We start from the raw sequence: 115,343 nt of genomic DNA on the forward strand, positions 1-115,343 counted from the left end.
TCCTTACAAGGAAAAGCTATAACTAAGTTCCAGTATTGTTCACCAGTTGGTGTTGATAAGATATTTTCCAATTCAGGGAAAGTGACCTGTAAGACCTTGTGCAGGCGGTTTTTAGCTCGAACAATATCCTCGGTCAGATTCTGATAGAAACGACTTAGATCCCGCAAGTTTTGGTAGACTTCTTCTTGGACATACGTCGATTTACGATTCAGTACAAACTGAGATTGAGCCAGTTTTTCGGCGTCAATTTGATCTGTTTTCCGCACACGCAAGCTATCCAGTTGCTTCTTAGCTTCTAAGGGATTAAGTCGTGTATAAGCGTAGCCATGTTCATCCAGAAAAGCTTGGAGACGGCGAGAGTAGACACCTGTTGCTTCAAAGATGATTTCTGGCTTATGGACGGTTCTCAAATCGCCAAGTAGCCGAGCAAAGCCTAAGGCGTCATTGGACATGGTATAGCCATGAACTTTTTCACCATTGACTAGAATGGCCACTTCTGAACTTGCCTTACTCACATCAATCCCAAATACTACTCGCATGATATTACCTCTTTGTCTTGAATGATTCCTTGTTTTAGTGATGTCATTTTCAATACTCGACGTCTGGCGTCCCACATACTTTGATAACATTCTTTCTAAAACAGGTGCCTTGCCAGTTTTTGATGCGACGTCTAGCGTCAAAAAGCCCTACGACTTAACAAGACACCTCTACTTTATCATAAAGAAAAAGTAGTGAGTACTTTCTCCCGTCGGAGATTTCCTCACTACTAATCTTAGTATGTTTTTGATAGAATAGATGTACTTGGTTTCTATTGTTGTTTGTGACAGAGAAAAATTGATTGACTGATTTGTTTTGAAATGTAAGGAGTTATGATGGCTAGAAAAGAAATGGTCACACTGACCAATATGTGTTTGATTGAGGATAAAGATGGGAATGTAGTAGTGCAAATTCGGGATCCTGAACGCTATCGCTGGTCAGGAGTTGCTTTTCCTGGCGGGCATGTTGAAGAAGGTGAGAATTTTTATGACTCGGTTGTTCGGGAAGTTGAGGAAGAAACTGGTCTGGTCATCACAAATGCTCATCTGGTTGGTATCAAGCATTGGCCTGACAAGGAAGGACATCGCTATCTGGTCTTTCTCTATAAGGCGACGGAGTTTACTGGAACCCTCCAATCAACTGAAGAGGGCGAGGTGCGTTGGGTCAAGAAAACAGACTTACCGCAGATGGATTTAGCCTATGATTTGCTAGAAATCCTAAAGGTTATGGATGACCCAGATTTATCTGAGTTCTTTTATACTCGAAAAAATGATGATGGAGCGTGGGATAAGAATTTTAGGTAGGGTTGCTTGATTTTTTGAGTTGACGAAGACTTGAATATAGTATATACTATACTTGTTAATATATAAAAGGCAAAGGGGCCTGTTGTTCGCAATGAAGCGGAAGTTTTGGAACAACGGGCTAACTTTGCCTTTTTATTTCTAATAGTATTTTAGGAAATTGAATTTCCCCTTTGACAAATAGCTTGAGAGGATGATTGTATGGGACTTGAATCAAAAAAAATTATGTTTGTAGGCCCAGTAGGTGTTGGGAAAACGACACTAACACAACGTTTGAAGGGGCTTGATATCACCTATTTTAAAACACAAGCTATCCAATTTTATGATTCTATCATTGATACACCTGGTGAATTTTTACAACATAGACGATACTACAATGCTTTATCTGTAACAGCTGCAGAGGCAGAAGTGATAGGCTTACTAGCTTCGGCAACCGCTACTATGCAAACATTTCCTCAGGGGTTTTCATCTTTATTTAATAAACCAGTGATTGGCATTATCACCAAGGTTGATTTAGTAACAGACCCTAGCGGCCTTGAGAAAGCTAGAGCACAATTACGTGCAGCAGGTGCCAAGGAAATCTTTGAGGTATCTTTAGAGGATAATACAGGTATTGAAGCGATTCAAAACTATTTGACAAAGGAAAGTTGAGGTGATGGGATGAAGGTAGAACATGGAGGAAACATGAATCAGCTTGCCTCTGATTTTGGTTTTCGCCCAGAGGATTGCTTAGATTTTTCTGCCAATATCAATCCATTAGGTCTTTCAGAAAAAGTAAAATCAAAGATAATAGAAACTTTAGATAGCTTAGTTCACTACCCTGATGTGACCTACTCACAGTCCAAGGCAGCCTTGGCTGAATACCATTCTTGTCCGACCCAGCAAATCCTTCTATCAAACGGTGCAGTAGAAATCTTTTATGAATTGGCTAGGTATGTGAAACCAAAGAAGATACTGCTCTTAAGTCCGACATTTATGGAGTATGAAAAAGCATTTAAGCAGGTTGGCTCAGAGATTATATGTCATGTATTAGAAGGTCCTCATTACAGTTGGACGTTTGAATCCATCTTACCTAACTTGGAAAAGCTGTCATCTGGAGATTTGGTATTGATTTGTAATCCAAACAACCCAACAGGGACCTTGGTACCAACGCCTACATTATTACTGGTAGCAGAATTTCTTCGACAAAAAGGAGCCTATTTGGTTCTTGATGAAGCCTTTATGGACTTTGTTTTAGACAAGGATGCCTATTCCATGGTAGCTCATCTGAAGGATTATCAAAATGTCATTGTTGCTCGATCTTTGACAAAATTTTATGCTATTCCTGGCCTGAGGTTGGGGTATGCCTTATCAAGTAATACAGAATTGATTGCTGCTATAGATGAAATGCGACCACCTTGGACCATCAATGCATTGGCAGATGCTTTGGTGCCAGTTATTCTCAAGGATAGTGAGTATCACCATGCTACAGAAGAGTGGCTCAAGAGTGAGCAGGAATTCCTTTATAAAGAATTGACTGCTTTGCCCGATTTGAAAGCCTTGCCACCGACTGTCAATTACATTTTCTTTGGATACGAGGGAAATGAAAGTCTGAGAGAGCTTTTAATACAAGAAAAAATATTTATTCGTTCCTGCCATAATTACCATCATCTGAACGACCGCCACTATCGAGTAGCCATTCGATCAAGAGAGGAAAATTGTCGTTTGATTGAGGCTTTTAGATCTGTGTTAAGAAAGTGTGATGGCCATGTCTAGGAACAAATGGTTTTCCTGTCCAGGTTCATGTGGGGAATTGTTTCAGGGTGTTAAGGATGGTCAAGAATTTTTGCTGACCTACGGTATCAATCGCAAGTCCTATGCAAGGCTTATCAGAGAGGAGGAAGAAACGGAATTTGCAATAGGAGAAAAGGTTGTCAAGGTCTTGGATTATCTTGATCCGATAGAGGATGGATGGAAGCTAGAAAAGAAGTCCAGTCTTCCAATCGGTAAAGGAATGTCCAGTAGCACGGCAGATATGCTGGCAAGCCTACAAGCCTTAGCCTATGTTCAAAATAGGCATTTGACTGCTGAAGAAGTGACCAAGTTCTGTTGTCAGATTGAGCCAACAGATTCGATTGCCTTTGCTGACTGGACGGTCATCAATCCCTTGAGCGGTCAGATACTGTTTCAGACGGATTGGAAACCAGAACTTTATGTCTATATTCTAGAACCTAGAAAGACCGAGTGGACAGTTGAGTTAGCTAGAATGACAGAATGTCCTACTTATCCAGTCCAAGCATCAGAAGGGTTATTGGAAATGTTTCAGCAGGCATGTCAGTCAAAAAATGAACTTCTTTTGGGTCAGATTGCGACAGCAAGTACCTTATTAAACAACACTCGGCTACCAAAGCCTTATTTGGCGGACATAATAACCCTAGTGAATCAAATAGGGTTACTTGGAGTTAATGTCGCTCACAGCGGAACGGTAGTGGGAATATTGATGACTAAAAGTCAATTACCATTGATATCAGTTATCGAAGCAAATTTTTCTAAGGGAGAAATTGGTAAGTATTATGACCAACGCTATCTTTCAAGGATTTGTTTCGAAGGTGTTAAAAGGGTGAAAGGAGGTTGAGGTGGTAGACTTACATGAGATATTGAGGGAGATCAAGCCTCTAGATAAACATGCAATTGAGAAGGGGAAGAAGATTTGTGATCAATTAGGCAAGCCCTTAGGTGCTCTGGGTAAAATGGAAACAATATATGCCCGTTTGTATGCTATGTTTCAAGGAGCTATAGACATATCTAAACAGATTGTAATGGTTTATGTGGCTGATAATGGTGTCGTTGCCGAAGGTATTTCTGCCAATCCACAGGAAACGACCTTTATCGTTGCTCGCAATATGTTAGAGGGAAAAACAGGTTTATGCGCCATTTCAAGGCATGTAGGCTCAGATGTCAGGGTAGTTGATATAGGGTGCATGAAAGATGTTCATACCAACCAAGCTTGTAAGGTCAGGAGAGGGACGGGGAATATTCTCAGGGAACCAGCCTTGACTAGAGAGCAAGCTGTTGAAGCCATAATGGTTGGCTACAGGGAAACCCTATCCTGTATTCAGAAAGGCTATAAACTTTTTGGTACAGGAGAGATGGGAATTGGCAATACGACAACCTCGGCAGCAGTAATCAGTGCTATTTTAAATCTTGAAGCCAGTCAAGTGACTGGTTACGGGGCTGGCTTGACAGAAGGGATGAAATCCCATAAAACACAAGTGATTGCTTCAGCGGTTGCTCGCCATGCTCCCTACAAGGATGTTCTGGACATTGCTGCAAAAGTTGGTGGATTAGATATGCTGGGTATGGTAGGGACTTACTTGGCCTGTGCTCATCATCAACTTCCCTGTGTAGTGGATGGTCTAATCTCCATTACAGGCTTGCTGATTGCCAGTAAATTAAATAGTCATGTTTTAGATTACTGCTTTGCTTCCCACCTTTCTACAGAGCCTGCCTATCGGTTGGTTTGTGAGCACTTGGGACTAGATCCCATGCTCTTGATGGATATGAGATTGGGTGAGGGATCGGGTTGTCCTCTAGCCTTCTTCTTAATGAGCAATGCAGTTTATACTATTGAAGAAATGCCTACATTTTCTGAGGGAAAATTGAGTAGGGATGATTACATCGACATTCGTCAATCAAAATAGAAAGTGAGAATACAAATGCAGTTATATACAAAAACAGGTGACAAAGGCTTGACCAAACTGGTTGGTGGTCAGAGTGTCGCAAAAGATGCGGAGCGTGTTAATGCCTATGGAACCATTGATGAGTTAAATTCTTGGATTGGTTATATAGTTACTAAAATGGACCCCGCAGATGCCTTAAAGGATGAATTGTTGCAACTCCAGCATTACCTTTTTGACTGTGGTTCGGATTTATCTACGCCTCACGGTGTTTATCCTTATAAGGTTGACAAAACCATGGTTGATTGGATTGAGGAAAGGATTGATACTTACGCAGATGTTCCACCAGCGCTCGAAGTTTTTATCTTACCAGGAGGACATGAAATTGCCGCTATGATCCACATAGCACGCACTATTGCTAGACGTGCGGAGCGCCATATTGTAGGCACCATGTGGACAACGGAAATTAATAAGGATGTCTTGGTATTTGTAAACCGTCTTTCAGACTATTTCTTTGCCTTGGCGCGTGTGATCAATTTTACCCACCAGCAGCCAGATATTGCTTATGAAAGAGGTGCAAAAGTCTTTCATAATATAACAAAAGCTGATGTGGAGCGTTGGGCTAAGGCTAGGGAAGAAGGAAGATAAGAGCATTTTTGAAACCGTTTTAATTTACATATTGACAGAATGCTCTATAAAGTGTAGAATGATTTTATAAGAAAATCATTTGACACAACGGCGTGTTAAATCAATTAAAGTGAGCAACGGGGCTACAAAAAATAGTGATATTTTTTGTGGCCTTTTTATGTTTTAAAAAGGTGGCAATACATGAAACAATTTATGTTAGCAGGTGTTTCTAGTGGGGTTGGAAAAACAACAGTCACTCTAGGTATTTTAAAAGCCTTGACTGAGAAAGGCTTACGTGTGCAACCTTACAAGGTCGGTCCAGACTATATTGATACCGCTTATCATAGTCGAATAACGAAGAGAGTTTCTCGGAACTTAGACAGCTTTATGATTCCTGATAAGGCTGCCTTGGACTGGTCTTTTAGAAAGTGGCATCAAGATGCTGACATTGCCCTTGTTGAAGGTGTAATGGGTCTATTTGATGGTCTTGGTACGGATAAAGACTGTGCATCATCGGCTGCGATTGCTAAGAAATTAGATATCCCTGTTGTCTTGATTATCGATGGGAAAGCAACTTCAACATCGGCAGCGGCTATGGTTCATGGTTTCTCAACTTTTGATCAGGATTTGACAATTGCTGGAGTGATTGTCAATCGAGTTGCTTCACAAACTCATTATGAATTGATAAAAGGCGCTATTGAACGCTATACAGATGTGGAAGTATTGGGCTACTTTCCAAAAAATGTTCAGGTAGAATTGCCCTCGCGCCATTTGGGGCTAGTTCCAGATGTTGAAATGGAAAACTTGGAGAAACATTTTTCTATCTTAGGTCAATTGGCTCAAGACCATATTGACTTAGATCGCTTGCTTGAGAAGGTAGATATAGCAGGTGAAGAACCGTCAAATCCATTCAGCATTCCGAAACAATTCCCTCTAAAAATTGGCTATGCTCTTGATGATGCCTTTCATTTTTACTATGAGGATAATTTGGATTTGTTAAGGGAATATGGGGTCGAATTGATTCCCTTTAGTCCTCTCAATGATCAGGAATTGCCCTTAGTCGATGCCTACTATTTCGGCGGAGGTTTTCCGGAAGTCTATGCAAAAGAATTGATGGAAAATGTTTCCTTCCGCCAATCTGTTCTGAAGGCCCACCAAGAAAATAAACCTATTTATGCAGAATGTGGTGGCCTGATGTATCTTGGCAAGGAACTACAGACTGGAGAGGGGTCTTATGACATGGTAGGGATATTTGATGGTGTCAGTGTTATGACAGACCGGCTAAAAAGCTTTGGTTATTGTCAAGCTAAGACTCAGGTTAGGAGCTTGTTTGGTCCAAAGGGTACGGTTGTTAGGGGTCATGAGTTTCACCATTCTGTATTTCAGACTAATGAACCGACCGTTTTGCAACTAGAAAAAGTTCGAGATGGCCAAGTTGTTTCTAGCTGGACAGGTGGCTATCAAACTGGTAATACCTTTGCTAGCTATCTGCATGTTCATTTTTATCAAAATCAGGCTTTGTTGGAAAATTGGCTTCAAAGTATTTGTGAGGGATAGCTTATGTATTTACTAGCTATATTCATTGCGGTTCTGTTGGATTGGTTGCTGGGGGATCCCTATAGTTGGCCTCATCCAGTCAAGCTAATTGGGAATTTTATTAGCCTATTTTTGAAAGGTCAGCCTAATAGTCCAAAAGGAAAATATGTCTATGGGCTCTTCTTATGGCTAGCTACGGTTGGTCTGACATCAGGTATAAGTTATCTCTTGCTCAGAACATCTGCTCTTTTTTCACCAGTGCTTTACTGGGGAATTTGGATCTATCTAGCCTATACGACTTTATCGACAAGGTGTTTAGCCATGGAAGCCTTAAAGGTCTTGAAAACGTTAAAGACGGGGACTATCGAAGATGCTCGTTATCAGGTCAGTATGATTGTTGGGCGAGATACGAGCCAATTAACAGCGGAGGAAATCAGCAAGGCCACCATTGAAACAGTGGCTGAAAATACCAGTGACGGCGTTATCGGACCATTGCTCTGCTTGTTTATTGGTGGTCCAGTTTTGGCCATGGCTTATAAGGCAGTTAATACCTTGGATTCTATGGTTGGATATAAGACGGAAAAATATTGGCAAATTGGTTTTGTGTCAGCCAAGCTGGATGATCTAGCAAACCTGATACCTGCGAGGATCACGTGGATTTGCTTGATGATTGCTAGTCATATTCTAGAATTGGATAGTAAAAATGCATGTCTAATCGGTTTTAGGGATCGTTACCAACACGCCAGCCCTAATAGTGCCTTTTCAGAAGCTGTAGTGGCAGGTGCCTTGGGTATTCAACTTGGTGGCGCCCATATTTACCATGGTGAGTGGGTTGACAAGCCGACCATTGGTGATGCGGTTCGTCCTGTTGAGTTTACTGATATTCAAACGACCATTCAAATGCTCTATATGAGTACAACCGTTTCATTGTTGCTATTTAGTGCCGTATATTTGTTACTTATGATTATTTAGGAGACTTACATGACCTATATTCAAAATCCATCCTCTATTGAGGAAACAAGTTTTAAGATTATCCAATCCATAATTGATGAGGAGCATCCAGATTATCAATTTCAAACGGAGATGGAGGAGTCTATCATCAAGCGAGCAATTCACACTTCAGGCGATTTTGATTATCTCTATACTTTAAAATTTACTCATGATGTCAATCAAAAGATTGTAGAAGTATTGAAAAACAAGGGGACCTTGGTGCTGGATTCCAGTATTTCACTTAATGGGATAAACAAACGCGTTTTAGATCAAATGGGGGTGAATTATACCTGCTTGATCAACGATGAAGATGTTGCTCTACTGGCTAAAGAAAAAGGTATCACACGGGCCATGGCTGCTGTTGAAGTGGCAGCCAAAATTCCAGGTCAAAAAGTTTTTGCCTTTGGCGGTGCTCCAACAGCCCTATCCTACTTATTAGAATTGGTTGAGGCAGGGAAGATGGAAGTTGATGCAGTTATTGGTGTCCCAGTTGGCTTTATCAATGTTGAGGAATCTAAGTCAGATTTGCTTGCGTCACCTCTTCCTGCCATTGCGACCCTTGGTCGAAAGGGTGGTAGTACCATTGTGGTGGCTATAATAAATGCCATCATCTACCAGTTAAAAGAAGTCTTGACTGGTGATTATGTTCGTTATTCAACACCAATAAATAAGTAGGAGAACTTTATGGCCTATATAACAGATGCACATCAGATTGAAGCAGCAAGTTACCAAAAAATTCAGGAAATCATCACTAAAGAACATTCGGATTTTGTATTTAAAAACCCCTATCAGGAGGCTGTTTTAAAGCGAGTTGTTTTTACCAGTGCTGATTTTGATTACCTGTATAATATACAGTTTTCCAATCATGCCATTGAGGAAATAGTGAAGGTCTTGAAAAATAAGGGAACTATCTTCACTGATACGACTATGGTTTTGGGAGGGTTCAATAAGAAATTATTGGATAGGCTTGGTGTCGCTTATCGTTGCTTGGTGAATGAACCAGAGATTTTTAAAGAAGCCAAGGAAAAGGGAATTACGCGGTCAATGGCTGCAGTAGAGCACGCGGCAAAAGTTGAAGGGCCGAAACTCTTTGTTTTTGGGAATGCTCCAACTTCTATATTTAAGGTCTTGGAAATGGTCGAGGCAGGTCAAATGGAGTCTGTTCCAGTCATCGGTGTTCCAGTTGGATTTGTTGGAGCTGCAGAGTCTAAATTGCAACTCCATGAAAGTTCCTTGCCGGCTATAGCTGCACTTGGTAGAAAGGGTGGCAGTACCATTGCAGCAGCAATCGTAAATGCTATTCTTTATCAGCTAAAATCTGAGGATAGAGAAGGGCAACTCTTCTCACTTTCAGGAAATAGTTTTTGTCAAGGTAAGTAATATGGACGAATATGTATATGTTGATGGAAAAAAATTAAAAAGGGGATTTACGACTGGGACCTGTGCAACAGCAGCGACAGTTGCAGCTTTGAACATGATTTTACAACAGGAAATCGAGGAGAAAGTTACTGTAAAAACAGCTTCAGGTGTCCAAGTTACTATGGATGTTCACAAGCCTTCCTTTGATGAACAATCGGCTACCGCTGCCATTCAAAAAGATGGGGGAGATGATGCTGATGCGACCCATGGATTATTGATTTTTTCAACAGTTACCTTATTACCTCATCAGACGGAAATTGAAATTGATGGAGGTGAGGGAGTCGGTCGGGTGACAGAAGTTGGTCTGGCCAATGCAGTCGGTATGGCAGCGATAAACCCAACTCCGCGAAGGATGATTGAGGAGCATGTTCGTGACTTGATTGGTCCAGATTGCGGGGCTAAGGTCTTGATATTTGTTCCAGGAGGTGAAGAAGTTGCTAAGGCAACCTATAATTCACGACTAGGCATTCTGGGAGGGATTTCTATTTTAGGTACCACAGGGATTGTCAACCCCATGTCTGAAGATAGTTGGAAGGCAGCCATTACAGTCGAGCTGTCCATGCTCTATAACAAGGGCTATCGTTCGGTTGTCCTATCGCCTGGAAAATACGGTGAAGCCTTTGGAATGGATGGTTTAGGCCTACCTAAAGAGCAAATTGTCAATATGAGCAATTTTGTGGGGCACGTTCTGAAAGAAGTTCAGAGAATTGGCTTTACAAAGGTACTGATGGTTGGGCATATGGGCAAGTTAGTCAAGGTTGCATCGGGAACCATGTCTACGCATAGTAAGGATTCTGATGGACGTATTGATACCTTAATAGCTAATTTGGCCCTCATGGGAGCTCCTTTGGAAATGTTGCAGAAGGTCAATGCTTGTTTGACAACAGATGCGGCAGCGACCATTATTAAAGAATATGGTTATGAAGGCATTTACCAAATTTTAGCAGATAAGATTAAGGCTAAGACAGAGCGGTTGCTCAAGTACCGTCAACCTGCGGTGACCATTGATGTTGTCTTATTTGGAACAGAGGATGGCTACCTAGCTTCAACCAAAAGCTTAGCGGAAATTCAGGAGGAATGGTCATGATAGATGTGATTGGCATTGGTCCAGGAAATCCGGTCTATTGCCTGGTTGGTCAATTGGACCGTTGTGAGCAGGCAGACTATATCTTGGGGAGTGAGCGCCATTTAGAAGTTCTTCCTGCTAGTCTTAGGGAGAAAGGGGTTATAGCCCCAAAAAAACTAATGGAATTAGAGGCTTTATTGGAAACATATCCCGTAGAAGCTTCTATTGTTTACTTGGTTTCAGGAGATCCCTTGATTTACGGTTTGGGCAAGTGGATGTCTGAAAAATTTCCTGGTCGTGTTAGGATATTGTCAGGGATTAGCTCCATGCAATACTTAGCTAGCAAGGTATGTTTGCCTATGAATGATGCTTATTTGACTAGTAGCCATGCTAAACTCCCAAACTTCGATTTGATCATGAGTTTGCCCAAGGTCTTCATGGTGACAGATGCCCATGTTGGTCCCTATCAAATTGCTCAGGAGGTCCTCAAAAGGGGACTTAAACGGAAGATCATTATCGGTGAACATCTGAGTTACGAAGATGAGGAAATCAGTATTCTAGCAGCGAAAGATGTTGTTGACCGTGATTATAAAATGAATGTGGTGGTAATTGTAGATGAAGGATACTGAATTTATTCGAACCAAGGTCCCTATGACCAAATCAGAGATTCGTGCCATTAGCATTGATAAACTAGATTTAACACATGCTAAACGGATGCTGGATGTGGGATCTGGGACTGGTAGCGTTACGATTCAAGCAGCTTGTAGCTATCCTCAATTAGAAGTGGTAGCTGTGGAGCAAAATCCTGATGCCTTGGCCCTAACAAGACAAAATATTGAAAAGTTTCAGTGCCAAAACATCACTCTGCATGAAGGGAAGGCACCGATTGAACTACAGGGTCCATTTGATGCCATTTTTGTCGGAGGGACTGGTGGAAACATGCAGGAAATTTTTGACTGGTGTCAGAAACTTCTCCTTCCAGGAGGCAGGTTGGTCTTGAATTTTATACTTTTGGAAAATGCCTTAGAGGCAGCCCAGATTGCTGAAACAATGGATTGGGAAGACCTAGAGCTCACCTCAGTACAGGTTGGCAACTGGACTGGTTTAGGAAAAGGTCATTATTTTAAACCACAGAATCCAACAATTGTGGTTTCTTGTCAAAAAGCTATAAAGGAGTAAGTAGAATGTCGAAGGTACATTTTGTTGGTGCTGGACCTGGTGATGTGGAACTGATTACCTTGAAGGGTTATAAGCAGTTATCACAGGCAGATGTTGTGATTTATGCAGGTTCCTTGGTCAATCCAGCCCTCTTGGATTACTGCAAGGAAGGTGCAGAAATTTACGACAGTGCTGGGATGCATTTGTTGGAAATTATTGATGTCATGGAAGCAGGTGTCAAGGCAGGTAAGGAGGTTGTTCGATTACAGACTGGCGACTTCTCTATTTACGGCTCTATCCGTGAACAGATTGAGGAGATGAAGAAGCGAGGGATTGCATTTGATTGTACCCCAGGTGTCAGTTCCTTCTTAGGAGCTGCTTCAAGTATTGGAACAGAATACACAGTACCTGAAGTTTCTCAAAGTGTTATCATTACCCGTATGGCAGGTCGGACACCTGTTCCGGAACGTGAATCTTTACGAAGCTATGCCCAGCATCGTACTTCAATGGCTATTTTCCTGTCTATTCAAGGCATTGAAAAAGTAGTGGAAGAATTGGTTCAAGGTGGCTATCCTACCACTACACCTGTTGCGGTCATCTATAAGGCGACTTGGCCAGAGGAGAAAAAGGTTTTTGGCACACTCGAAACGATTGCAGAGAAGGTCAAAGAAGCGGATATCAGTAAGACGGCTCTGATTCTGGTTGGTGATTTTCTAGGACAGGAGTTTTATTATTCAAAACTTTACCATGAAGAATTTGAACACGAGTATCGCCATGGGAAAAGTAGCCATGCCCAGTAAGGTTGCCCTTGTTGCCCTAACAGAAACTGGCAAAGAAACGGCTCTAAGGTTGAAAAGCAAGTGGGCACGTCCCTGTCATATCTATAGCCTAGCTAAATTGGCAGATAATCAGGTGACAGGTTTTGATAAGCGTCCTACTCAGGCAATAGCAGAGCTCTTTCAACAAGTGGACGTTCTGGTCTGTATCATGGCGACCGGAATTGTTGTCCGTGCCATTGCCCCTGTTGTTCAGGACAAAGCAGCAGACCCAGCCGTCATTGTCCTAGATGAAAATGCGACAAATGTCATTAGTCTACTAAGTGGTCATCTGGGTGGAGCCAATGAAGTGACAAAGGAAATTGCAAGCCTTTTGGAAGCTAATCCAGTCATTACAACGGCAACGGATGTTCAAAATGTTGTTGCCCTGGATACCCTTGCCAAATCCGTCAATGGTTGGCGATCTGACCTACGCCCCTTGGTTAAGGAATTTAATGGCTTGTTAGCAAATCGGGAAAGGGTCTATTTTTACCAAGAAAAACCTTGGATAGAAGATGTGCGGGGCTTAAGCCTTCTTGAAGCCAATCAAGTGGAAGAAGTCCTAGCTGGAGATGCCCCTCTTATTCTCTTGCAGACAAAGGAAATGACCAGCAAACGTGAACACCTTGCTGTCATTTATCCTAAGCCCTATGTACTTGGAGTTGGGGCAAGAAAAAATGTATCCTCTGAGATTTTTTATCGGAACTTTCAAGAATTTTGTCAGGAACAAGGTATTGAACAGACCGAAATTGCGAGGATTGTCAGTATTGACATCAAGAAGGATGAAGAGGCCATTTTGGATTTAGCAGAACAACTATCTTGCCCCTTTGATGTGTATAGCAAGGAGGACTTAGAGAAGGTTGCTGACAAGTATCCTTGTTCGGATTTCGTGAAAAAAACAGTTGGGGTAGGAAGTGTGGCGCTTGCTAGTGCAGATCTTGCCAGCAATGGCCAGGTTCTAACAAATCGATTTGCAAAAGATGGGTGTACCTTTGCTTTAGGTAAAGTCCCTGTAAATTAATAGATATAAAGGAGAATGCTATGCTCTATGTGATTGGCTTAGGTCCAGGTAAAGAGGAACTAATGTCTAGAGAAGCCCTCAAGGCTATCGAGGATTGCGAAATTATTGTTGGTTATTCAACCTACATGCGTTTGATTTTGCATTTGGTAGAAGGTAAGGAATTAGTGGCGACAGGTATGCGGAAAGAAATTGAACGCTGCCAAAAAGCTATTGATTTGGCTCTGGAAACGGGTAAGAATGTCGGTGTTGTATCCAGTGGTGATGCAGGTGTCTATGGTATGGCTGGACTAATTCTAGAGCTGATTGGTGATGATTCTGACTTGGAAGTCAAGGTGATTCCAGGTATTACAGCTAGCTTGGGTGCTGCAGCAATTATGGGTGCTCCCTTGATGAACGACTTTTGTCATATCAGTCTTAGTGACTTGATGACCCCCATGCCTGTTATTGAAAAACGTCTTCATGCCGCTGCTCAGGGAGATTTCGTCATCTGTCTCTACAATCCACGTAGTAAGGGGCGGCCAGACCACTTGTCCAAGGCTCTTTCAATCATTGCAGAGTACAAATCACCAGATACCATTGTTGGTATCGGTAAGGACATTGGTCGTAAGAAAGAGGAGTATATCTTAACGACGATTAAAGATTTAGATGAGTCCTTGGTTGATATGACAACCATTGTCATCGTTGGAAACAAAGAAACCTATATTAAAAATGGCCGTATGGTTACACCTAGAGGATACACTCTATGATGAAATTACTTTTGGGAGGGACTTCGGACAGCACAGAAATTTTGGCTCTTCTAAATGATCTAGGTATCGAGGTAACAACATCGGTGGTGACAGACTATGGGAAACATCTGGCATCCAAATTTGGTCAACCTGTCATTCAAGGTCGATTGACTGCAGAGGATATGGTCCGCTTTGTCCAAGAACACCAAGTAGATGAAATCATTGATGCCACTCATCCCTTTGCTGATTTGGTTTCCAAGGAGGCGGTGAGAGCAGCAGAGCTTGCTGGCATTTCTTACCTGCGATATGAGCGGAAGGAAACAGACGACTTGACGGGAGCCCTAGTGGTACATTCCACAGAAGAAGCTATATCCCTGATAAAAGAAAAAGGTTACCCTACTGTTTATCTAGGAACTGGAAGTAAAACCTTGCCACTCTTTGTTAAGGGTTTACCTGATGTGCGAATTGTGGCCCGTGTTCTTCCAACTTCTGAGGTTTTGCTGGCTTGCGAGCGATTGGGCATGGTTGCGGATCAAATTGATGCTATTAAGGCACCCTTTTCCAAGGAATGCAACAAGGAACTGATTTTACGGTCCAAGGCTCAAGCCTTTGTTTCCAAAGAAAGTGGCAGTATTGGTGGTATTCGTGAGAAAATCACAGGTTGTCAAGAATTGGGTGTTGATTGCATTATCATCGCAAGGCCTAAGGTGGACTATCCTAAGAAGGTGTCTTCCGTAGAAGAACTAAAAGATTATTTACAAATAGAAGCATTTCAAAACGAATGCCCAATAGTTTAACAGTGAAAGGAGTTAGAATGACAGGATTTGTAAGTTTGCTAGGTGCGGGACCTGGTGATGTTGAACTGATAACGGTCAAGGGGGCTAGAAGATTGCGTGAAGCAGATGTTCTGGTTTATGACCGCTTGGTCAATCAGGATTTGTTTTCCTATCTATCAGATAAGTGTCAGCTGATTGATGTTGGAAAGAAACCAGGAATGCCTTGCATTCGGCAAGAGGAAATTGAGCGAATTCTTATTGAAAACGCTAGGGAAAATAAGCGGGTTGTCCGACTGAAAAGTGGAGATCCTTATATCTTTGGGCGAGGCGGGGAAGAAGCTCAAGCCTTGGTAGAGGCTGGAATTCCTTTTGAAATTGTTCCAGGAGTGACCTCAGCCATTGCAGGTGCCACTTATGCTGGAATCCCAATGACTTTTAGGGATAAGGCAACCAGCTTCCATGTCTTTACAGGTCATTTGCAGGATGAAATGGAAAGTCTAAACTGGGCAGCTATTAGTCAGCTTAAGGGAACCCTGGTCTTCTTAATGGGGATGAAACATCTATCCGTCATCACACGAGAACTTGTTAACAATGGTTTTTCTAAGGATACACCTGTAGCGATAGTAGAATGGGCAACCCATCCAAGCCAGCGTTCGATAGACGGAACCTTGGCCACCATTGAAGAACTGGCCCTGAAAGAAGATATGAAGGCACCTTCTATCATTGTTGTTGGGGATGTAGTTTCATTTAGAAAGGAATTGAATTTCTATGAACATCTTCCTTTGCATGGTAAACGAATCTTTTTACAGGATTCAACAACAGGGAAATTGCCAGTCTACTTAAAAGATGATGGAGCGACCTTGGTTAAATTCCCAAGTCGTACACAGGTTAATAAGCTTTCCTTTGATTTGCCAGATTGGTCTAAAGTTGATGGAATGGTATTTACTGATACGCAGAGTTGGGGATTATTCCTAGCTCGATTGAGAGAAGCAGGGATTGATTTGCGAAGTCTGTCTCATGTTCAGTTTGCGGCCATTGGTCATCATACTGCTAAGACATTGGAAGAAGCAGGGATTTTATTGGTAGCAAAAGGAACACAAAGTAAGGATCCTTCTATTAAGGACTTACTGGAAAAGACTGATGCTTCTTGGTATTTGGTGGCTCCAGAACACAAGCTGGCAGATTTGAGAAGCTTATATGACTACCCTGTTCTTGTCACCCATAGTCTTGCATTTGATAAGGAATTAAGACCTCAAGATTGGACCAATCTTGACTGTGTTTGCTTGCCAAATTCAGTTGCTGCGGCTAATTTTGTGACTCTTGTGGAAGAAACAGGATTAGACCTTCAAGAACTGCCAATTATCGTTATGGGAGAAACAACACGAGATAAACTGGTGGAAGCTGGCTATTCAAATATTGTTGAAACGGACCAGCCGACTATTTTGGCGATTCGAGACAAGTGCCGTGACATTCTGATAAAGGAGAATCTATGACAAAAGCTATTTTATTGGTGAGTTTTGGTACAACTCATCCAGAAACTAGACAAAAAACGATTGGTGCCTGTGAACAGGCCATCAAGGAGGCCTTTCCGCAGTATGCGGTTTATCAGGCTTATACTTCCACAGTCGTTTTGAGACGTATCAAGGAAAATGAGGGACTAGAGATTCCAACTGTTAAACAAGCTCTGGAACAAATGAAAGACGAAGGAATTCGGGAAGTTTACATTCAGCCATTACACATTATTGCGGGGTCTGAATTTGAAAAAATCTTAAACCAATCAAAAGAATTCCAATCCTATTTTGACATCATAAAAGTTGGTCAGCCCTTGCTCCACAGTGAAGATGACTATCAGCAAGTCAAGCAAGTTCTGATGGACCAGTACGGCCATTTTGGTGAAAAAGCAGCTACTGTTTTAATGGGCCATGGAAGCCAACACAATGCCTTTGTGGCCTATGCGGCATTAGATCATATGTTGACTGGTAGTCAGGTGCACATTGGTTGTGTGGAAAGCTACCCTCCTGTTGAGCAGATTGAGGAGAAATTAAAATCTAAGGGAATCAAAGAAGTTCATTTGGCACCCTTCATGCTGGTAGCTGGTGAACATGCGACCAATGATATGGTGTCAGATGATGAAGATTCTTGGAATACCTATTTCAATCAACGGGGTTACGAAGTGATTCCACATTTGATTGGTCTAGGAGAGTATCCAGCCATTCAAGATATGTATATCCAACATCTACACAAAATCATTGACTAGGAGTAGCTTATGGCACGATTTTATGGAATTGGGATTGGTCCTGGTGATAGTGAGTTGGTAACAGTAAAAGCTAGTCGTATTCTTGGTGAGCTTGATATTCTCTATACTCCAGAAGCCAAAAAAGGAGCGAAAAGTTTAGCGCTTGAGATTGCTGGACCCTATCTAAGTGAAGAATTGATGATCAAGCAACGGCATTTTCCAATGGTAAGGGATAAGTCGCATAAAGAAGGGCAATGGCTGGATATCGCTGAAGAGATTGTTGCAGATGTCCAAGCAGGTAATAATGTTGGTTTCATCACTCTTGGGGATCCAATGGTATTCAGTACCTATAGCTATCTATTAGACATTATCGGGCATCGTATTGAAACCAAGACCATACCGGGGATAACGTCATATAACAGTATTGCAGCTGAAGTCGGTTTACCCCTGGTCATGGATGAGGAATCCTTTGCAGTTGTTCCAGCAACTGCGGGTGTACAGCACTTGGAGGCTGTATTAAGGACACATGAAACGGTTGTTATTATGAAGGTGGCTAATCATCTTGCTGAAGTACTTCCCTTGTTAAAGCAGTTTGATTTGCTTGATAAAACGGTTCTTGTTAGTCGTTCTAGTACCGATCAACAAGAGATTCGACATGGGGTAGCAGATCTCTCTCCTGAAGAAAAGCTATCTTATTTCTCAACTATGTTAGTCAAAAAACATTAAAAAAAATAAAGGAGAATAACATGAAAAAGTTATTGAATCTTTTAGCACTTGTTGCTTTGCTGACCCTAGTTACAGCTACACCAGTAGCAGCCATGCACATTATGGAAGGCTATTTACCACCAGCTCATGCCTTGCTCTGGTTTGGAATATTTGCACCATTTTTCCTGTATGGTTTGTTCCAATTGAAAAAGTCGGTCCAGAAAAATCCTGAAAGCAAGGTGGGATTGGCTCTATCAGGTGCCTTTGTCTTTATCCTTTCAGCCCTGAAAATTCCATCTGTAACAGGTTCAACATCTCATCCAACAGGTGTCGGCTTTGGTACAGCTATGTTTGGTCCGAGTGTCATGGTTGTTTTAGGAACGATTTGTTTGCTCTTCCAAGCTCTCTTCTTGGCCCATGGTGGTTTGACAACCTTGGGAGCAAATGGATTTTCAATGGCAGTCGTAGGCCCATTTGTTGGTTACTTTGTTTATAAATTAGCTCTTTCTATGAAAGTCAATAAGCGCGTGGCTATTTTCCTCTGTGCTTTTATAGCTGATCTAGCAACTTATTTAACTACTTCGCTACAATTATCATTGGCCTTTCCAGATGCACAAGCAGGTGTCTTTGGTGCTGCAATGAAATTTATGGGTGTTTTCATGGTTACACAAATTCCAATTGCCATCATTGAAGGTCTTTTGTCAGTAGTCCTGTATAACTTAGTTGTAGCCAATGCTAAAAAAGAAGAAGTGGGAGTGTTCTAAGATGAAAAAGCAAAATATTCTTTTATTGTTGACTTGTGTTCTGATTGCTGTTGGTGCCTTCTTCTTAGCGCCTAAAGACGCCGAGTTTGGGGGTTCGGATGGCGGTGCTGAAGTAGCCATTACAGAGGTTAATCCAGATTATGAACCATGGTTCGCTTCAATTTATGAACCAGCTAGTGGTGAGATTGAGAGCTTACTCTTCACCATACAAGGTAGCATTGGTGTGGGTATTATTACCTATGTATTGGGTTATCACAAGGGAAAGAAATATGTTAATCATTGATCAATACGCCTACCAGAATCGATTGGTAGGCCTATCTCCCAAAGTAAAATTAGGGATTTACCTATTGTTGCTAGGAATTTCTTTTACAGGAATTCCTAGCCTGCAATGGGCTATTATAGTGGCCTTATTCCCAGTGACTTGTTACCTAGCAAAGTTACATTGGAAAACATATGCAAAATGGCTATTGTTAACCTTGCCTTTTGTTTTTATCAGTTTAGTAACCATGGCCGTGAGTTTTCAAGAATCTCCATCAAAGGATCTTATTCTAGTCTTACCTTTGTGGAAGGGCTATGCAGTTATCACTCGTGCAAGTCTAGATCAAACCATTGCTGTGTTTGTGAGAAGTTATGCTTGTTTGATGTCTACCTACTTTTTTGTTCTCACTGTACCATTTAGACAGTTGATTGACTTGTTAAGAAGTTTTCGCATTCCAAATGAATTATTAGAAGTTATTGTCTTTATGTATCGCTTTATCTTCATGTTTTTGGAAGAATTTCTTGTCATGCGAGATACACTTGATTTGAAATTTGGTTTTGGAACAGTCAAGCAGAGCTATCAAACTATGGGTTTGTTGGCTAGTCAATTATTTACTAGATTGATGAGAGCAAATCGACAGATCAATGATATGTTAGAATTTCGCTTTGATCCTTAGGAGGTTATCATGCTAAGTGTGGAGAATATCAGTTACACCTATAATCTAGACTTTGGAAAGGTCCTCGAAGATGTAACTATGGACTTTGATAAGGGGCAAATCGTCGGTGTTTTAGGTGCCAATGGTTCTGGTAAATCAACTTTGATGAAAGTTATCATGGGCCTCTATCAGCCGCAGAATGGAAAGGTATTTTACCAAGGGAACTCTCTTATCTATAACAAGAAGGCCTTATATGCCTATCGCCAAGAGGTTGGAATTGTTTTTCAAGACCCTGAACAACAGTTGTTTTACTCAGTGGTGGAAGATGATGTGGCCCTGGCCCTTCGTAATCTCTCCTATCCAGAGCCAGAAATAAAGGAGCGTGTGGATAAGGCGTTAAAAGATATGCATATCGAACATTTGCGAAATCGCCCTGTTCACTATTTGAGTTTTGGTCAGAAGAAAAAGGTGGCGATTGCAGGTGTTTTAGCCTTACAACCTAAGTATTTACTTCTGGATGAACCGACTGCAGGTTTAGATCCGCGTGGTCGGAATCATATGATGTTTCTGATGAAAAAATTGGCCAAGCAAGGAACAAAAATTATCTTGACCAGTCATGATATGGATTTGATGTATGATTGCTGCGACTACGTTTACCTACTTGATAAGGGGAAATTAGTCTTGGAAGGCGAAGTAGGCAGTGTCTTTTTAGAAGAGGAAATCTTAGAGAAGGCACGCTTATCTTTACCTTGGCTAGTAAAATTACATCTAGCAATGGGGCTCCCATTGGCAGAAAATGAACAGGAATTTTTTGAAAGGTTAGGAAAAGACTATGGCAAAATCATTGATGATTCAAGGAACAGCTTCGGATGCCGGTAAGAGTATTATCGTAGCAGGTTTGTGTCGTATTTTTAAGCAGGATGGCCTGCGGGTTGTGCCCTTCAAATCACAGAATATGGCCCTTAATTCTTATATCACCAAAACAGGTCAAGAAATGGGACGGGCCCAGGTCTTTCAAGCGGAGGCTGCTCAGGTTGAACCAGATGTTCGGATGAACCCTGTTCTTCTCAAACCGACCTCAGACCGAAAATCTCAGGTTGTTTTCATGGGCCAGGTCCTAACGGATATGGATGCTGTCGAGTACCACGAATTTAAGCAGGAGCTACTTCCCAAGATCAAAGAAGTTTATGAGGAACTGAGTGCTGAAAATGATATAATATTGCTTGAGGGAGCAGGTAGCCCAGCTGAGATCAATTTGAACGACCGAGATATTGTTAATATGGGTATGGCTAGATTGGTTGATGCACCGGTTATCTTGGTAGCGGATATTGATAAGGGTGGTGTCTTTGCTTCGATTTATGGGACAATCATGCTCATGCCAGAGGAAGATCGCCAACGAATCAAGGGAGTAATTATCAATAAGTTCCGAGGTGACGTTGCCCTGCTTCAATCAGGAATAGACATGATTGAGGACTTGACTAAGGTTCCTGTTTTGGGTGTGGTCCCTTATGCCCAGCTCAACATTGATAGTGAAGATAGTGTTGCCCTAGTTCAAAAAAGCCGGAAATATAATCCTCAAAAAGACTTGGATATTGCCATTATCAATCTGAATAGGATGTCTAATTTTACAGATTTTAATAGTCTAGAAATGCAGCCTGACGTGTCTGTTCGCTATGTCAGACCAGGTGATGAGCTTGGTCACCCAGATCTCGTGATTTTACCAGGAAGTAAGAACACTATTGAGGATATGGTCTATTTGGTCGAGTCGGGCTTGGATAAAGAAATTCATCGTTGTTTCCAAGAAGGAAGTGCTATTTTTGGTATTTGTGGTGGCTACCAGTTACTTGGTCAACACTTGTCGGATCCCTTAGGGGTTGAGTCCAGCATTCAGGACATACCTGCGCTGGGGCTTTTAGACACAACCACTATCTTCCAAGCCAATAAGTGTACCACTCAGGTCCAAGCTCGGCAAGGTGACTACTGCTTAGAAGGTTATGAAATCCATATGGGGGAAACCTGTTTGGGTGATGGTGTTCAAGCATTTTCAACCATTGTTTTGCAAAATGGCGAGGCGACGGAGCGTCAGGATGGAGCTATTGGACATGGTGGTCAGGTTCAAGGGACCTATCTACATGGTATTTTCGACAATCTGGCATGGACCCGTGATTACCTAAATCAATTAAGAATTAGAAAAGGCTTGCCAACTCTTGACCAGCAAGTAGAAGCCATTCAGACCATAAAGGATAGAGAGTACGATAAGTTAGCAACTATTTTGAGAGAATCCTTGGACATGGCAGCTATCTATGACATCTTAGCTTGACCGTTAGGAAGGGAAAATGTATGCGAATTTATACAGGATATGGAGATAGTGGGAAAACCCGCCTTTATGGTGGTGACCGAGTTTCCAAGACCCATGAGCGCGTGGAAGCTTACGGGACTATGGATGAGCTGTGTTCACTGCTAGGAAGAATAGTTGCGGAGATGAGGGAATACCCAGAATTGGACGATCTTCGACTGGAGTGCGAGCAAATCCAGCAGCAGCTCTTTGATTGTGGCAGTGACCTAGCTACACCAAGGGAATTGCGGCCCTACAAGCAGGAAGAAGCTACTGTAAATTGGCTGGAAGAACGTATGGATGCCTATATGCACCAGCCACCGCAGTTGGAAAAGTTCATCATACCAGGTGGGCATTTGATTGCCAGTTCTCTCCACATGGCAAGAACACTTACTCGGCGATTGGAACGTCGAATGGTAGCCTTAATGGAGATAGAAGAAAAGGTAAATCCAGTCGGTATGGTCTATATCAACCGTTTATCAGACTACTTTTTTGTCCTAGCTCGCCTGGTTAATTTTAGACTAGGGGTAGCTGATACGGTCTATGAACGCAGCTCTAAGATTTTTCGAAGTCGGAAAAAGGAGGCATGACCATGTACCCAGTTATGATTAACATAAAGGGAAAAAAGGTAGTTGTGGTAGGTGGGGGCAAGGTTGCCTCCAGAAAAATCAAGGGCTTGCTAGATGAGGGTGCTTTGGTGACTGTTATCAGCCCAGACCTGCATTCAAGTATTGATGCTACACAAGTGACCTGGCTTGCCAGGCCCTATGAAGAAGGAGATTTAGAGGGTGCTAAATTAGCCTTCGCCTGTACCGACCAAGCCAGTGTCAATCTGCAAGTGATGGAGGATGCCGATCCTAGTCAGCTGGTCAACAATACTGGTGACAAGAACCATTCAGATTTTTACAATGTAGCAATGGCCAAGGGAAAAAATTTTTCTGTTATGATTTCAACAAATGGTACTTCAGCGGCCTATTCAAAAGCTATACGCCAGAAAATTGAAGCACTGTTAGAAGATTTAGAATGAAAAGGTTAGTATGTTATGGACCTATTATATGTTGGATTGACCCATCAAAATACACCGTTTAGTTTGTTGGAGAGGGCACACTTTTCCGACGAGGAAGTGGACCAGGCCTTACAAGCACTGAATCAAGAGAAAAGTATTTTTGAAACGGTCATTGTATCGACCTGTAATCGAACAGAGCTGTATCTAGTGGTGGACCAGCTCCATACAGGACGCTATTATGCCAAAAGATTTTTACTGAACTGGTTTCAGCTGGAAGCGAAAGAAGTAGATCCCTGTCTGATTTTCAAAGAAGCCGATCAGGTCTTGGAACACCTACTGAGAGTGTCCATTGGCCTGGAATCGAAGATTTTAGGAGAAACTCAAATTCTAGGTCAGTTGAAACGGGCCTTTGCCAGAACCCAGTCAGTAGGGACGACTGGAGTTATATTAAATCAAGTCTTCAAGCAAGTCATGACCTTTGCCAAACGAATGCATGAAGAATACCGCATCAATGCTCGACCGATTTCCATAGGCTTAACAGCGGTGCAAATGCTAGAGCAGACGGATTTTGACTATTCTGGAAAAACAGTAGCGGTTATCGGCCTGGGAGAAATCGGCCAACTGGTGACCAAATACTTGCTGAAAAAAACTTTTGAACAAATCCGCTTGGTCAATCGGACAGTTTCAAAGGCCCAGTATTTTCTACAGGACCAACGTGTGCAGGCTTTTAGCTGGGACCAGCTAGAAGCAGCGGTTGCGGATGCGGATGTTGTATTCTCGGCTGTAAAAGTAGGTGGCTACATTCTCTTTCCAACTATGCTAAAAGAAAGTGTTATCGCCTTTGACCTTTGTCTACCTAGGACCGTTCATCCCACTGAACAGATGACCCTCTATACCATCGAGAATCTCAGCAATCAACTGGAAGTCTATCATGAAGAAAGAAGAGAAATTGCCAATCAGATTGTTTTGGAAATAGAGGATGAGTTGGTCAAATACCAAGAGTGGCAAGCTCAGCTGGGGATTGTTCCTCTCATTCGTGAATTGAGGGAAAAAGCCTTGCAGATTCATGCAACATCCTTAGAAAGTATCAATCGAAAGATACCTAATTTAACCGAAAGGGAACAGAAACAAATTTCCAAACACATGAAGGGGATCGTCAATCAGTTGATTCGAGAGCCCATTTTACAACTCAAGGAGATGTCTGTCGGGGAAAGGTCTGACTATGATATTGCCTTGGTCTGTAAACTTTTTGGCTTAAAAGCAGACAGATTAGGAGAAGATTATGACAATAATTAGAGTGGGAACTCGGCAAAGTCAGTTAGCACTTACTCAGACCAATATGGTTGTAGATGCCCTTAAGACCTTACACCCCGATGTTGCGTTTGAACTGGTTCCTTATAAGACGACAGGTGACAAGCTAGTCCATGTCAGTCTTCAGAAAATCGGTGGAAAAGGTGTTTTTGTTAAAGATATTGAGAAGGCACTGGTGGAAAAAGAGATTGACATTGCAGTCCATAGCTTGAAAGATGTTCCTGGGCTACTAGCTGAGGGATGTGTGATTGGGGCCAGTCCTGAGCGTGAGGATGTGCGTGACTGTTTGATTTTCAAAGAAGCTGGTATGACCTTAGCTAGCTTGCCAGCTGGATCAGTAGTGGGGACTAGTAGTCTTCGCCGTCAAGTCCAGCTCGAGGCTGTTCGACCTGACCTGGTCTACAAGTCCTTGCGTGGAAATATCGATAGCCGTATTCAAAAGGTCCGAGACGGCCAGTACGATGCCATTGTCTTAGCAGTTGCGGGAATCAATCGGCTTGGCTGGACCAGCCAGGCTGACTTGGGTATTGAATATTTGGACGAATCCATTTGTCTTCCTGCCATTGCTCAGGCAGCTCTGGGAATCGAATGTCGGGCGGATGACCAGCAAGTATTGGATATCTTATCTGGCATAAACCATCCTGAAACAGCCATCTGTGCAGGCATTGAGCGGGAATTTTTACGAGGAATGGGTGCCGATTGCACCTTCCCAATTGCTGCCTTGGCCAAGCAGGTTGGAGCTGACTATCAGTTAGAAGTCATGCTGGCAGACCGTGAGAAAAACTGCCACCGCATCAAACTCTCTGGTCCAGACGGTTTCCAGTTGGCCAAAGAGGCCGTGGAGAAACTCAATCAGCTAGGGGTTGAGCCAGCAGGATGACAGCGATGATTGTAGTAACAAGAGATGGGGCTATAGATGTGGACCTGCAAGCAGCTTTGGAAAATGCTGGCTTCCAGCTAGTAATTGTTCCCCTGATAGCTTTTCAGGCCCATCCTCTGCCTCAACAAGTCCAGCAGGAGTTAGCAAAGGCTGATTGGCTGTTCTGCACCAGTGCAACAGCCTTTGAGTGCTTCCTGCCCCATCTTCCATCTTCTATACAGATTGCCAGTATTGGTGAGCAGACCAGTCGTTCCATAAGGGAAGCAGGACGGTCAGTGACTTTTGAGTCTGCTAGCCAATATGGAAAAGATTTTGTAGCGGAGTGGTTGGCACTTGGCTTAGAAAGGCAAAAGATTTTGTTTCCGCAAAGTCACTTGGCCAATCCTATCATAGCAGAAGGTTTGAGGCAGGAGGGGCATGCTGTGCTGGCTTGGGAGATGTATGATACGGTTGCCAATCAGGCAGGTCAGGATCAGCTGGCTACTTATCTGAATACGGATAGGGTTATCTGGACCTTTGCTAGTCCATCTGCCTGGCACAGTTTTACAGAGGTAGTCAAAAAGCTTCCTGTCAGCCATAAAATAGCAGTCATTGGAAAAACAACAGCCCAAGCGGTGATGGAATCTGGTTATGAGGTAGACCTCATGCCAGACAAGCCTTCTATCACAGCCATGCTAGAAACCATCATGGATAAGGAGAAACGATATGGTATTTTTTAGACACAGACGTCTGAGAAGGACAGAAGGGATTCGCGATATAGTCAGAGAAACCCAACTGCTGACCACAGACTTGATTTATCCTATTTTTGTGAAAGAAGGTCTTGATGACAAGCAGGAAGTAGCTTCCATGCCAGGAGTTTATCAACTCCCCTTGCATCAGTTAGTGGATGAAGTAGCAGAAGTAGAAAAATTAGGGCTAAAGAGTATCATACTTTTTGGCATTCCCAAGGAAAAAGATGAGATTGGCAGCCAAGCCTCCTGTGAAACAGGCATTGTTCAGGAAGCGATTCGCCTAATCAAAGAACACTTCCCTCAGCTTGTCGTGATCGCAGATACCTGCTTGTGTGAATTTACCAGTCATGGACATTGTGGTTTGTTAAAAGGTCAGGAGGTTGACAATGATACTTCCTTGACACGCTTGGCAGAAGTTGCTATTAGTCAAGCAAGAGCGGGGGCGGATATCATTGCTCCATCCAACGCCATGGACGGCTATGTTGAGGCTATTCGTCAGGGACTGGATCAGGCAGGTTTTGAAGATATTCCCATCATGTCCTATGCCATTAAGTTTGCCTCTAGCTTTTACGGACCGTTTCGCGATGCTGGTGAGAGTGCTCCAAAGTTCGGCAATCGGAAGACCTACCAAATGGATCCAGCCAATCGTTTAGAAGCCTTGAGAGAGGCGCTGAGCGATGAGAAAGAAGGTGCTGACTTCCTCATGGTCAAGCCAGGTCTAGCCTTCTTGGATATTCTACGGGAATTACGGCAGGAAACAAAACTTCCCTTAGTTGCCTATAATGTCAGCGGAGAATACGCCATGATTAAAGCTGCAGCTCAAAATGGCTGGATTGATGAGAAGGCGGTTGTTCTTGAAACCTTGACAGGATTTAAGCGGGCAGGTGCAGACTTGATTATCACCTACTTTGCCAAAGACGTAGCCCACTATTTGAATGAGGAAGGATAAGATGATGCAGACTCAACAATCTAAGTTCGAATTCGAACAAGCCCAAGCCGTTTTTCCAGGCGGAGTCAATAGTCCTGTCAGAGCCTTTAAGGCAGTTGAAGGAAATCCAGTATTTATCGACAGGGCCAAGGGTGCCTATCTTTATGATGTGGATGGAAATCGCTACATCGACTACGTTCTATCCTGGGGACCAATGATTCTAGGTCATGCAGAAGATAGAGTTATTGAAGCGGTCAAGTCAGCCGTGGAATGCGGCACCAGTTTTGGAGCACCAAGTCCCTTGGAAACTCGTTTGGGCCAGCACCTGCAGGAACGAATTCCCTATCTGGAACGGATGAGAATGGTCAGTTCGGGAACGGAAGCTACCATGAGTGCTATTCGCTTGGCACGTGGAGTAACCCGGAGGGATAAAATCGTTAAATTTGTTGGCTGTTACCATGGTCACAGTGATTCCTTCCTCGTTCAAGCAGGGTCTGGGGTTGCCACCTTTGGCTTGCCAAATTCCCCTGGCGTGACAGAAGCAACTGCTCAAGATACTATTACGCTACCTTATAATGATAAGGCTAGCTTTCAGGCCTGTTTTGAAGAAATGGGTTCAGACATCGCCTGTGTCATTATCGAAGCTGTGGCGGGAAATATGGGGCTGATTCAGGCGGACCATGACTTTATCCATGTTATTCGAGAGCTCACCAGTCAATACGGTGCCTTGTTTATCATCGACGAAGTGATGACAGGTTTTAGGGCTAGTTATACTGGAGCTACGGGCTTGTACGGAGTAGAGCCAGACTTATTGTGCTTTGGTAAGGTTGTTGGTGGAGGTTTCCCAATGGCATTGTTTGGAGGTAAGAAGAAGTACATGGACTATATCGCTCCCATGGGAGCAGTCTATCAGGCAGGTACCTTGTCAGGAAATCCCATCGCTATGACAGCTGGCTATGAAACCTTGGTGTCCTTGACACCAGAAATCTTCAAGGACATGGAAGAACGAACTAGTCAGCTTTGCCAAGGCTTGAAAGAGTTAGCTGTCAAGTATCAGATTCCCTTACAGGTTGTACAAGTTGGTACCATGTTTGGATTTTTCTTTAACGAGTATCCTGTTCGAAATTTTGAAGATTCCAAAGCCAGTGACCAGGAAGTCTTTGCTCGTGTCCATGCAGGCTTACTCAAACAGGGGATTTACCTAGCACCTTCCCAGTATGAATCAAATTTCATGTCCGCAGCTCATACCAAGGAAGATATTGATCAGACCTTGCAGGCCTTTGATACTGTTTTTGGAGAAATATATGGGTAAAATTGTCTTGGTAACTGGAGGAGCTCGAAGTGGCAAATCGCAGTTCACAGAAGAGCAAATCTGGGAGAAAAATCGTGTTTGTTATATAGCGACAGGAATGAGTTCAGGCACCGACAGTGAATGGCAGGAGCGAGTCCGACTTCACCAAGAACGCCGTCCAGCTGCTTGGACCACCCATGAACAGTTTGCGAATCTGGGATCCTGGTTGAAAGACCAAACCTACGATTATTACTTGCTGGACTGTGCCACCATGTTGACCACCAATCTCCTCTTTCAGCTGGTTGAAACCTATTTCCCTGAGAAAATAGCCATGGAGGATACCAACTTCCTAAGCAAGGAAGAACAGGCTTTTATCAGCCAACAAATCCATGCTCAATGGCAGGACATCCTACTTGCTCATAGGGCAACAGAGAGTCAGCTCTATATTGTTACCAACGAAATTGGACTGGGCATTGTTCCAGATACCAAGTTGGGACGGTATTTCCGCGATCTGCTTGGACAGGTAAATCAGTTTTTAGCGAAGGAGGCGAGTGAGGTTTATCTGGTGATTTGTGGCCTTGCTCAACGCTTAAAATGATAGATGCACTGATTATTTACACACAATTTTTTAGTCGGATTCCCATCAACAAGGAAGTGGACATTGCCCATATCCAGAAAGGAGTTCCCTACCTGACCCTATTTGGCCTCTTGCTAGGGAGTATTACAGGACTGTTTTATTTTCTAGCTCAGCTAGTTTTACCAGGGATAGTCGCGTGGTGCCTCAGTTTTCTCTTTGATGTCTTACTGACAGGTGGGTTTCACTTAGATGGCTTGGCAGATACTGCAGATGGACTTTTTTCCTCGCGAAAAAAGGAGAGAATGCTGGAAATCATGAAGGATAGTCGTATCGGTAGCAATGGTGTCCTGGCCTTGATTCTTTACTATGCTCTGATGCTGGTGGCCTATCCTTATCTTCCTGAGCCGACCTGGTTTATAGTGGCAGCATTGGCGATGATTGGGAAGGCTGGACTAGCTCTGCAACTTTATCACATGCGATATGCACGGGCTGAAGGTGGTACGGGCAATTTTTTCTCAGGTACGACAAGTGGTCAAATTTTCCTCTCTCAGCTCTTGCCACTAGCCAGCTTGGTTTATGTCTTTAGTTATAAAGGTTTGCTTGCCTACGGCCTTGTCTTGCTCGGTTCACAGGTCTATCGGCGGTTTGTCTACCAAAAAATTGACGGCCACACGGGTGATACTTTAGGAGCCTTTGTAGAAGTGGCTCAACTCCTATTTATTATTGGGTTAATCATATGAAAATCTACCTTATGCGTCACGGTGAAACCGATTTAAACAAGAAAAGATGTTTTTACGGAAACTTGGATGTTTCTATCAATCAAAGAGGCAGGGAGCAGGCTCAGATTTTACACACTCTGATGCAGGATATTCCTGTTGACAAGGTCTATGTCAGCTCTTTAAGACGTAGTCAGGAAACAGCCCAACTTGTCTTTCCAGCTAGTAATCCAATTCCATTAAAAAAACTAGATGAAAAAGGTTTCGGATTGTGGGAAGGCTTGACTGCTGACCAGATTCAAGAACAATTTCCACTGGAATGGGAGGCCTGGTTAGCTGAACCATTTACCTACAAACCGCCAGAAGCGGAAGCTTTTGGGGAATTTCAAGACCGTGTTTGGAATGAAGTTGACAGATTGGTCAATGAACACCCAGGGCACTCACTGGCTCTTGTTGCTCACTTAGGTGTTTTAAGGCTGATTTACCAACGTTTAGTAGATCCATCGGCACTATTTTGGGATATTGATTTCCCCCAAGGAACCGTGACTGTTGTTGAAAAAAAAGAAACATATTTTACTGCATATCTTTTAGGAAAAGAGGTTGTAGATGGTAAAAACAATTCATGATGCCGTACAAATTACGGATTACATTCACACTAGAAATCGAGTGGTGCTGGCTCCCATGACCTTGAGTGTTTGTCAACCGGGAGGCTATGTGTCACAAGATGATATTGATTTTTATGCTCGTCGTGCTGGCCAAGTAGGTATGGTTATTACAGGTAGTGCCTATGTCCATGCACAAGGTCAGGCGTTCAGGGATAGCTTTAGCGTCGCGGAAGATGATAAGATTGAAGGTTTGTCCCGCTTGGCTCACGCCATCAAGGAAAAAGGAGCTTTGGCAATCTTACAAATCTATCATGGTGGCCGCATGGTTCCTCCAGTCCTGATTGAAGGAAAACCCGTAGCCCCTAGTGCCATTATTGGTTCTCATGGCAATGTAGTGGAGCCACGTTCCCTGAAGCATTTGGAAGTAGATGAGATCTTACAAGCCTTCCTTGATGCAACTAGGAGGGCCATAAAAGCAGGTTTCGATGGGGTAGAGTTACATGGAGCTAACACCTATTTAATCCAGCAATTCCTTTCTCCCCATTCCAATCGACGGCAAGATAAGTGGGGAGGCAGTCTGAATAACCGTATGCGGTTTGCCAAGACCTTAGTTAAGCAGGTGAAAAAACTAGTCAAAGAAGAGGCAGATAGACCATTTTTGGTTGGTTATCGTTTCTCTCCAGAAGAGATTGAAGATCCAGGGATTGAATTATGGGATAGTTTACAGCTGATAGAGCAGCTAATTGCAATGGGGGTAGATTATCTTCATCTCTCCTTAAGTCATGTTTTCCGACCTTCCCTGCGGAATCCTGAAGCACCAGAGCCGATCATTCACTCAGTCATAAAAAAAATCAATGGACGGGTTCCTTTGATTGGAGTTGGTGGGGTTCAGACTAGTCAAGATGTGGAAGAAATTCTCGCAGAAGATATCCCACTCTTCTCTGTTGGTAAGGCCATGTTACTAGATCCCGACTGGCCAATCAAGGTTTCTCAAGGACGGGAGTATGACATCATTACCCGCTATCGAGATGAATTGCAAGAAGAGCTGAAACTTCCAACAGCATTTGTCAATTCCTTACGGGATTATTTGGAAGGCAACCAATGACTATTTAGAATTGGTCATCTTTTGTCTTAGAAAACTATCATAAAGGAGTAAAAGGTGAAAAAAACATTTGAAACACGCAAGCTATATTTCGGATTCCCAGTATTCTTTCTGGGATATAAAGATGATGTTCATGGATACAATATAACAACCTCAAGTTCTGCTTATTCTTTGGGCAGTATGATGGTTATTGGCATGAGGACAAAGGGAAATGCAGTAACTGAAATCAGTAAACATGGTCACTTTACTGTCAATATTCCTAGAGAAGAGTTGATTGAGGAAGTGGAACTTGCTGGTTTTAATAGCCGAAAAGATAAATTTTCCTTGACTGGTTTGACTTACACAGTTGGTGAAACAGTCGATGCTCCTTTAGTAAATGAGTGCCCAATTTCTATTGAGTGCGAAGTTGTTGAACTTGTGGAATGTGGTAAGTTGACCAACATTATTGGAAAAGTGACGCGCAGAGTAGTAGAAGAAGACTTGCTTGATGAGCATGGTGATTTTAAGGGCCATGAATTTTCGCCGATCAGCTATATCGGTGATGGTTCAGGTCGTCACTATCGCTACTATAGTGAAGATTCCTTAAGGATGGGGACTCTGATCAAAAAACGAAGAGAATCAGAAGCAAAGTCGGATTAGAACAAGAAAAAACCACCTTTGAAAAATCAAGGGTGGTTTGTAGTTTATGTTAAGAAAGCATTTATACATCTTTGTATAGTCTGTTAAGCATCATTGATTAACTGTGGCTTTCCCGATTATCGGCCCTGCTCCGTTGCAGTAAGGTAGTTTTTCTACCTTTAGAAAATGAAAGGTACTTCACGTAGAGCCAATAATGGAAAATACCGCAGTAGATGCGCTATCCAAACTGACATCACACCTTACATCGAGGCGTGAGATCTACTAAAATTTGAAACCAAAGACCTGACTTAAAGCAAAGCTTATCACAGTGGCGGGACCGCGTTGGATTTGCACCAAACTTCCATGTTTTCAAAAGTACTAAAATCAATTCCTAGCATCATAATTATAACTTATCTTCGCTAGTTTGACAACTAATTTGTATCAAAATGATGGAAATTGAGAAGCTCTCTCCATCCATAACTCGCTTTGCTATCAGGAGAGCATTTTGTCATTCATCAAGGCAGATTTTTATGGAAATATAAAAAAGAAGATGAATGCTGGGTAGCTTGAAAACTAATCATAGATAGAAGTACTGAACGAGGGGCACAGGTTCGTAGGTAGTCATTTAGGTAAGGGGGCAAGGAGCAAAAAAAGTTAATAAAAATATCAAGAAAAATCATTATTTCTGTTGATATGTTAATGGCTTTATGTTATAATTTTTTCGTGGTACAAAGGCGTACTAATCAATAAGCAATGTAGCTATATGAAACGACTATGACTTAATGGAGAGTTCTAGTCTGGTTTTCATATGGCTTATTTTTATGGAAAAGTTACATAGAAAGGAGAAGAAATGTACAAGATTTTCTATAAAACAGAATTGTGCATAGGTGAGGGTGCTCTAGAACAGCTAAGAAGTTATAAGAATGAGCACATCTTGGTTGTTGCAGATCCCTTCCTAAAACAAACTGGTCAACTGGATAGTGTATTAAGTTACCTAGATGACAGCAATCAGTGTCATGTTTTTGATGATATTGTACCAGATCCACCGATTGAAACCATAATTGCTGGTATTCAGTCCGTGGGTGGTCAACAAATCAGTATCATCCTTGCGATTGGTGGCGGTTCAGCTCTTGATGCAGCCAAGGCAATTTACTACTTTGGTAAAAAAATGGCTGTGTTTACAGATGTGACTTTAATTGCTATTCCAACAACCAGCGGTACTGGTTCGGAAGTGACGGAATTTGCCGTCATTACTGACAGGCAAAAAGAGATCAAGTATCCCTTGGTTTCAAGAGAAATACTACCCGATGTAGCCATTTTAGATTCCTGTTTAGTATCATCTCTACCAGAAAACATTACAGCAGATACGGGGATGGATGTCCTGACCCACGCTATTGAAGCCTATGTTTCGACCAAGGCAACAGATTTTTCAGATGCTCTAGCAGAAAAAGCCATTAAATTAGTTTTCGAATACCTACCTAAAGCCTACAAAAATGGAAACGATTCAGTGGCTCGTGAAAAAATGCATGTTGCGTCAACTCTGGCAGGCATGGCCTTCAATACCGCATCCTTGGGGATCAACCATGGCTTAGCCCATGCTACAGGAGCAAAATTCCATATCCCTCATGGACGAGTAAACAGTATTCTAATGCCATACGTCATCCAGTATAATGCCAATATCAGTGCTCGTGGACTAGGTGACGGTGATAGAGCAACAGCTATCCGATACCAAGAGATTGCTAAACTAATTGGTTGCAGTGCTACTAGTCCTGTTTTGGGTGTTCGACAGCTGATTGACGCTGTGAAAAAATTGCAACGAAAACTGGATTTGCCGATGACTTTACGGGAGTATGGTGTGTCTGTTAGTGATTTTAATCAGTACAAGGAAGAAATTGCAGCAGCAGCGGTAGTAGATAAGTGTACTGCTACAAATCCACGACAACCGAGCACGGAAGAAGCTTTGGCAGTTTTGGAAAATGCTTTCTAGAATTATGTTGATAATTACCCTACTTCGTGTTATAATATACTAACTAGGGTGTTATCCAAACTTCTATTGAGGGAAGGTGGACAAACTGGAAGAAAAACAGAGAATGATACAAGAGTATGTACCAGGGAAACAGATAACCCTGGCCCATCTCATTGCAAATCCTGATGAAGTCATTTATGAAAAACTTGGTTTGCTGGTCGATAAAAAAGGAGCTATTGGCATACTGACGATTACTCCTAGTGAAGCTTCCATCATTGCGGTAGATCTTGCGACCAAGGCGGCAGATGTTCAGATCGGCTTTGTTGACCGATTTAGTGGCTCTGTTGTCATGACAGGAGATGTTTCATCTGTTGAGGCTGCTCTAGTAGCTGTGTTACAAGGCTTGGAGGAAATTCTTCATTTTTCAAGTACAGTTGTAACGCGGACATAAGCTTTCAGAAGAGGTAGGTATGAAAGGTAGAATACTAATAGCAGACAAGGATCCAATGGTCAGACGTGAAGTTAGAGAACTATTGGAAAAGGCTGATTTCGAAGTTGTGGCAGAAGCTAGTGATGGCTTTGAAGCAATAGAATTAAGTCAAAAATACCGTTCGGATTTAGTTGTGATGTCTATCCAGCTACCTCTATTAGATGGTTTGACAGCCTGTAAAAAAATATTGGATGATAATCTGGCCTATAGTGTTCTCTTGTTAACTACCCAAAGTGATGAACAGTATATCGAGAAAGCCAAAAGATATGGTGTTAGTGGTTACTTAGTAAAACCTCTTGATGCTAAATCGTTGATTCCTATGGTGGAAGTATGTATTGCAAGAGGTAGACAATTTCAGCACTTGACCAGTGAAATGGCTAAATTGACGAAGAAAATCAATGACCGTATCATCATTGAAAAAGCAAAAGGCTTATTGATGTCCCGTGATCATCTATCAGAATCAGCAGCCTTTAAGCATATTCGAACCATCAGTATGCAAAAGCGAGTTCCCATGGTGGAAATTGCTAAATTGTTGGTTATGCATGATGAGTTTTAATAATAGATATACAATACAGTGAACCAAGTCCTGTGATAGTAAGCAGTATTACAGGATGCTAATCGAATAGAAGAGGCTGACAATGATGTAAGCCTAAAAGCAATGACGCTTGAAGAGTGGTAATAGACGAGTTCTATTAGCATTTCTTTAAGTGTCTTTTTTTGGAGGTAAGGTGATGTCCGATAAGATTTTAAGTGTTGGCATTGATATTGGTACTGCTACGACCCAACTGGTGTTATCTGAATTGACTGTGGAGAATATTGCCTCCGTTTTCACTATTCCACGTGTCTATATAACAGATAAGAAGGTTCTATATAGGAGTGAAATTATCTTTACTCCCATCTTTGAAAATCTTTTGATAGATGTTGAGTCTATAAAAGAATTTGTCCGCTTGGAATACCAAAAAGCAGGTATTTCTAAAGATATGATTCAGATGGGGGCTGTCATCATAACGGGTGAAACAGCTAGAAAGGATAATGCTAGTCAAGTCTTAGAGGCTTTGAGTGGCTATGCTGGTGATTTTGTTGTTGCTACTGCTGGTCCAGACTTAGAGAGTGTTATCTCTGGAAAGGGAGCTGGTAGCTATCAGTACTCTCAGGAACATCACACTTCTGTAGCAAATATTGATATTGGTGGTGGAACATCCAATATCTCTGTTTACCGAGAGGGTGATTTGATTGATACAGCGTGCTTTGATATTGGTGGCAGGCTTGTGAAAATTGAACCTAATAGTCACAAAATTACCTATATTGCTCCAAAACTTCAAGAAATTATTAGCCAAGAAAAATTACAATTGGCAGTAGGGGCTCAACTTAATGGTCCAGATTTAGAACGCTTGATAGATATTTTAGTATCTGTACTGGAGCAAAGTTTGGGTCTAGATACAAATAGTCCATACTATGAGTTACTTCAGACTAATCATGGTTTGAAACTAGATTATCCTGTCAAGTGTGTTTCGTTCTCAGGGGGAGTAGCTGATGCTATTTTCCAAGCAGATCCTTCTGTTAGTGATTTTCACTATGGTGATATAGGGATACTACTTGGAAAAGCGCTAGCACAATCGAAAATATTTTCAGACAAGAAGGTAATTGAGTCAGTTGAAACCATTCGGGCTACAGTAGTTGGTGCTGGTAGTCATACGACAGAGGTAAGTGGGAGCACGATTACCTACATTTCGAAAATTTTGCCAATCAAGAATATCCCAGTTTTAAAATTATCTAGTCAAGATGAGATGGGATCTAAGCAAATGCTGGCAGAAGCTATTAAGGAAAAAAGCCGTTGGTTCATGCTTGAAAATGAAGTGCAGGAATTAGCGCTGGCCTTAGATGGTATAAAGAGTCCAAGTTTTGTCAGGGTACAAGAATATGCTCAGGCTATTCTGGAAGGGATGAAAGATAGTATTGACCGAGGAATTCCTTTGTTGGTTGTTGTCAAGGAAGACATGGCAAAGGTACTTGGTCAAAGCTTGTTTGCATTGTTGCCTAAAGATTATCCCTTTGTTTGTATCGATTCAGTTGATGTGCAAAATGGAGATTACATTGATATTGGCAATCCGCTAATCGAAGGGTCGGTTTTACCAGTCGTTGTAAAAACCCTCGTATTCAGTTAAGTAGTCAATATCAAAAGGAGGATAAATTTAATGATATTAAAAACGAAGTTATTTGGTCGAGTCTATGAATTTCATTCTGTTAAAGAAGTCTTGGCCAAGGCTAATGAATTCAAATCAGGAGATCATTTGGCTGGTGTTGCTGCAGAGTCTGCAGAAGAACGTGTAGCAGCTAAGGTTGTTTTGGCTCAGCTCAAGCTTTCTGATTTGTTTAATAACCCAGTTGTCCCTTATGAAGAGGATGAAGTGACGCGCATTATCATTGACGACGTTAATCTTCGAACCTATGAAAAAATCAAAAACTGGACGGTTGAAGAACTGCGTGAGTGGATTCTTGATAATAAAACAACAAATATTGATATTCAATGGTTGTCACGTGGTTTAACTTCAGAAATGGTTGCAGCTGTTGCTAAGCTCATGACAAACTTAGACTTGATTGTAGCAGCGCAAAAGATTGTCATTACTAAGACTGCAAATACTACTATTGGTGTTCCAGGTACCTTCTCATCTCGCTTGCAGCCTAACCACACAACTGATGATCCTGATGGTATCATGGCTTCAACAATGGAAGGCTTTGCTTATGGCTGTGGAGATGCCTTGCTTGGTTTGAACCCGGTGGATGATTCGGTAGAAAGTACCAAACGGATTTTGCATAAATTCAATGATTTTATTGAAGAGTATAAAATCCCAACTCAGCATTGCGTGCTGGCCCATGTAACGACACAAATTGAGGCCATGAATCAGGGAGCTCCGACAGGATTGGTCTTCCAGTCTATTGCTGGATCTGAGAAAGGAAATACAGCCTTTGGTTTTGATGCTAAAATCATTCAAGAGGCTCGTGACACAGCCTTGAAAGTAGGTACAGCAGCAGGTCCAAACGTTATGTACTTTGAAACAGGTCAGGGATCAGAATTGTCCTCAGATGCCCATCATGGAGCTGACCAAGTAACTATGGAAGCACGTTGTTATGGTTTTGCAAAACGTTTCGATCCATTCCTTGTTAATACTGTAGTTGGTTTCATTGGTCCAGAGTACCTCTACGATTCCAAACAAGTTATTCGTGCAGGTTTGGAAGACCACTTCATGGGTAAATTGACAGGTATTTCAATGGGATGTGATATCTGTTACACCAACCACATGAAAGCTGATCAAAACGATGCTGAAAACCTACTTGTTCTCCTCGGTGCTGCAGGTGTCAACTATATCATGGCTATTCCACATGGTGATGACATCATGTTGAACTACCAAACAACTGGCTATCATGAAACCGCTACCATGCGTGACTTGTTAGGCAAGCGTCCAATCAAAGAATTTGAAATCTGGATGGAAAATATGGGCTTGATGAAAGATGGTCATCTGACTGAAATTGGTGGTGATGGCTCTGTCTTTATGAAGTCAAAAATATAGGAGGAAGTTACTGTGAATGAACTAGAATTAAAAGAAATGATTCGTTCCATTTTGAATGAAATAACTGAAACGCCAGTTGTACCAGAAAAAATGGACACGCCTTCCTCTTCACATCAACCGAAGCAAGAAGATAGCCAAATTGAAGATGGAATCATTCCTGATATTACCGAGGTGGATATTCAGAAACAATTCCTTATTCCAAACGCGATCAATGAAGAGGCTTATCGCAAGATTAAACAATTCACTCCAGCTCGTTTAGGTTTGTGGAGAGCAGGAAATCGCTATAAAACACAAACAATTCTGCGCTTTAGAGCAGACCATGCTGCAGCTCAAGACGCAGTATTCTCCTATGTCGCAGAAGATTTTGTCAAAGAGATGGGCTTTATTCCTGTCCATACCAAGGCTTCTTCTAAGGACGAATACCTAACGCGACCTGATTTGGGAAGAATTTTCCCAGAAGATCAGCAGGAAATTATCAAAAACAGCTGTAAGAAGAATGCCAAAGTTCAAATTGTTGTCGGTGATGGATTGAGCTCGTCAGCCATTGAAGCAAACATAAGAGATTTCCTTCCAGCTTTGAAGCAAGGTTTGAAAATGTTTGGTCTAGAATTCGACGAGGTACTCTTTATCAAACACTCACGGGTTGGTGCCATGGACCATATTGCAGAATTGACAGGTGCAGAAGTTGTTTGTATCTTGATTGGCGAACGTCCAGGATTGGTAACAGCAGAATCTATGAGTGCCTACTTGGCCTATAGACCAACGATGGGGATGCCCGAATCACGTCGGACTGTTGTATCCAATATTCACAAAGGTGGAACTCCTGCGGTAGAGGCAGGGGCATATGTTGCGGAAATCATTAAAAAGATTTTGGACAATAAAAAATCAGGTGTTGATTTGAAATAAAAAGGAGGTCCTATTGTGATAAACGAACGTTTGGGAGCATCTGTTCTTAGTGCTCTACTTATTTCCAATGTTGATGCCAGTCTGGCTGCTTCTTTGGAGTTAAAACCTCATCATCGAAGTTTGGGAATTATTACTTCAGATTGTGATGACGTAACCTATGTTGCACTGGATGAAGCAACCAAGTCTGCCGATGTTGAAGTGGTTTACGCTAGAAGTATGTACGCGGGTGCTGGAAATGCATCAACTAAATTGGCTGGTGAAGTCATTGGTATCTTAGCAGGTCCAACTCCGGAAGAAGTTCGGAGTGGCTTGGATGTTGCCATTTATGAAATTGAAAATGGCGCAAGCTTCTATAGTGCTAATGATGACAATACTATCCCATATTTTGCTCATTGTGTTTCCCGCGCAGGTTCTTATCTTTCCCAAGGTGCAAATGCCGACGAGGGAACTGCTATTGCCTACTTGATTGCACCGCCAGCCGAAGCCATGGTTGGTCTTGATGCAGCTTTGAAAGCTTCAGATGTGACCATTGGTTCCTTCTATGGTCCGCCAAGCGAAACAAACTTTGCTGGAGGTCTTCTAGTGGGTTCTCAATCGGCTTGTAGGGCTGCCTGTGATGCCTTTGCAAGAACAGTTATCTCTATTGCAAGCAATCCTAAGAATTATTAAAAGGGGGATTAGATGGCTAAAAGAGCACTAGGACTAATTGAAGTAAGAGGGTATCTAGGTGCTGTTGTAGCTGCCGATATAGCTGTAAAAGCAGCCAATGTCTCCATTATCAATATTGAGAAAATCAAATCTGGTTTGAATACCGTACATATTACAGGAGATGTTGGCGCTGTAAAAGCAGCAGTAGCTGCTGCAGTCGCAGAACTCGAAAATAAATCTTTTTATCGTGGTAGCCATGTCATTGCTAGCATGGATGAGCAGACTGAAAAATTGATCAGGGCTGAGAAGAAACTCAATAAAGAAGAGCCTCTTCCAGTCGAAGAGCGAGCTATTGCCGTAGAGCAAGCTGTGCCTCTCACACAATCGAAGGAAGAGGTTGCTGTTTCTGCAAATCTTGTAGCTAGCCCTGAGCCATCAGAAAGGACAGAGCTAGTTAATGAAGAAGCTACTGAAACAACGGAAGTAGCGGAAATGCCTACAAGCATAGAAGAGGAAGCGGTCGAAACACCTTTTGTTCCTAAGTTTTCACAAACAGAGCTGGAAAAATTAAAAGTTGTCAAACTCAGAAGCATTGCCTACCGTGAAAAAGATATTCAATTAAGCAAAAAAGAAATAAAATTTGCTAACAAGCGTCAGCTTGTCCAAGCCTTGATGGAACTCTCTAGAAAGGAGTAATACTGAATGTACTTAGAAGATAAGGATTTAGTATCAATACAGGAAGTTCGCAACCTTGTTCGCCAAGCAAAAAATGCTCAACGTGAACTAGCGCAGATGTCCCAAGAACAGATTGATACGATTGTCAAAGTCGTTGCAAAAGCTTGTTACGATGAGCGTGAACGACTAGCTAAGATGGCTGTTGAAGAAACTGGATTTGGTCGCTGGCAGGATAAAGTTATCAAAAATACAGTGGCTTCAAAGGTGCTTCTGGAGCATATCAAGAATATGAAGACTGTAGGTATCTTGCGCGAAGATACAGAGAAAAAGATTATCGAAGTTGGTGTACCAGTTGGTGTGATTGCTGGTCTGATTCCTTCGACAAACCCGACCTCTACTGTCATGTATAAAGCCCTCATCTCCTTGAAGGCTGGAAACAGTATTGTATTTTCTCCACACCCAAGCGCCTTGAAGTGTATTGTTGAAACAGTGGAAATTATTAAACGCGCTGCTAAAACAGCTGGCTGTCCAGATGGAGCCATCAGTGTTATCGAAAAAACTTCCATTGCGGCAACTAATGAGCTCATGCGCCACAAAGATACAAATCTTATTTTGGCAACGGGTGGTACAGCTATGGTAAAAGCAGCTTATTCATCTGGAACTCCTGCGATTGGTGTAGGACCTGGTAATGGACCAGCCTTTATCGAACGGAGTGCGGATATTCCAACAGCTGTTCGCCATATTATCGAGTCTAAAACCTTTGATAATGGTGTCATTTGTGCCTCTGAGCAATCAGTCATTGTTGAAGAGGACATGAAAGACATTGTCATCGCAGAATTTAAAAAGCAAGGTGCTTACTTCTTACCACCTGCTGATGCTAAAAAATTGGGAGAATTTATCATTCTTCCAAGCGGTGCAATGAATCCGAAAATGGTTGGTAAGACACCTCAAATCATCGCTGAGCGGGCAGGTATCTCTGTACCGGCTGACGCAAGAGTCTTGATTGCAGAAGAGTGTAGAGTTGGAAAAGATGCACCATATTCTATGGAAAAATTGGCTCCAATTCTTGGTTTCTATACTGTTAAAACATGGGAAGAGGCTTGTGATTTAAGTATTAAAATTCTGCATCATGAAGGGGTTGGACATACCCTATCCATCCACTCTAAGAATGATGAGATTATTCGTGAGTTCGCCCTGAAAAAACCAGTTTCCCGTCTATTAGTCAATACACCTGCAGCTCTTGGTGGTGTTGGTGGCACAACAGGTTTGTTCCCAGCCTTTACCTTAGGCTGTGGGGCAGTCGGAGGAAGTGCCACATCTGATAACGTTAGTCCACACAATCTTTATAACATCCGTCGTGTTGCTTACGGAACATCTGAATACACAGATTTCTTAAAAGCTGAAAATCTAATGGATAGTTATAGAGGGACAACAACTGATACAAATATAAGCTCAGGTCCAACTTCAAGTACCAACGAAGATGAGCTTGTTGAATTACTTGTAAAACAAGTATTAGCTAAATTAGGTCAATAAAAAATAATTTTTGGAGGTCATAACAATGGCAAGTGCAAACGCATTAGGAATGGTAGAAACACGCGGCTTGGTTGGCGCAATCGAAGCAGCAGATGCAATGGTCAAAGCAGCAAACGTTACCCTTGTAGGTAAAGAACAAGTTGGTGGTGGTTTGGTGACTGTCTTGGTTCGTGGAGATGTTGGTGCAGTTAAAGCAGCGACAGATGCAGGTGCAGCAGCAGCAGAAAATGTTGGTGAATTAGTATCTGTACACGTTATCCCACGTCCACATTCAGAAGTAGAAGTAATTTTACCTCAAGCTAAAAAAGAAGAAGAATAAAAAATCGGAGGAAATAACAATGGCAAACGCAAACGCATTAGGAATGGTAGAAACACGCGGCTTGGTTGGCGCAATCGAAGCAGCAGATGCAATGGTCAAAGCAGCAAACGTTACCCTTGTAGGTAAAGAACAAGTTGGTGGTGGTTTGGTGACTGTCTTGGTTCGCGGAGATGTTGGCGCAGTTAAAGCAGCGACAGATGCTGGTGCAGCAGCAGCAGAAAATGTAGGTGAATTAGTATCTGTACACGTCATTCCACGTCCTCATTCAGAAGTAGAAGTAATTTTACCGAAGTAGCGAATAAGTGTACTGGCTACCCATTTGAGTAGGTTCTCTGCGGGTAGCCAGTTGATTAAATAATCGTTAAAGGATGTGAGTGTATGTCGGTTTTTACAGAAGTAAAGATTAGAAAGCTGCTCAAGGAGCTTTCTATTGCTGACGGAGGAGTTTTCCAGTTAGGTGAACATGAAAAACTGACTCCATCAGCAAGAAGTTACTTGAATGACCATCATATTCGAGTGGTCCAAACGCGTTCCAATAATCAGCAACTTACGACATCTCCACAAGCGATACATCAAAAAGTAACTACTTTAGAAGATTCAGCAATCTATCCAATATTGTTTCGTCTAACGACACTTTATCCACATTTTCTTAAAAGTAAACGTGAACTCTATCTTTCATTCGAACAATCAAAATTTGAGAAAGTCAGCAAAGTATTGACAATGATTGAAGGTATGGTATCTGGTCAGATACTGGATGAACTTCACGATTATGATGAACTACTACCGTCGGTGACAGAACTGGATGAATATAGTCAGCAAAGGGAACTTGATTTTACAAAGCTTTCCTTAACCTGTGCTGTAACTAACTGGAAACTAGCTCTGTACGAAACTTACATAGCCTTAGCTACGCTTGAACAGGAGCTATCGCTGATAGGTTCTCGAGAAAATGATGTATATTTGGCTAAGCTAACTCATTTATTGCATTCTACTCAGATTTTCCTATGGATGACAATGGATGAGTGAAAGGTAAGGTGTGATTAGAATGGAAATAAAAGAGCTAATTGATAAGATTGCTACAAGAGTTCAGGATGAATTAGAAGGAAGTTTTGAAATTGAGGCGAGTGGACGCCATATCCACCTTTCTCAAGAAGATTTAGAAACCTTATTTGGAAAAGATTATTCTCTAACCAAAGCTAAAGATTTATCCCAACCTGGACAATTTGCTTGTAAAGAACGTTTGACAATTTTAGGTCCAAAAGGTTCCTTCCAAAATGTGGTGATACTCGGTCCTGTTCGTGGTGCGACACAAGTTGAAGTATCGTTGACAGATTGCTTGAAGCTAGGTGTCAATGCTCCTATTCGAGAGAGCGGACAGATTGAGGATACTCCAGGGATTGTCTTGATAAATGGAAGTAAGGTAGTATCTCTGGATAAGGGATTGATTGTTGCTAAACGTCATATTCATATGACCCCAGAAGATGCTGCTAAAGCCAATGTAGTGAATAAGGAAATTGTGCAAGTACAAGTAGGGGGAGAAAGAGGGCTGATTTTTGATGATGTCGTCATCCGAGTTCACCCTAAGTTTGCAACTTATATGCACATTGACTATGATGAAGCCAATGCTTGCGGATTTAAAAAAGGAATGCGTGGTCGCATTATCAAAAAAGGATAGAGATGGTTTAGAAAGGATGAAAAATGGATAACTTAGAATTTTTAGTTCAAGAGATTACCAATCGCCTTCTAGACCGTCTGAATAGTAGTTCCCATCAAATCAGTCTGTATCTTATCGGTGATAAATCAGTAGGCGGTTTCTTAGATGGAGAGTATCGTATTGTAGAAGGTATTGATGAGGCAGAGCATATCATTGCAAATGGCCTATCTTTAGATTCACTGTTAAGGATTTCTCAGCTTTGTCCCAATAATTCAGAGGAGATGGAAGTTGTTACTAGTTTGTTAGCAGGTAGAAAGGTCTTGGTTTCAAAGGAATCATTTGCTATAGACTGCTATAAACAGTCAGCTAAGAACTTGCTCTTCCAAGAACTACTTCAAAGAAAATTGAAACTGGAGCAATATGGTGTGCAGTTTTACTCACAGAAAGACTTGCCAGCCTTATTGAAACAAGAACATATTGAGGTTCAATCCACTCATCAAACTCCTGAAAAAAATGTTTCAAAGAAGGTCAAACTCATTACAGAATCTAGGCTGAGAGCTTTAGAATTGGAAGATGATGGAGTATTTCATGTTGAAAAGGGAACCATTATAACAGCCTTGGCGCGCGACTATCTAAATCGTCGTAGAATAACAATCATAGAATAAAAGGAGAGAGAGTATGTTTGTTGGAACAGTAAAAGGGAGTCTTTGGGCTACTAGAAAAGATGAGAACTTAAATGGATTGAAGTTTTTAGTGGTCGAGCGCCAACTAAATGATCAACAAACAGATCCATCATTGGTTGTTGTCGCAGATTGCATCGGTGCTGGGGAAGGTGATCAGGTAATGGTGACTACAGGCAGTGCAGCTAGAGTTAGCTTGAATAGAGAAAATGTTCCTGTTGATATGGTAGTTGTTGCTATTATTGATAAGGTTGAGTACACAGCTGATGCAGAATAAATTCACTAGAAAGTGAGAAGGGGAATTATGAGTATAAATGAAATCATCATATACATCATGGTCCTATTTATGTTGGCCGGTGCAGTTGATAAATGTATCGGAGGGAAATTAGGACTTAGTGAAAAATTTGAGGAAGGTATCATGGCCATGGGGGCTTTGGCACTTTCGATGGCCGGTATCATGGTTGTTGCACCATTATTAGCGGATATTCTCAAACCAATTATTGTCCCACTATATGGCATGGTTGGAGCAGACCCATCTATTTTTGCTACAACATTCATTGCTAACGATATGGGCGGAGCACCATTAGCTCTTAGTCTAGCTGATGATCCTGTAGTTGGAAACTTTGCTGCCTATGTATTAGGTTCTATGATGGGGCCAACTATCGTATTTACTATCCCAGTTGCCTTGGGAATCATCGAGAAAGATGATCGTCCATTACTGGCTAGAGGTATTTTATATGGCTTAGTGACAGTTCCGGTGGGTTGTTTAGTTGGAGGATTCTTGGTTCCAGGCTTATCTGCAGGAACATTAATGATTAACCTCATTCCAATAGTGATTGTTTCTGCATTGATTTTTGTCGGTCTATTGTTAGCACCGAATGGAATGATTAAAGGCTTTGAGATTTTTGGTCATATCATTGTAGTGATTGCAACTCTCGGTTTGGCCTTTGGTGCAGCACAGCTATTGACAGGCAATGAATGGTTAAATAGCCTCTATCCGAGTGGAGCTGAAACTCTTATGGAAGCCTTTGGTGTAGTTGGTTCCATTGCAGTGACCTTGGCAGGAGCCTTTGGTTTAGTAGCTATCTTTACAAAGGTTGCCAACAAACCACTCTCAGCAATTGGTAAATCTCTTGGTATGAATGAAGTCGGTGCAGCAGGTCTAGTCGCATCTTTGGCCAACAATATTGCCATGTTCCAAATGATGAAAGACATGGACAAACGAGGTAAGATTATTAACGTTGCCTTTGCTGTATCAGCATCATTTGTTATCGGCGATCACTTGGGCTTCACAGCAGGTCAAAATCCAGATATGATTCTTCCGATGATGGTCGGAAAATTGGTTGGTGGTGTAACAGCAGTCCTACTTGCTTTTGTGCTCACTAAAAAAGAAGCTGAGTAGAGGAGGACTTTATGAGTGACATCAATCGTAGCCAGATAGAAGAACTGGTGAGAAAAATTTTATTAGAAAGTTTTGTAGCAGGAGATGCCTTTAAAAAGTCTAGTTCGACAGGTATTGTTTCCTTCAACCTACCTCATATAGAGGTTAGGCCTGAGGATCGTTTAGACACAGGCAATAGCAAGGATGTGGTCTATACCCGTGACCTCCTAACTTTGGAAGAAAGTCCTCGTCTGGGACTTGGCTTAATGACAATGGAAAAAACAACCTTCCCATGGCATCTTGACTATGATGAAGTGGATTATGTCATTGAAGGACAATTGGATATTATCACTGGCAATGAGGTGATGACCGCTGGTCCTGGTGAAATTCTCTTTATTCCTAAGGGAAGTGATATTCAATTTTCTGTTAGAGATAAGGCAAGGTTTATCTATGTAACCTATCCTGCGGATTGGCAAAATCAGTAAAAATTTTTAAAACAAAATGTAAGCGTTATCGCATTAGGCGATGTAAATGAAAACAAAAAATAGAGGAAGATTATTATGGCAAACAAATGTAATGTTACCGAATTTATTGGTTCAAACCCTATTGGTGATACTATTGGATTGGTGATTGCAAATGTCGATCAACAAGTACTCAGTGCGATGAAGTTGGAAAAATCTTACCGTTCACTTGGTGTGGTAGGTGCTCGTACTGGTGCTGGTCCTCACATTATGGCTGCAGATGAAGCAGTAAAAGCAACCAACACAGAAATTGTTAAAATTGAATTACCACGTGATACCAAAGGTGGTGCTGGTCACGGTAGCTTGATTATCTTTGGTGGTGATGATGTTTCAGACGTGAAACGGGCGGTAGAAGTAACTCTTGGTGATATTGCTCGTACATTCGGTGATGTCTATGCCAATGAAGCAGGTCATATCGAATTGCAATATACTGCTCGTGCTAGCCATGCTTGTCAAGCAGCTTTTGGTGCAGAAGTTGGTCGTGCATTTGGTTTGATTGTTGGGGCTCCAGCTGCTATTGGTGTTGTCATGGCAGATACAGCTGTAAAAGCAGCAGATGTTGATGTAATCGGATATGCTTCTCCAGGAAATGGAACAAGTAATTCAAATGAAACCATTCTCTTCATCAGTGGTGATTCTGGTGCTGTTCGTCAAGCTGTGATCTCTGCCCGTGAAATCGGTAAAGAATTGTTAGGTACGCTTGGTGATACTCCAGTTAACTCTCAACCTTCATACATCTGATAGATAGGGAGAAAGAAATATGAAATCAAAACGTTTTGAGGCATTAAGTAACCGCCCAATCAACCAAGACGGATTTGTAACAGAGTGGGTTGAAGAAGGTCTTATTGCAATGGAAAGCCCCAACGATCCAAAACCAAGTATCAAAATTGTCAATGGTAAAGTGGTTGAATTGGATGGGAAGCCAAAAGAAGAATTTGACTTGATTGATCAGTTTATTGCAAACTATGGTATTGATCTGGCTCATGCAGAAGAAGTCGTGAAGATGGACTCGAAAGAGATTGCCAATATGATTTTGACTCCTTCTGTACCTCGTTCTGAAATTGTTAAATTGACCAAGGCTATGACTCCAGCTAAAATTGTTGAAGTTGTTAGTCATATGAACGTCGTAGAAATTATGATGGCTGTTCAGAAAATGCGTACCCGCAAACAGACAGCTACTCAATCACACGTTACTAACGTAAACGATAACCCTGTTCAAATTGCAGCGGATGCGGCAGAAGGTGCCCTTCGTGGATTTGCAGAGCAAGAAACAACTGTTGCGGTTGCTCGTTATGCCCCATTCAACGCCTTAGGGATTATGATTGGTTCTCAAGTTGGTCGTCCAGGTGTATTGACCCAATGTGCCTTGGAAGAAGCAACCGAGCTAGACCTTGGTATGAGAGGATTTACAGCCTACGCTGAAACCATTTCTGTTTATGGTACGGAAGATGTCTTTACAGACGGTGACGATACTCCGTGGTCTAAAGCCTTCTTGGCATCTGCCTATGCTTCTCGTGGTCTGAAGATGCGTTTCACATCAGGTACTGGTGCAGAAGTGCAGATGGGGCAAGCAGAAGGCAAATCCATGCTCTATCTTGAAGCTCGTTGCTTGTATATCACAAAAGCAGCTGGTGTACAAGGTACCCAAAACGGTTCTGTATCTTGTATCGGTATTCCTGCGGCCGTTCCAAGTGGTATCCGTGCAGTCATTGCTGAAAACTTGATTGCTACCATGCTTGACTTGGAATGTGCTTCTTCAAATGACCAAACCTTTACTCATTCAGACCTCCGTCGTTCTGTCCGCACCTTGATGCAATTGGCGCCAGGTACAGACTTCATCAACTCAGGTTACTCTTCTACACCAAACTACGACAACATGTTTGCTGGTTCTAACTGGGATGCAGAAGACTACGATGATTACAATATCTTGCAACGTGACTTGCGTGTTGATGGTGGTTTGCGTCCAGCTCGCGAAGAGGAAGTTGTTCAAGTTCGCCGTAAAGCAGCCAAAGTTATGCAAGCCCTCTTCAAAGGTCTTGGTTTACCAGCTATTACAGATGAGGAAGTTGAAGCAGCTACCTACGCCCATGGTTCAAAAGATATGCCAGAGCGTGACAAGGTTGAAGACATCAAGGCAGCTGTTAATCTCTTAGAACGCGGTGTACAAGGCGTAGACCTCATTAAAGCCCTTGCCAATAATGGTTTCCCAGATGTTGCCAATGAGCTTGTAAATCTCTTCAAACAACGTGTTGCTGGAGATTTCTTGCAAACATCTGCTATCTTTGACCGCAATTGGAATGTTATCTCTGCAATCAACTCACCAAATGACTACGTCGGTGTCGGCACAGGTCACCGTCTGGTTGGAGAGGAATGGGAAAAAGTGAAGAACATTCCAAATGCCATTGATCCACGTGATATCTAGGAGGTAATCATTATGACAACCATCAATGAGGACGTACTACGTTCCATTATTGCAGAAGTAATCAAGGAAGTTGGCCTGACAAATCCTACTCCTGCAACTCAAACTACTACAACTACCAAGAAAGAAGTCCTGCCAGAAAAGGCTGTTGTTCGCACCATTGGCGTTGCCAAACCAAGCCAATCTGTTGATGAAGTGGTTATTGCAGTTGGTCCTGCTTTTGGCACACAACAAACCAAGACCATGGTTGATATCCCTCATACAGAAGTGTTACGACAAGTGATTGCAGGTATTGAAGAAGAAGGGCTGAAAGCGCGTGTTGTGAAAGTTTATCGTTCATCAGATGTTGCCTTTGTAGCAGTAGAAGGCGACCACCTATCTGGTTCAGGCATTTCAATCGGTATTCAGTCTAAGGGAACAACAGTTATTCACCAAAGAGATTTACCACCATTGAGTAACTTAGAACTCTTCCCACAAGCACCACTGTTGACAGCTGATACTTACCGTTTAATTGGTAAAAATGCTGCTAAATATGCCAAAGGTGAAACACCAAACCCTGTTCCAACCTTGAATGACCAAATGGCTCGTCCTAAGTACCAAGCCTATTCAGCCTTGCTTCATATCAAAGAAACCAAGCTTGTTGAAAAAGGTCGTCCAGCTGATGAAATTGAATTGATTTAAGAAAATCTTCAAGGAGAAATCGAAATGAGTGAATCAGTAGAACTATTAGTAAGAAAAATCTTAGAAGAGATGAATGGACACGACAAACCTGTAACCAGTGGTCTACCAAAAGGTACAGAAGCTACTGCAGCAGACTATCCGATTGCACAAAAACACCCAGACTGGATTGTTGTTGGTGATAACAAGAAATTTGAAGATATTACCTTGGAAAATATTGTCAATGGTAGTATCACTTCAAAAGACTTGCGGATTAAGCCAGAAATCCTCTTAAAACAAGGAGAAATCGCGCGTAATGCTGGTCGTGAAGCTATCGAATACAATTTCTCACGCGCGGCAGAATTGACCAAGGTACCAGATGAACGCGTATTGGAAATCTATAATGCCCTTCGTCCTTACCGTTCTTCTAAGCAAGAACTATTGGACATCGCAAATGAACTTGAAAATGTCTATGGCGCGAAAATCTGTTCAGGATTTGTCCGTGAAGCAGCAGAACACTATGAACGTCGTAAGAAACTAAAAGGTGATAACTAATCTGAAAATCGAAAGGAGGAAGAAGGAATGAAGTATATTATCGGTATTGACATTGGAAATTCATCAACTGAGTCTGCCTTAGCTCAGCTATACGATAATGGAACCGTCCAGTTTCTGTCCTCTGCGATTGCAGATACAACTGGTATCAAGGGAACAAAAGAAAATGTTCATGGCATATATCAGTCCCTGAAATTACTCTTAGAACCAACCAATCTTAGTATCAAAGATATTTCTTTGATCCGTATCAATGAAGCAACTCCTGTAATTGGAGATGTTGCTATGGAAACCATTACGGAAACTGTCATTACAGAATCTACCATGATTGGCCACAACCCAAGGACACCAGGTGGACTTGGGTTGGGGGTTGGTTATACCGTTGACATCTTGGACTTGATCAATAAGCCAATGACAGATAGCTATATCGTTGTGGCTTCTAAGCAAGTGGATTTCGATGCGGTGGCCCAACTTATCAATGCCTATGTTTCAAGAGGATATAAGATTGTCGGTGCGGTCTTGCAGGCTGATGACGGTGTCTTAGTTAATAATCGCTTAGAGAAAAAGATACCGATTGTAGATGAAATTTCCTATATAGATAAGGTGCCTTTAGGGATGTTGGCGGCGGTTGAGGTTGCAGAAGTTGGTAAAGTCATTTCCCAACTCTCCAATCCTTATGGTATTGCGACGGTCTTTCAGTTGGATGCACAGGATACCAAGCAGGTCGTTCCGATTGCCCGTGCCCTGATTGGAAATCGTTCAGCCGTTGTCATCAAAACACCAAAAGGAGATGTTCAAGCAAGGACAATTCCTGCTGGAACTATCAAGATTATTGGTCAGCAACAGAATACCAGCGTTGATATTTCAAAAGGTGCAGAAGCCATTATGGACCATGTTTCCCGTATTCAACATATTGAAAATGTTCTGGGTGAAGCAGGCACAAATGTGGGTGGTATGCTTGAGAAAGTCCGGCTTACCATGGCAAATTTAACTGAGAAACAACTGGATCAGATTAAGATTCAGGATATTCTGGCAGTGGATACTTTTGCTCCTATCACTGTAAAAGGTGGTCTTGCCGGAGAATTTTCAATGGAGCAGGCCGTTGGAATTGCCTCCATGGTTAACTCTGACAGATTACAGATGTCCCTTATTGCTCAGGAAGTTGAAAAGGAATTGGGTGTACCTGTTGAAATCGGGGGAGCTGAGGCTCACTCAGCTATTCTTGGAGCTTTAACAACACCAGGTACTAGTCAACCAATGGCTATTCTAGACCTTGGGGCTGGTTCCACAGATGCCTCCATTATTAACCAAAAAGGGGATATCCAAGCTGTCCACCTAGCTGGTGCTGGTGATATGGTCACCATGCTTATTAACACAGAGTTGGGTCTTGAAGATAGGCATTTGGCAGAGGATATTAAAAAATACCCCCTTGCCAAGGTAGAAAGTATTTTCCATATTCGACATGAGGATGGCAGTGTCCAATTCTTTGACAAACCTCTGAGCGGAGATTTATTTGCCCGAGTAGTCATCGTCAAAGACACTGGAGAATTAGTACCGCTTGACACAGACTATTCTATCGAAAAAATCAAGATTGTTCGCCAGACAGCCAAAGAAAGAGTCTTTGTGACCAACGCCATTCGGGCCTTAAAGACGGTCAGTCCAACTCAAGACATCAGAGATATTCCATTTGTGGTTATAGTAGGCGGGTCCGCCTTAGACTTTGAAGTACCGCAGTTGATAACCGATGCCCTATCTCAGAGCAATATCGTGGCTGGTCGAGGAAATATCCGAGGAACTTCTGGACCAAGAAATGCAGTAGCAACAGGTTTGGTACTTTCATACTGTAAAGAAGAGTGGGGTGATGCTTATGTTCTATCAAGCAACTAAGCCAGTTATTCTTATTTACAAGTTGGGAAAGGTGCCTGAAGAAAAGTTGACTCAGTTAGTGCTTGGTATGGAGGAAGAAGGAATTCCATTTTTAAAAGAAACTATAGAACTTTCTTCGGAAAGTATCGTTTCTCTGGCCCATCAAGCTGCTCAGTCCTCACCACTCTCGGTTGGTTTAGCTATCAATGAAAGAGAAATTGTTCTCCATTATCGAAATTTACAAACGGAACAGTTTTTCTATCGTTTAAGTAACTATCCAAACCAGTCTAATCGTGTCTTAAGGATTTTAGGGACTAATGCAGCTAAACTTGTTAAAGGAACTCCATTGATACAGGATTCTGCCTTGGAAACATCCTTTTAGAAATAGGTAATCGGAGAGAAAAGATGACACAAAATCAAATCGATGAAATCCTGCTTCAAAGAATCATTCAAAAATGTCAAGAGCTCTTAGAAAAAAAAGATGATTTACACAGCATAAATCTCTATGACCTAGCTTTTGATATTGTAAATCGTGCCAGAGAAAAAGCACAGGAATTGAAAGTACCTGTTGTGATTACCCTGGTGGATGCAGGTGCTCATGTAATCCTATCCTATCGCATGGAAGATTCCCTTTTGGTTAGCTACGATATGGCCTATAAAAAAGCCTACACAGCTGTTGGCATGAAAATGCAGTCAAAAGACCTAGCTCTATTAACAAAACCCAACCATTGGCTCTTTCAACTAGAAACAATGTCAGAAGGTCAGATTGTTAGTTTAGCAGGTGGAATTCCTATTTATTCCAAGGGACGGATTATCGGAGCAATTGGTATCAGTGGCGGCAACGCCATAGAAGATCAAACAATTGCCGAGTATGCAATTGAAGAAATAAATCTAAAATAATATTAGAAGGAGATTCTCACGATGGAGAAATACATTGGTGAATTTTTAGGAACAATGGTTCTGATAGCCTTTGGTACAGGCTTCGGATCCTCAATTAGTTTAAAACACGCCCTATCCAAAAATATGTCCCCTAGTTTCCTAACTGTAATCTTTGCCTGGGGCTTTGCCGTAATGTGCGGTGTTTATGTTGCTGGTTTCTTTGAAACAGGTGGGCACCTAAATCCCGCAGTCACAATCGCTTTTGCCTTAGGCGGCTTGTTTGATTGGAGTATGGTGGCAGGTTACATCATTGCACAAATTCTCGGCGCCTTTACTGGTGCAGCAATCGTTGTTTTGCATTACTATCCACATTTCCAAGCAACAACAGCTGAGGAAGGGAATTCAGTCGGTATTTTTGCCACTGGTCCAGCTATTCCAAACACAACCTTTAACTTCTTGAGTGAAGTAATCGCGACCTTCTTCTTCATTTTCGTTTTGTTATTGATGAATACTGCAGGTTTTGCAGTAGGTCTTGCTCCTGTTGTAGTTGCTTTCCTAGTTATGGCCATCGGGTTGTCATTCGGTTCAACAACGGGTTATGCCATCAACCCTGCGCGTGATTTCGGTCCTCGTTTGGCCTATGCCCTCTTACCTATTCCAAATAAGGGCGGAGCGAATTGGGGCTATGCTTGGATTCCAATTGTTGCACCAACTGTTGGTGCAACTCTAGCTGTATTCGTATTTAAAGCCTTGGGAATGGGCTAATCCCTCTCTCATTGTAAAATGTGATTAAAGAAAGGACGAGTAATGAGGAAAATTTTTGCAATCAATGCTGGTAGTTCATCTTTAAAATTTCAATTATTAGCCATGCCTGCTGAGGAAATCATCGCTAAAGGCATATTTGAAAGAATTGGAGAACCGGAATCGGCATTTACTTTGGTTTACAAAGGACAAAAGGAGACAGAAAAACTAGTTCTTTCAAGTTATAAAGAGGCAGTAAACTATCTATTAAAAAGATTAGATGAAAAAGGTATTATACAATCTTTAGCAGATATTGCTGGAATTGGGCATCGTGTGGCCCATGGTGGTGATTATTTTAAGGCATCGGCTTTGGTTGACGAAAGTGTCTTGACAAAGATTGATGAATTGTCCTTCTTAGCTCCAAGTCATAATCCAGCAAACTTAGAGGTTATTAAAGCCTTCAAGGAGCTTTTGCCAAATACTCCAAATGTGGCAGTTTTTGATACAGCCTTTCATCAAACCTTAAGCGAGGAATACTACCTTTACCCTCTACCTAGAAAGTATTATGATAAGTACCGTTTACGCAAATACGGTTTCCATGGCACCAGCCATAAATACATTTCTTTAATTACCAAGGAAGTATATAAACAGCAAGGATCGGATACGGATCAGCTAAAGGTAATCAGCTGTCATTTAGGTAATGGGGCTAGTATTTGTGCCATAAAGGGACAAAAATCTATCAACACTTCTATGGGCTTCACTCCTTTAGCAGGGCTGATGATGGGCTCCCGAAGTGGTGATATTGACCCAGCCATTCTTCCTTTCCTAATGGAAGAAGAAGGCTTGACCCCTAGTCAAATCACAGCCATTCTGAATAAAGAGTCTGGACTATTAGCTGTTTCCGAAATTAGTAATGATTTGCGAGATATCGAAGAAGCCTATCATAAAGGCTATTCTCAAGCCATCACAGCAATTGAAATGTTTACCAATCGAATTGCTCATACCATTGCGACCTATATGGTAGATTTAGGTGGAGCAGATGCCATTGTTTTCACAGCAGGAATTGGTGAAAATTCCAGATTGATACGTGAGAAAGTCGCAGAAAAACTTTCTGTTTTCGGTGTGAAACTTGATCATGAAGCAAATGAAAGTAGTAAAAAACTAATTAGTAAAGACGATTCCAGTATCAAGTTATTTGTGCTTCCAACCAACGAAGAACTAATGATTGCAAGAGATACAATGGAATTGATCTCATAAAATTACATATTTCCTCCATTCTAGCCCTAATGAAAGGGCTAGAATTTTTTTGTTTGAATAAAAAAAATAAAAATCGCATAAAAATACAAAATAATTGTTGACAAGTGTATAAAATTACTATATACTAGACATATCTTTTGAAAAGAGGAAGAAAAAATGGAGAAAATTACTTTCAAGGTCCGATGATTCATTAGGAAAAATGACATCGTTTCAATAAAGAAGGAAAAAGAGGATAAAAAATGAAAAAACTATTTACTTTAGCAGCTACCTTGTTAGCTGGATTTACACTAGCAGCTTGTTCTTCAACTAGCTCATCTTCAAGCCAATCAACACTCGAGAAAATTAAAGAAAAAGGAACCTTGGTTGTAGCGACAAGTCCTGACTATGCACCATTTGAATTCCAAACGCTTGTTGATGGCAAAAACGAAGTTGTTGGAGCAGATATTATGCTGGCACAAAAAATTGCGGATGAGCTTGGTGTGAAGTTGGAAGTCTCAGCAATGAGTTTTGACAACGTTTTGAACAGCGTCCAATCTGGCAAGGCTGACATTGCAATCGCTGGTCTATCTTACTCTGAAGAACGTGCAAAAGTTTTTGACTTCTCAGAAAGCTATTACCAAATTGCTGACGTTCTACTTGTTAAGAAAGAAAATGCGGAAACCATCTCAAGTGTTGATGCTCTTGCAGGAAAATCCTTGGCTGTTCAAAAAGGTTCTACCCAAGAAACCTATGCTAAAGAAAAAATGGCAGATGCAAAAATTATTTCATTGACACAAATGGGTGAAGCAGTTAATGAATTGAAGACAGGTAAGGTAGAAGCTGTCTTGATGGACTCACCAGTAGCAGCAGGCTATGTTTCACAAAACAGTGACCTTGCAATTGCATCAGCACAGTTTCCAACCATTGATGAGAACTCAAAAGTTATCGCCCTTCCAAAAGGAAGTGCAGACCTAAAAACTGAAATTGACAAGGTCATCGCTCAAGTGAAAGCAAGTGGCGAATTTGATACCTTCCTTGAAAAAGCAGCAACCTATACAGCTGTTGAATAATTCAGATAAACAATCATCGGAAACGGTGGTTGTTTTTGCATACAAAAAAGAATGAAGTTTTGAACTCCATTCTTACATGCTCTTATTTCACCCGCTCTAGATAGAAACTTGTCAAGCGTGGAACAGTAATTGTAGCCCCATTTTTATCTGGATAGAGGCTGAATGTTTCCATTGGAAGGACATTTGAAGAGAAGACCAGTTTGTATTCGCTATCAGTAGGCAAATCCAAGTGGACATCGAACAATTCTTGGTCGTTAAAATTATGAATGGTCAAGATTTCTTGGTCATCACTCATGCGTGAAAAGGCATATAGACTAGCTTCGCTATCAATTTTCACCCACTTAAATCCTTTATCGTAGGCTTGATAATCATACTTCCAAAATGCATCGTGTTCACGATAGAAAGTAGACAGGGTCTTCATCATCTGGTAGAAACTAGAGTGAGTTGGATAAGTTAGTAAATTCCAATCCATTTCAGTGTATTCATGCCATTCACGGATGTGGCCCCATTCATTGCCCATAAAGAGTAATTTCTTACCTGGATGAGCAAAATAGAAGCTGTAGTAAACACGGGCCAAGTGGAATTTGTCTTCATACTCCCCATTCATTTTATCGATGATAGAGAGTTTGCCATGTACGACTTCATCATGGGACAATGGCAAGAGGAATTGCTCATTCTGGTTATAGTACATGCCGAAAGTGATTTCATTGGAATGGTATTTACGATAGACTGACGGACGTTCTACAAACTTGAGCGTATCGTTCATCCAACCCAAATCCCATTTCATATCAAAACCGATACCACCATCTTCTAGAGGATGGGTTACCTTAGGGAAACTTGACGAATCTTCCGCAATCATCATGACACCCTTATAGTCGGTGTGAACCATGGCATTGACACGCTTGATGAAATCAATCGCTCCATGGTTAATCTTGTCATCTTCCGTTTCACCACGCCAGTAGAGCAGGTAGGACAGGGCATCCACCCGAATGCCGTCAAAATGGAAGTTTTCCAACCAGTATTTGAGATTAGATAGAAGGAAAGAACGCGTCAAGCCCTTACCTAAATCAAAGTTAGCTGTTCCCCACTGGTGATTTTCGCGGTCTTGTTCGTGCGGGTATTCGTAGAGCCAACTGCCGTCAAATTGATAGAGGCCATGGGCATCCTTACAGAAATGAAGTGGAACCCAATCCAGAATGACCCCAATTCCAGCCTGGTGACATTGGTCAACCAAATACTTGAGTTCATCTGGCTTGCCATAGCGACTGGTAGGGCTGTAATAACCTGTAACCTGATAGCCCCAAGATGCATCTAGCGGATGCTCAGTGATTGGCAAGAGTTCAATGTGAGTGTAGTTATTTTCCTTGACGTGTTCAATGAGAAGCGGAGCAATTTCCTTATAGTTATAAAAGGCTTCTAGTGGTGCACCACCCTCATTTTTATTGACAAATTTCTGTTTCCAAGAACCAAGATGAACTTCGTAGATAGAAACAGGTTGCTCCTTGAAATCGTAATCGACGCGATGGTACATCCATAGTTCGTCTTTAAACTTGTATCGCGGATTGTAGGTTGTAGAGGCAGTGTTGGGACGTTCTTGGCTGAAAAAGGCATAAGGATCAGCCTTGTAAATTTCCCGACCATCGTGGGTGATAATCACATACTTGTAGTCCTCGAAAGATTTCAAACCTTCAACATAAAGCTGATATACACCGTCAATTTCATGCTGTAGGGGATGGGTTCGTTGCCAGTCATTAAAGTTTCCAACCAAGAAAACTTCTCTAGCATTTGGAGCATAGACACGGAATTGAGTGCCAAGGATTTTATTGCGCTCCTTCACCAAATGAGCACCCATTTTTTCATAAAGAGTAGTATGCTCACCGGAATTCATATAGTATAAATCCAAATCAGTAAATTCTGTCATAGCAATCTCCCTTGTGGAAAAGGAGTGGACGTTGGTCACACTCCTTTTCAGTTTGTTACAAATCTTATCTAGCCACTGATTTCACGGTAGAGCCAGATGTATTTTTCAGCAGAAGCAGTCCAACTGAAATCACGTTCCATAGCTTGTTTGACCATAGAATACCAGTCTTCTGGACGGTCATAGTAGGTCTGAAGTGCCAAATCATAGACTTGTCGCATATTGTAGGCATCACGACCACCAAATGTAAAGCCAGTACCTTCTTTGCTGTCAATATGATAAGGTGTCACCGTATCTACCAAACCACCTGTTTCACGAACCAATGGAAGTGTACCATAGTGCATGGAAATCAACTGACTGATGCCACACGGTTCAAACATAGATGGCATGAGGAAGAGGTCACTTGCTGCATAAATTTGGTGGGCAAGCGGTTCATTATAGCCACGGTAGAAGGCAAATTTTTCAGGATATGCATGTTTGAAGTGGTTGAAGGCATTTTCAACATCCGCTTCACCATTCCCTAAGATGACAAATTGGACATGGGCTTGAAGAAGATGGCTGAGTACCTCAGTTAAGAGATAGAATCCTTTTTGCCAGGTCAAACGAGATACGATACCAATCATCAGGACATGTTCATCCTGTGGAAGTCCGAACTGTGCCTGCAAAGCCAATTTATTGGCTTTCTTATCAGCGATCGTTTCAAGTCCATAGTTTTTCACAAGATAGTGGTCTGTTTGACTGTCCCAGCTATCGTAGTCGATACCGTTAACAATTCCAACCAAATCATGCTTGCGAAGTTCGAGAACGTGTTGCATATTTTCACCGAATTCTTCGGTCAAAATTTCACGCGCATAGGTATCTGAAACGGTTGTTACCTTGTCAGCATACAAGATACCCAATTTCATAAAGGAAATGCATTCGTCATGGAAACGAGCAATCCCATCTAAGTAGTAGCTGTAGTCCATTCCCAGAGCAGACCAAAGGGCTTGTTTATGGAAAATGCCTTGGAAAGCTAGATTATGGATGGTGAAGACATGCTTGATAGCACGGAATTCCTCACGGTAGCTGTAGAAAGTACGGCAGAGGAATGGAAGTGCAGCAGTATGCCAGTCATGTGTATGAATGACATCTGGGAAGAAATCTAAGGCTTCCAATAGACGACAGGTTGCATGCTGGAAAAAACCGAAACGCATAGCGTCATCGTCATAGCCATACAGTTCATCACGTTCAAAGAAGTCACGGTGTTCGATGAAATAGAAGGTCACTCCGTCGATTACTTGGCTGTAAACATTAGCCATGGACTGAATGTCGCCTGCACGAACATCAAAACTAGACACATAGTCAAAATCAGCGTGGTTATTGATAGCAATTTTTTTATAGAGTGGTAGAACCACACGGACATCCAACCCCTGTTTTACCAATTCTTTTGGCAAGGATCCGATAACATCGGCCAAACCACCAGTCTTGATGAATGGAAGTCCTTCAGATGCAACAAAGAGAACAGATTTTCTTGTCATGATTTCTCCTAGATGATTTGATGTGCTTTGATGTAGGCTGGATTTGCTTCACTGCCCTTAATATCTGTAGAATGAACAATCTTTGTCGACTTGTCAATGATGGCATTTTCAATGGTAGTACCGTTCTTGATAGTTACACCATTGAGAATGATAGAGTTTTTCACGACAACCCCTTCTTCAATAATCACATCGCGGTCAATAACGGAGTTCTCTACCTGCCCATTGATATTGGCACCATTGGCAATTAAACTACGTTTGACTTCTGCCAGTGGACCATAGAGAGTAGGTGAAGAATCGCTTGTTTGCGTATGAATTGGCCAGTCATTCTTGAAAAGAAGTTTACGTGTATCGCGGTCAATCAAATCAATCTGAGTTTTGAAATATGACTCAACATTATTGATACAAGCTACAAAGTCACGGTGTGCATAGCCCATGATTTTGTATTGATCCACTGTATCACGAAGAATATCTTTCAACCAATAGAGTGATGAAACCTTGTTGGCACGTTTGATCAATTCGATAAAAGTCGTGCGTTTCATGATGTAGGCTTCTAATGAAACAGGACGGTTTTTATACTTGCCGTGGTTTTCTTCAAAAGCAACGACACGTTTGTTATCGTCAAATTTCAAGGTTTGGCAACCGATGAAGTTTTCTTTAGCATCAGTGATATTCTTGTAGAGAACTGTAATATCCGCCCCTGTTTTCTCATGCTCTTCCATGACGTTGGTAAAATCTTGGCTGTAGATGAAGTAAGAAGGTGCAATCAACACATATTCTTTGGTTGAATTTTCAATGAAATGAAGGTTGTCAGAAAAGGCATTGATATCATGTTGATAAACAGAGTTTGGATCTGTCACACTGTTGAGCAAACGAAGAGAGCCACGTTTACTGTTGATGTTGTAGTGTTTACCTGTACCAACGTGCTGGATAGTTGAGCGCATACGAACAGGCATATAAACTTGGAACTCTGTAATACCTGAGTTTGACATGTTTGATAGAACGAAGTCAATTAGTCGATAGCGTCCCAAAAAACCAAAGGCTTGTACGCCACGATGTTCCATTACGTCACCAAAGTGTACATTGTTTCCTTCAATATTTACAATTCCTAGAGTATTTCTTAACATAGCAGTCCTTTCTTACTTGGTTACATTCTTATCGATCAAGAGGATATTATCAGCGTCACCAGAGAGCTTAGTTCCGTCAGCAATCTTAACATTTTCAGCAACAATAACATAGTCTAGCTCAACTCCCTCACCGATGATAGCGCCAGGAAGAAGGACGGAGTTTTTCACAACAGCTTCTTTATGAACCTGAACATCAGTTGAAATGACAGAGTGTTCTACATAGCCGTCAATGATAGCCCCTTTGTCAATGTAGGCTGACTTAACAGTTGCGGTTGCACCGATTACTTGAGCTGGAGAGCCCTTGTCTTCTGAATAAATTCTCCATGAACGGTCTGAAAGATCCAAGTCACCAGCATGGTCAATCAAGTCCATGTTTGATTCCCAAAGGCTGTTTACAGTACCAACGTCCTTCCAGTAGCCACGGAATGGATGGGCGATGAGAGTACGACCGTCTTCCAAGTATTTAGGAATGATGTCATGGCCAAAGTCATGTGAAGACGTCTCAGATTTATCATCCTCTTGGAGATACTTTTTCAAGGTCTTCCAAGTAAAGATATAGATACCCATAGATGCCAAGTTGCTCTTCGGATTTGCAGGTTTTTCTTCGAATTCTTCGATACGATAGTCCTCGTCAGTATTCATAATACCAAAGCGAGAAGCCTCTTTAATTGGCACTTCGATAACAGCGATGGTTGCATCTGCTTTTTTCTGAATGTGGGTGTCAAGGAGTTTGTCATAGTTCATCTTGTAGATGTGGTCACCTGACAAGATCAAGACATATTCAGGATCGTTCAAATCAATAAAGTCAATGTTTTGGGTGATAGCGTCAGCAGTACCTTTATAAAGACCAAAACCTTCAATCTTCTCACTTGGAGGAAGTACAAAGACACCAGAGCCTTGAACATCCAAGCCCCAACGTTGTGACTGGGCAACGTAAGAGTTCAAGAGTACAGGTTCGTACTGGGTCAATACTCCGACAATGTCGATACCTGAGTTGGCACAGTTACTAAGAGGGAAATCAATAATACGATATTTTCCTCCAAATGCGACCGCTGGTTTGGCAACTTTCTTGGTCAAACCTTCTAGACGTGTTCCACGTCCACCAGCAAGAATCATAGCTAACATTTTATTTTGAGCCATCTAATCACTCCTTAATATATTTTATACATAGATTATATCATACAAACAAAAAAAATGAAAGCGTTTCCTAGACAAAAATTGAAATATTTCAATTTCCTTTTCAGAAAGCTTTCATGAATATATTATAACATATTATTTTGTGTGAATCTATATAAATTTGGATTTATTTTTTACTAAATTTCACTTCTTCTAATAAGTGACTGATAAATTTTTCGCCCATGTCTGACAGCATAGCTTTTTCATGCTGAATATAGACTAATTCGATTTCATCATCAAATTCTAAAGGAATAGAAACGATATTATCTCCGTTGAGATTGGAATTGAGGATACCGGTTGCAATGGTATAGCCATCTAGACCAATCAGTAGATTAAAAAGGGTAGCACGGTCAGAAACGACAATCGATTTCTTGTGGTGCTCTTGTGCCAATATTTCTTCAGCAAAATAGAAGGAGTTGTGGATACCTTGCTCGTAGCTAAGATAAGGGAAATCAGCTAATTCGTCCAAAGTTATCGATTTCTTCTGTGCCAGTGGATTTGTCTTGCTGACAAAAACGTGGGGCTTGGCAGTAAAAAGATGGGTGTAGGATAGACGATTATCGTCTAGCAGTTTTAAGAGAACATCACGGTTGAAGTGATTAAGGAAAAGCACGCCTATCTCTGAACGGAAGTTTTTGACGTCATCAATGATTTCCCAGGTCCGTGTTTCCCTTAGAAAGAGCTCATAATCTTCCAAGTCCGTATCTTTTAAGAGAGATACGAAGGCATTGACAACAAAGGCATAGTGTTGGGAAGATACGCTGAAGAGTTGGCGTTTAGCATTTGGATTTTTATAACGATCCTCGAGGAGTTCAGTCTGTTCAACGATCTGGCGGGCGTAGGAAAGAAATTCAATACCATCCTTGGTCAAGGTAATCCCTTTGGAATTGCGGAAGAAAATCTTGATGCTAAGTTCCTTTTCCAAATCGCGGACAGCATTGGAAAGACTGGGCTGAGTGATGAAGAGTTGTTTGGCAGCCTCGTTCATACTGCCGGTTTCTGCGATTTTAATAATATAGTATAATTGTTGAATTCTCATACCTCTATTGTATCATGATTTGACAAATAATTCTAAAAAATGTATAATGCTGAAAATATATCCTTTAACTGAGTCCAGAGAGGCGAAGAAGGGAACGTGATAAATAGGGCAGATACTGCCTTCTTTTCGTGTAACCTTGCTAGCCAGCAAGGTTTTTTTCTCTATATCGACTTTCTTATTTTCTGTGTTTGCATAGAATAGGAGAAAAGATGATTTTAAAAGAACAAATGTTGCTTGTTGACCAAGTCCAACTTGCCCCACGTATTTTTGCTATGACCTTACAGGGTGAGATGGTTCAGGATATGAAGATGGGGCAATTTATCCATATTCGTGTTCCTGATGATTCCATGCTTTTGAGAAGACCAATTTCTATTTCCGAGATTGATAAGGTCAACTCTCAATGCAGGCTCATTTATCGAGTGGAAGGTCAAGGGACGGAAGTCTTTTCTAAGATGACTGTCGGACAACATTTAGATGTCATGGGACCGCTTGGGAAAGGGTTTGAAGTGGACTTTCTTACAGCAGGTGACAATATTCTCATTATTGGAGGGGGCATCGGTGTTCCACCTCTGGTGGAAGTAGCCAAACAGGCTGCGAAACGTGGCGCCAAAGTCACGTCAGTCATTGGCTTCGCCACAAAAGAGGCAGTCATTTTGGAAGAAGAATTAGCCCAATTCGGTCAGGTCTATGTCACAACGGATGACGGTTCCTACGGACAAAAAGGAACGGTGGCAAGTGTGGTTGAACAGTTAACAGACGGCTATGCAGCCATTTATTCCTGTGGAGCACCTGCCATGATGAACTATGTTGACCAACGTTTTCAGGACCATCCCCACGCCTACATCTCCCTTGAGGCGCGCATGGCTTGCGGAATGGGGGCTTGCTATGCCTGTGTTGTCAAACCAAAGCAGGGACAAGAATATGAGAATAAGCGTGTCTGCAAGGAAGGTCCTGTCTTTGCAACTGGCAGTCTGATTTTATAGGAGGGTAAGATGAAGAAACGATTAGCCATTTCCTTACCAGGCTTGGACTTGAAAAATCCCATCATTCCAGCATCAGGTTGTTTCGGTTTTGGTCAGGAGTATGCGGACTACTATGACCTCAACCAGCTTGGCTCCATTATGATTAAGGCTACTACTCGGTATCCTCGTTATGGTAATGCGACTCCCCGTGTGGCTGAAACTCCGGCAGGCATGCTCAATGCCATTGGACTTCAAAATCCAGGTGTTGAGGCGGTCTTATCCGAAAAACTACCATGGCTAGAGCAACAATTCCCAGACTTGCCCATCATTGCCAATGTGGCAGGTTTTTCCAATGAAGAATATGCCTATGTGTCAGGGAAAATTTCACAAGCTCCAAATGTAAAAGCCATTGAACTAAATATTTCCTGTCCAAACGTGGACCATGGCAACAATGGATTGCTGATTGGACAGGTGCCAGAATTGGCCTATGATGCTGTAAAGGCTGCGGTAGAAGCTTCCTCTGTGCCTGTCTATGTCAAATTAACACCGAGCGTGGCAGATATCACCCTCTTGGCAAAGGCGGCTGAAGATGCTGGTGCCAGCGGTTTGACTATGATTAACACCTTGGTTGGTATGCGTTTCAATCTTAAAAATCGCCAGCCAATCTTGGCAAATGGGACAGGTGGTATGTCAGGTCCAGCGGTCTTTCCAGTTGCCCTAAAACTCATTCGTCAGGTGGCACAGATGACCAAGCTACCAATCATCGGCATGGGTGGTGTGGATTCGGCTGACAAGGCTTTAGAGATGATGATTGCGGGTGCTTCAGCCATTGGTGTTGGAACAGCCAACTTTACAGACCCATTTGCCTGTCCAACCATTATCAAGGATTTACCAAAACGTATGGATGTTTATGGGATTGACACCTTAGAAAATTTACGCCAAGAAGTTAGAGAAAGCTTGGGTAAGCGTTGACAAAAATAAAATAAAATAGTATTATTAGAGTAACATCGTCCTTTAACCACGTCCAGAGAGTCTGAAAAGGTAGCATAATATAGCTTGAAAGTTGATTTTCAGGCTGATTTCGTCTACCTCCCTGTCCAATCTGGCAGGGTTTTTGTGTCGATTTGGAAAGGAATTTATGAAAGAGAAACGTCCAATTATCGCCTTAGACTTTGCGAGTAAAGGGGAAGTTCAGTCCTTCCTAGAACAATTCCCAGCCCATGAAAAACTCTATGTGAAAGTGGGAATGGAACTCTACTATGCGGAAGGTCCGAGTATTATTTCCTATTTAAAAGACTGCGGTCACAGTATTTTCCTTGACCTAAAATTGCACGACATTCCCAATACAGTCGAATCTGCCATGCGGGTTCTGGCAAAACTAGGTGTGGATATGACCAACGTCCATGCTGCTGGTGGGGTTGAGATGATGAAGGCTGCCCGCAGAGGATTGGGGGCGGATGCTGTCTTAATCGCAGTCACTCAGCTGACCTCTACTTCTGAAGAGCAAATGCGAAGCGACCAGAATATCCAGACTAGTTTGCAGGATGCGGTTATTCACTATGCTCAAAAGGCGGCACAAGCTGGTCTTGACGGAGTCGTTTGTTCAGCCCATGAAGTTGCATTGATTAAAGGTGCTACGAGGTCGGATTTTGTCTGCTTGACACCTGGTATTCGACCAGCTGGGGACGATCTAGGTGATCAAAAACGAGTTATGACACCGGCTGAGGCAGCCAGAATTGGAAGTAACTATATCGTGGTTGGTCGTCCCGTTACACGAGCTGAAAATCCTTACCAGGCCTATCTGGCTATTAAGGAGGAATGGACACAGCATTCCTAGAAATAGAAATTCTATAGATAAACATGTACAAATCTGTTTGGCGAAATAGGTTTGAAATTCTTTACGCACTTTAAGGAGGTCTATTATGACACTAGCAACAGAAATCGCATCACACTTGTTGGACATTAAGGCAGTTCACCTGCGTCCAGAAAAGCCATTTACATGGGCATCAGGTATTAAATCTCCGATTTATACAGACAACCGCATTACCCTGTCTTATCCTGAAACACGGAACTTGATTGAAGATGGCTTTGTTCAGCGTATTGAAGAAGAATTTCCAGAAGTCGAAGTTATTGCAGGTACTGCGACAGCAGGTATCCCACACGGAGCTATTATTGCTGACCGTATGAATTTGCCCTTTGCCTATATTCGTAGCAAACCAAAAGAACATGGGGTTGGCAATCAGTTGGAAGGCCGCATTGTTAAGGGACAAAAAATGGTGGTCATTGAAGATTTGATTTCAACAGGCGGTTCTGTACTGGATGCTGTTGCAGCGGCTGAGCGTGAAGGGGCAGATGTTATCGGTGTGGTGGCCATTTTCACTTACGAATTACCAAAAGCAGAGCGTAATTTTGACAATGCTGGTGTCAAATTGGTAACGCTCAGCAATTACTCAGAACTCATTAAGGTCGCAAAAGTACAGGGCTATATCAATGCTGATGGCTTGACCTTGCTCAAGAAGTTCCGCCAAAACCAAGAAACTTGGTTAGAAGATTAAGTAGTCATGTTTAAACGCACGATTTCTGGGAACTTATCTTCTAAAATGGTATAATGGAACTTACAGTATGTTTGACATACAAATTGACCGTATGAGGAGAAATAGATGATTTCAGTTATCGTGCCTTGTTTTAATGAAGAAGAGGCAATTCCCTATTTTTACGAGGCTATGGAAAAGGTTCGTAAGGAAATGGGGGAAAAATTTGAATATATTTTTGTTAATGATGGTTCCAAGGATGGCACTTTAAAAGTCTTGCGTCAGTTATCTGGTCAAGACCAAGCTGTTCGCTATCTATCATTTTCAAGAAATTTTGGTAAAGAAGCAGCCCTCTATGCTGGTTTACAGGCAGCTCAAGGCGACTTGGTTACTGTTATGGACGTAGACTTACAGGATCCGCCTGAGATGTTGATAGAAATGAAGGCTATGCTTGAAGCTAATGCAGATTTGGACTGTGTGGGAACCCGTCGTGTCAGTCGAGATGGAGAGCCACCAATTCGTAGCTTTTTTGCCAAATTATTCTATAAATTGATGAATAAGATTAGCCAAGTTGAAGTAGTTGACGGTGCCCGTGATTTCCGACTTATGCGTCGTCACATGGTCGATGCCATTCTCTCTGTGTCTGAATACAATCGCTTTTCAAAGGGGATTTTTGCCTGGGTTGGTTTTGAAACGGAATATCTGCCCTACAAAAATGTTGAGCGAGTGGCTGGTGAAACCAGTTGGTCATTCTGGAAGTTGCTTTCCTACTCGATTGAAGGGATTATCAATTTTTCAGATACACCGCTAAATATTGCTTCCTACACAGGATTCTTTACTTTCTTGCTGTCTTTGGTCTTGATGGTGTTCGTTGTATTTAAAACTTTGGTATTTGGTGATCCAACAATCGGCTGGCCATCAACTATCTGTATCATCTTGTTTTTAGGTGGCTTGCAGTTGATGACAATCGGTATTCTTGGTAAATATTTGGCCAAAGTCTTCTTAGAAACCAAGAAACGCCCTGTTTATATTGTCAAAGAAAAAAGTTCAAACTAGGAGTTGTGTATGGAACATTCAGCCTGGCATGAATTGATTAAGGAACAGTTGCCCGAACATTATTTCGGTAAAATCAATCAATTTTTGGATAAAGCTTATGCAAGTGGGACAGTCTATCCTCCTCGTGAGAAGGTATTTGCAGCCATCCAGACAACAGCATTAGAAAAGGTCAAGGTGGTTATTTTGGGACAGGATCCCTATCACGGACCTGGTCAGGCACAGGGCTTGTCCTTCTCTGTACCCAATTCGGTACCAGCTCCGCCATCTCTCCAAAATATCCTCAAGGAATTGGCAGATGATATCGGGGTCAAGCAGGACCACGATTTGACAGCGTGGGCGGAAGAGGGTGTTCTTTTACTCAATGCTTGTTTGACCGTGCCAGCTGGTCAGGCCAATGGGCATGCAGGGCAAATCTGGGAGCCGTTTACAGATGCTGTTATTAAGGTGGTTGATGGCTTAGACCAGCCTGTTGTCTATATTCTTTGGGGTGCTTATGCTCGTAAGAAAAAAGCGCTGATTACCAATCCCAACCATTTGATTGTTGAATCAGCTCATCCAAGCCCTCTTTCAGCCTATCGAGGTTTCTTTGGAAGCAAGCCCTTCTCACAAGCAAATGCCTTTTTACATTCAAAAGGAAGTTCAGAAATTGACTGGCTGCGTTAAAAGCAGTTGGCAGCCAAAGGAGAAGTCGAATGTTATTAGTAAAAAATGGTCGTGTCGTCGATCCACAATCTGGTCTAGATAAAGTATGTGATCTTTTGATTGATGGCAAGAAAATCGTAAAGATTGATGATGTGATTACAGAAGATGTTGAACAGATCATTGATGCGACAGGCTTGGTCGTTGCACCAGGCTTGGTCGATGTTCACGTGCATTTCCGTGAGCCAGGTCAGACCCACAAGGAAGATATTCATACTGGAGCCTTGGCTGCTGCTGCGGGTGGCTTTACGTCCGTAGTTATGATGGCCAACACCAGTCCGACGATTTCGACTGTCGAAACTCTGAAAGAAGTCTTAGAATCTGCCAAAAAAGAAGCCATTCACATTTACAGTGTGGCAACTATCACCAATCAATTTGATGGTCAACATCTGACCGATTTTCCTGCCTTACTAGAGGCTGGAGCTGTAGCCTTTTCGGACGATGGTATTCCTTTGACAAATGCTGGCGTGGTGAGAAAGGCTATGAAATTAGCCAAAGCTCACGACTGCCTCATCAGTCTGCATGAAGAAGACCCTGATTTGAATGGTATTTTGGGGTTGAACGAGCAAGTAGCTGAAAGGCATTTCCATGTTTGTGGAGCAACTGGCGTGGCAGAATACAGCATGGTTGCACGTGATGTTATGATTGCCTATGAAACAAATGCCCGTGTCCATATCCAGCACTTGTCCAAAGCGGAGTCAGTCAAGGTTGTCGAATTTGCTCAAGGCCTAGGAGCTAAGGTAACAGCAGAAGTAGCACCCCAGCATTTTTCACGGACTGAGGACTTACTTTTGACCAAAGGTGCCAATGCCAAGATGAACCCGCCCCTACGTCTAGAAAGTGATCGCTTGGCTGTGATTGAAGGTTTGAAATCAGGCGTCATAACCGTTATTGCGACAGACCACGCTCCTCATCATGCTGATGAGAAAAATGTGGAGGATGTCACTCAAGCACCGTCTGGTATGACCGGTTTAGAAACCTCGCTTTCATTGGGTCTAACTCACTTGGTAGAAGATGGGCATCTAAGTCTCATGCAATTACTCGAGAAAATGACCATTAACCCTGCCAAGCTCTATGGCCTTGATGCAGGTTATCTTGCCGAAAATGGTCCGGCAGATCTAGTCATATTCGATCCAAATGCAGACCGCTTGGTTACTGCAGACTTTGCATCTAAGTCAGCCAATTCTCCATTTGTAGGAGATAGCTTGAAGGGCGAGGTTCGTTTTACAATATCGGATGGTGGGATTGTTTTTGAGAAATAAGCAGTAAGCGGATTGGGAAACTAATTCGCTTTTCTCGAACCTTTTTTCTGTAAAAACGATTTCAATGTTTCTATTTTTATGAAATAAGTGTATAATAGTCTTGTGAATTCTGCACAAGAAAGGTTTGTTTATGAAAAAGAAAGATTTCTTATTACCGGTACTGTCTACTCTATTGTTGTCTCCGTTCGTATTGGCACAACAAGTGCAGGCTGCTGAAACTACGCCATCGAGTACTACGGCAAGTACCACAGCTGCTAGCCAAGAAGTAGCTCCGACATCAGCTTCAACAGAAACAGCTACCACTGGAAGTGAGGAAGCGGCTGTAACAAGTCAAACTTCAGAAACTGTTGAAGCAGTTATCATCCACACCAATGATGTGCATGGTCGTATTCTTGAAGATACCCGTTCAGGTGTTATCGGTGATGCCAAGGCTGCTGCTGTTATTGAGGAAGAACGTGCAAAGGTTGAAAATACCATCGTTGTAGATGCTGGAGATGCCTTCCAAGGTTTGCCAATTTCTAACTCGACCAAGGGTGAAGATCGTGCCAATATCATGAATGAGGTTGGATACGATGCTATGGCTGTTGGTAACCATGAATTCGACTTTGGTATGGAACAGGCTATCAAGTACAAAGAAACCTTGAATTTCCCACTCCTTAGTGCCAATACCTATGTTGATGGCGCGCGTGTCTTTGAAGCTTCAACCATTGTTGATAAAACTCCAACAGTTGTTGGTGATGAGTTTGTTGTGATTGGTGTTACAACACCTGAAACAGCGACTAAAACGCACCCTAAAAATGTTGAGGGCGTTACTTTTGCGGACCCAATCACTGAAGTCAATAAAGTCATTGACGAGGTAGAAGCGCGTGCCTTAGCTGATAACCGAGTTTATAACAACTATATCATCCTTGCTCACTTGGGTGTTGATACAACAACTCCTGTTGAGTGGAGAGGTTCTACTTTGGCACAGGCTCTTTCTGAAAACAGCAAGTTGGCTGGCAAACGTGTCATTGTGATTGACGGACATTCTCATACAGTCGAGTCAACAACCTATGGAAATAACGTTACCTACAACCAAACAGGTTCATACTTGAACAACATTGGTAAGGTAACCTTGAAATCTAACCAGTTGCTAGCTGAAGCAGGTCTGATTTCTGCAGCCGATGCTAAGAATGTGACACCAAATGCGAAAATTGAGGCTCTAGTTGCTGAAATCAAAGCCAAGTACGAAGCTGAAAATGCTCAAGTTGTTATTGCCAACAATCCAGTGGAATTGAATGGTGAACGTTCAAACGTTCGTGTACGTGAAACAAACTTGGGGAATGCTGTGACAGATGCGATTTACGCTTATGGTCAAACAGGTTTCTCTAATAAAACTAGTCTTGCTGTGACAAATGGCGGTGGTATTCGTGCAACCATTGCTAAAGACCAGCCTGTCACAAAAGGTGATATTATTGCTGTCTTGCCATTCGGTAATATCGTTTCTCAAATCACTGTAACTGGTCAGCAAATTGCTGATATGTTTGCTAAGTCTTTGTCTGCAACCTTGCAGGCTGATAAGGAAACTGGCGCTCCTGTATTGGATGAAAATGGTCTTCCACTTTTGGAAGCTAGCGGTGGTTTCTTACATGTTTCCGGTGCCAAGGTTTTTTACGATACTAGCCTTCCTGCTGAAAAGCGTGTTCTCTTGGTGGGTATTTTCAACCCAGAAACGGGTCTTTATGAGGATTTAGATTCTGCTAAGACTTATTACTTAGCAACAAATGACTTCCTGGCTGCTGGTGGTGATGGCTACACTATGTTAGGTGGCGCTCGTGAAGAAGGTCCTTCAATGGATAGTGTTTTTGCGGATTATTTGAAGGTTGCCAATTTGTCAGTCTATAATGAGGTCAATCCAAATTCACGTTTGGTCTCTGTAGATTCAACCTTGGATACAGATAAGGATAAATATCTGGATTTTGTTGAAGTATATCATTCAACAAATCCTAACGATTCCTTCTCATATCCTGGGAAATTGTTTGTATCTGATTGGCCATTTATTTCAGAAAATACAATTCCTGTTACCATTAAAGATTTAACTGATGCAGGTAAAACAAGTCTTTCAGAATTAGAAGTATCAACGCCAGTTAACCAGACTGAGTTAACTCAGCAGGCTAGCTCATCTCCTATTCTTAGTCAAGCTGTGGAAGTTAACTCTGAACAGTCTCAACTAGAATTGGTGCAGAATGTAGAAAGCTCGCTTGTTAGCTCAGAATCTATTTCTCAACCTGTAGTTAAACCAGCCTTGGCTGCTAGTACTCCAGTTGCTACTTCTAAAACAGCTACTAGCTCAGCAGCTAGCCTGCCAAATACCGGTGACCAATCAAGCCTAGCACTTAGTCTATTTGGCCTTGGTCTTGCTGGACTTGCAGTGACCGTTCGTCGCCGTAAAACAAATTAATAGAATGGCAGAAACAGGGTCTTAGGGCTCTGTTTTTGACTGGAGGAAATATGCAAACTGTATTTGACTATCAAAAAGAAGGAAGTCGACCAATCCTTACTTCCTATGTTTTGCTCAGTAATTCGCCTAGACGCAAGCAATTATTGGAGTTTCTAGCCCCTCGCATCCAATCCGTTGAAGTAGATGAACGGGGGATTGAAGAGTATTTTATGGAAAAATTTGCTAGCGATGATTTTCTTACTCGAGCAGCAAAAACATGCTGTGAAATTTCCAAGGCCAAGTCGGATATGGAACTAGAACAAGGCTATCTCTATATCTCGGCTGATACGATTGTGGTGGCAGACGGACAGATTTTCAACAAACCTCGGGATTTGGCTGAGGCGGAAGCCATGTTTCGTTCCTATTTTGGCAAGAGTCATTATGTAGTGACTTCTGTTTGTCTTCGAAGTTCTCAGTCATTAGATGTTTTTTATACGCTGGCACAGATTGATTTTGTTGACTATTATCCAGCGCTTGAGGAACACATCCAAGCTTATATTCATGAAAAACAGCCACTCGATAAGGCAGGTGCCTACGGTATTCAAGAGCTGGATCCACGCTTTGTGGCGGGCATTTCAGGGGATATTCATACCATCATCGGTCTGCCCGTGGCTGAAGTTTCCCGCAGGATTTTGGGAGTGGGAAAGAACTCTACTAATCTCAAAGAGTTCGTCAACAAGTCCGTATTTCCAGTTGTTGAGCTGAAACAGTCTATTCCCAGACTGTTCCACTCCCACCCCCGCATAGCTCCAAAGGTTTGGGGAACCTTTGGAGGTCGGAGATAGAGCGAACTTTGTTCGCAACAGTCGTAATGGCCAGATTTGGAGTGCAAAACACGAACAAATCTGCCAATCAACCACTGCGCTGAGATGTTGACACTAACCTTATTAAGTGATGCTATAATTTAGCTCAGCATTTTTGAAAATAGCAGAGCTGAAAAGTTTCTTTGTGGTATAATAGAGGGCGAAAAGGAGAGTTTATGACTGTAGATATCGAAAAATACAAGCAACTAGCCCAGCAGAAACAGGGAGAACATCGAAAATTTCTAGCCAACCTCAAGAAGAAAGCACCCAAAAATCTGGACAGAATTGTTCAAGATATCCATGCGGAAGTTTTTTCGGAAATTGACTGTACAGAGTGTGCCAATTGCTGCAAGACCTTGGGACCGCTTTTTACAGAAGCTGACATTACTCGAATCGCCAAGCATTTGCGTATGAAATTACCTGTTTTTGAGGATATGTATTTGCGCGTGGATGAGGATGGCGATAAGGTTTTTCAATCCATGCCCTGTCCCTTCCTTGGAGGTGATAATCTCTGTAGCATCTATGATGCTCGTCCTAAGGCCTGCCGAGAATTTCCGCATACTGACCGGAAGAAGATATACCAAATCAACAATTTAACTATAAAGAATACCTTAATCTGCCCTGCTGCCTACCTTTTTGTTGAGAAATTGCGTGAGCGGATTTAATCAATATAAAAAGGGAGTGGGAAAGACATCCACGATGGCTCTGCCCTCAGCCGCAAAATAATGAAAACGAACATAAAGCCCTCACTAGGTGTAACATCTTAGTGAAGGCTTTGTGGTTGACGAGTTAATGATAGAAGTGGCGCTGGACTTGATCCAAGCCTCTTTTTGTTAGCTAGATTTGGACTTGATCCAAGCCTTTTTCGCTTAATCTGTATATATTTTGGCAGACTTCCTTTAGAAAACGTCGGTCGTGTGATACGCATACTAGGCCACCTGGATAGTCGGCAAATAACTGACGTATATAAGGCTGAGAAGTAGGAGAGAAGTTGCGGCTTGGTTCATCTAATAAGAGAAAATTGGCTTGATTAAGAACCATTTTTAACAAGAGTAACTTGGCTTTTTGTCCCCCAGAAAGTTCACAGATCTTGTGATGAACTTCTTGTCGTGTAAACTGTAGGCTAGCTAGATGGGTTAAGATAAGTTGTTCCTGTTCACGATTGCCATTTTCTAATAAAAAATCAAGTGGAGTTTTAGACTCATCAAGGATTTCTGAATAGTGCTGAGGCATATAACCTAAGTTTATATCTGTACGCTTCTTGAGTGCTTGATAGATAGTCTTTAGAAAGCTGGATTTACCAATTCCATTCGGGCCAATTATACCAATCTTATCTTGCCCATTTATGTTGAAATGGATATTGCTAACTAATTGTCGTTCTTCAACATTCAATTGGAAGTTTTCTAAGTGAAGTACTTGCTTTCCAGCTGGTAATGGTGAAATGTCTGAGAAGAAGAGGGAAATGGCATCTTCATGAAAAGGAACTTGTGTGAGATTTTCCTTCATTCTTTCATAGCGTTTTTCACGTGAGAGAACATTTTTCATTTTCTTAGCAATGAGCCGTCCCATAGTAGCATCATGCGTATTGAGCAAGGTATTGCGCACCTGTGATTTTTGTCGTAGGTGCTTATTCATGGCTTTGTCAAATTCTTTTTGATCATTCCGAGCCTGTTGGACCTGCTTCTGATAAGCTTGTTGTCGCTTTTGTGCGTAGTCTTGATAGTCCAATTCTTCAACTTTGGTTTGAGCAAGTGTTTTCTTTTTAACCGACTCTAGGTGAATGATTTTTGTGGCTGTTTTACTGAGGAAGTCTTCATCGTGGGAAACAAATAGAATGGTTTTAGGGCTCGTGATGACATAGTTTTCAAGCCAAAGTAAGGTATCTAAATCCAAGTCATTGGACGGCTCATCCAGAAAAATAATATCAGATGGAGTTGCTAGAGATTTGATTAACTGAATTTTTAGTTTTTCACCACCTGACAGGCTTCCAATCAATTGCTGGCTGGAAAAACGTACGCTGTCAAACTGGAGCTGGTCAGCATAGAGGTAGAGTAGACCGTAATCAATATCACTGTCCATATCTCCAAAGAAGTAGTCGTTCAAGGTCAGCTTTGCTATTTCTAGTGGAAGACTTTGGGGAATATAGACTGGTGAGTGAAAATATCGGTGAATACTGCCTGATTGAAGCAGGTAGTTGGCGACAAGTGTTGAATCCATCAAGGTTAGTAATAGACTGGATTTTCCATTTCCTTCTTCGCCGATGATGGCTATTTTATCGCCGAGGTTGACAATGAGGTTTAGGTCCTGAACCAAGGTTCTTAAATCTTTTTGATGGTCGAGAGATAAATGTTGAGTGCTTAGTAGCATAAGGCCTCCTTTACAAGAAAAAACACACTACCTATTTAGTAGTGTGTCGAAATCTGCTCAAAAAGACCCTATTCATGGAATAGAGAAACAGAAAAATGGACGCAAGAAAACTACTAAATAAGCATAGAACTTAGTTTGAGTTTACTTCTTATTGTCCATTTCTCCCTACCTCGCTTGCTATATTTGTTTTAGTATAGCATATCGATAAAAACTTGTCAATATACTGTTTTTGTACGGAAATCTTGTCGAAGAATGAAGAAAAAATGAATTTTCTTTCATCAGGAGAGTAAACAAACGTATTTTTCGCTAGGCTTAGGTTATAATAAGAGAAGCTGTGTTTAGACAGGACTCTAAAGCAATAGCTAAAAAATAAGGAAATGAAAAATGTTATGGATATTTTATTGAGTGTTTTTCCAATTGTTCTCTTGATATTTTTGATGATCAAGATGCGTTTGGCAGCCAGTTATGCCTTGCCAGCGATTGCAGGCTTGGTTTATTTGATTTTGTTGGTGTATTTTAAGACGGATTTTGCCTTGTTAAATTCAGGCTTGGTCACAGGTTTTTGGGCTACCCTAACGCCGATAACAGTGATTATGGGAGCAGTGCTATTTAATAACTTTCAACGAAAAACAGGAAACCAAGCTATCATCAACAGATGGATGTCTAGTTTGACACCCAATCCTGTTGCTCAGATGATGATTATCGGTTATGCCTTCGCCTTCATGATTGAAGGGGCATCTGGTTTTGGAACTCCCGCAGCAATTGCAGCCCCCATCTTAATTGCTTTGGGATTTGAACCCATCAAGGTTGTGCTAGCAGTATTGATTTTTAATTCGATTCCTGTATCTTTTGGTGCTGTCGGAACGCCGACTTGGTTTGGATTTGGTTCTTTAGGTTTGACCAGTCAGCAGATTGGAGAGCTAGGCTTAAAGGCAGCTCTAATTCATTTAACCGCAGGCTTGCTCATTCCCTTGATTGCCCTTCGTTATGTCTTTTCTTGGTCACAAATCAAGGCCAATCTGCTCTATATTTATTTGACAGTCTTTGCTTGCGCCTTGCCCATGACCCTTTTGGCCACTATCAACTATGAATTCCCATCTCTTTTGGGAGGAGCGATCGGTTTTCTTATTTCAATCTGGTTAGCCAAAAAACAGATTGGCTTGAATTCGGTCGAAAACAAGAAAAATTTTGTGGAACAAGTAACAGCTAAAGAACTCTTTATGGCTACTCTTCCCTTGATTTGCTTGGTTTTGATACTGGTGATAACCCGTGTTCCTCAGCTAGGGATTAAAGGCCTGATGAGAACGGATGCCCTGCTTTTAAGTACAGATATTGGCTTTGCTAAGCTAGAAATTACAAAGGCTCTGAAATTCACATTAGCCAATGTATTTGGTACTAGCTCGACAGAATCTTATGAATTGCTTTACGCACCAGCATTCATTCCTTTCTTCCTCATTGTGTTGACCCTATCGAGCCTCTATCCGAGTATGAAAGGTCAAGTCTGGAAGATGATTGGGCAAACCGCCAAACAAGTGTCGGAACCCTTCTTTGCCCTTCTAGGTGGTGTGACCATGGTAAAATTCATGCTACTTAATGGTGATCAGTCTATGGTATCCATTATCGGGATGTCCTTGGCAGCAGCAACTGGTCCATATTGGGGTCTCTTCGCTTCCTATCTAGGTGCCATTGGAGCCTTCTTCTCGGGTTCTGCGACAATTTCCAATCTCATTTTTGGAGGTGTTCAACAATCCATCGCCACGCAAACGGGTCTGAATATGACTAGCATTTTGGCTATGCAGTCTGTTGGAGGAGCAATGGGGAATATGACCTGTGTCAACAATATCATTGCGGCCTCATCCGTTTCCGGAGTGCGTCGTCAAGAAGGATTTATCATGCAGAAAACTGCCGTGCCTATGTTTATCTACGGAATCATTACGGCTTTAGTTGGATTGTTTTTATAAAACAGGGAGCGGGAAAGAACTCGACTGGTCAAAAAAAGAGTTCGTCTTCCCGCCCCCGCACAGTTGATTAGGTCAGATTTGGAGTGTAAAACACGAACAAATCTGCCAATCAACCACTGCGTTGAGATGTTTACACGAACCCTGAGAAGCGAGGTTGGGCTTGAGCCCAGCCTTTTTGATGTTTGCCTTACTAGATGAATAGAAATGGCTATTCTCATCTATTCAGATTTGTGATAAAATTGACCTACCGAGATGAACTAGTAAGGAGATATTCATGGCGATCGAAGGAGTAGAGCAGGCGGCAGTATTAGAAATTGACAATCAGATTCGGCTTCGTAGATATGATGGAATTCATGATTTTGCTTTGATATGGCATCAAGATTTGGAATTGGTCTGGCTGATTGATGGTGATCAAGAACGTTATAGTCTTGACTTGCTCGATCGTATGTATGATTATTTGTCTAAAAATGGCGAATGTTACTTTATTGAAATTTTTGAAGACGATCAGTTTATCCCAATTGGTGATGTGACGCTGTTTGCAGATGATTTTGCCATTGCCATTGGAGATAAGCGGTATTGGAAAAAGGGAATAGGAACCAAGGTATTGCAGCGAATGATTGATCGAGCAAGGGAGCTGGGCTTTGTGGAAATACTTGTCGAAGAAATATATGACTGGAATACGGGCTCCCGTAAACTATTTGAGAAATGTGGCTTTGAAGCTGTTGAAAAGACAAAGAAAGGTTGGTCCTATAAAAAGAATTTATAAATCATTGTGAGATGCAAAAAAAGCCTTGACTGTTAGTCAAAGGCTTTTCGTTTAGCTTACACATTCAAGACCTTATCTAGGAAGTCTTTCAAACGTGGGTGTTGTGGGTTGTCAAAGATTTGTTCTGGAGTACCATCTTCAAGGAATTCACCGCCATCTGTAAAGATAACGCGGTTAGCAACCTTGCGGGCGAAGCCCATCTCGTGAGTAACGATCAACATGGTCATACCTTGTTCTGCCAAGTCCTTCATAACATTTAGTACATCACCAACCATCTCAGGGTCAAGGGCAGAAGTAGGTTCATCAAAGAGCATGATGTCTGGGTTCATAGCCAAGGCACGAGCGATAGCAACACGTTGTTTTTGACCACCAGATAGGCTATCAGGCATGGCGTCACGCTTGTCTGCCAAACCAACTTTTTCCAACAATTCCATACCAACTTTTTCAGCTTCTGCCTTATCCATCAACTTGTGTTCGATAGGAGCAAAAGTGATATTATCAAGGACAGTCATGTGTGGGAAGAGGTTGAAGTGCTGGAATACCATGCCGACATTGGCACGGAAGGCATCAACATCTGTCTTAGGATCTGTCAAATCATATCCGTCCACTGTCACTTGACCACTTGTGATGGTTTCAAGCAAGTTCATGGTACGAAGAAAGGTTGATTTACCTGAACCAGAAGGACCGATGATACAAACAACATCGCCTTCATAGAACTTAGCAGTAATACCTTTCAATACTTCGTTTTTTCCATAATACTTGTGCAAGTCATGGACGTTAATTTTCAATTGAGCCATTATTTGCCTCCTTTTTCAAGATTACGAGCCAAGCGCGTCAAGAGAGTGATAACTACCAAGTAGATAATGGCAAGGATTGCGTACATACGGAAGGACTGATAGTTACGAGCGATAATGATTTTACCTGCTTGGAAGAGCTCCACCAAACCAATCGCAGAGATGATAGTTGTATCTTTCAAAGTGATAACGAATTGGTTAATGAAGTTTGGCAACATGATTTTACCAGCCTGTGGCAAGATAATCTTACGCATGGTTGTTCCGTAGGAAATACCCAAACTGCGTGAGGCTTCCATTTGACCAGCAGGAACGGCTTGAATACCACCGCGAACAATCTCAGCGATATAAGCACCAGAGTTGAGGGACAGGGCAATGGTACCAGCAACGAAGTCGTTGATTGGAGATTGCTGACCTGTGATAGATTCGATTAAGTTAGGAATACCCCAGAAGATGAAGGCAGCTACAATCATCAAAGGAATACCACGAACCACATCAACAAACACAGATGCAGTAACACGGAGGGCTTTGATTGGACTAACCGCGAACATACCGAAGATAATACCAATAACAATAGCGATTGCAAATGAAAGAAGTGCAAGACCGATTGTGATACCAAGACCAGAGAGTAACTGACCGTAGTTGTTTTTCAAAAGACCTGCAATGGTTGTTTCATCAACAGTAGATGTAGTAGAGCTTGTTTCCTCAGTAGAATTGAAGTACTTGTTCAAAATTTCATCGTACTTACCAGATTGGACAAGAGCAGCCATACCGTTGTTGAACATTTCAATCAACTCTGGGTTTGTACCTTTTTTAACAGCGAAACCGTACTCACCAGATTTTTCGCCAGGGATTGGAGTTGCAAAGTCGCGACCTTGTTGGATAGCGTAAAGAAGCACAGCTTCGTCATCCATGAGGGCATCAATAGAACCTGAATTCAAGCTGTCATACATGCCAGAAGCTTCATCGAAAGGTTTAAGAGTATACCCGTACTTGTCTTTGTTACTTTCTAAGAAAGTATAAGAAGCTGTACCGTTTTTAGCACCGACAGTTTTGCCTTTCAAGCCTTCGTAGGAAGTAATATCGCTACCATTTTTAACAGCAAGAAGAATATTTGATGAATAATAGGCATCTGAGAAATCAAAAATCTCTTTACGAGCGTCTGTGATAGACATACCAGCGATAACCGCATCAGCTTGTCCAGCTTGTACAGCGTTCAAGGCTGCATCAAAGCCAGGGTTTTGGATGGTAATGGTAAAGCCTTGGTTTTCTGCAATTGCCTTAATCAATTCCATGTCGATACCGACATATTTACCAGTTTCATCTTGGTATTCAAATGGGGCAAATGAGGAATCCGATACAATAGTGTAGCTTGCTTTTACAGGTGTTGCTTTTGCAGTAGCACTACCAGTCAAGCTAAGGCGTGAAGAGTAGTCAGTTGTTTCAGCAGAAGCAGTTGTTGTTCCAAACCACTTGTTCATGATTGTTTCATATGTGCCATCTTCTTTCATGGCTGCAAGTGCCTTGTTAAAATCTTCTACAAGGTACTCATATTGGCTGCCTTTTTTAACAGAGAAACCAAAGGAACCAATGGCTTCACCAGCGATGTCGATGCTGAGGTCTTGACCTTGTTGGATAGCATATTGGATAACTGCTTCATCGTCCATAACTGCATCAACAGCACCAGCTGAAAGGCTGTTGTACATCAAATCGCCTGTATCAAAGGTTTTAAGAGTATAGCCGTACTTTTCCTTGTTTTCCTCCAGAAAGGCTTGGGCAGCGGTACCGTTTTTTACACCGACAGTTTTACCTTTGAGGTCTTCGTATTTAGAAATCGTGTTTGACTTGGTTGTAGCAATAACGATTTTTGTATCGAAGTAGGGATCTGAGAAAGTAAAGACTTTCTTGCGAGCCTCTGTAATGGTTGTACCTGCCATAAGGGCATCGGCAGAACCGGCTTGAACAGCGTTAACGGCAGCATCGAAGCCTGGGAAAGATTGGTTAACTTTCCAGCCAGAGCGCTTGATAACTTCGTTGATGATATCAACATCTAATCCTTTGTAAACTTGGTCTGAGTCTTTAAACTCGAATGGTGCGTAGGCATTATCGAAGACAATATCAATGGTATCGTCAGCCTTAACACTGGTAAAAATAAAGAATACTGGCAGTATGCTTGCCAATAACATGAATAGTTTTTTCTTCATTTTCATACTCCTTCTATATAAAATAACTTTGCTAGTATACCATATTCTGAAAATTTTTGCAAAATCTATCAATTCCTTATGTTAGAAAATATAACATTCCAAGTCATTAAATTGTGAGAAAATTTAATGTTTTTTTGAGAAGATGTCTAGTGTTCCATTGATTAAACTTGTGTTACAATAGTTTTATGAACGATTTAATCAAGCACAAGTTGGAGTTGCTGCCGGATAGTCCGGGTTGTTACCTCCACAAAAACAAGCACGGTAAGATTATCTATGTGGGCAAGGCCAAAAACCTGCGAAATCGGGTGCGGTCTTATTTTCGTGGTGCCCATGATACCAAGACAGAAGCCTTAGTAGCTGAAATTGCCGATTTTGAATTTATCGTGACAGACTCCAATATTGAGGCACTTCTGTTGGAAATCAATCTCATTCAGGAAAACAAGCCACGCTACAATATCATGCTCAAGGACGACAAGTCCTATCCTTTCATCAAGATCACTAAGGAACGCCATCCGCGGCTAATCATTACACGGCAGATAAAAAAGGATGGTGGTCAGTATTTTGGTCCTTATCCTGACGTTAGTGCGGCCAATCAAACCCTTAAACTATTGGAGCGCCTCTATCCTTTCCGCAAGTGTAAATTGCCTGAGAACAAGTATTGTCTTTATTATCATTTGGGGCAATGTTTGGCACACGGGGAAAACCTGCCCAGCCTGTCTGACTATGACAAGATGGCTAAGGAAGTGGCCCAGTTCTTGACAGGTCATGATGATAAGATTGTCAAGGAAGTCCAGGACAAGATGAAAGTTGCTGCTGGCAATCTGGAATTTGAAAAGGCTGCGGAATACCGAGATGTCCTCCAATCCATTTCAACCCTGCGGACCAAGCAGCGTGTGATGGCCCATGACTTGCAGAATCGAGATGTCTTTGGCTACTATGTAGATAAGGGCTGGATGTGTGTACAGGTTTTCTTTGTTCGTCAGGGAAAACTAATTGAGCGGAATGTCAATCTCTTTCCCTACTATAATGATGCGGACGAAGACTTTTTGACCTACATCGGTCAGTTTTACAGGGACCAGCAGCATTTAATTCCATCTGAAGTGTTGATACCACAGGATATTGACCAAGAAGCCGTAGAAGCTCTGGTGGCGACCAAGGTGCTTAAACCCCAGCGTGGTGAGAAGAAGCAACTCATAGCTCTGGCCACCAAGAATGCCCGTGTCAGTCTGGAGCAGAAGTTTAATCTCCTGGAGAAAAATCTGAAGAAGACCTATGGTGCAGTCGAGAATATCGGTCAGCTTTTGGGAATTCCGACGCCTGTGCGGATTGAGGCCTTTGACAACTCCAACATCATGGGGACCAGTCCTGTGTCGGCCATGGTGGTTTTTGAAAATGGGGTGCCCAATAAAAAAGAATACCGCAAGTACAAGATTAAGACGGTTGAGGGGCCGGATGATTACGCCTCTATGCGTGAAGTGCTGCAACGCCGTTATAGTCGGGTCTTGCGGGACGATTTGACACCGCCTGATTTGATTATCATTGACGGTGGTCAAGGTCAGGTAAATGTCGCCAAGCAGGTCATCGAGCAGGAGCTAGGCATGTCCATTCCTATTGCAGGTTTGCAGAAGAATGACAAGCACCAGACCCACGAGTTGCTCTTTGGAAATCCGCTAGAAGTCGTGGAGTTGCCCCGTAATTCTCAGGAATTTTTCCTTCTTCATCGAATTCAAGATGAAGTTCACCGATTTGCCATTGAGTTTCATCGTCAGGTTCGGTCAAAAAATTCCTTCTCATCCAAATTGGATGGTATTGATGGCTTGGGACCAAAACGCAAACAGGCTCTGATGAAGCATTTCAAATCTATTGGTAATATCCAGTCGGCCAGTCTGCAAGAAATTGCAGAAGCAGGAGTGCCGTATAAGGTGGCGGAGAAGGTGAAGGAAAGTTTATCAGATAGAGGTGAGAATTGAAAAAATGCTTCAATTATGGTAAAATAAAACGATATTGCAAAATAAGGAGAAAGCCATGGCTTTTGGAGAAGTAAAACATAAGAAAACATTTTTTGAGAAGGTGACAATTATCATCGTTATTGTGATGGTGCTAGTAACCTTGGCTGGTTTGATTTTACCAGCTATCAATGCATTGATGAATTAAGAACCTGTACACACTTCAGCACTTCTATAGTAAGGTTAGCTTTCAGTTCCTCATTGTTAGTTTTTTTCAAAATACAACTGTATTTCCCTAAAAACTGCTTTGTTTAACTTGAAAAGAATTCTTATATTTGAATTTTGCTTGTGATACAGATTATAAAACGCTTCTAAGCGTTTTTTTCTAGGAAAGAATAGGTAAATTATGAGTATGTTTTTAGATACAGCCAAGATTACGGTCAAGGCTGGTAAGGGTGGCGATGGCATGGTGGCCTTCCGCCGTGAGAAGTATGTACCCAATGGCGGTCCTTGGGGTGGTGACGGTGGTCGTGGTGGTAATGTGGTCTTTGTCGTGGATGAGGGCTTGCGCACCTTGATGGACTTCCGTTACAACCGTCGTTTTAAGGCTGACGATGGTGAAAAAGGCATGACCAAGGGAATGCATGGTCGTGGCGCAGAAGATATGTTGGTCCGTGTTCCTCAGGGAACTACTGTGCGCGATGCGGAAACTGGCAAGGTTATTACTGACTTGGTCGAGCATGGTCAGGAATTTATCATTGCCCATGGCGGACGTGGTGGTCGTGGAAATATCCGTTTTGCGACACCTAAAAATCCTGCACCAGAAATTTCTGAAAATGGGGAGCCAGGTGAAGAACGCCAATTGGAATTAGAATTGAAAGTTCTTGCTGATGTTGGGCTTGTTGGTTTTCCATCGGTTGGTAAATCAACCCTGCTCAGCGTGATTACGGCAGCCAAGCCAAAAATTGGTGCCTATCATTTTACTACTATTGTTCCAAACTTGGGAATGGTTCGGACTAAATCTGGAGAATCATTTGCAGTTGCAGACTTGCCAGGTTTGATTGAAGGAGCTAGCCAAGGTGTTGGACTTGGAACCCAATTCCTTCGTCACATCGAGCGGACACGGGTTATCTTGCATGTCTTAGATATGTCAGCAAGTGAAGGGCGCGATCCATATGAGGATTATGTAGCCATTAACAATGAATTGGAAACCTATAATCTTCGACTAATGGAACGTCCGCAGATTATCGTTGCTAACAAGATGGATATGCCAGAAGCAGCTGAAAATCTGAAGGAATTCAAGAAAAAATTAGCAGCTAACTATGATGAATTTGATGAACTGCCACAGATTTTCCCAATTTCTGGTATTGCCCATCAAGGTTTGGAAAATCTCTTGGAGGCAACAGCAGAATTGCTAGAGAAAACACCAGAATTCTTGCTTTACGACGAATCAGATTTCCAAGAGGAAGAGGCTTACTATGGCTTCAACCCAGATGAACCAGAATTTGATATCAGCCGTTCAGATGATGCCAGCTGGATTCTATCTGGTGATAAGCTAGAAAAACTCTTTACTATGACCAACTTTGACCGTGACGAATCAGTTATGAAATTCGCCCGTCAGTTGCGAGGAATGGGTGTCGATGAAGCCCTCCGCGCACGTGGAGCAAAAGACGGCGACACCGTTCGCATCGGCAAGTTCGAATTTGAGTTTGTGGATTAACGTAGCAGTTTGACTGCAAGTTAACTTGCTAGTCAAACTACGCCAAGTCCTATGGGCTCTTGGCTAGCTACCTTACTAACTTCACCCAAATGGTAGTATCGACCATTTGGGTTCCGTGTCGTAACGTTGGAACTGCCTCTAAGTCCTAAAGGACTTGATGTAGTACGATAGCCGCTATGGCGGACTACCTACCAACCTTACTAATTCCGTACAGGCAGTAACATCGACTGCCTGTACTCCATGTCGTAACTTGTCCAGTGGAGTGAAACAGTTTGGGGAACTGTTTCAGCTGGTCGCCTTGAAATATGAAAGCGACCACAGAAGCCCGAGCCTAAAAATTCGAGAGCGAGGTAAGCAGTTTGACTGCAAGTTAACTTGCTAGTCAAACTACGCCAAGTCCTAGGGGACCTTGGCTAGCTACCTTACTAACTTCACCCAAATGGTAGTATCGACCATTTGGGTTCCGTGTCGTAACGTTGGAACTGCCTCTAAGTCCTAAAGGACTTGATGTAGTACGATAGCCGCTATGGCGGTCTACTTACCAACCTTACTAATTCCGTTCAGGCAGTAACATCGACTGCCTGTACTCCATATCGTAACACATCCGATAAGTTGGCATGGATTTAACTGGGGAACTCGAAGGCGAGGTAGTCTTGGAATAGACTGTTTCAGTTGCTTTAAACTTGGACGAGTAGAAAATAAGTAATGATAGAAATTTGGAGGTGTCTATGGGTGATAAACCGATATCCTTCAAGGATAAGGATGGAAATTTCGTTTCTGCAGCAGATGTTTGGAATGCTGAGAAATTGGAAGAACTTTTTAACACGCTCAATCCCAATCGTAAATTGCGCTTGGAAAGAGAGCGTATAGCCAAAGAGAAAGAAAATGAGTAAAGTTAGAATCTGCTGGTGTATTGCATGACTGGCAGATTCTATTTTTTTGGTCAGATATTAACCAAATTCTGTTATACTATACATAGTATATTTTATGAAAGCGTGGTGGCCGAATGAAATTAGTCTATACAGATATTCGTAATCCTCTGACACAGTATCTGACAGAGCAGGCGGCAGTATTTGCCAAACAAGGGAAGCGTGTTTTTTATATTGCTCCTAACTCCCTATCATTTGAAATGGAACGCAAGGTTTTGGAATACTTGCCAGAGCAAGCTACTTTTGACATTATCGTGACACGTTTCGGTCAATTAGGACGTTATTTGTTGATTGATAAGGTAGAGGAAGGGCAGTCGCTTGATGATGTAGGCTTGGCCATGGTTTTTTTCCGGGTCTTATCACAGTTTAAAGATGGTGATTTGAAAGTCTACGGGCGTTTAAAGACAGATTTTGGTTTTATCAATCAACTAGTAGCACTATATAAAGAGTTGCAAGGGGCCAATATGTCTGTTTTAAACTTGGAAGCCATGGGTTCTCCAGACAAACAGGCTGATTTGACCAAGATAATTCTGGCAGTAACTGATGTTTTGGTCAAGGAAGGCTTTGAGCACCGATCCAAGTTAGCACAGCTGATTAGTATGATTGAAACAGGTCAGTTAGATCAGCAGTTAAAAGATATAGTCCTTGTTATAGATGGCTTTTCTCGTTTCTCAGCAGAAGAGGAGGCCTTGGTAAGCGCCTTAAATGAATGGGTATCGGAGATTTTGATAGGTGTTTATGCTAGTAAAAAGGCTGTAAAGGCAGCTTATATTGAAGGAAATGTTTACCAGGCCAATGTTGATTTTTTGCGTCACTTATCTGCCCACTTTAGCAGCAAAATTGACTACATTGGTCAGGAGCCTGTTTTGGATAGTCTAGGTAAAATTTCCAAGAATATGGAATGTCATTACGATTATAGTGGTTCTCAGCTCGCCCTAATGGAGGCAGATCGAAGCAAGATTGAGATTTGGAAAGCTATCAATCAGAAAGCTGAAGTGGAGCAGGTTGCAATCGCCATTCGTCATCTACTTAGCAAGGGTGTTCGTTACAAGGATATTCTTTTGTTGGTTGGCGATGTTGATAGCTATCATTTACAAATTGGCAAGGTGTTTGATAGATTTGACATCCCCTACTATTTGGGGAAGGCAGAAGAGATGAGTCACCATCCTCTCGTGCATTTTGTTGAGTCACTCCAACGCTTGCGTCGCAATCGTTTCAGACCAGAGGACCTGCTCAACCTTCTCAAATCAGGCTTGTACGCCAGTATTTCTCCAAAGGAACTGGATCTTTTTGAATCTTATGTGCAATTTGCAGATATGAAGGGTCAGGCTGCTTTTTCACGGGCCTTTTCGGTCAATAGCAGAGCAGACTATGATGAGGAGGTAGTTAAGGAGAAGGGGCTTATCTATGATTTGAATGTCTTAGAACCTCTGCGGGCCAAGATTATGGAGCCTTTGCTGATCTTGTTTAAGGCTGGTCCGCAAAAGGCTAGCAGTCTACTAGAGAAATTTATGGTCTTTTTAGAGGCTGTTCAGCTAACTCAAAATATGGAAGTGCTCACTAAAGGGCTAGGTGAAGCAGAGCAGGATAAGGCGAAACAAGTCTGGAATAGCTTTATCCATACTCTTCATTCTCTTCGTCAGATTTTTGGTCATGAAAAAATGAAGTTGGATGATTTTCTGGCTATTTTACAGGCTGGAATGCAGGCCAGTCAGTATAGGACTGTTCCAGCAACAGTCGATGTGGTCAATGTAAAATCCTATGATTTGATTATGCCTCATACTGCCAAGTACGTTTTTGCTATCGGTATGGGACAGGCTAATTTCCCAAAAGTTGCTAAGAATACCAGTCTTTTGACCGAAGAAGAGATGGCCAAGGTCAATCTGGTATCAGCTAGCTCCTCTCGTTTTGACTTGGTCAGTCGTGACAATATTAAGAAAAACCACGCTACCATGATATCCTTACTAAATGCGGCTACGGAACACTTGGTTCTTTCTGCACCTCAGATATACAATGAAGGTGAAGATCCTCAATCCCCTTATATAGGCCTTCTCGTCGAGCTGATGAAGTTTCAAGTGATACCGCATGGTCGAATACTCAGTCCAAATCCTCAAGATGTCGGTTACTATAAAGGCTTGCTCTCTCAGCTAAAAGAGCCAGCCCTGTCAAGCCTTGAACAAGATTGGCAAGGTCAATCAGCTTTTTGGACTACTCTGGTATCCGAGCTAAAAGAAAAATTTGCAGCAAAAGATCTTTCTATTCCTGAAATCAAGGATGATATCAGTCCAGTCGCCTTAAGTGAAGATACTCGAGCAGTTCTCTATCCAGCAGATAAGCCTTTAAAACTATCGGCCTCTAGTTTGACCAATTTTTACAATAACCAGTATCTCTACTTTATTCGCAATATCCTACGCTTGCGGGAGCAGGAAACCATTCATCCGACAGTGACCCAGCACGGGCTCTTTCTACATCGTGTCATGGAACGCTTTGCTATGGACAAATCTAGTGATAGTTTTGAGCAGAAGTTGGATAAGGCTATTTCTGACACTCACAATGAAGCGGAGTTTAAGATGTTTTATAGTCAGGATGCCGAAGCGGAGTTCACGGGGCAAGTTTTAGATACGATTGCTCGCTCTACAGCGACTGTTCTAAGGGATAATGATTTGGTCGCTATTGATGGTCAGGAAAAGAGTTTCCGTGAGGAACAAGCTATTAAAATCCTAGATACTCAGGTCAATCGGCCAATTCATATCAATGGTACCATTGACCGCTTGGATACTTTATTGATAAATAATGCTGTAGGTATCGTAGATTACAAGTCCAGTGATCAGACCTTCTCATTGGCTGATTTTTACAATGGTTTGAAACCCCAATTGGTCACTTATTTGGAAGCTGTGCGCCATCTGAAAGAAACAAAAGAAAAGGCTGCTTTTGGAGCTATGTATCTACATTTACAAAATCCTCTTATCCGATTAAAGGATACGAAGAATATGGAAGAACTAGAGCAGCTTGCCAATACCAGTTTAGTCTACAAGGGTTTATTTATTAAAGGGGAAAGTCAAGGTCTTTCATCCCTTTATAAGACAGAGAAGCAGACCTATGAGAAAGAGGAATGTGATATTCTACTGGAGCATAATCGACATCTCTATCAGAAGGCTGCTGAGGAAATTATCAATGGTCGCTTTGCTATTAACCCTTATACAAAAGATGGACGTTCGGTTGCTGGTGAGCAACTGAAGGCCATTACAGGTTTTGAGGCCGATCGACATATGGGAATGGCTCGTCGTTTGGTCAAGGAAACAAAACGAGAGAATTGGCTAGAGAGAATGAAAGGAGAAGAGGACTAATGGCTTTTGAACCATTTTTAAGTGCAGAAGAAATTCGTGCTATTCAGTTGGAGGAGGCTGCTTCTGCAAAGAAGCCCAAGCGGACACCTGAGCAGATTGAAGCCATTTATAGTCATAGTCAGAACATACTTGTTTCAGCATCAGCTGGTTCTGGCAAGACCTTTGTCATGGTGGAGAGGATACTGGACAAGCTACAACGTGGTGTGGGGATTGAAGAGCTTTTTATCTCTACTTTTACAGTTAAGGCAGCAGGTCAGCTAAAGGATCGGATTGAGGACAATCTTAATAAAACCATTGCTGCGACTAGCGATATGGACTTGAGGCGGCACCTATCAGCTCAGTTGGCTGATTTGACCAAGGCTGATATCGGGACCATGGACTCTTTCACGCAGAAATTAGTCACGACCTATGGCTATAGTCTGGGTATTTCGCCCCAGTTTCGTATCCTACAAGATGAAGTTGAAAAATCTAGTTTCAAAAAAGAAATTTTTAGTCAGATTTTTGCAACCTATTTAGAAAATGACAAATCAGGGGACTTTCGGAAGCTGGTCAGCAATTTTTCAGGTAGTCGGAAAGACAATAGCGGTTTTCGTGCAGTCGTCTATCAGATTTATGATTTTAGCCAATCAACTAGCAATCCGACCCAATGGCTAAAAGAAAAGGCTGTTCAGTCAGAACTTTATAGCCAGGAAAAAATTGACCAGATGCTTGAACAAGACTATAAGCAAACTGTTTTGGACCAGCTTTATGATGCTGCGGATTTTTTCCATTACCATGTGGAATGGGGGAAAAAAGATTTTGGCTCTGCTCCATATTTTGCTAATGTTGAAGAGGTTGTGGGTCTTTTGACAGATTTAGATGGCTTGGGTCTAAAGGACTTGACGGAACGGGTTGAAAAAATTCTACTCATCAATAGCCAGTCCAATGGCAGGGGGTTGACAAATGCTAAGCGTCCTAAGGATGAGCATTTACTAGCTTTTAAGGAAGAATATAATGTTGGTAAGAAACAAATTATTGAAGGCTTGCGGGAGTTAGGGCAGGAAGCCTATGAATTGAACTTGCTTAAAGACTACCAGCTTCAAGCTCTGCCTTTGTTGGAGCTTCTGCGTGATTTTGTTTTGGATTTTTCACAAGCCTATTTGGAGTTGAAAATCAGGGAAGCTGCCTTTGAATTTTCGGATATTGGGCATTTTGCCATTCGGATTTTAGAGGAAAACGAGGATATTCGCCAGTATTTCCAAGACAAGTACCATGAGGTAATGGTGGACGAGTACCAAGACAATAACCACAGTCAAGAGCGAATGTTGGATTTGCTGTCTAATGGGCACAATCGCTTCATGGTAGGGGATATCAAACAATCAATCTATCGCTTCCGTCAGGCTGATCCGATGATTTTCCAAGAGAAATTTGAACTTTATCAGTCTAATCCAGAGGCAGGAAAATTGATATTACTCAAGGAGAATTTCCGCAGCAGTATCGAGGTTGTAGAAGCTACTAATGCGATTTTTACTCGCCTTATGGATAAACAGGTGGGTGAAATTAACTATGATGGCAGCCACCGCCTAGTCTTTGGTAATAGTGAAAACCCTACTTATAAGCCAGAAAATCAGATGGAGTACTGGCTCTATAGTCAGAAGGAAGATAAGACTGATACAGAGGATAGGGAAGAGGAGGTGGCCATATCAGCTGGCGAAGTTGAAATGGTGGCTAAGGAAATCTTACGTCTGCATAAGGAGAAGAACGTAAAATTTGAAGACATTACGCTATTAGTCCAAAAACGAACCCACAATCATCTGATTACAAGCATTTTTGACAGGTATGGTATTCCCTTAGTGGCTGATGGTGGGTTAACATCCTATCTGAAATCCTTGGAAGTCATGGTCATGCTAGATACCTTGCGGGTAATTAACAATCCGCTCAATGATTATGCCCTAGTAGCACTTCTCAAATCTCCTATGTTTCGATTTGATGAGGATGAATTGACCCGCATTTCCCTACAGGCTAATACAGGATTTTTCTATCAAAAGATGGAAGAAGCGAAACAAATAGAAGGTATCAAAGATGATGCGGACCAAGAGAATTGTGCTAGGAAAAGCTTGATTACAAAAGGTTTGCAAACTAAGATTAGTCATTTTTTGTCAGTATTGGATAGCTGGCGTTCTTTTGCCAAGCTACATTCTATCCATGATTTGATTTGGAAGATTTTCAATGAAAAATTCTACTACGACTATGTAGCTACTTTGCCAAATGCCAGCAAGCGACAGGCTAATCTTTACGCCCTGGGTTTGCGTGCTCATCAATTTGAAAAGACTGGTTACAAGGGATTATCTCGCTTTATTGCCATGATTGATCGTGCCTTAGTCAACGACAAAGACTTGGCAGATGTTCAAGAATTTGTTCCGGAAAACGCAGTGCAACTCATGACTATTCATAAGTCAAAGGGGTTGGAGTTCAAGTATGTATTTCTTATGAATATTGATAAGAAATTTAACTTAGAGGACCATTACCAGTCTGTTATTATCAGTCGAAAAAATGGACTTGGGGTTCAGTATCTGGCAGACATGAAAAATCGGGTAAGGAGTTCATTACCCCAGGTGCGCGTGCTGATGAATACTCTTCCCTATCGTCGTAACTTGCAAGAGCTGAAAATTGCCAATCTATCTGAACAAATGCGCTTGCTTTATGTAGCCCTGACCCGAGCTGAGATAAAACTCTACTTGGTTGGAAAAGGGTCTGAGGAAAAACTAGCAGATCGGTACGACGGCAAACAAGAAAATGGTGTCTTAGCTAAATCAACAAGAGAGAATATGGTCAGCTTTCAAGATTGGATACTAGCTATTGACGCTGCCTTTGCTGGTCAAGACCTTCACTTCAAGAAAAGATTTGTGACGGATGAGGACCTTGAAGAAATCGGGGAGCAGATCGAAGACCAGTCAGTTCAAGAAGCAGCGGAAGCAAGTGACAATCAAGCAACTGAAACCGTAGAGGTTACTGTGTCTGAACAGTTACCACTAGAGCAAGCTGACCAAACTGAACAAGCCAAAGAGGTGAAGTCGGATCGAATAGAAGAAATCCAGTTAAAAGACATTGAGATTGGTTTGAAATTATTGTCTTCTGTCCAAGAACTGAATGCCAGCTATAAGGCTGCTATAGAATTACCAAGTTTACGGACTCCAAGTCAAATCAAGAAACTCTATGAGCCTATTTTGGAACAAGAAGGCATGGAAATCATGGATAAGTCCGATACAAGGCAGGACTTGGCAAAATCCAAAACAAAACGGACCTTCAACTTGCCAGATTTCTCCAAGAAACCAAAAATTACTGGAGCCCAAGTCGGTTCAGCAGTCCATGAACTCATGCAACGCTTGGACTTGTCTTGGTTGGTGACAGAAGATACGGTAAGAGAAGCTCTAGAAGCTGTTCATGCAGATCAGGCTGTTAAGGACAAGATTGATATTCAAAAGATCTTGGATTTCTTTGATACAGACTTGGGTCAGGAAATTCTAGCCAATACGGACAAACTACACCGAGAAGCTCCATTTGCAAGTTTGCAGACTGATCCTGTATCACAGGAAGATTTTGTCCTGCGTGGGATTATCGATGGCTACCTACTCTATGATGATCATATTGTCCTCTTTGATTACAAGACAGACAAGTATGACCAACCAATCCAACTCAGCCAACGTTACCAAGCTCAAATGCAACTCTACGCAGAAGCATTGAAAAAAGCCTACAAGATAAACCGTGTAGACTGCCATTTAATTTTGCTAGGCGGAGAGAGAATAGAAGTAGTTCAAGTTGATGTAAACTAAAAGCGAGTGATTAAACTCGCTTTTTCTGTTTGGTTAGATTGAGGCCGAATGGAACTAAATTTTCTTCTTTTTTCAAAATCCGTTGGATATTTTCCTTGTGTCGAACGATGACAAAGAGCCCCAAAAAGACGATGATAATGGTAAAGAGCCAGTCGTAGCTAGGTAGGATAAATTTTAGTGCTGGAAATAGCAGAGCTCCTAAGATGGCTAAGGCTGCTGCCAAAACACTAGAGAAGGACACCATGGATGTCAAGTATAGTGAGCTGGCAAAGATTAGAATAAGATAGAGGCAGAATGTAGGTGCGACACCCAACAACATACCAGCAGATGTGGCAACAGCCTTACCGCCTTTGAATTGGGCAAAGATGGGGAAAGTATGTCCTAAAACAGCCATCAATCCAAAGACAATCGGAGAAATTCCTTGGGCATGAAAAATAATTGGGAGCAGTGCTGCCAAGGTTCCCTTGAGGAAATCAATCAGAAAGACGACAGTGCCCGCCTTCTTACCGAGAATTCGGAAGGTATTGGTGGTTCCCGTATTGCCTGAACCATGCTCCCGGATATTGATCTTGAAAAAAGCCTGACCAATCCAAAGTCCTGATGGAATAGAACCTAATAAATATGCGACGAATAATAAAATAAGATTGACTAACATGCTTCCATTATAGCACAATTTCCTTTGAATTCTCCTCAAATGCGTTTTCTTAGCTGTTCCAGCCGAAAGTTAGCAGAAAAATTTTGCAAAAATGCTCAAAAACTTGTAATATAGTAAGGATGACAAGTATGGAGGTCAGTTTTGACTAAGAAAGAGATTAACATAAATAATTATAATGACGATGCCATTCAGGTATTAGAAGGGCTAGATGCTGTTCGCAAACGCCCTGGTATGTACATCGGCTCCACAGACGGAAATGGTCTGCACCACATGGTCTGGGAGATTGTCGATAATGCTGTCGACGAGGCCTTGTCTGGTTTCGGTGACCGAATTGACGTGACCATTAACAAGGACGGTAGTCTGTCCGTTTCCGACCGTGGACGTGGAATGCCTGTCGGTATGCACGCAACAGGCAAGCCAACCGTTGAAGTTATCTTCACCGTTCTCCACGCAGGTGGTAAGTTCGGTCAAGGTGGCTACAAGACTTCAGGTGGTCTGCACGGGGTTGGTTCTTCGGTGGTCAATGCCCTGTCCAGTTGGTTGGAAGTGGAAATTACCCGTGACGGTGCTGTTTACAAGCAACGGTTTGAGCAGGGCGGAAAGCCAGTCACGACCCTAGAGAAGATTGGCACCGCTCCAAAATCAAAAACAGGTACAAAGGTTACCTTTATGCCTGATGATACCATCTTCTCGACGACGGATTTCAAGTTCAACACCATTGCCGAACGTTTGAAAGAATCAGCCTTCTTGCTCAAACAAGTCACTATGACCCTGACAGATGAGCGGACGGGTGAGCAGGAGGAGTACCACTACGAAAATGGTGTCCAGGACTTTGTATCCTACCTCAACGAAGACAAGGAAACCCTGACTCCAGTCCTCTATTTTGAAGGAGAAGATGCAGGTTTCCAGGTCAAAGTTGCCATGCAGTACAACGATGGTTATTCAGATAACATCCTGTCCTTCGTTAACAACGTTCGGACCAAGGACGGCGGTACCCACGAAACAGGTCTTAAACTAGCCATTACCAAGGCCATGAACGACTATGCTCGTAAGACCAACTTGCTCAAGGAAAAGGACAAGAACTTGGAAGGCTCTGACTACCGTGAAGGTTTGTCTGCGGTCCTTTCTATCCTTGTGCCAGAAGAGCATTTGCAGTTTGAAGGGCAGACCAAGGACAAGTTGGGAAGCCCACTTGCTCGTCCTGTGGTGGACGGCATTGTGTCGGACAAGCTGACTTTCTTCCTTTTGGAAAATGGGGAATTAGCTTCAAATCTAGTTCGTAAAGCCATTAAGGCGCGTGACGCCCGCGAGGCTGCGCGTAAGGCGCGTGACGAATCCCGAAATGGTAAGAAAAACAAGAAGGACAAGGGTCTTTTGTCAGGGAAACTCACCCCAGCCCAGTCCAAAAATCCAGCTAAAAACGAACTCTATCTGGTCGAGGGAGATTCGGCCGGAGGCTCTGCCAAACAAGGCCGTGACCGCAAGTTCCAAGCCATTCTACCTTTGCGTGGTAAGGTTATCAATACCGCCAAGGCTAAAATGGCGGATATCCTCAAAAACGAAGAAATCAACACCATGATTTACACCATTGGTGCAGGTGTTGGTTCAGACTTTACGCTGGAAGATGTCAACTATGACAAGATAATTATCATGACCGATGCGGATACGGATGGTGCTCACATTCAGACCCTCTTGTTGACCTTCTTCTATCGTTATATGCGACCATTGGTAGAAGCTGGTCGGGTTTACATTGCCCTTCCGCCGCTCTACAAGATGTCCAAAGGCAAGGGCAAGACAGAAAAGATTGCCTATGCTTGGTCTGATGGAGAATTAGAAGATCTCCGCAAGGATTTTGGCAAGGGCTTTATCCTTCAACGCTACAAGGGTCTTGGTGAGATGAATGCCGATCAGCTCTGGGAAACAACCATGAACCCTGAAACCCGTACCCTTATCCGTGTCACCATTGAAGACCTGGCCCGAGCTGAACGCCGTGTGTCCGTCCTCATGGGCGACAAGGTCGAGCCACGCCGCAAGTGGATTGAAGATAATGTCAAATTTACATTGGAAGAAGCGACTGCGTTTACTAAATAATCTCAGGGAAGTTGAGGTGCCATATGGTTTTAGAAAATAAATTGGGGATTGAAAATTCGGCTGAATTAGCCCGTCTTGAAGAACAAATCAGTAAGAAAAAAGCAGCCAAACTATTTGAAACTGGTCAGTTATTCCAGATTGAAGTTGGAACCTTTGCAGGTTTGGCACACATTCATCAGGCTTTATTCGAGGATATTTACGACTTTGCAGGGAAAATTCGTGATGTCAACATTGCTAAGGATAATTTTCAATTCGCTCCCCGGATTTTTCTGGAGCAGTCTTTGGCCTATATTGACAAGCTACCTCATGAAAACTTTGACGAAATCGTTGAAAAATATGCGGATATGAACATTGCACATCCATTCCGAGAAGGAAATGGACGCAGTATGCGTATCTGGTTGGATTGTATGTTTCGGGCTAGTTTGGGCAAGGTCATTGATTGGAATAACATTGATAAAGACGAGTATTTCAATGCCATGATTAGAAGCCATGTGTCAACAGGTGAACTCAAATACCTCTTGCTACATTCTTTGACTGACGATCTTGGTCAGGCTACTTATTTCAAAGGTATCGACCATTCTTATTTCTATGAGGGTTACAACCTCTATCGGACAGAGGATTTGTAATTCTAGCACAAGCAAACTATGTGAGGTGTTTTATGCCACTAAGAGTAAAATTAACTGACCGTTTTCAAAAACAGCTGACTGAATGGGCTCGAAAGCGCAAGCCATTTAAAAACAAACAGGAATTAGAAGAAAAGTTTGACCAGGCGCTTGAAACTTGGAAATCCTCCAAGACTAGAGAACGGGCAGAGGCCTTGTTGTCTGATCAAGGGAAATTGGAACATTTTCTGCAAAATATAGAGAAGAAATTGGCACGACTTCCATTTGGCGGGGACAAGTTTTCAGCCATTCCAGGAATGATTTCCATGGTTAGAAGCTATGTTAAGCGAGAATATACAGCCTTACCAAAAGGAGCTATTTTAGCTACAATCGGTGCCTTAATCTACTTTTTTAGCCCACTGGATGCTCTGCCTGATTTCCTATTCGGACCTGGTTTGTTGGATGATGCCTTTGTCCTTAATGCCTGCCTCAAATTAGTTAAGTCTGATGTGGATGATTTCAGAAACTGGCAAGCAAGTCAGTGGAAGGTGGAAAAGTAGCTCTGCTATTTTACGAGGAGAAAGAAGATGTTAGAGAAAGTTGAACGATTAATAAGTGAAATTAACCGCATTCATCTTGAGTATTCACAGGATTATTTTGAAACAGGAAAAGTTGAGAAAATCAATCTCAAGCATACATTTGCCAAGGTGCCTACCCAGCCTATTCTGACCTATCGGCTCAACTTACACGAGGCTATCAATGACTATTTGATGCGTGCTGATGTGAAGGACATTACCTATTTTTATCGTGTCAAAACATCGGAATCCATTTTGGATAAGATTGAGCGTTTTAAAGAGAGAAGCGAGGGATATCCTGTCAACTCCATTCTCAATGATATTTTCGGTGCTCGTATGATTTTGACTTCTGAGGAAATCGCGGAGGTCATGGAGCGTCTGGATGACTGGCAGGAAAAATATGGACTGAAAAACTGGTACCTGCGAGATAAGGACGGCTATGTCGGCATTCATATCTATTTCAAAAATAAGAGTAATTTCTACTACCCGTGGGAATTGCAACTGTGGGATGAAAAAGATGTCGAAGGCAATATTGCCAGTCATATCAAGTATAAACGGAAGTTTGTGGGGTAAGTCAAATTAAATTTTTCTCTTATGCAAACAAAGTGAAAGAAAGGAATGTTCGGTTGCTAGAAACAACTGAACACGCCCTAAAGACTGTGTCAAAAAGATAAATCGTCTAGAAAATCAGGATTTTCTGCCGATTTCCTATTTTGACTTTGTCTTTTACGGGCTTTGTATCTTAATTTATGTCTAACATTCAAAACATGTCCCTTGAGGACATCATGGGAGAGCGTTTTGGTCGCTACTCCAAATACATTATTCAGGAGCGGGCTCTTCCGGATATTCGTGACGGTTTGAAGCCTGTACAACGTCGGATTCTTTATTCTATGAATAAAGACGGCAACACCTTTGACAAGGGCTATCGTAAGTCTGCCAAGTCAGTCGGTAATATCATGGGGAATTTCCACCCGCACGGTGATTACTCTATTTATGATGCCATGGTCCGCATGAGTCAGGACTGGAAAAACCGCGAGATTTTGGTGGAGATGCATGGAAATAACGGTTCCATGGACGGCGATCCGCCTGCGGCTATGCGTTACACCGAGGCTCGTCTATCGGAAATGGCTGGCTATCTCTTGGCTGACATCGAGAAAAAGACGGTGCCATTTGCTTGGAACTTTGACGATACGGAAAAAGAACCCACTGTCCTACCAGCTGCCTTCCCTAATCTATTGGTTAATGGAGCGACAGGAATTTCAGCTGGGTACGCGACTGACATCCCGCCACATAATTTGGCTGAGGTCATTGATGCTGTTGTCTATATGATTGACCATCCGACTGCGAAGTTAGAAAAGTTGATGGAGTTCTTGCCTGGACCAGACTTCCCAACGGGTGCTATTATCCAAGGGGCTGACGAAATCAAGAAGGCCTATGAAACTGGTAAGGGCCGTGTCGTTGTCCGTAGCCGTTGTGAAATCGAGCAACTCAAGGCTGGCAAGAAACAGATTGTCATTACCGAGATTCCTTACGAGGTCAACAAGGCTGTTCTAGTCAAAAAGATTGACGACGTTCGTGTTAACAACAAGGTACCTGGAATTGCGGAAGTACGTGATGAGTCAGACCGGACAGGTCTGCGGATTGCCATTGAACTGAAAAAAGACAGCGATGAGCAAACTATTCTCAACTATCTGTACAAATACACCGATCTGCAAATCAATTACAACTTCAACATGGTGGCCATTGATAACTTCACACCACGTCAGGTTGGCTTGCAGAAGATTCTGTCTAGCTATATTGCCCACCGTCGTGAGATTATCATTGCCCGTTCTAAGTTTGACAAGGAAAAGGCAGAAAAACGCCTCCATATCGTAGAGGGATTGATTCGTGTCATTTCCATTTTGGATGAAGTGATTGCCCTTATCCGTGCTTCTGAAAATAAGGCAGACGCCAAGGAAAACTTGAAAATCAGCTACGATTTCAGCGAGGAACAGGCAGAGGCTATCGTGACCTTGCAACTTTATCGCTTGACCAACACCGATATTGTGACCTTAGAAAACGAAGAAGCAGCCCTCCGTGAGCAGATTCAGACATTGGCAGCCATTATCGGAGATGAGCGGACTATGTTTAATCTCATGAAGAAAGAACTGCGTGAGGTCAAAAAGCAGTTTGGCAACCCTCGTTTGAGTGAATTACAAGATCAAGCAGAGACCATTGAAATTGATACTGCCAGCTTGATTGTGGAGGAAGAAACCTTTGTCAGCGTGACTAAGGCAGGTTACATCAAACGGACCAGTCCGCGTTCTTTCAATGCCTCAACGCTTGAAGAAATGGGCAAACGGGATGACGACCAGTTGATTTTCTTACAGAATGCCAAGACAACCCAGCACCTTTTGCTCTTTACCAATCTTGGAAATGTCATCTACCGACCTGTCCATGAGTTGACAGATATTCGTTGGAAGGATATTGGTGAACACCTGAGCCAAACTCTTATGAACTTTGATACCAATGAAGAAATTATCTTCGCTGAATTGGTGGAGAATTTTGATGAGGGAACTTATTTCGCGGTGACCAAATACGGTCAAATCAAGCGTGTGGAGCGGAAGGAGTTTACTCCATGGCGGACTTACAAGTCCAAGTCAACCAAGTATGCCAAACTTAAAGATGCGAATGATGTGGTCATTACTGTATCGCCTGTAGTCTTGGATGACATCATGCTCATGACAGAAAAGGGCTACGCTCTGCGATTTAACATCGAGGAAGTGCCAATTATCGGTGCCAAGGCGGCCGGTGTCAAGGCGGTCAACCTCAAGGATGGGGATGTGGTGGCTGCGGCCTTTATCAGCAACACCAGCTCCGTCTATCTCCTGACCCAGCGTGGTAGTTTGAAGCGGATGGCGACAGAGGAAATCCCTGTGACCAGCCGTGCCAAGCGTGGTTTGCAGGTGCTTCGCGAACTCAAGGCTAAGCCTCACCGTGTCTTTGCGGCTGGTCCAGTCTTGACGGACCAGGGGGATTTTGACCTCTTTAGTACGACAAATGAAGATGAAACGATCAGTCAAGTGCTTCATGTGCAGTCCAAAACGGGCAAACTCTATGAGGTTGATGTGACGCAGCTTAACCTGTCTGAACGCACCAGCAACGGCAGCTTCATTTCGGATACCATTTCTGATGAGGAAGTGTTTAGGGCTTGGATTGATTAGGTATTTAGAATGAAAAAGAAATTCCTTATTTTGTTCACTATTTTAGTACTGATAGTCCTTGCCATGAAAGTCTTTCCTACCTTTGAGGAATGGCTTCACCAGCTGATTGGTTGGTACTAACGGATATAGAACGAACCCGCTCCGGCGGGTTTTTTCTAATGTTGCAAAATATTCTGAATTTTTCTTGTAAATCACTTTCAAAAGTAGTAAAATAATAAAAAATACCTTTGGAGAAACTATATGACAGTAAACATCGACTGGGAAAACCTTGGTTTTGCCTACATGAAACTACCTTACCGCTTCATCGCTCATTTCAAAGATGGTCAGTGGTCTGAGGGGCAGTTGACAGAAGATGCGAACCTGCACATTTCAGAAAGCTCACCAGCCCTCCACTACGGCCAGCAGGCCTTTGAAGGCCTCAAGGCCTATCGCACCAAGGAGGGAAAACTCCAACTCTTCCGTCCTGACCAAAATGCCGAGCGTCTGCAGCGCACAGCTGACCGCTTGCTCATGGAGCCTGTTCCGACTGAACTATTCATCAAGGCTTGTAAAGAAGTGGTCAAAGCCAATGCAGACTACGTTCCTCCCTATGGAACTGGTGGCACCCTCTATCTTCGCCCGCTCCTCATTGGTGTCGGCGACATCATCGGCGTCAAACCTGCGGAAGAGTACATTTTCACAGTTTTTGCCATGCCAGTTGGCAACTACTTCAAGGGCGGTCTTGCTCCGACCAACTTCCTCATTCAGGACAAGTACGACCGTGCGGCACCAAATGGAACAGGGGCAGCCAAGGTTGGTGGTAACTACGCGGCATCACTGTTGCCGGGCCAATATGCCAAAAAGCAGGGCTTCTCAGACGTGATTTACCTGGACCCAGCTACCCACACCAAGATTGAGGAAGTCGGCTCAGCAAACTTTTTTGGGATTACAGCCAATAACGAGTTTGTCACACCAATTTCACCATCAATCTTGCCTTCTATTACCAAGTATTCTCTCTTGTATCTAGCAGAGCATCGTCTGGGGATGAAGGCAGTGGAGCGAGAAGTCCTTGTCGAAGAATTAGACCAGTTTGTAGAAGCAGGAGCCTGCGGTACGGCAGCTGTAATTTCTCCAATCGGTGGTGTCCAAATCGCAGACAAACTCCATGTTTTCCATAGCGAAACAGAAGTGGGGCCAGTTACCCGCAAACTCTATGAAGAATTAACAGGCATCCAGTTCGGTGACATCGAAGCACCAGATGGATGGATTGTTGAAGTGGAATAACATTTTCTCCTATTCAGTTAGAACTGGGTAGGAGTATTTTTATGCAATGCATCACAAGGAATAATTTTTAGATCTACTGCTCTTTTGCACACTTTTTAGCAATAAATTTGTTATAATGGTAGGGATTAAAGATATATTCCTTACACTTAGAAAGGTAAAAGATGTATGAATAAGAAATCAGATGACATTATGAATATTTTTGATTTGATTAAGCTATTTAAAAAGAATGCACTTATGATAGTCATTTGTGCCCTATTTGGTGGTCTTCTTATGGGCTTGTATGCAAATTTTGCAGTGAAACCTCAGTATGATTCAAGTGCTCAACTCTTAGTTGCCCAGGATCCGATTGATATTGGTAGTGGTAATACTTATGTACAGGCAGCCAACTCTATCCGAACAAATTTGGAAATGATTCCCACCTATCGTGATATTCTTTATGGAGTGCCAGTCCTTGGAAAGGTATCGGAAACGTTTGATGGTAAATATTCGGCAGCAGAATTGAAAGCGCGTTTAAACTTTGCTCAATCAGAAAACTCCCAGGCTTTTGTTGTGAAGCTCAGGATGGATGACGCAAAGGAAGCGCAAGCTGTTCTTGAAGAAATTACAACAGTTTTCAGTCAAACCTTGCAGGAAATTTATAGTCAAGGTTTTGGCAAGGTTGTGGTTCTCTCCCCAGCCTCTTACAATGGTAACAAGGTGTCACCCAATATCATTAAAAATAGTATTTCAGGTGTGCTAGCAGGTGTCTTTCTATCATTTGGATTCATTCTTACTAGAAACCTTTTTGACCGAACTGTAAAAAATGATGCCTTGTTACAAAATCGTAACCTGACACTCTTGACCGAATTATATGATATGACTTCAAAAGAGATTAGTGACGCAAATTACAAATCAAATTTATAATACTAGAAAGTGATTCTACAAATGTTTTTCGGAAGAAGAAAGAAACAAGAAAAATTAAATAAACAACAATTACAAGGTTCTCCACTCTATTCTGCAACACAGCCAACAAGTTTGAATGCAGAGCAGATTCGAGTTCTTCGGACTAACTTAGAGTATGCACAGTTGAATGGTAAAATCAAATCAATCGGTATTACCTCTTCTATACCGGGTGAAGGAAAATCTACTGTTTCAGCTAACTTAGCACATAGTCTTGCTGCAACTGGTAAAAGAGTTTTGATAGTAGATGCTGATTTGCGAAAACCAACCGTCCATCGGACCTTTAAAGTCTCTAATCAACGAGGATTGACGGACCTTGTTATTGGAAAAGAGGGACGTTTTACACAAAACTTACATTATCTTACGGACCTAGACTTGTATGTACTTCCTTCAGGCCCTATTCCACCAAATCCATCTGAACTCTTGCAGTCTGAAAATATGAGTAAATTGATGACAGACTTGGCCAACTACTTTGATTTTGTTATTTATGATTTACCACCTGTAAATAGCGTGACGGATGCACAGATTATTTCCAGAAAAGTAGATGGAATGATTTTAGTAGTTCGTCAAGGCTATGTCTTAAACACCGAGCTTGAGAAAAGTTTACGGAATTTGAACAATGTTGAGGCGAAACTGATTGGTTATGTCATGAATGATGTTGTAAAAGAGCAGAAGGGTTCTTACTATTATTATTATGAAAAAGATTGATGGAAATCAAACAAGAAAACACGCATATTTAATTATGGTCCACCATAATTTTAAACAATTATTATTTCTAATCTCTCTTTTAGATGATGTTAGAAATGATATTTATCTACATATTGATAAGAAAATTGACAAAGAAGCATACACATATATATATAATGAGATACAGAAGGCTACGTTCAACTCAAAAATATATTTTGTAGACCGTATTGCTGTTTATTGGGGACATTATTCATTTATTGAGGCTGAATATTCTTTATTTAAAGCATCATCGAGTAATTATGAGTATTCCTATTACCACTTGATTTCAGGTGATGATTTGCCATTAGTATCTCAAGATGCTATCCATCAATTTTTTAATCAGCATCCCAATAAGTTATTTTTAAAGAAAGCCGAGATCACACCTACTATATATGAGAGGGTAGCTTTCCCTTATATTTTTCCCCGTATAACAGAAAGGACTTCAAAGTCATTATTTTTTAGGATATGTTATCGTATTTTTAGGAAACTTGAAAAATCCGTCTATAGAATTTTAAAAGTGGATTGCTTTAAAAAGTTTGGATTGGAGTTGGGAAAAGCTTCTAATTGGGTTTCAATTGATAATCGTATGGTAAAGATTATTCTTGAAAATGAGGGATTAGTAAAAAAGATATTTGAGAAATCTTTTTGTGGAGATGAACTTTTTATTCCAACCTTAGTCAATCATTATGATTTGGTAGAAGATGTTTATTATTACGAGATAGTTCCAAATGCCATGGGAGAATTTCAAGGGCACCTTAGATATATCAATTGGTGGGATGGAAATCCATACGTTTGGACAGATTCAGAAAAAGATAAGAGTGAATTGTTGCTTGCGAAAAAAATGGACATTTTTTCAGCAGAAAATTTGACTGTTCTAGATACCCTAAATCTGGTGAATTTGTATTAAAACTTATTGAGCAAGATAATTTTGACTAAGAGTAAACATTTTCCGAACGAATTGGGATAAATGACAGAATAATCTCATCAATCTAGTCAGTGCTTGAAGTACTTTTTTTCTATGTTTTCTCTTACGATTTCTCGCTTAGCAATAATATTTTTTGTTCGTCAGTAGTTCAAATACTTCCTAGACTTTTCGCGCTATCCTTTACTCTACAATGGGGGAGAACAGTACTTCGATAGTATCCATTTACGGTACAGTTAATTTTGTAACTCTTAGTCCGTCGCGCTACCTAAGGTACGCGACGAAAGTAATACAAAAAACTCCAAAGCTAATACAATATAGGTTTTTAAGCCGATTGTAGAGCGAATGGAGGAGAAAACATTTTAATGGATGACTTCTTCACGAGCATAAATTTAGTAAGTCTGTATCACATGATATAGTCCTTGTTGCTGGATTGTAAAAGAGTATGAAGAATTTCGATTGGGATTATGGGACATTGTATGAACGATTCTTGAAATGGCTGATGTTAATTACTCAAATCTCAAATTTAAACCACCCGTTTAAGGAGTGGTTGTGTTTCTATTTATTATCTATTTGAGAGAAAATGATTAAGAAGTCGTCCTAATTTATAACTAGATGGCAATAGATATACCTTTATTATGTAGCGGTGATATGGCAAAGTTTTTTTATAAAAAGTAGATAGGTATGGATTCTTGAGGTAGTGCATTGAGCGAAGTAAACTTACGGCTTCAGAATAGGCTTTTTTGTCACCGATTTTAATGCTGTTTGCGGTCATTTGAAGTAAATCTTCAATCGCTTTGAAGGCAAAATATTCGGAATAATTTGGATTTCTTTTACCTAAGGTAATATTATTTAACATTGAATTTTGATTTACCTTAGGATTTGGTGTCGTACTGAGTGATCCGTTTCGCGAGCGATAAAAATAGAGTTGTTCAGGGACAGTGGAGATATGATTGGCATGAATCATCAATTCAAAATAGACTCCTTCTCCCATTCCTGATAAAAATCGAAAATGAATATGGTCTATTAAATTCCTGGATACAATGCGAGCAGTAGGATGTGTGTTATGATAGATATCTTTCAATTCTGCTTTTCCGTAAACAGGTTTAAAGGATAATTTCTTCTTTTTACCATTAGAGGACAGATTATCCTTATAACAAAGAACAATTTCTGCATTTTCTTTCTTTGCTTGGGTGTAAAGTTTCTCTAACATGTCACTTTTGATAACATCATCTGAGTCGACAAATGAAATGAACTCGCCACTTGATAACTCGATTCCTTTATTTCGAGCATCCCCAACCCCCATATTTTCAGGAAGGTCAATGATGGTAATGCGATTATCGTTTTGTTTATATTGTTTTAAAATTTCTAGTGAATGATCGGTTGAACAATCGTTCACTAGAATTAACTCAATATCTTTTAAACTTTGTTGGAGAATTGATTGGATGCAATCTCCGATATATTTCTCTGTGTTATATACAGGTACAATGATTGAAATTTTAGGCATACATATATTCCTCTCTGTTTGAAATTATATCATAAAATTCCTAAGAAAACTGCTTTTGGAATATCTAATAATTTCCTAAGAGATGTGAAACATATCATTTGCTTAACAAAATTTAAGGTGAATTTATATAGTAAGGAGTATTGACATATGATAGATAATAGACTATTTAATAAATGGGGTATCTCCTTTTTCTATATCTCTATGGCGATTTATCCCTTTAACATTTTATTATCGCTTCTTTTTCAAAAAATCGGAGCTTCATTTATAGCAGCAAGAAGTATTTTTATTTGCTATGCACTAGTTTATCTTTTGGCAATCTATATTTTGGTGAAATTTGGTTTTTCGTTAAAACGATTAACGGTACTCTACTTCATATACATTTTATACTTCATTTTGTTTTTGACCAGTCCTCAATCAGTTAAGTCAGTTTATACTAGCACAGTCATGATCATGATTTACATCTATTACCTACCCTACTCAGTGCTTATTTTAACTAGAATAAGTGATTTTCGTCAACTATTCACTAGTAAAGTGATTGAGTACATGAATTACTTGTTAATAGTTGGTGCATTTGTTTCTAAGTATTTCTTTCAGAATCAGACCAATTATATGACCTTTTCTTATCAGCTGTTACCAATTTGGATGCTATTTACCTTTAGTTTCATTCGCCGACCGACACTGCTTAAGGCAGGAGTTGCTTTAGTTATGTTGCTAGAGGGAGTTATATATGGTGCTCGCGGTCCATTGATCTGGTTGGTTATCGGAGCAGTGGCCTATTTCATCTTTCTGGCGTTTGAAAACAAGTTCATCAGCAACCTATCCTTGAAGAAAGTATCACAAATCGTTCTATGGCTGGGGCTTTTCATAGGAATTTTCTCAGTTGCAAGAAAATCATTACCTACACTCAACATTGAAAATTCTTATATTTTAAATCGTTTGGAACAAGGGAACATCGGAGTGAGTACAGGTAGAAATGAAATGATTGACATAGCCATTAACTATTTAAAACAGATGGGCGGTGAAATAAACGGATTGTTTTTCGACCGTACCCTCATGCCGGATAATATTTACGTTCATAATTTTATATTAGAAACCTATCTATCATTTGGTTGGTTTATTGGGACCGTGATACTGGTTTCATTGGCTTATTTCGTAGGAAAAACGTTTCTGTACTCTAATAATACCAATAGAAAAGTAATTATCTTTGCTATTTCAGCCTTTTTCTTAAAATATTTTTTAACTGGAAGTATGTATGAAGGAGATAGTTTTATCATTATGATGGCCCTTGTTTGTGCTATCTATAGTCAAGCAAAACAAGAAAGAATAATGTCTGATATTGACTAATCAAAAAACTCTATTGTCCCAAGCTATTGGTAGCTATGGGAGCAATAGAGTTTTTTGATTACTTGATCATTGAGAGAATGTTTTTTTGAAGTATAAAGCGATTGAGGAGATAGGAAATTCCGCTAGTAAGGACGACACTACATAGACCAAACAGTCCCCAGCTTATAAAATTAGTAATCCATTTTGTCAATGGAAGGAAAATCAGACAGGAAGTAGACACAGTTAGCATATCAACCAATAGTTGCCATTTCAGATGGTGTAACTGTGCCTGTAGGATATGCCGATAGCAGTACCAAATATAGTAAAAGAGGCTAAATAATAGTGATATACCTGTTCCGATTGCTACCCCAATGAGCTGCCAATGAAAGACAAGGCCGATAGAGATTGCTAGATTAAGGAAGGCCTCCGAATAGGTTCCAACTTGTGTTTCCTTAAAACTTCCTGCTGAAAAAACCAGTGTACGATAAGGCAAGCGCAGGGCGTTGATAAAGATAGCCAAGGTCATCAGATAACCAAACAAGGGCTGGTTATAATTCGCATCCGTTATGCGTTGGGTATATAGGATGACAAATGGTGTAATCAATTGGAAGGTAGTGCTTAACAAAATTGTGGCAGCGGTATGGATAGTCCATTCAATTTTATTAAACTGTTCATGTAAAACAGTTCTATCTTCTAAATGGAGTGCGCGTCCAAGAAACGGTCGCAGACCGCTGGTTGCTGCGTTTAAGAAAGTCTTTATCCCCTGAAAAACGGTATTATAAACAGCGTAAACAGAAACCTGAGAAAGACTAGCAAAGAGTGATAGGATGACCACATCTGTACTTTCTTGAATGGTATAGGCGATATGCTGACCAATACCATACCACTGTTGTTTGATTTTGTAGTCTTTATCAATATTTTTCTTGGAAATGTGGTAGTGCTTGTGGACATAGAAACTAATGCAGATGGGTGGAAGTATGAACACAAGAGAGGAAATGAATTTTACTAGGTAAATACTTTGTCCACTGTTAATCAAGAAAATAGATAGAGCTAAGTTTATGATATTAGCAGTTCCTTGCAATACTTCCTTGATATAAGCTCGTTGGTCGGAACCTAAAATGATTTGACTGGTAATGCCTACAAAGAATTGCAGAAGGTGGGAGAGGGATAGTATCAAAGTTAACCCCATAATTTGAATACTGGAAACATTGCCAGTTAAGGTTTGAGGTAGGATTAAGAACAAGCAACCAATATAGACCAACAAGGCCAGACCAATCCGGTTGAAAAAAACTTTAGATTTATAGTAAATGGTTGATAATTGGTTAAAGTCCCCATCTAAAATTGGTTTATATAAACTCGCTTGAATAACAGTAGCCATTCCAAGATCGAGAAGACTGATTAAGTTGAGGTATTGGGAAATACTTGACATCAATCCGTTAATTTCTGTACCATAGGCAGTGATAAATAATCTTGGTAATATTAGACTGCAAATGATGGAGATACATTTATTGAGTAAGGAAATTAGTCCATTGAGTTTTAGTGATTTTGTATTCATAGAGCTTGCAACTTTCTAACAAAGGACAAATATCGCAATTACGTTTCTTTGATAAAGGGAACGAAATTTGATAAAATAGTAACAAATAATATCTTTGAATAGTAATATTATCTAGAAATAAGATTTTGTTTCACTTGTAATAGTTTTTTTAGTGCAGAATAGCCGAATAGGGAGCAGGTCCAATACAGAAATGGAACAAATCTAGGTTTGATTTGAATCGATTTCCATAATTGTTGACGAGTTTCTTTTATCTGGCCTAGTTTGAAGTAGCGCATAGCAAGATAATACTCCTGATAGGCCAGTAAGTCCTTTTCTGGAAGCGCCTGTAATGTTTGGTTGATGGCGCGTGCTTTTTTAGATACAATTTGGTAACCCTGAATGACCTTGGTAGAGTTTTTGGAAATACTGTCTTCTTGCACCTCATAGGCAACTAAATCTTCTGCCAGTTTGTAGCCCTGACTGACCTGGAGGAGTTTTAGAAACAGGTCCCAGTCCTGACAGCTGAGTAGATTACTATCTAATCCACCGACCTGTTGAAATAGCTCCTTCCTTACCATTAGGGTAGAGAATCCACCTAGGTTATTTTGCTTAATTGTTTCTTTTAGTGGAATAATTCCTTCTGAAAGAGTGTGAACTGCCTTAGCACCAAAACCAGTCACAACAAAACCAACTTCTGGTCGGTCTTGTAAAATACGAACTTGTTTTTCAAGTTTTGTTGGTAGAAAATAATCATCCGAATCAAGGAAAGCGAGGTACTCTCCTCTAGCCTTTTCTACCCCTATATTCCGACAAGCATTGGCACCACTATTTTCCTCAACGACAAAGAGTGAAAGATTGTCCTGTTGCTTTTGTAAGTCTTGAATGATTGAAACAGATTGGTCAGTTGATTGATCGTCAACTACGATGATTTCTACATTTGAATAATGTTGTTGATTGACGCTTTCGATGGCTCTTTGGATTAGATGTTGGCGATTAAAGTTCGGAATAATGACTGAGATAAGTGGTTTCATGAAAATATCCTTCTAAGTTTCTATACATAATATTACAACAGGATAGTCTTTTTTTCAAATCTCGTCTATTGGTTTGATTGATTTTTTAGGACGCGCATGAATGTTTTAAAATACTAGATTGAAATGTGAATTTAAAAGTTAGTTATTGATAAAGGATACATGATATATGACGAACCAAGCATATGACACTCCACTGGTTAGTGTCATTATTCCAGTTTATAATGCCTCGCAGTTTATTGAAGAAACCATTCAGTCTGTCCTTAAACAGACTTATCAGCATTTTGAAATCATCCTTGTAGATGATGTTTCAACGGACGCATCGGTATCTATCATTAGAAAAATGATGGTGACAGATAAGCGCATTTCCTTGCTTGAGAATGAAGTCAATTCAGGGGTCGCTCTTGCACGAAATAGGGGAGTTGCGGCTTCGACAGGGCGATTTATTTGTTTCTTAGATGCCGATGATCTTTGGACTCCGACGAAACTGGAAAAGCAGGTGGCCTTTACCTTGAACAATGGCTATGCCTTCACTTTTACTTCTTACCAATTTGCAGATGAGAGCGGGATAGCCCTAAAGGCACCACTCCATGTACCAGGCAAGATTTCTTATCAACAAGCGCTTGGTAATCATACGATTTTTACATCGACGGTCATGCTAGATCTCAATCAACTTACTAAGAAAGATATTGAAATGCCCGATGTTCGTAGGGGACAGGATACTGCTACCTGGTGGAAAATATTGAAGTTGACAGACTACGCTTATAGTATCGATGAGCCACTCTCGATATACAGAAGAACATCGGCATCTTTGTCTGCTAATAAGTTTGCCGCTGTAAAACGTACTTGGAATTTATTTAGAAATGTAGAAGGTCTGTCTTTGTGGCAAACCATTCCTCCATTTTGTAGCTATGCCATAAATGCCATAAAAAGAAGATTATAAGGAGAAACGATGGTTGTACTCGTCGCAACATTAAATACAGAAAATGTCCCTAAACTGATTGAAGAAATGAATTTGAAGACAGTAGATACCATCGTGATCAACCAGTCTAGTGCAGGTAGAGAAGGGACAGTCATTGAACAGTGTCAACAAGCAACCATTGTTTATAGTGAGCGACTTGGTTTGAGTGCTAGTCGTAACGAAGCGATTTCCTATGCTCAGAGTGAGGATATTTGTCAGATTGCTGATGATGATATGATTTTTGTTGATAATTATAAGGAAATTGTTGAGAATGCCTATAAGGAATTTCCAGAAGCAGACATAATTGTTTTTTATGTTGATCTTGAAAATCATGCTATCGCAAGAAGTAGTATTCCAAAAGGTAGAATGCACTATCTTAATGCCATGCGCACCTCATCCGTCCAAATCAGTTTTAAAAAGTCCAGCTTAGAGAGAGTAGGACTTAAATTTGATGAACGGTTTGGCATAGGAGCAACATATGGTTCGGGTGAAGAGAATATTCTCTTGTTTGACGCACTGAGAAAGGGATTAAAACTTTATAGCTATCCCGTAAAAATTGCTTCCTTACGAGAAAGAGCATCTCACTGGGACAGGTCACACACTCCTGAAAACTGTCGCAAACGTGGTGCTATATATAAGCGGATGACAAACTATTGGTATTGGATATTGATTATCCAATTTGCTATTCGTAAGCGAAAGCAAATGTTACCTGAAATTTCCTTATTTGATAATATCCGCTATATGTTTCAAGGAGCAAGAGAATTTTCTAAATTGAAATAATATAATGATATAAATGTCAAAAAATTATGTTATAATTAAGGAAAAATGGTGGAACACAATTTAAATTTACAATTTAGTTGGCAAATAATCACAAAAAATAAATAAGGATAGGTAGAGATAGTGTTTATCAGAGAACAAGCTTGGATTAGACTTGCCACGATCATAGAGGCAATCATAGTTGTCACATCTGTATTTCTAATAATTAGTTTATCTCAGATTGTTGATATAACTGTTTTAGATTTAAAATTTTCGTTACTGGTTCTACCTTGGATAATCATTTTTTATATTTTCTTGAGTAGAGCTTTTGATACCCATGTATATTATAACCGAACAGTAAAGGGCGATATTCTAAACTCCTTTTTTGTCCAACTATTCTTTTTGGGTGGCTTATCAATGGTTAGTCTTCCATTTCTAGGTTCATTTCCTTTTTCTGTAGTATCATTTATTCATATTCTTACTCTAGGAACGTTTTTATCTAGCCTAGTACATCTCATTATTTTTAAAATCTATGAGAGCAAAGTGAACAGAAAACGCCTTTTGATAGTAGGGAAAGAAGCTGATGTACTTGCAGCTTGGAAGAATTTTCAAGCATCTAGTGAGCCCTTGCATAAAGTAACCCACTTGGTAGTTAATAACTATTTGGAATCTATCAGGAAAGTTGTAGATGAGATTGATGCTGTTTATATCGCAGGGGACATTGAAAGTAAGACGAGATTAGCGATTTATGACTACTTGATTTCTCAAGATAAAATCCTCTTTCTGACAACTAATGTTGAAAATTCAATCGCTATTAACGCACAGTTGTTTAATATTTCTGACGAGAGTATGATTCAACTTTCACCATATTGTCTATTTGTTGGTCAAGGATTTGTAAAACGGACCTTGGATTTTCTTATGGCAGGTCTTTTGTTGCTTTTATCAAGCCCGATTTTCGTCTTAACGGCAATTCTGATTAAGTTAGAAAGTCCAGGACCAATCTTTTATCGTCAAGATAGAGTAACAAAGGGAAATCGTGTATTTTCAATCTTAAAATTTCGGTCAATGAGAGAGGATGCAGAGCAAAACTCAGGACCTGTTTTAGCTCGTGCAAATGACAACCGTGTGACACGAATTGGTAAGTTTATTCGCAGAACTCGAATTGACGAGTTACCGCAGTTGATAAATGTTTTAAAAGGAGATATGTCCATGGTCGGACCACGACCAGAACGGCCGTTTTTTGTTGAGCAGTTTATCCAAGAAAATAACTATTACTCGCTCCGCCATAATGTCCCAGCAGGTATTACAGGTTACGCGCAAGTCTATGGAAAATATACGTCTGATTTTCAGAGTAAATTGAAATTTGATTTGCTATACATCAAGCAATATTCTATCCTGCTAGATGTTAAGTTATTACTAAAAACCTTTGTCATACTTCTCGATAAGACAAGTTCTCGCGGGAAATCAGAGGAAAATGATAAAGAAATAAATCTGGAGAAACTTGCTGAAACTATCAAAATACTGACCTAGTTTTCAAAATTTGTAACTGCAGGTATTAGAGAATGCTCTATTGATTGAGAGATGAGGAAATGTTTATGAACCAAGCATTAGAACAAAATAATGACAGTAGAAATCAGATGACTGATATAGCAAAGCCTGCAAATACCATCGCCGTTGTTGGTTTGGGCTATGTAGGAATGTCCATTGCAGTTCTGTTAGCGCAAAATAATAAGGTTTACGCTGTTGATATCCAGGAAGAACGAGTTGAGAAGGTGCGGTCTAAAAAATCTCCAATCCAGGATGATTATATCGAACGATTTTTAAAAGAGGAAACCTTATTCTTAGAAGCGACAACAGATGCTGCATCAGCCTATAAAGCAGCTGATTTCGTGGTGATTGCTACTCCGACCAATTATGACGATAAGACTAATTATTTCGATACAAGCTATGTTGAAAGTGTTATAAAAGAAGTCTTGGCAGTAAATCCTAATGCCCTCATGATTGTGAAGTCAACAGTTCCAGTAGGTTTTACATTGAGTGTGCGTCAAAAATACAAAACTGAGAACATTGTCTTTAGCCCAGAATTTCTTAGAGAATCGAAAGCACTCTACGATAATCTCTTTCCATCTCGTATCATCGTTTCCACAGAAATGACAGACTCTCCTAAGACGAAAATGGCTGCTCAATTATTTGGTGATTTACTGGCACAGGCTGCCCAGAAAACTGATATCCCAATATTGATAATGGGTGCCACGGAAGCAGAGGCTGTTAAGCTTTTTTCCAATACCTATTTAGCCTTACGAGTTTCTTACTTCAATGAGTTGGATACTTATGCGGAACTGAATAATTTACGGGCAGAAGACATTATTAAGGGTGTTGGTTTAGATACGCGAATTGGTCAGCATTACAACAACCCTTCGTTTGGTTATGGTGGCTATTGTTTGCCTAAGGATACCAAACAATTACTTGCCAATTATCAGCAAGTTCCACAAAACATGATTTCAGCTATTGTTGAAGCCAATAGGACCCGAAAAGATTTTATTGCGGAACAAGTGATTAAATTTGCTGAGAAAAATCATGCTACTGCCAGTGATAAACCAGTAATTGTGGGTGTTTACCGTCTGACGATGAAAACAAACTCGGATAATTTTAGGCAAAGTTCCATTCAGGGTGTGATGAAACGTCTTCAGAAAAAGGGAGTAGATTTAATCATCTATGAACCAACTCTTCCCGATAACTCATTTTTTGAAGGGTGGAAAGTGGTGAATGACATCAAGCGTTTTAAGCAACAAACAACGGTCATTATTGCCAACCGCTTCGAAGAATGTTTGCAGGATGTTGAAAATAAAGTCTATTCTAGGGATATTTTCAGAAGAGATTGATGTGTATCATTTCAATCTACATGAAGGGCTAGCACTTGCAAGCTCTTCTATTTTTTTGTAGAATAGTAAAAGTGAGGTTTGAAAATGAGTAAAAAAGATAAAAAAATTGAAATTCAAATTGAAGATAGTAAAGTCTTGGTCAATAAGGAAGAATTTGCTGGTTACCGCTTGGTAATTGGTAAAAAAGTTATCGGTGAAATTGCAGAATTGGCAGAAAATAATTTTGCTGTTGTAAAAAATGGCAATACTGAAAGCTTTTATAAAAAACTAGAAAAAGCAGTCGGAAATATTATTGAAAATTATAATTTAAGTCACTAAAAGGCTTGAAATAGTCACTATTTTATGTTAGAATAGTGACTGTTGGTGCTATGGAAAGATAGCGAAGAGGCTAAACGCGGCGGACTGTAAATCCGCTCCTTCGGGTTCGGGGGTTCGAATCCCTCTCTTTCCATTGAACAGGATACAAAGGACTTTAAGAAATCTATATGAAAATAGGAAACTGACGCAGTGTACCAAACACACAAGGAAGTTTATCTTTTTCACTAGGATTTTAGTCCGTGTTCATTTAAGATACGAGAGATGTTCTGGTTTACCAGAAATTTCTGTAGAAAATTAGGAGGCTGACGCTGAGTGTTCACACTCAAGGAAGGCTATCTATTTTCCTAAGAAATTAATCTCGAGTTCAATTTCTTGGGATTAGTAAATAAATGAATTGTATCTATATTTTGGGGTATCGCCAAGCGGTAAGGCAAGGGACTTTGACTCCCTCATGCGTTGGTTCGAATCCAGCTACCCCAGTCAAGGTACTAGATAAAATCTAGTTCGTCAAAGATGTCTAATTGTTGTTGTCCTTGCGTGTGCCTTAAATAAAATATATTTTATGTTGGGTCGAAAGACCTGATTGTCGGAGGTTTTTTTATAATGAACGAATTTGAAGATTTGTTGAACAGTGTAAGTGAAGTTACACCTGGTGATGTGGTAACTGCAGAAGTATTGACAGTTGATGCTGGTCAAGCTAACGTAGCTATTTCAGGTACTGGTGTAGAAGGCGTATTGACTCTTCGTGAGTTGACAAACGACCGTGATGCTGACATCAACGACCTTGTTAAAGTTGGTGAAACACTTGAGTTGCTTGTACTTCGCCAAGTTGTTGGTAAAGATACAGACACTGTTACATATCTTGTATCTAAAAAACGTTTGGAAGCACGCAAAGCATGGGACAAACTTGTTGGTCGTGAAGAAGAAGTTGTTACAGTTAAAGTAACTCGCGCTGTCAAAGGTGGTCTTGCAGTTGAATTTGAAGGTCTTCGTGGATTTATCCCAGCTTCAATGATCGACAGCCGTTTCACTCGTAACACTGAGCGTTTCGTAGGTCAAGAATTTGATGCTAAAATCAAAGAAGTTGATCCAGCTGAGAACCGCTTCATCTTGTCACGTCGTGAAGTTGTTGAAGCTGCAGCTGCGTCAGCACGTGCAGAAGTATTTGGTAAATTGGCAGTTGGTGAAGTTGTAACTGGTAAAGTTGCACGTATCACTAGCTTCGGTGCCTTCATCGACCTTGGTGGTGTTGATGGTTTGGTTCACTTGACTGAATTGTCACACGAGCGTAACGTATCTCCTAAATCAGCTGTAACTGTTGGTGAAGAAGTAGAAGTTAAAGTTCTTGCAATCGACGAAGTCGAAGGTCGCGTATCATTGTCATTGAAAGCTACACAGCCTGGTCCATGGGATGGCGTTGAGCAAAAATTGGCAGCTGGTGACGTTATCGAAGGTAAAGTAAAACGCTTGACTGACTTCGGTGCATTCGTTGAAGTATTACCAGGTATCGATGGTTTGGTACACATTTCACAAATTTCACACAAACGTGTTGAAAATCCAAAAGATGCTTTGTCAGTAGGTCAAGAAGTAACTGTTAAAGTTCTTGAAGTGAATGCTGCTGATGAGCGTGTATCACTTTCTATCAAAGCTTTGGAAGAGCGTCCAGCAGCTGCTGAAGGCGAAGAAAAAGCTGAAAAACGTGCTCCACGTCCACGTCGTCAAAAACGTGAAGAAAAACGTGATTACGAATTGCCAGAAACTCAATCTGGTTTCTCAATGGCTGACCTTTTTGGTGACATTGAATTGTAATTCATATAAAAACTTGCCTTGTGCAAGTTTTTCCTTTCCACCCTTAGTGTAATGGATATCACGTAAGATTCCGGTTCTTGAGATGGGGGTTCGATTCCCTCAGGGTGGATAAGTTTTAAGCCTGAATGAACAGGCTTTTTTGTTTTATTAATTACGGAGGTTGTGAGATGTTACATTTTGAAAATGATTACAACAAAGGTGCTCACCCAGTCCTGCTTGAAGCCTTGGTTGCTAGCAAC

At 41.5% G+C, this 115,343-nt stretch carries 111 protein-coding genes, 3 tRNA genes, 1 pseudogene and 1 riboswitch (1 of these 116 running past the window's edge); of the genes and pseudogenes, 102 read left to right on the top strand and 13 right to left on the bottom strand.

The features are described 5' to 3' along the window. On the bottom strand, nucleotides 1-539 hold a 539-nt coding region (locus C1G53_RS03800), incomplete at its 3' end, for an IS110 family transposase (protein WP_153046658.1). 333 nt (nucleotides 540-872) lie between these two features. On the opposite strand from C1G53_RS03800, the gene C1G53_RS03805 reads away from it, so the two are divergent. From C1G53_RS03805 to C1G53_RS04120, 64 genes are all read left to right on the top strand, one after another. Continuing rightward, nucleotides 873-1,340, top strand: coding sequence for an 8-oxo-dGTP diphosphatase (locus C1G53_RS03805; protein WP_105117741.1), 468 nt, complete (start codon nucleotides 873-875; stop codon nucleotides 1,338-1,340). A gap of 198 nt (nucleotides 1,341-1,538) precedes the next feature. Beyond that, a complete protein-coding gene (locus C1G53_RS03810; RefSeq protein WP_024380934.1) occupies nucleotides 1,539-1,988 on the top strand; it encodes a EutP/PduV family microcompartment system protein in 450 nt (149 codons plus the stop codon). A 9-nt stretch (nucleotides 1,989-1,997) separates the two neighbouring features. Then, on the top strand, nucleotides 1,998-3,092 hold the full coding sequence (gene cobD, locus C1G53_RS03815; protein ID WP_105117742.1) for a threonine-phosphate decarboxylase CobD: 1,095 nt from the start codon (nucleotides 1,998-2,000) through the stop codon (nucleotides 3,090-3,092). After that, the gene (locus C1G53_RS03820; RefSeq protein WP_105118115.1) at nucleotides 3,085-3,951 is read left to right on the top strand and encodes a kinase; all 867 of its coding nucleotides are present in this window, start codon (nucleotides 3,085-3,087) and stop codon (nucleotides 3,949-3,951) included. Before cobD ends, C1G53_RS03820 begins: the two co-directional genes overlap by 8 nt. 1 nt (nucleotide 3,952) lies before the next feature. Continuing rightward, nucleotides 3,953-5,017, top strand: coding sequence for a nicotinate-nucleotide--dimethylbenzimidazole phosphoribosyltransferase (cobT, locus tag C1G53_RS03825; protein WP_024380931.1), 1,065 nt, complete (start codon nucleotides 3,953-3,955; stop codon nucleotides 5,015-5,017). A gap of 15 nt (nucleotides 5,018-5,032) precedes the next feature. Next, nucleotides 5,033-5,641 carry a cob(I)yrinic acid a,c-diamide adenosyltransferase gene (locus C1G53_RS03830; protein ID WP_105117743.1) on the top strand — a complete coding sequence of 203 codons (609 nt, stop codon included), beginning with the start codon at nucleotides 5,033-5,035 and terminating at the stop codon, nucleotides 5,639-5,641. A 180-nt stretch (nucleotides 5,642-5,821) separates the two neighbouring features. Then, the gene (locus C1G53_RS03835) at nucleotides 5,822-7,177 is read left to right on the top strand and encodes a cobyrinate a,c-diamide synthase (protein ID WP_105117744.1); all 1,356 of its coding nucleotides are present in this window, start codon (nucleotides 5,822-5,824) and stop codon (nucleotides 7,175-7,177) included. Between the two features lie 3 nt (nucleotides 7,178-7,180). Further along, nucleotides 7,181-8,128, top strand: a complete 948-nt coding sequence (gene cbiB / locus C1G53_RS03840; RefSeq protein WP_105117745.1) for an adenosylcobinamide-phosphate synthase CbiB — start codon at nucleotides 7,181-7,183, stop codon at nucleotides 8,126-8,128. A 9-nt stretch (nucleotides 8,129-8,137) separates the two neighbouring features. After that, nucleotides 8,138-8,821 (top strand): cobalt-precorrin-8 methylmutase, encoded by a 684-nt coding sequence (locus tag C1G53_RS03845; protein ID WP_105117746.1) that lies wholly within the window; start codon nucleotides 8,138-8,140, stop codon nucleotides 8,819-8,821. A 9-nt stretch (nucleotides 8,822-8,830) separates the two neighbouring features. Beyond that, nucleotides 8,831-9,526, top strand: a complete 696-nt coding sequence (locus C1G53_RS03850) for a cobalt-precorrin-8 methylmutase (RefSeq protein WP_105117747.1) — start codon at nucleotides 8,831-8,833, stop codon at nucleotides 9,524-9,526. Between the two features lies 1 nt (nucleotide 9,527). Then, complete coding sequence (cbiD, locus tag C1G53_RS03855) at nucleotides 9,528-10,652, top strand: cobalt-precorrin-5B (C(1))-methyltransferase CbiD (RefSeq protein ID WP_105117748.1); 1,125 nt, start codon at nucleotides 9,528-9,530, stop codon at nucleotides 10,650-10,652. Then, on the top strand, nucleotides 10,643-11,260 hold the full coding sequence (locus tag C1G53_RS03860) for a cobalt-precorrin-7 (C(5))-methyltransferase (protein WP_105117749.1): 618 nt from the start codon (nucleotides 10,643-10,645) through the stop codon (nucleotides 11,258-11,260). The genes cbiD and C1G53_RS03860 overlap by 10 nt, the downstream gene beginning before the upstream one ends. Further along, nucleotides 11,247-11,810, top strand: a complete 564-nt coding sequence (locus C1G53_RS03865) for a decarboxylating cobalt-precorrin-6B (C(15))-methyltransferase (protein ID WP_105117750.1) — start codon at nucleotides 11,247-11,249, stop codon at nucleotides 11,808-11,810. The genes C1G53_RS03860 and C1G53_RS03865 overlap by 14 nt, the downstream gene beginning before the upstream one ends. A 5-nt stretch (nucleotides 11,811-11,815) precedes the next feature. Further along, on the top strand, nucleotides 11,816-12,589 hold the full coding sequence (locus C1G53_RS03870) for a cobalt-precorrin-4 methyltransferase (RefSeq protein WP_024380922.1): 774 nt from the start codon (nucleotides 11,816-11,818) through the stop codon (nucleotides 12,587-12,589). Beyond that, complete coding sequence (locus C1G53_RS03875; protein WP_419579788.1) at nucleotides 12,564-13,625, top strand: cobalt-precorrin 5A hydrolase; 1,062 nt, start codon at nucleotides 12,564-12,566, stop codon at nucleotides 13,623-13,625. The genes C1G53_RS03870 and C1G53_RS03875 overlap by 26 nt, the downstream gene beginning before the upstream one ends. 20 nt (nucleotides 13,626-13,645) lie before the next feature. Beyond that, nucleotides 13,646-14,371: a precorrin-3B C(17)-methyltransferase gene (gene cobJ, locus C1G53_RS03880; RefSeq protein WP_105117751.1), complete on the top strand. Its 726-nt coding sequence runs from the start codon at nucleotides 13,646-13,648 to the stop codon at nucleotides 14,369-14,371. Continuing rightward, nucleotides 14,368-15,147, top strand: coding sequence for a precorrin-6A reductase (gene cobK / locus C1G53_RS03885; protein WP_105117752.1), 780 nt, complete (start codon nucleotides 14,368-14,370; stop codon nucleotides 15,145-15,147). Before cobJ ends, cobK begins: the two co-directional genes overlap by 4 nt. Before the next feature lie 17 nt (nucleotides 15,148-15,164). Continuing rightward, nucleotides 15,165-16,619 carry a uroporphyrinogen-III C-methyltransferase gene (gene cobA, locus C1G53_RS03890; protein WP_105117753.1) on the top strand — a complete coding sequence of 485 codons (1,455 nt, stop codon included), beginning with the start codon at nucleotides 15,165-15,167 and terminating at the stop codon, nucleotides 16,617-16,619. Beyond that, on the top strand, nucleotides 16,616-17,383 hold the full coding sequence (locus tag C1G53_RS03895) for a sirohydrochlorin cobaltochelatase (RefSeq protein WP_105117754.1): 768 nt from the start codon (nucleotides 16,616-16,618) through the stop codon (nucleotides 17,381-17,383). The genes cobA and C1G53_RS03895 overlap by 4 nt, the downstream gene beginning before the upstream one ends. Before the next feature lie 9 nt (nucleotides 17,384-17,392). After that, complete coding sequence (locus tag C1G53_RS03900; RefSeq protein WP_105117755.1) at nucleotides 17,393-18,088, top strand: cobalt-factor II C(20)-methyltransferase; 696 nt, start codon at nucleotides 17,393-17,395, stop codon at nucleotides 18,086-18,088. Between the two features lie 20 nt (nucleotides 18,089-18,108). Further along, the gene (locus tag C1G53_RS03905) at nucleotides 18,109-18,831 is read left to right on the top strand and encodes an energy-coupling factor ABC transporter permease (RefSeq protein WP_105117756.1); all 723 of its coding nucleotides are present in this window, start codon (nucleotides 18,109-18,111) and stop codon (nucleotides 18,829-18,831) included. Nucleotide 18,832: 1 nt separating this feature from the next. Then, on the top strand, nucleotides 18,833-19,114 hold the full coding sequence (locus tag C1G53_RS03910) for an energy-coupling factor ABC transporter substrate-binding protein (protein ID WP_105117757.1): 282 nt from the start codon (nucleotides 18,833-18,835) through the stop codon (nucleotides 19,112-19,114). Beyond that, nucleotides 19,101-19,766, top strand: coding sequence for a cobalt ECF transporter T component CbiQ (gene cbiQ, locus C1G53_RS03915; RefSeq protein WP_161941368.1), 666 nt, complete (start codon nucleotides 19,101-19,103; stop codon nucleotides 19,764-19,766). The genes C1G53_RS03910 and cbiQ overlap by 14 nt, the downstream gene beginning before the upstream one ends. Before the next feature lie 9 nt (nucleotides 19,767-19,775). After that, nucleotides 19,776-20,624, top strand: coding sequence for an energy-coupling factor ABC transporter ATP-binding protein (locus C1G53_RS03920; RefSeq protein WP_105117759.1), 849 nt, complete (start codon nucleotides 19,776-19,778; stop codon nucleotides 20,622-20,624). Beyond that, the gene (locus C1G53_RS03925) at nucleotides 20,578-22,065 is read left to right on the top strand and encodes a cobyric acid synthase (protein WP_105117760.1); all 1,488 of its coding nucleotides are present in this window, start codon (nucleotides 20,578-20,580) and stop codon (nucleotides 22,063-22,065) included. The genes C1G53_RS03920 and C1G53_RS03925 overlap by 47 nt, the downstream gene beginning before the upstream one ends. A 20-nt stretch (nucleotides 22,066-22,085) precedes the next feature. Beyond that, nucleotides 22,086-22,670 (top strand): cob(I)yrinic acid a,c-diamide adenosyltransferase, encoded by a 585-nt coding sequence (locus C1G53_RS03930; RefSeq protein ID WP_105117761.1) that lies wholly within the window; start codon nucleotides 22,086-22,088, stop codon nucleotides 22,668-22,670. A gap of 2 nt (nucleotides 22,671-22,672) precedes the next feature. Continuing rightward, nucleotides 22,673-23,107 carry a precorrin-2 dehydrogenase/sirohydrochlorin ferrochelatase family protein gene (locus tag C1G53_RS03935; RefSeq protein ID WP_105117762.1) on the top strand — a complete coding sequence of 145 codons (435 nt, stop codon included), beginning with the start codon at nucleotides 22,673-22,675 and terminating at the stop codon, nucleotides 23,105-23,107. 15 nt (nucleotides 23,108-23,122) lie between these two features. Then, nucleotides 23,123-24,382 (top strand): glutamyl-tRNA reductase, encoded by a 1,260-nt coding sequence (gene hemA / locus C1G53_RS03940; RefSeq protein WP_105117763.1) that lies wholly within the window; start codon nucleotides 23,123-23,125, stop codon nucleotides 24,380-24,382. Further along, nucleotides 24,369-25,277 carry a hydroxymethylbilane synthase gene (hemC, locus tag C1G53_RS03945; protein WP_105117764.1) on the top strand — a complete coding sequence of 303 codons (909 nt, stop codon included), beginning with the start codon at nucleotides 24,369-24,371 and terminating at the stop codon, nucleotides 25,275-25,277. Before hemA ends, hemC begins: the two co-directional genes overlap by 14 nt. A gap of 5 nt (nucleotides 25,278-25,282) precedes the next feature. Further along, on the top strand, nucleotides 25,283-25,996 hold the full coding sequence (locus tag C1G53_RS03950) for a uroporphyrinogen-III synthase (protein WP_238139102.1): 714 nt from the start codon (nucleotides 25,283-25,285) through the stop codon (nucleotides 25,994-25,996). After that, the gene (hemB, locus tag C1G53_RS03955; RefSeq protein ID WP_105117766.1) at nucleotides 25,983-26,957 is read left to right on the top strand and encodes a porphobilinogen synthase; all 975 of its coding nucleotides are present in this window, start codon (nucleotides 25,983-25,985) and stop codon (nucleotides 26,955-26,957) included. The genes C1G53_RS03950 and hemB overlap by 14 nt, the downstream gene beginning before the upstream one ends. Before the next feature lie 4 nt (nucleotides 26,958-26,961). Beyond that, nucleotides 26,962-28,248: a glutamate-1-semialdehyde 2,1-aminomutase gene (hemL, locus tag C1G53_RS03960; RefSeq protein WP_105118117.1), complete on the top strand. Its 1,287-nt coding sequence runs from the start codon at nucleotides 26,962-26,964 to the stop codon at nucleotides 28,246-28,248. After that, nucleotides 28,241-28,825, top strand: coding sequence for a bifunctional adenosylcobinamide kinase/adenosylcobinamide-phosphate guanylyltransferase (gene cobU / locus C1G53_RS03965; RefSeq protein ID WP_105117767.1), 585 nt, complete (start codon nucleotides 28,241-28,243; stop codon nucleotides 28,823-28,825). The genes hemL and cobU overlap by 8 nt, the downstream gene beginning before the upstream one ends. Next, nucleotides 28,822-29,544, top strand: a complete 723-nt coding sequence (gene cobS / locus C1G53_RS03970) for an adenosylcobinamide-GDP ribazoletransferase (RefSeq protein WP_105117768.1) — start codon at nucleotides 28,822-28,824, stop codon at nucleotides 29,542-29,544. The genes cobU and cobS overlap by 4 nt, the downstream gene beginning before the upstream one ends. Continuing rightward, a complete protein-coding gene (locus C1G53_RS03975; protein WP_105117769.1) occupies nucleotides 29,541-30,146 on the top strand; it encodes a histidine phosphatase family protein in 606 nt (201 codons plus the stop codon). Before cobS ends, C1G53_RS03975 begins: the two co-directional genes overlap by 4 nt. Next, a complete protein-coding gene (locus tag C1G53_RS03980) occupies nucleotides 30,127-31,230 on the top strand; it encodes an NADH-dependent flavin oxidoreductase (protein WP_105117770.1) in 1,104 nt (367 codons plus the stop codon). Before C1G53_RS03975 ends, C1G53_RS03980 begins: the two co-directional genes overlap by 20 nt. Nucleotides 31,231-31,284: 54 nt before the next feature. After that, on the top strand, nucleotides 31,285-31,866 hold the full coding sequence (locus tag C1G53_RS03985; protein WP_105117771.1) for a flavin reductase family protein: 582 nt from the start codon (nucleotides 31,285-31,287) through the stop codon (nucleotides 31,864-31,866). A 224-nt stretch (nucleotides 31,867-32,090) separates the two neighbouring features. Beyond that, a riboswitch (adenosylcobalamin (AdoCbl) riboswitch) is annotated at nucleotides 32,091-32,235 on the bottom strand. Between the two features lie 460 nt (nucleotides 32,236-32,695). Continuing rightward, nucleotides 32,696-33,832, top strand: a complete 1,137-nt coding sequence (locus tag C1G53_RS03990; protein WP_105117772.1) for a 1-propanol dehydrogenase PduQ — start codon at nucleotides 32,696-32,698, stop codon at nucleotides 33,830-33,832. A gap of 85 nt (nucleotides 33,833-33,917) precedes the next feature. Then, the gene (eutS, locus tag C1G53_RS03995; protein WP_024380898.1) at nucleotides 33,918-34,262 is read left to right on the top strand and encodes an ethanolamine utilization microcompartment protein EutS; all 345 of its coding nucleotides are present in this window, start codon (nucleotides 33,918-33,920) and stop codon (nucleotides 34,260-34,262) included. A gap of 19 nt (nucleotides 34,263-34,281) precedes the next feature. Then, nucleotides 34,282-34,857 carry an ANTAR domain-containing response regulator gene (locus tag C1G53_RS04000; RefSeq protein ID WP_024380897.1) on the top strand — a complete coding sequence of 192 codons (576 nt, stop codon included), beginning with the start codon at nucleotides 34,282-34,284 and terminating at the stop codon, nucleotides 34,855-34,857. A 175-nt stretch (nucleotides 34,858-35,032) separates the two neighbouring features. Then, complete coding sequence (gene eutA, locus C1G53_RS04005) at nucleotides 35,033-36,466, top strand: ethanolamine ammonia-lyase reactivating factor EutA (protein WP_105117773.1); 1,434 nt, start codon at nucleotides 35,033-35,035, stop codon at nucleotides 36,464-36,466. A gap of 30 nt (nucleotides 36,467-36,496) precedes the next feature. Then, entirely contained in the window at nucleotides 36,497-37,870 is a 1,374-nt protein-coding gene (locus tag C1G53_RS04010) for an ethanolamine ammonia-lyase subunit EutB (RefSeq protein ID WP_024380895.1), read from the top strand. A gap of 12 nt (nucleotides 37,871-37,882) precedes the next feature. After that, nucleotides 37,883-38,776, top strand: coding sequence for an ethanolamine ammonia-lyase subunit EutC (gene eutC / locus C1G53_RS04015; protein WP_105117774.1), 894 nt, complete (start codon nucleotides 37,883-37,885; stop codon nucleotides 38,774-38,776). 15 nt (nucleotides 38,777-38,791) lie between these two features. Continuing rightward, the gene (eutL, locus tag C1G53_RS04020) at nucleotides 38,792-39,445 is read left to right on the top strand and encodes an ethanolamine utilization microcompartment protein EutL (RefSeq protein ID WP_105117775.1); all 654 of its coding nucleotides are present in this window, start codon (nucleotides 38,792-38,794) and stop codon (nucleotides 39,443-39,445) included. Between the two features lie 12 nt (nucleotides 39,446-39,457). Then, the gene (locus tag C1G53_RS13525; RefSeq protein WP_105117776.1) at nucleotides 39,458-40,120 is read left to right on the top strand and encodes a BMC domain-containing protein; all 663 of its coding nucleotides are present in this window, start codon (nucleotides 39,458-39,460) and stop codon (nucleotides 40,118-40,120) included. 6 nt (nucleotides 40,121-40,126) lie between these two features. Beyond that, entirely contained in the window at nucleotides 40,127-41,632 is a 1,506-nt protein-coding gene (locus tag C1G53_RS04030) for an acetaldehyde dehydrogenase (acetylating) (RefSeq protein WP_024380891.1), read from the top strand. A gap of 25 nt (nucleotides 41,633-41,657) precedes the next feature. Then, the gene (gene eutM, locus C1G53_RS04035; RefSeq protein WP_024380890.1) at nucleotides 41,658-41,951 is read left to right on the top strand and encodes an ethanolamine utilization microcompartment protein EutM; all 294 of its coding nucleotides are present in this window, start codon (nucleotides 41,658-41,660) and stop codon (nucleotides 41,949-41,951) included. A 19-nt stretch (nucleotides 41,952-41,970) separates the two neighbouring features. Continuing rightward, nucleotides 41,971-42,246 carry a propanediol utilization microcompartment protein PduA gene (gene pduA, locus C1G53_RS04040; protein ID WP_024380889.1) on the top strand — a complete coding sequence of 92 codons (276 nt, stop codon included), beginning with the start codon at nucleotides 41,971-41,973 and terminating at the stop codon, nucleotides 42,244-42,246. Nucleotides 42,247-42,329: 83 nt separating this feature from the next. Beyond that, nucleotides 42,330-42,974 (top strand): hypothetical protein, encoded by a 645-nt coding sequence (locus C1G53_RS04045; RefSeq protein WP_105117777.1) that lies wholly within the window; start codon nucleotides 42,330-42,332, stop codon nucleotides 42,972-42,974. Nucleotides 42,975-42,993: 19 nt separating this feature from the next. Continuing rightward, entirely contained in the window at nucleotides 42,994-43,623 is a 630-nt protein-coding gene (eutD, locus tag C1G53_RS04050) for an ethanolamine utilization phosphate acetyltransferase EutD (RefSeq protein WP_032512793.1), read from the top strand. Between the two features lie 23 nt (nucleotides 43,624-43,646). Then, on the top strand, nucleotides 43,647-44,267 hold the full coding sequence (locus C1G53_RS04055; protein WP_105117778.1) for an ethanolamine utilization protein: 621 nt from the start codon (nucleotides 43,647-43,649) through the stop codon (nucleotides 44,265-44,267). 13 nt (nucleotides 44,268-44,280) lie between these two features. Next, the gene (locus tag C1G53_RS04060) at nucleotides 44,281-44,559 is read left to right on the top strand and encodes a EutN/CcmL family microcompartment protein (RefSeq protein WP_105117779.1); all 279 of its coding nucleotides are present in this window, start codon (nucleotides 44,281-44,283) and stop codon (nucleotides 44,557-44,559) included. Between the two features lie 27 nt (nucleotides 44,560-44,586). Next, entirely contained in the window at nucleotides 44,587-45,684 is a 1,098-nt protein-coding gene (locus tag C1G53_RS04065; RefSeq protein WP_024380884.1) for an ethanolamine utilization protein EutH, read from the top strand. Between the two features lie 11 nt (nucleotides 45,685-45,695). After that, nucleotides 45,696-46,148: a cupin domain-containing protein gene (locus C1G53_RS04070; RefSeq protein WP_105117780.1), complete on the top strand. Its 453-nt coding sequence runs from the start codon at nucleotides 45,696-45,698 to the stop codon at nucleotides 46,146-46,148. A gap of 75 nt (nucleotides 46,149-46,223) precedes the next feature. Then, nucleotides 46,224-46,925: a propanediol utilization microcompartment protein PduB gene (gene pduB / locus C1G53_RS04075; protein ID WP_024380882.1), complete on the top strand. Its 702-nt coding sequence runs from the start codon at nucleotides 46,224-46,226 to the stop codon at nucleotides 46,923-46,925. Between the two features lie 19 nt (nucleotides 46,926-46,944). After that, nucleotides 46,945-48,606, top strand: coding sequence for a propanediol/glycerol family dehydratase large subunit (locus C1G53_RS04080; RefSeq protein WP_024380881.1), 1,662 nt, complete (start codon nucleotides 46,945-46,947; stop codon nucleotides 48,604-48,606). Between the two features lie 12 nt (nucleotides 48,607-48,618). Beyond that, on the top strand, nucleotides 48,619-49,284 hold the full coding sequence (locus tag C1G53_RS04085; protein WP_024380880.1) for a propanediol/glycerol family dehydratase medium subunit: 666 nt from the start codon (nucleotides 48,619-48,621) through the stop codon (nucleotides 49,282-49,284). Between the two features lie 24 nt (nucleotides 49,285-49,308). Beyond that, nucleotides 49,309-49,815 carry a diol dehydratase small subunit gene (locus C1G53_RS04090; protein ID WP_024380879.1) on the top strand — a complete coding sequence of 169 codons (507 nt, stop codon included), beginning with the start codon at nucleotides 49,309-49,311 and terminating at the stop codon, nucleotides 49,813-49,815. A 27-nt stretch (nucleotides 49,816-49,842) separates the two neighbouring features. Continuing rightward, nucleotides 49,843-51,696, top strand: a complete 1,854-nt coding sequence (locus C1G53_RS04095; RefSeq protein WP_024380878.1) for a diol dehydratase reactivase subunit alpha — start codon at nucleotides 49,843-49,845, stop codon at nucleotides 51,694-51,696. After that, nucleotides 51,677-52,057, top strand: a complete 381-nt coding sequence (locus C1G53_RS04100; RefSeq protein WP_105118118.1) for a glycerol dehydratase reactivase beta/small subunit family protein — start codon at nucleotides 51,677-51,679, stop codon at nucleotides 52,055-52,057. The genes C1G53_RS04095 and C1G53_RS04100 overlap by 20 nt, the downstream gene beginning before the upstream one ends. 23 nt (nucleotides 52,058-52,080) lie before the next feature. Then, entirely contained in the window at nucleotides 52,081-52,575 is a 495-nt protein-coding gene (locus C1G53_RS04105; RefSeq protein ID WP_105117781.1) for a GlcG/HbpS family heme-binding protein, read from the top strand. Nucleotides 52,576-52,596: 21 nt separating this feature from the next. Continuing rightward, a complete protein-coding gene (locus C1G53_RS04110; protein ID WP_024380875.1) occupies nucleotides 52,597-53,319 on the top strand; it encodes an MIP/aquaporin family protein in 723 nt (240 codons plus the stop codon). Nucleotides 53,320-53,361: 42 nt separating this feature from the next. Further along, nucleotides 53,362-54,552, top strand: coding sequence for an acetate/propionate family kinase (locus tag C1G53_RS04115; RefSeq protein WP_105117782.1), 1,191 nt, complete (start codon nucleotides 53,362-53,364; stop codon nucleotides 54,550-54,552). A 239-nt stretch (nucleotides 54,553-54,791) separates the two neighbouring features. After that, nucleotides 54,792-55,601, top strand: coding sequence for a transporter substrate-binding domain-containing protein (locus C1G53_RS04120; protein WP_105117783.1), 810 nt, complete (start codon nucleotides 54,792-54,794; stop codon nucleotides 55,599-55,601). 82 nt (nucleotides 55,602-55,683) lie between these two features. On the opposite strand, the gene glgB is transcribed toward C1G53_RS04120, so the two are convergent. The 5 genes from glgB to C1G53_RS04145 form a co-directional block, all read right to left on the bottom strand. Further along, a complete protein-coding gene (gene glgB, locus C1G53_RS04125; RefSeq protein ID WP_105117784.1) occupies nucleotides 55,684-57,522 on the bottom strand; it encodes a 1,4-alpha-glucan branching protein GlgB in 1,839 nt (612 codons plus the stop codon). 68 nt (nucleotides 57,523-57,590) lie between these two features. Beyond that, nucleotides 57,591-59,036 (bottom strand): glycogen synthase GlgA, encoded by a 1,446-nt coding sequence (gene glgA / locus C1G53_RS04130; RefSeq protein WP_105117785.1) that lies wholly within the window; start codon nucleotides 59,034-59,036, stop codon nucleotides 57,591-57,593. A gap of 8 nt (nucleotides 59,037-59,044) precedes the next feature. Next, nucleotides 59,045-60,160, bottom strand: a complete 1,116-nt coding sequence (gene glgD, locus C1G53_RS04135) for a glucose-1-phosphate adenylyltransferase subunit GlgD (protein WP_105117786.1) — start codon at nucleotides 60,158-60,160, stop codon at nucleotides 59,045-59,047. Nucleotides 60,161-60,172: 12 nt separating this feature from the next. Further along, nucleotides 60,173-61,300, bottom strand: a complete 1,128-nt coding sequence (locus tag C1G53_RS04140; protein WP_105116827.1) for a glucose-1-phosphate adenylyltransferase — start codon at nucleotides 61,298-61,300, stop codon at nucleotides 60,173-60,175. 163 nt (nucleotides 61,301-61,463) lie between these two features. Then, a complete protein-coding gene (locus tag C1G53_RS04145; RefSeq protein WP_105116826.1) occupies nucleotides 61,464-62,375 on the bottom strand; it encodes a LysR family transcriptional regulator in 912 nt (303 codons plus the stop codon). Between the two features lie 209 nt (nucleotides 62,376-62,584). On the opposite strand from C1G53_RS04145, the gene C1G53_RS04150 reads away from it, so the two are divergent. From C1G53_RS04150 to C1G53_RS04195, 10 genes and pseudogenes are all read left to right on the top strand, one after another. After that, nucleotides 62,585-63,358 (top strand): dihydroorotate dehydrogenase electron transfer subunit, encoded by a 774-nt coding sequence (locus C1G53_RS04150; protein ID WP_105117787.1) that lies wholly within the window; start codon nucleotides 62,585-62,587, stop codon nucleotides 63,356-63,358. A 9-nt stretch (nucleotides 63,359-63,367) separates the two neighbouring features. After that, nucleotides 63,368-64,309: a dihydroorotate dehydrogenase gene (locus C1G53_RS04155; protein ID WP_105117788.1), complete on the top strand. Its 942-nt coding sequence runs from the start codon at nucleotides 63,368-63,370 to the stop codon at nucleotides 64,307-64,309. A gap of 166 nt (nucleotides 64,310-64,475) precedes the next feature. Further along, nucleotides 64,476-65,174, top strand: coding sequence for an orotidine-5'-phosphate decarboxylase (gene pyrF, locus C1G53_RS04160; protein ID WP_105117789.1), 699 nt, complete (start codon nucleotides 64,476-64,478; stop codon nucleotides 65,172-65,174). Nucleotides 65,175-65,259: 85 nt separating this feature from the next. Further along, nucleotides 65,260-65,892, top strand: a complete 633-nt coding sequence (pyrE, locus tag C1G53_RS04165) for an orotate phosphoribosyltransferase (protein WP_105109403.1) — start codon at nucleotides 65,260-65,262, stop codon at nucleotides 65,890-65,892. 105 nt (nucleotides 65,893-65,997) lie between these two features. Then, nucleotides 65,998-66,924, top strand: a complete 927-nt coding sequence (locus tag C1G53_RS04170; protein ID WP_105117790.1) for a glycosyltransferase family 2 protein — start codon at nucleotides 65,998-66,000, stop codon at nucleotides 66,922-66,924. A gap of 9 nt (nucleotides 66,925-66,933) precedes the next feature. Beyond that, the gene (locus C1G53_RS04175) at nucleotides 66,934-67,587 is read left to right on the top strand and encodes a uracil-DNA glycosylase (RefSeq protein ID WP_105117791.1); all 654 of its coding nucleotides are present in this window, start codon (nucleotides 66,934-66,936) and stop codon (nucleotides 67,585-67,587) included. A gap of 29 nt (nucleotides 67,588-67,616) precedes the next feature. Continuing rightward, nucleotides 67,617-68,885: a dihydroorotase gene (locus C1G53_RS04180; RefSeq protein WP_105117792.1), complete on the top strand. Its 1,269-nt coding sequence runs from the start codon at nucleotides 67,617-67,619 to the stop codon at nucleotides 68,883-68,885. Nucleotides 68,886-69,015: 130 nt separating this feature from the next. After that, nucleotides 69,016-71,325: a cell surface ecto-5'-nucleotidase Nt5e gene (gene nt5e, locus C1G53_RS04185; protein ID WP_105117793.1), complete on the top strand. Its 2,310-nt coding sequence runs from the start codon at nucleotides 69,016-69,018 to the stop codon at nucleotides 71,323-71,325. A 50-nt stretch (nucleotides 71,326-71,375) separates the two neighbouring features. Continuing rightward, a pseudogene (locus C1G53_RS04190) lies at nucleotides 71,376-71,996 on the top strand (Maf family protein); the annotation flags it as partial. Between the two features lie 347 nt (nucleotides 71,997-72,343). Beyond that, nucleotides 72,344-72,832 carry a YkgJ family cysteine cluster protein gene (locus C1G53_RS04195; RefSeq protein WP_023370240.1) on the top strand — a complete coding sequence of 163 codons (489 nt, stop codon included), beginning with the start codon at nucleotides 72,344-72,346 and terminating at the stop codon, nucleotides 72,830-72,832. A 172-nt stretch (nucleotides 72,833-73,004) separates the two neighbouring features. Here C1G53_RS04195 and C1G53_RS04200 read toward each other — a convergent pair whose 3' ends face one another. After that, nucleotides 73,005-74,534, bottom strand: a complete 1,530-nt coding sequence (locus tag C1G53_RS04200) for an ATP-binding cassette domain-containing protein (RefSeq protein WP_105117795.1) — start codon at nucleotides 74,532-74,534, stop codon at nucleotides 73,005-73,007. A 389-nt stretch (nucleotides 74,535-74,923) separates the two neighbouring features. Here C1G53_RS04200 and C1G53_RS04205 point away from each other — a divergent pair, with 389 nt between their 5' ends. Beyond that, nucleotides 74,924-76,495 carry an L-lactate permease gene (locus C1G53_RS04205; protein ID WP_105117796.1) on the top strand — a complete coding sequence of 524 codons (1,572 nt, stop codon included), beginning with the start codon at nucleotides 74,924-74,926 and terminating at the stop codon, nucleotides 76,493-76,495. 274 nt (nucleotides 76,496-76,769) lie between these two features. Next, nucleotides 76,770-77,261, top strand: coding sequence for a GNAT family N-acetyltransferase (locus C1G53_RS04210; RefSeq protein ID WP_105117797.1), 492 nt, complete (start codon nucleotides 76,770-76,772; stop codon nucleotides 77,259-77,261). A 56-nt stretch (nucleotides 77,262-77,317) separates the two neighbouring features. On the opposite strand, the gene C1G53_RS04215 is transcribed toward C1G53_RS04210, so the two are convergent. Continuing rightward, nucleotides 77,318-78,058, bottom strand: a complete 741-nt coding sequence (locus tag C1G53_RS04215) for an amino acid ABC transporter ATP-binding protein (protein WP_105113790.1) — start codon at nucleotides 78,056-78,058, stop codon at nucleotides 77,318-77,320. After that, the gene (locus C1G53_RS04220; protein WP_105117798.1) at nucleotides 78,058-80,256 is read right to left on the bottom strand and encodes an ABC transporter substrate-binding protein/permease; all 2,199 of its coding nucleotides are present in this window, start codon (nucleotides 80,254-80,256) and stop codon (nucleotides 78,058-78,060) included. Before C1G53_RS04220 ends, C1G53_RS04215 begins: the two co-directional genes overlap by 1 nt. Nucleotides 80,257-80,441: 185 nt before the next feature. Here C1G53_RS04220 and uvrC point away from each other — a divergent pair, with 185 nt between their 5' ends. The 6 genes from uvrC to addA all read left to right on the top strand — a co-directional run bounded on the left by uvrC (nucleotide 80,442) and on the right by addA (nucleotide 92,010). Continuing rightward, nucleotides 80,442-82,226 carry an excinuclease ABC subunit UvrC gene (gene uvrC / locus C1G53_RS04225; RefSeq protein ID WP_105117799.1) on the top strand — a complete coding sequence of 595 codons (1,785 nt, stop codon included), beginning with the start codon at nucleotides 80,442-80,444 and terminating at the stop codon, nucleotides 82,224-82,226. Between the two features lie 55 nt (nucleotides 82,227-82,281). Further along, a complete protein-coding gene (locus tag C1G53_RS04230; RefSeq protein WP_044759484.1) occupies nucleotides 82,282-82,410 on the top strand; it encodes a DUF4044 domain-containing protein in 129 nt (42 codons plus the stop codon). A gap of 198 nt (nucleotides 82,411-82,608) precedes the next feature. Further along, a complete protein-coding gene (obgE, locus tag C1G53_RS04235) occupies nucleotides 82,609-83,922 on the top strand; it encodes a GTPase ObgE (protein ID WP_105117800.1) in 1,314 nt (437 codons plus the stop codon). A gap of 728 nt (nucleotides 83,923-84,650) precedes the next feature. Next, nucleotides 84,651-84,815, top strand: a complete 165-nt coding sequence (locus C1G53_RS13145) for a hypothetical protein (protein ID WP_105117801.1) — start codon at nucleotides 84,651-84,653, stop codon at nucleotides 84,813-84,815. 113 nt (nucleotides 84,816-84,928) lie between these two features. Next, the gene (gene rexB, locus C1G53_RS04245) at nucleotides 84,929-88,198 is read left to right on the top strand and encodes an ATP-dependent nuclease subunit B (protein ID WP_105117802.1); all 3,270 of its coding nucleotides are present in this window, start codon (nucleotides 84,929-84,931) and stop codon (nucleotides 88,196-88,198) included. Beyond that, complete coding sequence (gene addA, locus C1G53_RS04250) at nucleotides 88,198-92,010, top strand: helicase-exonuclease AddAB subunit AddA (RefSeq protein ID WP_105117803.1); 3,813 nt, start codon at nucleotides 88,198-88,200, stop codon at nucleotides 92,008-92,010. The genes rexB and addA overlap by 1 nt, the downstream gene beginning before the upstream one ends. A gap of 10 nt (nucleotides 92,011-92,020) precedes the next feature. On the opposite strand, the gene plsY is transcribed toward addA, so the two are convergent. Beyond that, nucleotides 92,021-92,665 carry a glycerol-3-phosphate 1-O-acyltransferase PlsY gene (plsY, locus tag C1G53_RS04255; protein WP_105117804.1) on the bottom strand — a complete coding sequence of 215 codons (645 nt, stop codon included), beginning with the start codon at nucleotides 92,663-92,665 and terminating at the stop codon, nucleotides 92,021-92,023. A gap of 141 nt (nucleotides 92,666-92,806) precedes the next feature. On the opposite strand from plsY, the gene parE reads away from it, so the two are divergent. The 9 genes from parE to C1G53_RS04300 all read left to right on the top strand — a co-directional run bounded on the left by parE (nucleotide 92,807) and on the right by C1G53_RS04300 (nucleotide 102,971). After that, on the top strand, nucleotides 92,807-94,756 hold the full coding sequence (parE, locus tag C1G53_RS04260) for a DNA topoisomerase IV subunit B (protein ID WP_105117805.1): 1,950 nt from the start codon (nucleotides 92,807-92,809) through the stop codon (nucleotides 94,754-94,756). Nucleotides 94,757-94,779: 23 nt separating this feature from the next. Then, nucleotides 94,780-95,382, top strand: a complete 603-nt coding sequence (fic, locus tag C1G53_RS04265) for a protein adenylyltransferase Fic (protein ID WP_105117806.1) — start codon at nucleotides 94,780-94,782, stop codon at nucleotides 95,380-95,382. 32 nt (nucleotides 95,383-95,414) lie between these two features. Continuing rightward, nucleotides 95,415-95,918 (top strand): YkvA family protein, encoded by a 504-nt coding sequence (locus C1G53_RS04270; RefSeq protein WP_105113779.1) that lies wholly within the window; start codon nucleotides 95,415-95,417, stop codon nucleotides 95,916-95,918. A gap of 27 nt (nucleotides 95,919-95,945) precedes the next feature. Next, complete coding sequence (locus C1G53_RS04275) at nucleotides 95,946-96,506, top strand: GTP pyrophosphokinase (RefSeq protein ID WP_105117807.1); 561 nt, start codon at nucleotides 95,946-95,948, stop codon at nucleotides 96,504-96,506. Nucleotides 96,507-96,682: 176 nt separating this feature from the next. Continuing rightward, nucleotides 96,683-99,136 (top strand): DNA topoisomerase IV subunit A, encoded by a 2,454-nt coding sequence (gene parC, locus C1G53_RS04280; RefSeq protein ID WP_105117808.1) that lies wholly within the window; start codon nucleotides 96,683-96,685, stop codon nucleotides 99,134-99,136. 240 nt (nucleotides 99,137-99,376) lie between these two features. After that, nucleotides 99,377-100,399, top strand: a complete 1,023-nt coding sequence (locus C1G53_RS04285) for a branched-chain amino acid aminotransferase (RefSeq protein WP_105117809.1) — start codon at nucleotides 99,377-99,379, stop codon at nucleotides 100,397-100,399. 165 nt (nucleotides 100,400-100,564) lie between these two features. Continuing rightward, nucleotides 100,565-101,302: a YveK family protein gene (locus C1G53_RS04290; RefSeq protein ID WP_105117810.1), complete on the top strand. Its 738-nt coding sequence runs from the start codon at nucleotides 100,565-100,567 to the stop codon at nucleotides 101,300-101,302. Nucleotides 101,303-101,323: 21 nt separating this feature from the next. After that, nucleotides 101,324-102,046, top strand: a complete 723-nt coding sequence (locus tag C1G53_RS04295; protein WP_105117811.1) for a CpsD/CapB family tyrosine-protein kinase — start codon at nucleotides 101,324-101,326, stop codon at nucleotides 102,044-102,046. After that, nucleotides 102,033-102,971, top strand: a complete 939-nt coding sequence (locus C1G53_RS04300) for a beta-1,6-N-acetylglucosaminyltransferase (RefSeq protein ID WP_202821171.1) — start codon at nucleotides 102,033-102,035, stop codon at nucleotides 102,969-102,971. The genes C1G53_RS04295 and C1G53_RS04300 overlap by 14 nt, the downstream gene beginning before the upstream one ends. A 580-nt stretch (nucleotides 102,972-103,551) precedes the next feature. On the opposite strand, the gene C1G53_RS04305 is transcribed toward C1G53_RS04300, so the two are convergent. After that, the gene (locus C1G53_RS04305; RefSeq protein WP_105117812.1) at nucleotides 103,552-104,493 is read right to left on the bottom strand and encodes a glycosyltransferase family 2 protein; all 942 of its coding nucleotides are present in this window, start codon (nucleotides 104,491-104,493) and stop codon (nucleotides 103,552-103,554) included. A gap of 147 nt (nucleotides 104,494-104,640) precedes the next feature. Here C1G53_RS04305 and C1G53_RS04310 point away from each other — a divergent pair, with 147 nt between their 5' ends. Continuing rightward, entirely contained in the window at nucleotides 104,641-105,837 is a 1,197-nt protein-coding gene (locus C1G53_RS04310; protein ID WP_105117813.1) for a DUF5963 family protein, read from the top strand. Between the two features lie 58 nt (nucleotides 105,838-105,895). Here C1G53_RS04310 and C1G53_RS04315 read toward each other — a convergent pair whose 3' ends face one another. Both C1G53_RS04315 and C1G53_RS04320 read right to left on the bottom strand, forming a co-directional pair. After that, the gene (locus C1G53_RS04315) at nucleotides 105,896-107,371 is read right to left on the bottom strand and encodes a lipopolysaccharide biosynthesis protein (protein WP_153046660.1); all 1,476 of its coding nucleotides are present in this window, start codon (nucleotides 107,369-107,371) and stop codon (nucleotides 105,896-105,898) included. Nucleotides 107,372-107,478: 107 nt separating this feature from the next. Then, nucleotides 107,479-108,381 (bottom strand): glycosyltransferase family 2 protein, encoded by a 903-nt coding sequence (locus tag C1G53_RS04320; RefSeq protein WP_105117815.1) that lies wholly within the window; start codon nucleotides 108,379-108,381, stop codon nucleotides 107,479-107,481. A 166-nt stretch (nucleotides 108,382-108,547) separates the two neighbouring features. Between C1G53_RS04320 and C1G53_RS04325 the strand changes: the two genes are divergently transcribed. The 10 genes from C1G53_RS04325 to C1G53_RS04370 all read left to right on the top strand — a co-directional run. Continuing rightward, entirely contained in the window at nucleotides 108,548-109,321 is a 774-nt protein-coding gene (locus tag C1G53_RS04325) for a glycosyltransferase family 2 protein (protein WP_105117816.1), read from the top strand. 9 nt (nucleotides 109,322-109,330) lie between these two features. Next, the gene (locus C1G53_RS04330) at nucleotides 109,331-110,119 is read left to right on the top strand and encodes a glycosyltransferase family A protein (protein WP_105117817.1); all 789 of its coding nucleotides are present in this window, start codon (nucleotides 109,331-109,333) and stop codon (nucleotides 110,117-110,119) included. 120 nt (nucleotides 110,120-110,239) lie between these two features. Further along, nucleotides 110,240-111,625: a sugar transferase gene (locus C1G53_RS04335; protein ID WP_161941370.1), complete on the top strand. Its 1,386-nt coding sequence runs from the start codon at nucleotides 110,240-110,242 to the stop codon at nucleotides 111,623-111,625. A gap of 107 nt (nucleotides 111,626-111,732) precedes the next feature. After that, entirely contained in the window at nucleotides 111,733-112,977 is a 1,245-nt protein-coding gene (locus C1G53_RS04340) for a nucleotide sugar dehydrogenase (protein WP_192873105.1), read from the top strand. Between the two features lie 84 nt (nucleotides 112,978-113,061). Further along, complete coding sequence (locus C1G53_RS04345; RefSeq protein ID WP_099806657.1) at nucleotides 113,062-113,295, top strand: DUF2969 domain-containing protein; 234 nt, start codon at nucleotides 113,062-113,064, stop codon at nucleotides 113,293-113,295. A gap of 52 nt (nucleotides 113,296-113,347) precedes the next feature. Then, nucleotides 113,348-113,428: transfer RNA gene (locus tag C1G53_RS04350), tRNA-Tyr, on the top strand. Nucleotides 113,429-113,703: 275 nt separating this feature from the next. After that, nucleotides 113,704-113,775, top strand: a tRNA-Gln gene (locus C1G53_RS04355). 123 nt (nucleotides 113,776-113,898) lie between these two features. Further along, the gene (gene rpsA, locus C1G53_RS04360) at nucleotides 113,899-115,104 is read left to right on the top strand and encodes a 30S ribosomal protein S1 (protein ID WP_105117820.1); all 1,206 of its coding nucleotides are present in this window, start codon (nucleotides 113,899-113,901) and stop codon (nucleotides 115,102-115,104) included. A 37-nt stretch (nucleotides 115,105-115,141) separates the two neighbouring features. Continuing rightward, a tRNA-Arg gene (locus tag C1G53_RS04365) sits at nucleotides 115,142-115,213 on the top strand. A gap of 58 nt (nucleotides 115,214-115,271) precedes the next feature. Further along, a protein-coding gene (locus tag C1G53_RS04370; protein WP_105117821.1) for a threonine aldolase family protein crosses the window boundary here: on the top strand, nucleotides 115,272-115,343 show its 5' end (the start). Its footprint extends 957 nt past the window's final position; only the first 72 of its 1,029 coding nucleotides appear in the window; its start codon is at nucleotides 115,272-115,274; its stop codon lies beyond the right edge, outside the window.

It is taken from the genome of Streptococcus suis (assembly GCF_002960445.1).
In the GTDB taxonomy this organism is placed as follows: Bacteria; Bacillota; Bacilli; order Lactobacillales; family Streptococcaceae; genus Streptococcus; species Streptococcus hyiners.

Excerpts from the sequence above, each read along its gene's own strand:
- C1G53_RS03810 (WP_024380934.1), top strand. The coding sequence starts at position 1,539 with ATGGGACTTGAATCAAAAAAAATTATGTTTGTAGGCCCAGTAGGTGTT.
- hemC (WP_105117764.1), top strand. The coding sequence starts at position 24,369 with ATGACAATAATTAGAGTGGGAACTCGGCAAAGTCAGTTAGCACTTACT.
- C1G53_RS04110 (WP_024380875.1), top strand. The coding sequence starts at position 52,597 with ATGGAGAAATACATTGGTGAATTTTTAGGAACAATGGTTCTGATAGCC.
- C1G53_RS04300 (WP_202821171.1), top strand. The coding sequence starts at position 102,033 with ATGAAAAAGATTGATGGAAATCAAACAAGAAAACACGCATATTTAATT.
- glgA (WP_105117785.1), bottom strand. The coding sequence starts at position 59,036 with ATGACAAGAAAATCTGTTCTCTTTGTTGCATCTGAAGGACTTCCATTC.
- cobS (WP_105117768.1), top strand. The coding sequence starts at position 28,822 with ATGATAGATGCACTGATTATTTACACACAATTTTTTAGTCGGATTCCC.
- C1G53_RS04100 (WP_105118118.1), top strand. The coding sequence starts at position 51,677 with ATGTTCTATCAAGCAACTAAGCCAGTTATTCTTATTTACAAGTTGGGA.
- pduB (WP_024380882.1), top strand. The coding sequence starts at position 46,224 with ATGGCAAACAAATGTAATGTTACCGAATTTATTGGTTCAAACCCTATT.
- C1G53_RS03805 (WP_105117741.1), top strand. The coding sequence starts at position 873 with ATGGCTAGAAAAGAAATGGTCACACTGACCAATATGTGTTTGATTGAG.
- C1G53_RS04030 (WP_024380891.1), top strand. The coding sequence starts at position 40,127 with ATGTACTTAGAAGATAAGGATTTAGTATCAATACAGGAAGTTCGCAAC.
- C1G53_RS04215 (WP_105113790.1), bottom strand. The coding sequence starts at position 78,058 with ATGGCTCAATTGAAAATTAACGTCCATGACTTGCACAAGTATTATGGA.
- C1G53_RS04060 (WP_105117779.1), top strand. The coding sequence starts at position 44,281 with ATGTTTGTTGGAACAGTAAAAGGGAGTCTTTGGGCTACTAGAAAAGAT.
- C1G53_RS04275 (WP_105117807.1), top strand. The coding sequence starts at position 95,946 with ATGTTAGAGAAAGTTGAACGATTAATAAGTGAAATTAACCGCATTCAT.
- C1G53_RS04230 (WP_044759484.1), top strand. The coding sequence starts at position 82,282 with ATGGCTTTTGGAGAAGTAAAACATAAGAAAACATTTTTTGAGAAGGTG.
- C1G53_RS04140 (WP_105116827.1), bottom strand. The coding sequence starts at position 61,300 with ATGGCTCAAAATAAAATGTTAGCTATGATTCTTGCTGGTGGACGTGGA.
- C1G53_RS04145 (WP_105116826.1), bottom strand. The coding sequence starts at position 62,375 with ATGAGAATTCAACAATTATACTATATTATTAAAATCGCAGAAACCGGC.
- C1G53_RS13145 (WP_105117801.1), top strand. The coding sequence starts at position 84,651 with ATGGGTGATAAACCGATATCCTTCAAGGATAAGGATGGAAATTTCGTT.
- C1G53_RS04065 (WP_024380884.1), top strand. The coding sequence starts at position 44,587 with ATGAGTATAAATGAAATCATCATATACATCATGGTCCTATTTATGTTG.
- cobA (WP_105117753.1), top strand. The coding sequence starts at position 15,165 with ATGACAGGATTTGTAAGTTTGCTAGGTGCGGGACCTGGTGATGTTGAA.
- C1G53_RS04220 (WP_105117798.1), bottom strand. The coding sequence starts at position 80,256 with ATGAAGAAAAAACTATTCATGTTATTGGCAAGCATACTGCCAGTATTC.
- C1G53_RS04290 (WP_105117810.1), top strand. The coding sequence starts at position 100,565 with ATGAATAAGAAATCAGATGACATTATGAATATTTTTGATTTGATTAAG.
- eutA (WP_105117773.1), top strand. The coding sequence starts at position 35,033 with ATGTCCGATAAGATTTTAAGTGTTGGCATTGATATTGGTACTGCTACG.
- nt5e (WP_105117793.1), top strand. The coding sequence starts at position 69,016 with ATGAAAAAGAAAGATTTCTTATTACCGGTACTGTCTACTCTATTGTTG.
- C1G53_RS04070 (WP_105117780.1), top strand. The coding sequence starts at position 45,696 with ATGAGTGACATCAATCGTAGCCAGATAGAAGAACTGGTGAGAAAAATT.
- C1G53_RS03990 (WP_105117772.1), top strand. The coding sequence starts at position 32,696 with ATGTACAAGATTTTCTATAAAACAGAATTGTGCATAGGTGAGGGTGCT.
- C1G53_RS04325 (WP_105117816.1), top strand. The coding sequence starts at position 108,548 with ATGACGAACCAAGCATATGACACTCCACTGGTTAGTGTCATTATTCCA.
- pyrE (WP_105109403.1), top strand. The coding sequence starts at position 65,260 with ATGACACTAGCAACAGAAATCGCATCACACTTGTTGGACATTAAGGCA.
- parC (WP_105117808.1), top strand. The coding sequence starts at position 96,683 with ATGTCTAACATTCAAAACATGTCCCTTGAGGACATCATGGGAGAGCGT.
- C1G53_RS04210 (WP_105117797.1), top strand. The coding sequence starts at position 76,770 with ATGGCGATCGAAGGAGTAGAGCAGGCGGCAGTATTAGAAATTGACAAT.
- C1G53_RS03980 (WP_105117770.1), top strand. The coding sequence starts at position 30,127 with ATGGTAAAAACAATTCATGATGCCGTACAAATTACGGATTACATTCAC.
- C1G53_RS03975 (WP_105117769.1), top strand. The coding sequence starts at position 29,541 with ATGAAAATCTACCTTATGCGTCACGGTGAAACCGATTTAAACAAGAAA.
- pduA (WP_024380889.1), top strand. The coding sequence starts at position 41,971 with ATGGCAAACGCAAACGCATTAGGAATGGTAGAAACACGCGGCTTGGTT.
- C1G53_RS04085 (WP_024380880.1), top strand. The coding sequence starts at position 48,619 with ATGACAACCATCAATGAGGACGTACTACGTTCCATTATTGCAGAAGTA.
- C1G53_RS03830 (WP_105117743.1), top strand. The coding sequence starts at position 5,033 with ATGCAGTTATATACAAAAACAGGTGACAAAGGCTTGACCAAACTGGTT.
- C1G53_RS03860 (WP_105117749.1), top strand. The coding sequence starts at position 10,643 with ATGGTCATGATAGATGTGATTGGCATTGGTCCAGGAAATCCGGTCTAT.
- C1G53_RS04170 (WP_105117790.1), top strand. The coding sequence starts at position 65,998 with ATGATTTCAGTTATCGTGCCTTGTTTTAATGAAGAAGAGGCAATTCCC.
- addA (WP_105117803.1), top strand. The coding sequence starts at position 88,198 with ATGGCTTTTGAACCATTTTTAAGTGCAGAAGAAATTCGTGCTATTCAG.
- hemB (WP_105117766.1), top strand. The coding sequence starts at position 25,983 with ATGGTATTTTTTAGACACAGACGTCTGAGAAGGACAGAAGGGATTCGC.
- C1G53_RS03935 (WP_105117762.1), top strand. The coding sequence starts at position 22,673 with ATGTACCCAGTTATGATTAACATAAAGGGAAAAAAGGTAGTTGTGGTA.
- C1G53_RS03875 (WP_419579788.1), top strand. The coding sequence starts at position 12,564 with ATGGGAAAAGTAGCCATGCCCAGTAAGGTTGCCCTTGTTGCCCTAACA.
- C1G53_RS04340 (WP_192873105.1), top strand. The coding sequence starts at position 111,733 with ATGACTGATATAGCAAAGCCTGCAAATACCATCGCCGTTGTTGGTTTG.
- C1G53_RS03850 (WP_105117747.1), top strand. The coding sequence starts at position 8,831 with ATGGCCTATATAACAGATGCACATCAGATTGAAGCAGCAAGTTACCAA.
- C1G53_RS04285 (WP_105117809.1), top strand. The coding sequence starts at position 99,377 with ATGACAGTAAACATCGACTGGGAAAACCTTGGTTTTGCCTACATGAAA.
- C1G53_RS04155 (WP_105117788.1), top strand. The coding sequence starts at position 63,368 with ATGAAGAAACGATTAGCCATTTCCTTACCAGGCTTGGACTTGAAAAAT.
- C1G53_RS04120 (WP_105117783.1), top strand. The coding sequence starts at position 54,792 with ATGAAAAAACTATTTACTTTAGCAGCTACCTTGTTAGCTGGATTTACA.
- C1G53_RS03910 (WP_105117757.1), top strand. The coding sequence starts at position 18,833 with ATGAAAAAGCAAAATATTCTTTTATTGTTGACTTGTGTTCTGATTGCT.
- obgE (WP_105117800.1), top strand. The coding sequence starts at position 82,609 with ATGAGTATGTTTTTAGATACAGCCAAGATTACGGTCAAGGCTGGTAAG.
- C1G53_RS04330 (WP_105117817.1), top strand. The coding sequence starts at position 109,331 with ATGGTTGTACTCGTCGCAACATTAAATACAGAAAATGTCCCTAAACTG.
- C1G53_RS04315 (WP_153046660.1), bottom strand. The coding sequence starts at position 107,371 with ATGAATACAAAATCACTAAAACTCAATGGACTAATTTCCTTACTCAAT.
- C1G53_RS04150 (WP_105117787.1), top strand. The coding sequence starts at position 62,585 with ATGATTTTAAAAGAACAAATGTTGCTTGTTGACCAAGTCCAACTTGCC.
- rpsA (WP_105117820.1), top strand. The coding sequence starts at position 113,899 with ATGAACGAATTTGAAGATTTGTTGAACAGTGTAAGTGAAGTTACACCT.
- C1G53_RS04200 (WP_105117795.1), bottom strand. The coding sequence starts at position 74,534 with ATGCTACTAAGCACTCAACATTTATCTCTCGACCATCAAAAAGATTTA.
- C1G53_RS03820 (WP_105118115.1), top strand. The coding sequence starts at position 3,085 with ATGTCTAGGAACAAATGGTTTTCCTGTCCAGGTTCATGTGGGGAATTG.
- C1G53_RS04205 (WP_105117796.1), top strand. The coding sequence starts at position 74,924 with ATGGATATTTTATTGAGTGTTTTTCCAATTGTTCTCTTGATATTTTTG.
- C1G53_RS04080 (WP_024380881.1), top strand. The coding sequence starts at position 46,945 with ATGAAATCAAAACGTTTTGAGGCATTAAGTAACCGCCCAATCAACCAA.
- C1G53_RS04175 (WP_105117791.1), top strand. The coding sequence starts at position 66,934 with ATGGAACATTCAGCCTGGCATGAATTGATTAAGGAACAGTTGCCCGAA.
- fic (WP_105117806.1), top strand. The coding sequence starts at position 94,780 with ATGGTTTTAGAAAATAAATTGGGGATTGAAAATTCGGCTGAATTAGCC.
- C1G53_RS04055 (WP_105117778.1), top strand. The coding sequence starts at position 43,647 with ATGGATAACTTAGAATTTTTAGTTCAAGAGATTACCAATCGCCTTCTA.
- C1G53_RS04180 (WP_105117792.1), top strand. The coding sequence starts at position 67,617 with ATGTTATTAGTAAAAAATGGTCGTGTCGTCGATCCACAATCTGGTCTA.
- C1G53_RS04320 (WP_105117815.1), bottom strand. The coding sequence starts at position 108,381 with ATGAAACCACTTATCTCAGTCATTATTCCGAACTTTAATCGCCAACAT.
- C1G53_RS13525 (WP_105117776.1), top strand. The coding sequence starts at position 39,458 with ATGGCTAAAAGAGCACTAGGACTAATTGAAGTAAGAGGGTATCTAGGT.
- eutD (WP_032512793.1), top strand. The coding sequence starts at position 42,994 with ATGGAAATAAAAGAGCTAATTGATAAGATTGCTACAAGAGTTCAGGAT.
- C1G53_RS04105 (WP_105117781.1), top strand. The coding sequence starts at position 52,081 with ATGACACAAAATCAAATCGATGAAATCCTGCTTCAAAGAATCATTCAA.
- C1G53_RS04305 (WP_105117812.1), bottom strand. The coding sequence starts at position 104,493 with ATGCCTAAAATTTCAATCATTGTACCTGTATATAACACAGAGAAATAT.
- C1G53_RS04310 (WP_105117813.1), top strand. The coding sequence starts at position 104,641 with ATGATAGATAATAGACTATTTAATAAATGGGGTATCTCCTTTTTCTAT.
- cbiQ (WP_161941368.1), top strand. The coding sequence starts at position 19,101 with ATGTTAATCATTGATCAATACGCCTACCAGAATCGATTGGTAGGCCTA.
- C1G53_RS04045 (WP_105117777.1), top strand. The coding sequence starts at position 42,330 with ATGTCGGTTTTTACAGAAGTAAAGATTAGAAAGCTGCTCAAGGAGCTT.
- cbiD (WP_105117748.1), top strand. The coding sequence starts at position 9,528 with ATGGACGAATATGTATATGTTGATGGAAAAAAATTAAAAAGGGGATTT.
- uvrC (WP_105117799.1), top strand. The coding sequence starts at position 80,442 with ATGAACGATTTAATCAAGCACAAGTTGGAGTTGCTGCCGGATAGTCCG.
- C1G53_RS04010 (WP_024380895.1), top strand. The coding sequence starts at position 36,497 with ATGATATTAAAAACGAAGTTATTTGGTCGAGTCTATGAATTTCATTCT.
- glgB (WP_105117784.1), bottom strand. The coding sequence starts at position 57,522 with ATGACAGAATTTACTGATTTGGATTTATACTATATGAATTCCGGTGAG.
- C1G53_RS04095 (WP_024380878.1), top strand. The coding sequence starts at position 49,843 with ATGAAGTATATTATCGGTATTGACATTGGAAATTCATCAACTGAGTCT.
- C1G53_RS03920 (WP_105117759.1), top strand. The coding sequence starts at position 19,776 with ATGCTAAGTGTGGAGAATATCAGTTACACCTATAATCTAGACTTTGGA.
- hemL (WP_105118117.1), top strand. The coding sequence starts at position 26,962 with ATGCAGACTCAACAATCTAAGTTCGAATTCGAACAAGCCCAAGCCGTT.
- C1G53_RS03835 (WP_105117744.1), top strand. The coding sequence starts at position 5,822 with ATGAAACAATTTATGTTAGCAGGTGTTTCTAGTGGGGTTGGAAAAACA.
- C1G53_RS04090 (WP_024380879.1), top strand. The coding sequence starts at position 49,309 with ATGAGTGAATCAGTAGAACTATTAGTAAGAAAAATCTTAGAAGAGATG.
- C1G53_RS03870 (WP_024380922.1), top strand. The coding sequence starts at position 11,816 with ATGTCGAAGGTACATTTTGTTGGTGCTGGACCTGGTGATGTGGAACTG.
- C1G53_RS04345 (WP_099806657.1), top strand. The coding sequence starts at position 113,062 with ATGAGTAAAAAAGATAAAAAAATTGAAATTCAAATTGAAGATAGTAAA.
- C1G53_RS04115 (WP_105117782.1), top strand. The coding sequence starts at position 53,362 with ATGAGGAAAATTTTTGCAATCAATGCTGGTAGTTCATCTTTAAAATTT.
- C1G53_RS03895 (WP_105117754.1), top strand. The coding sequence starts at position 16,616 with ATGACAAAAGCTATTTTATTGGTGAGTTTTGGTACAACTCATCCAGAA.
- cobU (WP_105117767.1), top strand. The coding sequence starts at position 28,241 with ATGGGTAAAATTGTCTTGGTAACTGGAGGAGCTCGAAGTGGCAAATCG.
- C1G53_RS03950 (WP_238139102.1), top strand. The coding sequence starts at position 25,283 with ATGATTGTAGTAACAAGAGATGGGGCTATAGATGTGGACCTGCAAGCA.
- C1G53_RS03900 (WP_105117755.1), top strand. The coding sequence starts at position 17,393 with ATGGCACGATTTTATGGAATTGGGATTGGTCCTGGTGATAGTGAGTTG.
- C1G53_RS04000 (WP_024380897.1), top strand. The coding sequence starts at position 34,282 with ATGAAAGGTAGAATACTAATAGCAGACAAGGATCCAATGGTCAGACGT.
- pyrF (WP_105117789.1), top strand. The coding sequence starts at position 64,476 with ATGAAAGAGAAACGTCCAATTATCGCCTTAGACTTTGCGAGTAAAGGG.
- cobD (WP_105117742.1), top strand. The coding sequence starts at position 1,998 with ATGAAGGTAGAACATGGAGGAAACATGAATCAGCTTGCCTCTGATTTT.
- cobK (WP_105117752.1), top strand. The coding sequence starts at position 14,368 with ATGATGAAATTACTTTTGGGAGGGACTTCGGACAGCACAGAAATTTTG.
- C1G53_RS03905 (WP_105117756.1), top strand. The coding sequence starts at position 18,109 with ATGAAAAAGTTATTGAATCTTTTAGCACTTGTTGCTTTGCTGACCCTA.
- C1G53_RS04270 (WP_105113779.1), top strand. The coding sequence starts at position 95,415 with ATGCCACTAAGAGTAAAATTAACTGACCGTTTTCAAAAACAGCTGACT.
- C1G53_RS04295 (WP_105117811.1), top strand. The coding sequence starts at position 101,324 with ATGTTTTTCGGAAGAAGAAAGAAACAAGAAAAATTAAATAAACAACAA.
- C1G53_RS04195 (WP_023370240.1), top strand. The coding sequence starts at position 72,344 with ATGACTGTAGATATCGAAAAATACAAGCAACTAGCCCAGCAGAAACAG.
- C1G53_RS03930 (WP_105117761.1), top strand. The coding sequence starts at position 22,086 with ATGCGAATTTATACAGGATATGGAGATAGTGGGAAAACCCGCCTTTAT.
- plsY (WP_105117804.1), bottom strand. The coding sequence starts at position 92,665 with ATGTTAGTCAATCTTATTTTATTATTCGTCGCATATTTATTAGGTTCT.
- eutM (WP_024380890.1), top strand. The coding sequence starts at position 41,658 with ATGGCAAGTGCAAACGCATTAGGAATGGTAGAAACACGCGGCTTGGTT.
- rexB (WP_105117802.1), top strand. The coding sequence starts at position 84,929 with ATGAAATTAGTCTATACAGATATTCGTAATCCTCTGACACAGTATCTG.
- C1G53_RS03865 (WP_105117750.1), top strand. The coding sequence starts at position 11,247 with ATGAAGGATACTGAATTTATTCGAACCAAGGTCCCTATGACCAAATCA.
- hemA (WP_105117763.1), top strand. The coding sequence starts at position 23,123 with ATGGACCTATTATATGTTGGATTGACCCATCAAAATACACCGTTTAGT.
- glgD (WP_105117786.1), bottom strand. The coding sequence starts at position 60,160 with ATGTTAAGAAATACTCTAGGAATTGTAAATATTGAAGGAAACAATGTA.
- cbiB (WP_105117745.1), top strand. The coding sequence starts at position 7,181 with ATGTATTTACTAGCTATATTCATTGCGGTTCTGTTGGATTGGTTGCTG.
- C1G53_RS03845 (WP_105117746.1), top strand. The coding sequence starts at position 8,138 with ATGACCTATATTCAAAATCCATCCTCTATTGAGGAAACAAGTTTTAAG.
- cobJ (WP_105117751.1), top strand. The coding sequence starts at position 13,646 with ATGCTCTATGTGATTGGCTTAGGTCCAGGTAAAGAGGAACTAATGTCT.
- C1G53_RS03925 (WP_105117760.1), top strand. The coding sequence starts at position 20,578 with ATGGCAAAATCATTGATGATTCAAGGAACAGCTTCGGATGCCGGTAAG.